The following is a 115,343-nucleotide window of genomic DNA, read 5'->3' as shown; positions in this document are numbered from 1 at the left end:
TCTACAGAAAGACCAACAAGCTATACTGCTGCTTTCATTTTTATTTTTATTTGGCTTACAATCTTATTATTATCTGGTCAGTGGTTTTATCATGAATTTATCACATAACAAACGGCTCAACCGGACAAATGTTCGCTGCCCCCTTTTACTGGGCCCCTTTTTCTAAACCGAAAAACCATAGCTACAATAAGCTTACATAAATATGGTCGGCTAAAAGGCATACCAGGCCTGGTAACTTTTATAGGGTTTAGAGTATTTGTGGTTTGATATTTTATTCGTATAATCAAATCTTTATATTTGGAGCATAAGGTTGTGAATGTTGTGAATCTTCGTTTGATTTTAGGTTTGGTTATTCTTATTTTGGCTTATGTACTATTAATTCCGGGTATTACTGAACCTGTTTTACATATCACAACAACGTTAGATAAAGCTGAGTTAACGGTGTTGGGTAAAGAAGCCATTTTGACGAGTGGTTCAATTCCTAATTTTTTAATGCCTATGACGATGGAGGTGTTAAATCAAATTCAGGTAAGTGGTTCCGTGGTTATTCAAGATACGTCTAAAAGTATTTTGGGAACCTCACAGAGCTTATGGCAGGAAGGCAATTTATTAGTGGCTTTTTTGATTGTGTTTTTTAGTTTGGTTGTTCCCGTTATTAAGTTGGCTTTATTAGCGAGTTCAAGCCTATTTAAAAATACTGAATTGTCACAGTTTTTAAGAAATTCAAGTGGATTATTAAGTAAGTGGTCGATGGCAGATGTTTTTGTGATGGCTTTGATTATCTCTTTTTTAGCCATTAAAGCCAGTTCTGGTACTTCAACATTATTACAAACTGAAATTACCTTAGAAAATGGTTTTTACTATTTTCTTGGCTATTGTTTGCTTTCGATATTATCGAGTCAATTATTGATAAAAAAGGTTTAATCACCTTTATCTTGGCAGGGTTCTGGTAAGGTATTTTTTTCAGAAACATGAGTTTGTTTATCCAAAACAATATGTTTTTCAGCTCTTAATCGGTTTGATAACTTGGCAAGGCGGCTTTGTATTTTCCAGAATAAATAGGCCGTTTCGTCACAAGTCTCTTTGCCAGTTTGTTTTGCGGATTGGCAATTAAAAAGTGTGCTGTTATTTTTTACCGATTTTTTTGTAGAGTCATTATCAATCTTATCCATGATGCTATCCTTGCATCTAACCCGGTAAAACTAGTTATGGATGTTTACTGGGCCTTGGTTTTTGAAGTTTTTAAAATTTTTAACATTCTAACGCTGGCAAATCCATCAGCAGGCAGATTATGTTTACTTTGGTAATCACGTAAAGCGTTACGGGTTTTACTTCCGGCAATACCATCTGGTTTACCTACGTTATAACCTAATTGAGTCAATAAGGTTTGAATCTCTTTTATCTGAGTATGGCTTATTCCTTTATCGTTTTTAGGTTTTTGTTTAGTTAACGGTGGGCGTTTAACAATTCGATCGGCAAGATGGCCTACCGCTACCGCATATTTGTCTGCATTGTTCCAGCGTTTAATGACTTTAAAGTTTTGATAAACCAGAAATGCGGGGCCACGATAATCACTTACTAAGAGTAAACGGGCTTGCATATCTTCTTTGGGTAGGTTTCGTCCATCGGCTAAGGTAATGCCCATTTTTTGCCAAGCATTTAGAGTGCGGGCAGTTTTGTTATCAGCTAAAGCGTAATCAAACCCTTTTGGAAGAGAAACCTCTCGGCCCCAGTTTTGTTCTTTTTGCCAACCCAGTTGTTGTAAAAAATGCCCGGCTGAGTAGAAGACATCGGGCAAACTATCCCAAAGATTAATTTTACCGTCACCATCACCATCAACAGCATATTTTAAGTAGTTAGAAGGCATGAATTGGCATTGTCCCATCGCACCTGCCCATGAACCTTTCATCTGTTTTAAGGTGACATGGCCTTTATTTAAAATGGTTAAGGCACTCATTAATTGGGTGGTAAAAAATTGGCTGCGACGAGGGTCATAAGCTAAGGTGGCTAGGGATTCTATAATGGGAATATTTCCAGTATAGCTACCGTAGTTGGTTTCCATGCCCCAAAAAGCGACTAAGTAACGCCCAGGTACCCCATATTTTTTAGTGACTTTATCAAGCAGTTCTTTGTGCTCTTGGTATTTTTTTAACCCATTTTGTACACGGTGTTTACTGACCGCACGGTTAAAATATTCAAAAAAAGTCTGAGTGAATTCAGGTTGTTTTTTATCTGATTTTAGAACATTAGCGTTGAGCTTAATATTTTTAAACGCTTTATCTAGTGTGCTTTGAGAAATACCTTTTTGCAAAGCTTGTTTTTTAAAGTCGTTTAACCATACCTTAAACCCTTGTTCTGAAGCTGTAAAACTTTTGGATTCGGCGTGAGCATTAACGCTTAAAAAAGCTAACAGTGCAAAAGTTAAAAGCACAATGCTTAGAATGTTCTTAATATGAAATTTTGTTATCGACATGTTCAGTTTCTGTTATGGCTAAGTTATGGCAAAGTTATGACAAAGTAAAAGAGCGCCTAGCATGAATCACTCTCATGAAAGCTCTCAAAAAGTAAGATAAATACGCTATCAAACCTCCATTCTACCCAAACTAAATAAAAGTTGGGTGTAAAACAGTTTAAAATTAACCAATATTAAAAGTGATGGAAACCAAACAATGAAATTTTTTGCCACCGCGCCAGGCGGTTTAAGTGAATTACTAAGAGAAGAGTTAATGTCTTTTGGTGCAACTGAAGTAAAAGCACAGCCTAGAGGCGTGACTTTTGAAGGTGATTTAGAGGTTGGTTATCGGAGTTGTTTGTGGTCACGTTTGGCAAACCGAGTATTTGTGACGGTATTAGATGCAGAGCTTGAGACTCAAGAAGAGTTGACTGAGCAAGTAGCAACGGTTGATTGGCAAACCCATATGGATGAATTCGGTTCATTCGCGGTCTCGTTTTCTGGTAAAGGCATGGGAATAGACCATAGTCATTACGGCGCATTAAAAATTAAAGACGGTATTGTTGATTACTTTAGAGGCATTACCAATAATCGCCCTAAGGTAGATACGGAAGACCCAGACTTAAGAGTGCATGGACATTTAAATCGTAATAAATTGACCTTAAGTATTGATTTAGTGGGTTACAGTTTACACAAACGTGGTTACCGTGAAGGGCAGCAAGTTAAGGCACCCTTAAAAGAAAACGTTGCTGCTGCGCTGCTAATGCGTGCGGGCTGGCCAGAAATTGCTAAACAGGGTGGTTGTTTGTATGACCCTATGTGTGGCTCAGGAACGTTTTTAGTTGAAGCGGCGATGATGGCCTCTGATTTAGCTCCAGGGTTAGAAAAAGCTAATCACATGTTAGTTCATACTTGGAAGCAGCACGACAGTAAACTTTGGAATAGCTTAATTGATGAAGCCGAAGAACGTGAAGCGGAAGGTTTACGAAATTTACCAGATATTTATGGTTCTGATTCATCACACAAATCTTTAGATATTGCCGAAGAGGCGATTCATAATGCGGGTTATTTGGATTCAATTGAAATTAAACAAATGACGGTTGAACAGGGTAGACGTTGGGGCGATTGGCAACCAGGCCTGGTTATTTCAAACCCACCATACGGTGAGCGTTTAGGTGAAATTGAAGAAGTTAAAACGGTTTATAAAGCCTTGGGAACTTATTTAAAAAATGAGTTTGAGGGTTGGCAAGGAGTGGTATTAACGTGTAACCCGGAATTGGGAATGTACCTGGGTTTAAAAGCTAAACGTAGCCATAACTTCTTTAATGGGGCTATGGAATGCAAGTTATTCCGTTTTGTTATTACGCCAGAGTATCACTGTGAACCTTCTGTAAAAGGTGGCGCTAATTTAGTACAAGAAGTTAATAATGTAATGCCTGAAATGTCGACTTCTGCGGGTGCTGTGATGGTTGCTAACCGTATTAAAAAGAACTTAAAGCCACTACGTAAATGGGCCAAAAACCAAGAAATTTTTGCGTATCGTGTTTATGATGCTGATTTACCTGAATATGCTATTTCTGTCGATTTTTATGAAACCGAAGATGCGGGTGAATGGTTAATTGTTAATGAATATGCTGCACCTAAAACTGTGGACAAAGCCAAAGCTAAAAAACGTTTGCATGAAGCCTTATCCGCTTTACCAACGGTTTTTCCAACGGTACCCGTTGACCAAATTATTTTTAAAGTGCGCAGTCGTCAGTCGGGTAGCTCTCAATATGAAAAGCTAGATGATAGCCGTGATTTTCATACGATTATTGAAAACGGAGCAAAAATTCGTGTGAATTTTACCGATTATTTGGATACCGGCCTGTTTTTAGATCACCGTGATGTGCGTGCTTTAGTGGCACAAAAATCTCATGGTAAAAGTCTGTTAAATCTATTTTGCTATACCGCAACCGCAACGGTTGAAGCGGCAGTAATGGGAGCTAAAAGCAGTTTAAGTGTTGATATGTCTAAAACCTATCTATATTGGGCAGAGCATAACTTAGCTCATAACTTAGCTCATAATTTAACTCATAATCAACAAGCCAGTGGGCAGCATAAGTTTTTACAGGCGGATGTTTTAGATTGGTTATCTAAAGAGAGTGAAAATCCAAGTTCTACTTTTGATGTTATCTTTTTAGATCCTCCGTCGTTTTCTACCTCAAAACGAATGGAAGGCACCTTAGATATTCAGCGTGACCATGTCGCCTTAATTAATCAAACTATGAAGCTGTTGAATCCAGGCGGAACCCTAGTGTTCTCCAATAATTTACGTAAATTTAAATTAGACACAGAGATGTTGGAAAATTTGACCATTGAAAATATTACCCAGAAAACAATGCCAAGGGATTTTCAAAGAAATAGCAAAATTCACCAGGCCTGGTTATTGAGAAAATCTTAATGAAATTAATTATGCAGGCATCGGTCATGCAAAAATCTCCTAAGGTATAAAAACTTCAGGGACAACAACTTCAGGGATAACAACTTAGCCTGCTAAACAAAATGGCCGTAGTGGCGTTAATGCACAAACACTTGAGGGAGATTAACTTTTAAATAAGGCATATCGATTAATATTCTGAGCCTTAGAAAGTACATACAGTTTGAAAGTGCATGCAGTTTAAAGTGCATATAATCCAAAGCGATAAATTCGGAATAAACCCAAAGAATAGGAATGAATAATGGAACAGAATATTCAATTTGATGAAGCGTTAATTAAACGTTACAACCAATCTGGTCCACGTTACACCTCTTACCCTACGGCAGTTCAGTTTGATGAAGCGTTTGGTATTGCCGATTACAAGCAAGCAGCCCAGAGAAGTAATGAAACGGGAAGAGGCTTATCACTTTATTATCATATTCCTTTTTGTGATACCGTCTGTTTCTTTTGTGCCTGTAATAAAGTTTGGACAAGAGACCGTTCAAAAACCACTCCGTATTTAGACCGCCTGTTTAAAGAGATTGAAATGCAATCTGAGTTGTATGACACCACTCGGAAAGTAGAACAATTACACTTAGGGGGAGGCACTCCTACCTTTATTAATAATGATGAAATGCGTCAATTAATAGAAAAAACGCGTGAACATTTTAATTTATACGATGATGATTCAGGTGAGTATTCTATTGAAATTGATCCGCGTGAATCAAATCGTGAATCGGTTAAGTTATTGCGTGAACTGGGCTTTAATCGTATGAGCTTAGGGGTGCAAGATTTTGACCCAGCGGTGCAAAAGGCGGTCAATCGTATTCAAACTCAAGCTGAGACCTTTGAAGTGCTAGAAGGCGCGCGAGAAGCTGGGTTTATGTCTGTGAATGTCGATTTGATTTATGGCTTACCCTTGCAAACAGAAAAAAGTTTTATTCATACTTTAGATAAAGTGCTAGAAGCTGAGCCAGATCGTTTCTCAATCTTTAATTATGCTCACATGCCAAGCATGTTTCCCACCCAAAAGAAAATGAATGAAGCGGATATGCCATCGGCAGATGAAAAATTAGCTATTCTGCATGCCTCAACCGAACGTTTATTAGAAGCCGGTTACGTTTATATTGGTATGGACCATTTTGCAAAACCAGACGATGAGCTTGCCATTGCCCAGAAAAATGAAACGCTTTACAGAAACTTTCAGGGTTATTCAACGCATGCAGAGTGCGATTTAGTAGGAATGGGAGCGACTTCAATCTCTTTAATCAATAACACCTATGCTCAAAATCGAAAAAGTTTAGCTGAATATTATGAGGCCATTGATGCCGGAGATTTAGCCGTTTTTAGAGGCGTAAAACTCACTGAGGATGATGAACTTAGACGTGATGTTATTACTCGATTAATTAGCCATTTTCATCTAAATTTCGCCACAATTGATAAGCAATGGAATATTCGTTTTAAGGAATACTTTGCCACAGAACTCAATAATTTAGTACAAATGGCAGAAGATGGGTTACTCACACTTAATGATGAAGATATTTATATCACTGCAAAAGGGAGATTGTTAATTCGTAACATTTGCATGGTATTTGATGCTTATTTAAAAGCGGGAACGGCTAATCGATTCTCTAAAGTTATTTAAATTAAAAGCTTTGCACCACATTGCACCACTAAATGCAAAGCGCTACTTTTATGCTGCATTCAAAATGATGCCAGCTTCAATTCTACCAGGCCTGGTAGAACGTTAAGTTTTGAGCTTCTTAAAAGTCTTTATTAACGTCATCAGAATAAAACCCCTCTATTGTTTTTGTAGAGCCCGTTAATGAGACCTCACCAGGTTTAGGGAACCAATGATCTGTTTTACCGGTTAAATAATATACCGTTAAACCTATCCACTCACGCCACGCAGGTTCTAGAGCCTTTAAGTGGTCAAATAAATCAAAATCAAATAGGCGTAGTTCATCTGAATTGGTTCGATAATCCACAGGATAAGGAATGACATTTACGCCTTGCATTCTAGCAATACCTACAGCTCTTGGCATATGAAAGGCGGATGTCACTAACAAATAGTGGCCTTTTGGCTTCGGTAGTAGCGGTTTGGTGTATTTAAAATTTTCATAGGTATTTCTTGACTGTGATTCAATAATTAAACGTTCAGAATCAATCCCAATAGTCGTTAAAATCTTGCGCGCTAAAGCCCCTTCGCCATCTGTGCTTTGTAATGTTAAAGAACCGCTTCCACCTGTAAAAATAACGGGAACATTTGGATATTCGCTAGCCAAGCTTGCCGTACCAATATAACGATCACCTGCCATTCCGAGTTCAGCAATCTCCCAACTTATAGAGCGTTTTAAATCTTCACCGCCACCTAAAATAATAATACCGTCAATGTTTTCAGGCATTTCCTTGGGTACGCTAAAACGGCTCTCTAAGGGTTGCATTAAATAATCACTCACCGGGTAAGCCATTAACACAAAGGCGATAAGTGAAGTGGGAACTAAAATCTTTTTGGCTGCTCTAAAATTATTAAAAAGTAAAAATACGGCACCTAAGAAAAAGGCAAACACTAATAAATTACCCGGGCTCAAAAAGGCCCAACCTATTTTAGAGGCAAGAAAAAAAAGTTCATCCATTAGGGTAAATTCCTATTTTTATAGCGTTGCAGTGTAAATTCGCACCTGAAAGCGTGAAATTAATCTTAATGAGATCTTTGCACGAGATAGGTGCGAAAGAAAAATGAGGAAAAATTTACCTTATTGCGGCGGAAAATGCAGGGAATAGCTAGCTATTCGCAAGTTTTTCAACAAAAATAAGGTGAATTTTAACCATTTTTACTTGTACATACTCTCGTGTAAAGGTCTCATAATCAATTATTGTTAATTTAATAAGCAAAAAAGTAAATTTATAAAATATATTGGCTTGAATGTAAAAATATTATCCCTATATTTTAGGTAGTTATAAAGATTATATTAAGGAGTTTGCCAATAATGATGGACAAATTTACTACTCAGTTTCAAAGCGTTTTAGGTCAAGCACAGTCTTTGGCCGTAGGTAAAGACAATCAGTTTATTGAGCCAGTGCATATTTTAGCGTCTTTGCTGGAAGAGTCAGCAGATTTAATGCAGCTAGCTAAAGTTAATGTACCGCTTTTGAAAAAGACGTTATCAGAAAAGATTGAAAGTTTACCCAAGGTTTCAGGGGCTGGAGGCAACGTTCAGTTATCTCAACAGTCTGCTAATGTTTTAAATCTAATGGATAAACAAGCTCAAAAAAATGGTGATGCTTATATCGCCAGTGAGTTGTTTTATGTTGCTTTATTAGAAACATCAGATATCGCTGCCAGTCTTTTTAAAAAAGCGGGGGCGAATAGTGAGGTCATTAATCAAGCAATTCAACAAGTTCGAGGAGGTGAAACCGTGCAAGAACAAAATGCAGAAGAGAACCGTCAAGCGTTAGATAAATATACCGTAGATTTAACGGCTCAAGCAGAAGAAGGTAAGTTAGACCCTGTCATTGGACGTGATGATGAGATTCGTCGAGCCGTGCAAGTTTTACAACGACGTACCAAAAATAACCCCGTATTAATCGGTGAGCCAGGTGTGGGTAAAACCGCCATTGTGGAAGGTCTAGCACAACGTATTATTAACGGTGAAGTGCCTGAAGGTTTAAAGAACAAAAGATTGCTTTCATTAGATTTAGCAGGCCTGTTAGCGGGTGCAAAATACCGTGGTGAGTTTGAAGAGCGTTTGAAATCTTTATTAAAAGATCTTGAAAAGCAAGAAGGACAGGTCATTCTGTTTATTGATGAAATTCACACCATGGTTGGCGCGGGTAAAACAGAAGGTTCAATGGATGCCGGTAACATGCTAAAACCTGCTCTAGCAAGAGGGGCTTTACACTGTATTGGGGCAACGACCTTAGACGAATATCGTGAAAATATTGAAAAAGATGCCGCCTTGGAACGACGTTTTCAGAAGGTATTGGTGGATGAGCCAACTGAGCAAGATACCATTGCCATTTTGCGTGGTTTAAAAGAGCGTTATGAAGTGCATCACGGGGTAGATATTACTGACCCTGCAATTGTTGCTGCAGCGACCTTGTCACAACGTTATATTACTGACCGACAGCTACCCGATAAAGCCATTGACTTAATTGATGAAGCGGCTTCTCGTATTCGTATGGAGATTGATTCAAAACCTGAGGTTATGGATAAACTAGACCGTCGTTTAATTCAATTAAAAATTGAACAGGTTGCGCTTAAAAAAGAGAAAGATGACGCTTCTAAAAAACGTTTAGCCATTCTTCAAGATGAGATTCAATCTTTGGAAAAAGAGTATTCAGATTTAGAAGAAATTTGGAAAAAAGATAAAGCGGCTTTACAAGGCGCTCAGCAATTTAAAGAGCAGTTAGAAGCCGCTAGAATCGAGCTGGAAACGGCTCGCCGTGCGGGTAATTTAGCCAAAATGTCAGAAATTCAGTACGGTAAGATTCCTGATTTAGAAGCTAAAATTCAAGCGGCAGAAGTCGCAGAAAATGAAGTTGAAAATGAAGAGAGTTCTCATCTTTTACGGAATAAGGTAACGGAAGAAGAAATCGCCGAAGTGGTTGCTCGTTGGACGGGAATCCCGGTATCTAGAATGATGGAAGGCGAGCGTGATAAGTTATTGCGAATGGAAGAGGCGCTAAGTAAAAATGTTATTGGGCAAACAGAAGCCGTTAAATCGGTTTCAGATGCCATTCGTCGATCTCGAGCAGGCCTGTCAGATCCAAATAGACCTAATGGTTCATTCTTGTTCTTAGGGCCAACGGGAGTGGGTAAAACAGAGCTCACTAAAGCATTAGCAGACTTTTTGTTTGATACTCAAGATGCCATTGTTCGTATTGATATGTCTGAGTTTATGGAAAAACATTCTGTTGCCCGTTTAGTGGGCGCACCTCCTGGTTATGTGGGTTATGAACAAGGTGGTTATTTAACCGAAGCGGTTCGTCGTAAACCTTATTCTGTGATTTTATTAGATGAGGTTGAAAAAGCTCACCCGGATGTATTTAATATTTTGTTACAAGTATTAGATGATGGGCGTTTAACTGACGGACAAGGGCGAACGGTAGACTTTAAAAATACGGTAATTGTGATGACTTCTAACTTAGGCTCACAAGTGATTCAAGAGAAAGCAGGAAAAGCGACTTACGATGAAATGAAAGCTGATGTTATGGACGTGGTAGGTGATTACTTTAGGCCAGAGTTTATCAATCGTATTGATGATATTGTGGTGTTCCATCCGCTTGGAAAAGAGCAGATTCGTTCTATTGCCAATATTCAATTACAAAGTTTGCGAAGCCGATTGGCTGATGCAGATATTGGTATGGAGATTAGCGATGAAGCCTTAGATTTATTAGGCGAAGCTGGATTTGACCCAGTATTTGGTGCAAGACCATTAAAACGTGTTATTCAACAACGTGTTGAAAACCCGCTTGCGCAAAAAATCTTGCATGGTGATTATCTTGCTGGTTCAAGGGTGATTATTGCTTTAAAAGATGGAGAGATTGTTTTTAGTTAAACCTGTCTTTGATATTAAGCTATGCCATTTAAAATAGGCAAAAAAAACCGCTATAAAAAGCGGTTTTTTTTTGAGTTAAAAACTCTTTAGCCGAAAGTGTCAGCCGTAATGTTTTTAAATTAAGAATGAGCATTTAAATAGAATGATTTAGATGCTCAATATTCAGCGTCTTAAGTCAATTATTGGCTTGGAGCCTGCTTTTTAGCTAGTCGGTTTGTTCGTTGTTTTTTAAAGATTCAAACTGCTTAACTTTTTTGTAGGCTTTTCTAACCGCTTTTCTAACTTTTTTCTCTACATCTATATGTTCTTCTACTGACATATAAAAAGACATATCAATATCGTAACGAATATAGCGTGGAGGAATTCTGTTTAATGCAATACATGCCATGTCTGCTAAGGCATTGTTATCATCAAATTGGTCAGAGTAGTTTTCGTTTATTTCGTTGAAGACAAGGCGTTCAAAATAATTATGTACGCTATCCATTGGCATAACAGCCTCCTTACGGATGGTTCCTGGAATATACATTGTTGCTTCCTGCTGTTCAAATATACATTAAAAGAGACCTTTGCACGAGAGTATGCACGAGTAAAAATGGTTCTAGGTGCCCCTTGAGGGTAAAAATTCACCTGATTTTTGTTGTACCCCAAGGGTACTTCCGTTGGGCGACAACTTGCGAATAGCTAGCTATTCCCTGCGTTTTTGGCCGCAATCAGGCAAATTCCCCCTCATTTTTCTTTCGCACCTATCTCGTGTTTATGCCCTTGGGTGCAAAGGTCTCTAAAAATTGAAGTGTTCAATTTAAGTTATAAGTCTTTAAGCGATAAATAGGCCAAAATGACTATAACGCTATATTTAGTAGACAAAAAATTTGTAGACAAAAATAAAAAATGTCTATGAATTTAGTAGAATTTAAATTTCTTTAAACGGTAATATCTTCAACTATACTCTATATTTAGCTATAAAAAAAGCACCCGAAGGTGCTTTAATTTACGCGGTAAAAACAGTGAATTATTACCTATTTTTCACGTGCAACTGCTCGATGTCCAATATCTGTTCGATAATAAACTTCATCCCAGTTAATCATTGAAACGCCTTCATAGGCTCGTTTTTGCGCAGCAGTAACATTTTCACCTAAAGCAGTTACGCAAATAACACGACCACCAGAAGTAATGACTTCATTGTTTTCATTTAGGCTAGTACCCGCATGAAAGACTTTTAAATCTGCTGCATTGGCTTTATCTAAACCAGAAATTACATCTGCTTTACGGTAATCGTCAGGGTAACCGCCTGCGGCCATAACCACACCTAAAGCAGCACGAGAATCCCATTTAGCCGTTACTTGGTCAAGTTTGCCATCAATGGCCGCTAAACATAAAGGGGCTAAGTCAGATTTTAAACGCATCATAATCGGTTGTGTTTCAGGGTCACCAAAACGGCAATTAAATTCTAAAACTTTAGGCACACCGTTGCGATCAATCATGACACCTGCATATAAAAATCCGGTGTAAGGAAGACCATCTTTGGCCATACCTTCAATGGTTGGATTAATAACCGTTTCCATAATGCGATTATGAATATCACGAGTTACAACGGGAGCAGGTGTATAAGCTCCCATTCCACCCGTGTTGGGGCCTGTATCCCCTTCATTACGTGCTTTGTGATCTTGTGAAGTGGCCATTGGTAAAACATGTTTACCGTCAGCCATAACGATAAAGCTTGCTTCTTCGCCAACTAAAAATTCTTCAATAACCACACGAGAACCAGCGTCGCCAAACTTGTTGCCCGCTAGCATATCAGAAACAGCATCTTTAGCTTCTTGCATGGTCTCGGCAAGAATAACGCCTTTACCTGCAGCAAGCCCATCCGCTTTAATTACGATTGGTACGCCGACTTTTTCTAAATAAGTATGAGCGGGTTCAATCTCGGTAAATACTTCATATTCTGCTGTAGGAATATTGTGTTTAGCTAAGAAGTCTTTAGAGAAGGCTTTTGATCCTTCTAATTGAGCCGCTCCTGCAGTCGGGCCAAAGCATTTTAATCCGGCTTCAGAAAACGCATCGACTACCCCTAATACTAAAGGAATTTCAGGGCCAACAATGGCTAGGTCAATATTGTTTTCCTGTGCAAAAGTTACCAGGCCTGGTATATCTTCAACAGAAATATTTACATTGGTTAAGTTGGGTTCAATAGCTGTCCCAGCATTACCCGGAGCGACAAATACCTCGGTAACTTCTTTTGCTTGAGCGGTTTTCCAAGCTAAGGCATGTTCACGGCCACCGCCACCAATAATCAATACTTTCATAGTTTTCCTTCGGAGTAGCGACTGTAATTTTTCCTAAAAAAGCTCAATCCTTCGTTCGAAAATGGTCACTTACACTTGTAAGCTCACATTTTCTGCCTTGACTTGAGTTTTTTTAGAAAAAATTACAGCCACTACTGTAATTCTTAAATTAAATTCATTAAAAGAGACCTTTGCACGAGAGTATGTACGAGTAAAAATGGTTAAAATTCACCTTATTTTTGTTGTACCCCAAGGGCACTTCCGGTGGGCGACAACTTGCGAATAGCTAGCTATTCCCTGCATTTTCCGCCGCAATAAGGTAAATTTTTCCTCATTTTTCTTTCGCACCTATCTCGTGCAAAGGTCTCTAAAAGTGTATAAAGGAAGGAGCGTTTTGCTTGAGGTCAAGGCGGATTGAAAAGCCGAAGCGCAGCGTACATTTTGTACGTGAGCATCGGAAGTTTTAATCCAACGCAGAGATCAAGTAAATAAGCCCTTCCGAAAGGCTAAGTTAATGCTTAAAATGTCTCATTCCTGTGAACACCATTGCAATTCCGTGTTCATTTGCGGCATCAATCACTTCTTGATCACGCATTGAACCACCTGGGTGAATGACTGCAGTAATACCGGCTTCAGCAGCGGCATCAATACCATCACGGAAAGGGAAGAAAGCATCTGAAGCCATGACTGAACCCGGAACTTCTAATCTTTCGTCGGCGGCTTTGATACCGGCAATTTTTGCTGAATAAACACGGCTCATTTGACCTGCACCCACACCAATGGTCATGCCGTCTTTAACATAGACAATCGCATTTGATTTAACAAACTTAGCCACTTTCCAAGCAAACATAAGGTCTTTCATTTGTTCTGCTGTTGGCGCTTTTTTAGTGACAACTTTAAGGTCAGCGGTATCAACCATTCCTAGGTCACGATCTTGAACCAGTAAGCCACCTGTCACACGCTTATAATCATAAGCCGCTTGTTGAGCACCTAATTCACCACATTCTAGTAGGCGAACATTTTGTTTAGCTTCAACGACTTTTTTAGCCGCTTCAGAGACGGTTGGTGCAATAATCACTTCAACAAACTGACGTTCAACAATGGCTTTAGCTGTTTGTTCATCAAGCTCTGTATTGAAAGCGATAATACCTCCAAATGCAGAAGTTGGATCAGTTTGGTATGCTCTGTCATAAGCTTCAAATTGGGTTGCGCCAATAGAAACACCGCAAGGATTTGCGTGTTTAACAATTACACAAGCCGTTTCTTCAAAAGTCTTAACTAGCTCTAAAGCTGCATCGGTATCAGCGATGTTGTTGAAAGAAAGGGCTTTACCTTGGATTTGTGTTGCAGTTGAAATAGACGCTTCAGAAGGATTGCGCTCAGTATAAAAGGCGGCATTTTGATGCGGGTTTTCGCCGTAACGCATAGATTGTTTTTTAACAAACTGAGTATTGTAGGTGCGTGGGAAGTTATCTTCTTGTTCTTCTGAAAACATGGTTCCGAAGTAGTTTGAAATTGCACCGTCATAACGTGCCGTTTGTTCAAACGTTTTAATTGCTAGGTCAAAGCGAGTTGCGTGACAAAGTTGTCCATCGTTATTTTGCAATTCTAATAAAATACGAGCATAGTCTGTTGGGTCAGTCACTACGGCAACATCTTTATGGTTTTTAGCCGCTGAACGCAACATTGTTGGGCCACCAATATCGATGTTTTCAATGGCATCTTCAAGTTTGCAATCAGGATTAGCTACGGTGGCTTCAAATGGGTATAGGTTAACCACTACCATATCAATCGCATCAATACCATGTTCTGCCATAATGGCATCATCAGTACCACGACGACCTAAAAGTCCACCATGAATTTTTGGATGCAGTGTTTTCACACGACCGTCCATCATTTCTGGGAAACCAGTGTATTCAGACACTTCTGTAACAGGTAAACCTGCTTCCGAAAGAACTTTATAGGTTCCTCCAGTTGAAAGGATTGCAACATTCATTGCAGTTAATGATTCAGCAAATTCTAAAATGCCACTTTTATCTGAAACGCTGATTAAAGCGCGACGAACTGGTTTCATTGAGGTCTCCAAAAATAAAACTAAAATTAAATGGGGTTTGACGTGGTAGCGGCATTCTTAATAGAAATCTAGCTTGCATCCAAGTCATATTTCTGCATTTTCTTTTTAAGGGTATTACGGTTAATCCCTAAAATATTAGCAGCGTGTGTTTGGTTGTTTTCTGTCTGTTGTAATACAAATTCAATAAGCGGTTTTTCGACTTGTTGAAGTACCATTTCATAAACATCAGTCGCACTCTGATCTTCAAGCGTATTAAAGTAAGTTTTTAACGTTACCGTGACTTGTTCACTTAACGATGTTGATTTTCTTCTATCTTCGAGTTTAGCATTAGTCATTAGTCATTAGTCATTAGTCATTAGTCATTAGTCATTAGTCACAGAGTCAGTTATGTTTTGTTTGCTTTACTTCTAAGGATTCGGGTTTTACTGATAGACGCTTGATTAAATTAAGCGTTTCCTAGCAGGTTGCTAAAGTATCGTTTAAGTAACGCCATTTGTTCAATTGCTGAGTTAAGTTGGTTAAACTCTTTGCGTAACAAGTTTCCATTAGGAAGTTTCTGTGTATACCAGCCAATATGTTTTCTGGCGATACGAACTCCTAAAGTTTCACCGTATAAATCGTGTAAACCTAGCGTATGCTGCAACATGGTCTGTTGATATTCCGAAAGACTAGGAGGTTTGTGTTGTTTTCCTGTCTTAAGATAATGATTTAATTCGCGAAATATCCAAGGATAACCTTGAGATGCTCTTCCTATCATAATGCCGTCAGCAGTCGTGTATTTTAATACAAAATGAGCTTGTTCGGGGGTGCAAATGTCGCCATTTGCAATAACCGGGATATTTACCTGGTTTTTAACCGCTTTTATGGTGTCGTATTCAGCACTACCTTGAAACTTATCATCTCGTGTTCTACCATGAATAGTTATCGCTTTTAAGCCCTCGGACTCGGCTATTTGAGCAATTTGAAGCGCATTTTTATTTTCGCGGTCAGTTCCCGTGCGGGTTTTAACGGTAACGGGCACAGAAACGGCATTAACGACCGCATTAAATATTTCTTGAACCTTTTCTGGATTGCCCATTAATGCAGAACCTGCAGCCACACTACATACCTTTTTAGCGGGGCAGCCCATATTAAGATCAATAATTTGTGCACCTTGAGAAACTTGCCATGCCGCAGCTTCGGCTAACTCCTGCGGATTAGTTCCAATTAATTGTACGGCGCGAGGCTCAGGGTCATTTATATTTACATGACGAGTGGAGGATTTTTTTGATTCCCAAAGCTGCTTTTTTGAGGCAACCATCTCTGCAAGTGTATAGCTAGCGCCATTTTGTCTGCAAATATCTCTGAATACAGCGTCAGTGATACCGGCCATTGGAGCGAGTACTATATTGTGTTCAAATTGATAAGGGCCGATTGTGAGCATAAATTAGCAATACGTAATATTTAATATGTAATATGTAATTGGAAATCTTTAAAAAAGGTTATTTTGTTGGGTTTGAAATGATTTTTTGTCTATTTCTTGTGGCTTCAGGTCTAGAACAGCCAGAATGAAAACAACCAGGCCTGGTTGTTTCCATTATTGATTTTTTGTACCCGCTAAAAGTCCCCATTCTTCTTTTGTTTGAAGGGTATGAAGATCAATTCCTTGGGTTTTATAATGCTTAATTAATTCATCTGCTTGGTTAGATAATAGACCAGAGAGCACTAATGTTCCGCCAGGCTTAAGGAGTCTGTCAAATTCAGGAGAAAGCTCTTTAAGTGGTCCGGCAAGAATGTTGGCAACAATCAAATCGACAGGCTCAGAATTAAAGTCTTTTACCAAGGCAAAATCAATTTCAGCATGATTACGTTCAGCATTTTGTTTACTGGCGATAATTGCCTGAGGATCAATATCTGTTCCTTTAACGTTATTTGCCCCCAGTTGTTTAGCGGCTAACGCTAAAACACCTGATCCACAACCATAATCTATGACTTGTAGGTTTGTAGGTGTATTTTGATCCAGCCAAGTTAAGCATAATGAAGTAGTAGGGTGGGTACCCGTGCCGAATGCCATTCCAGGGTCTAGCATTAAATTGATTGCATCTGCTTGTGGTGGTTCACACCAGCTTGGCACAATCCAAAGTCTATCGCCAAATTGCATGGGTTTAAATTGATCCATCCAAGCACGAATCCAATCTTTGTCTTCTAGTTGCTCAACCTTGTATTGTTCAGCTTTCACTTGTGGAATCATTTGGGTTAAGCGATCAATAACTGCTTTGCTGTCGATTTCTGCATCAAATAAACCAATAACTTTGGTTAATCCCCAAATGGGCGTTGTACCAATCTCAGGTTCAAAAATAGGTTGGTCTTTTGCATCTTCAAATGTAACTGAAGCGGCTTCACATTCCATTAAAGCATCGGATAAGGGTTCTGCCAATGCTTCCTCAACGGCGGTATTTATTTGAATCCAAGCCATAAAATTTCCAATAATTTGCGATTTATAAAATGTAAAAACCACGAAGACACGAAAGCACGAAGAAAACCGATAATAAACTGAATGAACTTACCAGGCCTGGTAAGTTTATTCAGTTTATTTCTGAGAGCAGATAATCCGAGAGCTTTGTAGCCGTTAGGTGTAAAGCTCTCAATTTAATTCTCTTTTACTTCATGCCTTCGTGTCTTCGTGGTTAATAAAGACAGAAGAAGGTTAAACTAAGTGTTCTAAACGCTCTTCAAGGTAGTGAATATTACGTCCACCATCTTGGAAACCACCGTCATTCATGATTTCGCGTTGTAGGCGAATATTGGTATCAATACCTTTAATCACCATTTCACTTAGGGCACTGTCCATGCGAGCTACAGCGGTTTTACGACAGCTACCAAAACAGATTAACTTACCAATCATTGAATCATAATGAGGTGGTACAGAGTAGCCAGTGTAAATGTGCGAATCCCAACGTACTCCTAAACCACCAGGTAAGTGTAATCTATCGATTTTACCTGGAGAAGGCATAAAGTTACGTGATGGGTTTTCTGCATTTACACGACACTCAATGGCATGACCCGTCAGTTTAATGTCTTCTTGTTTAAGCGTTAACGGCATACCGGCGGCTACTTCAATTTGAGCTTTAACCAAGTCAATGCCGGTTACCATCTCGGTTACGCAGTGCTCAACTTGTAAACGTGTGTTCATTTCAATGAAATAGAACTCGCCATTTTCGTATAAGAACTCAAAAGTTCCCGCACCACGGTAGTTAATTTCAATACAAGCGTTAACACAAGCGGCACCAATGGTATTACGTTGCTCTTCAGTTACGCCCGGTGCAGGGGCTTCTTCAACCACTTTTTGGTGGCGACGTTGCATTGAACAGTCTCGTTCACCTAAGTGAACCGCATTGCCTTGTCCATCAGCTAAAACTTGAATTTCAACATGGCGAGGGTTCTCTAAGAACTTTTCCATGTAAACTTCAGGGTTACCAAAGAAACTTCCTGCTTCAGACTTAGTTAACTGAATTGATTTAAGAAGGCTGGCTTCAGTATGCACGACTCGCATACCGCGGCCACCACCACCACCCGATGCTTTGATGATGATGGGATAACCAATCTCTTTTGCAATACGGTGGTTTTCAGCATCATCTTCACCAAGAGGACCACCTGAGCCAGGAACGGTTGGAACGCCAGCCGCTTTCATTGCACGAATAGCAGAAACCTTGTCACCCATAATTCGGATAGTTTCAGCTTTTGGACCAATAAAATGAAATCCGCTTTCTTCAACGCGTTCTGCAAAGTCAGCATTTTCAGATAGGAAACCATAACCAGGGTGAATCGCTTCTGCATCGGTAACCTCTGCGGCAGAAATGATTGCGGCCATATTTAAATAACTGTTTGTTGAAGCTGGAGGTCCAATACAAACGGACTCATCGGCTAATAAAACGTGCTTTAAATCAGTGTCAGCGGTTGAATGAACCGCAACCGTTTTAATCCCTAGTTCTTTACAAGCTCTTACAACACGTAGGGCAATTTCTCCACGGTTAGCAATTAGAATTTTTTCAATCATACTGCTTCCCTTATTCAATGATGAATAGTGTTTGACCAAACTCAACTGGTTCGCCATTTACGGCAACAATTTGTTTAATTGTTCCTGTTTTATCAGATTCAATAGGGTTCATGATTTTCATTGCTTCAATGATACATAAGGTGTCGCCTTCAGAAACTTTGTCGCCAACTTTTACAAATGCACCCGCATCAGGAGACGGTGACGAGTAAAATGTTCCGACCATTGGAGAGGTGACTTTATGACCATTCGCTTCAGAAGAAGTCGCTTCTGCTGCTGGAGCCGCAGCCGCAGCCGCAGGCGCGGCTACTGGAGCTGCTGCAACCGGAGCGGGTGCCGCTGCAACGGGCGCAGAAACCATAACTTGTTCTTTGCTGCGAGAGATACGAATGTTGTGTTCGCCTTCTTTGATTTCAATTTCAGCAATATCTGATTGCTCTACAATTTCAATTAGTTTACGAATTGAACGAATATCCATGTTGTATCCTCTGTTCTTATTTTAGGTATCAATTTTTAAAAATTGGGTTAAGCGCATTACTGCACAATTTGGTTGTTTTGTATTTGCTTTGTATTTGTTTAAATTAGAAGCTTTTTAATCTTCTAATTTTTCAACAGCGGCTTCTAAAGCCAGTTGGTAGCCTTTAGTACCTAATCCAGCTATTACACCTTCCGCTATGTCAGAAAAATAGGAGTGTTTTCTAAATGCTTCACGTTTGTAAATGTTAGACAAGTGAACTTCAATAAAAGGCACATTAATGGTGGCTAAAGCATCACGTATCGCGACACTAGTGTGTGTAAAAGCGGCAGGGTTAATAATGATGTAGTTGGTTCCATCATCCATTGCTTGATGAATACGTTCAACAATTTCATGTTCTGCATTACTTTGAAAGTCAAAAAGACGCACGTTATATTCATCCGCGAGTTCAACTAAGCCTTCCACAACATCATTTAAGGTTTCTGAACCGTAAATTTCAGGTTCTCTGCGCCCTAGCATATTGAGGTTTGGTCCATTAATTAGCAGAATCGTTGCCATAGCTTGCCTTTGTCAGCGAGTTTACAAGTAATTTAATGGCTGAATTATAACGTAACTGTTGTGATATCTCTACGTAAATAACAATAAAACTAAAAGGTTTTTAACGTGAAATGATGCGTTCTGTTTTGAATGTGCTAGAAAATATATAAAAAAGAGGTTTTATAATTAGAGACCTTTGCACGAGATAGGTGCGAAAGAAAAATGAGGAAAAATTTACCTTATTGCGGCGGAAAGTGCAGGGAGTAGCTAGCTATTCGCAAGTTTTTCAACAAAAATAAGGTGAATTTTAACCATTTTTACTCGTGCATACTCTCGTGCAAAGGTCTCAATTAGAGAGGGTTGCATAGAGTGAGTTGCAGTTAAATCTTGGAGGAAGTAACTGCAATAGAGATTTTATTTATTTAAAAGCATTATTGATGTTGTTAATAAAAGCTTCTGGCTCTTTAAAGCCAACAACGCGTTGAACTTTTTGTTCGGTACCTGACTTATCAAAAAACAGAATGGCAGGCGGTCCAATAATTCCGAATTTTTTCATTAACGCTTTGTCTACTTTATCGTTAGCAGTGACATCAGCTTGAATTAAAGTTACGCCTTTAAGAGCTTGGTGAACGCCTTGGTCGGTAAAGGTTTGCGCTTCCATCTCTTTACAGCTAATACACCAATCCGCATAGAAATCGAGCATAACTGGCTTGCCTTTAGCTAATTCAGCATCTAAATCTGAAATTGATTTAATCGTTTTAAAGCTTAAGTGTTCAGACTGTATTTGAGCGCCTGAAGAACCACCTTGAAACACTTTTAAAGGTTGAAACATTTGAGTGCTTCCACCTAATAAACCGATTAATAACATGGTTCCGTAGAAGAATAGAGCTAGGCCAAATCCTTTTGCAAGTTTTAACCAACCTGATTTTTCTGAGGTACTTTCAAACGCACCTAGATAAACCGCTGACATCATAAAGAGTAAAGCCCAACTTAGCATGGCAAGTTCTGCAGGCATAATTCGTTCTGCCATCCAGATCGCAATACCAATTAGCATTACCCCAAATACGGCTTTAACATTATCCATCCACGCTCCAGCTCTCGGTAAAAGTTTGCCTGCCGAAGTTCCTAGAAGTAGAAGAGGTAAGCCCATCCCCATGCTCATAGCAAATAGAGCGGTACCGCCAAGTAATGCATCACCTGTTTGGCCAATGTAAATTAAAGCGCCTGCAAGAGGCGGTGCAACACATGGGCCAACAATCAGCGCAGATAAAAAGCCCATAATGGCAACACCAGTTAAAGTACCGCCTTGTTGTTTGTTTGAAATATTGGTTAGTTTTGACTGCAGGCTACTTGGTAGCTGTAGCTCATAAAAGCCAAACATTGAGAAGGCTAATAGTATAAAAATAATGGAAAAACTACCAATGATCCAAGGGTTTTGGAATGCCACTTGAAGGTTTTCACCAAAGACACCAGCAAGCACTCCTGCAACGGTATAAGTGACTGACATAGCAAGCACGTACACAAGAGACATGACAAAAGCGCGACGTGTTGTCAGTTGATCGCCTTGGCCAACAATAATACTAGATAAAATGGGAATCATTGGAAATACGCAAGGTGTAAAGGCTAGCAATAATCCAAAGATAAAGAAGGTGGCAATGACAATCCATACGCTACTGTTCTTAAGCGTATCAGCAATTTGGTCAGTTTCTGAGAGTTCTTTATTGGTTGCTGCAGATGAGGAGGATGTGTCTGTTGAGTTGTTGGCACTATCAGTAGTACTGTTAGCAGCACTGTTATCCTGAGTTTTATCCTGGATATTACCCTGGACATTATTCGTTGCATTAACTTCGGAAGCGTTGATTTCAATTTGTTTTTTAACAGGCGGGTAACAAACACCGGATTCAGCCGAACACCCTTGGTATTCAATTTGAATCGTCGCTTTATCCTTAATGGCTGAAATAGGTAATGTCCCTGATGTCAAACCATGAAAAACCAGTGTTTTACCAAATAATTCATCATCAATGAGTTCTGCTTTAGGAAGTGTTAAAGGTTGTAAAGTTGCATCACCTTGAATTACCGTTGCTTTGAATTTATCTTTGTAAAGATGGTAGCCGTGAGCAATATCCCAGGTTAATTCAAGTTGTCCATTTTTTATTTCATGACTAAATGCAAACGCATCATTTGCATCTAACAGCTCAGGCTGCTCGTTATCTTGTTGTAAAAATCGGTTTAAGGCTGATAACGACCCTAATTTTTGTTCATTACTATTAGAGCTTGTTGCAGCAGACTGAGTTGCGGCAGGAATATTTAAGGTAAAGTTACGCGTTTGGGGTGGATAGCAAACGCCAATTTTATCGGCACAACCTTGGTATTTAATGGTAATTACAGTAGTTGTTGCGTTACCGGTAAAGGGCAGTGTAATCGCCGCTTGGTCATGAAATACTTCGCTCTTACCAAATAAAATGTCATCAACTGTTTCAGATTTTGAGAACTGAGGAGTCGCAAGCGTAATATTGGTTGCGGTGACACTCATTTTGTCTTTGTAGAGTTTGTAGTCTTTAGCAATCTTCCAGTTGATATTAATAGTTTGATTGTTGATATTGGGTTGTTGCAAAGCAAAGGCATCATCCACATCAAGCAATTCATCTGAAGCCATGCTATTTGCAGAAAACGCGATAAAAAATGATATTAAGATTGAAGATAGTAAACTCTTAAAATTAATGTTTTTATATTGAATATTGAGATTCAATTGGGCTTTAATTTTTTCTAGTATCATAATATTCATGTGCCTTATGCTTGAAAAAGTCTTTTTTGAACCTATTTAAAAAAGACAGAGCGCTATTTGATGTTAACGATTAAACATTGAGACCTTTGCACGAGAATATGCACGAGTAAAAATGGTTAAAATTCACCTGATTTTTGTTGTACCCCAAGGGCACTTCCGCTGGGCGACAACTTGCGAATAGCTAGCTATTCCCTGCGTTTTCCGCCGCAATCAGGCAAATTTTACCTCATTTTTCTTTCGCACCTATCTCGTGCAAAGGTCTCACATTAAATTAAGCGAGTTAAATGTCATTATGCAATTATAATCTTTTATGGCTTTTAATAAAGCGTGCTAAGTGTCTTAATCGTGAAGATTAAGTCTCCCTCAATGTTTTTAACCGACTGTAAGGTTAGACTCAAACTATTCCTTATAAATAGAGACCTTAAAATGAGAATTTTATTCCTGCTTTTATTTGTTGTACCGTTAATAGAGCTGTATTTTTTAATACAAGTTGGCAATGTGATTGGTGCTTTACCCACTATTTTACTCACCATTTTTACGGCTGTTCTGGGGGTGTTTTTAATACGTAGTCAAGGCATGGCGACTTTACAAAATGCTCAATTAGAAATGGCCGCTGGAAAATCCCCACAAGGGAGTATGCTTGAAGGTGTATTTATCTTTTTTGGAGGCGTATTTTTATTTTTTCCAGGATTAATTACCGATTCAATCGGTTTACTGTTTTTAGTCCCATTAATACGTCGATTTTTAATTAAACAAACGTTAAAAGGTATGCAAACCTCAAGCCGCTACCGTTATCAATCTGAAGAATCCGTTTATGAAGGTGAGTGGGCTGAAAAGCCAGAGCAGCCAGCTAAAGCGATTAAAAAAGATGTGATAGATGGTGAGTTTAAAGAAAAATAAAAGTTAACCGCTAAGACATGAAAGCACGAAGATTTCTGAAGTCTAATACCAACTTAAATTAAATGATTAATCAATATAGACATAATGATTTATTTGCTAAAGAATTGATGACACATGCTTTTCTAATAGCTTAGATTTATTTTTTATTTCGTGTGCCTCAGTGCCTTAGTGGTTGGTTTTTTAAGTGCTTGAGAATCCATTTAATAAAAATTTTGAGGCAAGTTAATCGAGAGTATCTAACAATGCAAGGTAGCCATCTTGATAGCTTGGGTAAATAAACTCATATCCTGTCGATTTAATACGCGCGTTAGAAAGTCGTTTGTTACTGCGCATTTGGCGTGATGACTCTTTAGGCTCAATGTGTTCAACATCGGGTACACAAAGTTGTTCGGCAAGCCAGTCATAAACTTCACATGAAGAGGTAGGTTGATTGTCGACTCCTACGTAAAGTGATTCCACTTTTTCAGGATTTTTAATATCGTAATTCATTAAATGCGCAAGCATTCCAGCACAATCGGCAGAGTGTATTCGGTTGCTCCAAACATCTTCCATACAGTGAGCTTTACCAGATTGAACTAAATCAATTAAATGAGTTCTGCCAGGGCCATAAATTCCCCCAAAGCGGATCACCGTTGATGGTATTTTGCTTTCATTAATTAAGGCTTCCCCCTCTAATAATCGTTTGGTAGAAAAATTGGCATCTGAAGTCGGGCTTGTTTCATCGACTTTTTCACCGTCACTTTGACCAAATACTGAACTACTTGAGATAAAAAAGAGTCGTTTTATGTTTTTGTTTTGCATGGCTTCTAAGGTATGTTGCACACCTAAAACATAGGCTTGGTAATAAGCCGAATCCTTGTACTTTCCAGCGGAGGCAATATAAAAAACATAATCAATATCAGAAGGTATTTCAGGCAGTTTTAAAGCTAAATCGGCTTGAATAGGAGAGATTGAATCCGGAATGTCTTCAACATTGCGTCTAATTCCGTAAATAGTATGGTTTTGTTGAACTAATAAAGAACCTAACTGACAACCAATGTCGCCACAACCTGCAATTAAAACATTCGCCATAAAAACTTTTCCTTAAAACGTAGATTGGTTGAGTCAATAGTATTCATTAACTAGCAGAAACACAATGTTTGAAGGCGGAAATTTGATTAAAAAAATATGACAAGAGCTGATGCTTGAAAGTTACCAGACCTGGTGGGTTGTTTTAAAAATCTGATGGGGGTGTTAAAAATATTAAGTAATAAAAAAGCCGCACTAGATAAATCTAGTACGGCTATTTAGCTTGAACTAATTTCAGTTAAGAATTAGAAGTTCATTTTTAAGCTAACAGTGTAACCCATTTGTGAGTGTTTAACTGTATGTGAACTTGCTCCAGTAAGAAGTGTTGTATCAATCGTTTTAGTTACTTCAGGAGCATAAACAACTGAACCTTCGATCATTGTATTTTTACTTAAAGAATATCCTCCACCTAAAGAAACATGGCTTTCAACTATACCCGGAAAGAAATGGTTGTTAAGTAGGTTAATTGCTTGATTTTCTCTAGTGGTATCGCTTAATTTATCTATTGGATCAGAACCAAAGTTATAACCAGCTCCTATCCAATAATCGTTACCAGAGTATTTGGCTCCTAAAGCTAAGACATTTTGGTCTTTCCAGTTAAAATCTTTATAACCTTCGGCATCGCCCCATTTTATTTGTTTAGCATCCGCAGTTAACATAATGTTCCCCGTTGTATATGCGGCACCAATTTTAATTGTTGCTGGTTGCTCTAGTTTATCACCTAGGTTTAATGCTAGGCCTAACCCCGTATTGAAGCCAGCAGCGGCAGTTGAAATCTGATCTTTATATTCCATTGAAATTGCTGATTCATAAGAAGCACCAATTGTGAAATTTTTGGATACATCAAAATAAGCACCTAAATTATACCCATAACCAAGGTCTGTAGACATGCCGTTTCCAACAGTTCCACCAAAGTCATAATTGATATCTAATGCACCATATTGAATCACAGGTGCGAATCCAATACCAAAATTATCTTCATTGTAAGCTAAAGATGGAGCAAATTTCAGCAGCTGTAGATTGCTGTAACCTTTAAATAAAGCTGATTCATCACGGTAATCAACACCCATACCCGCAGAACCAAACATGCCTAAACCAAATGTCCAGTTATCGTTGATGCGAGTTGACATTGATACTTCTGGGATAATGTTAAGGTCATTGTCGCTCTTAGAAGTTTTAGTTGTACCAGGAGCTGCAACATCAGTAGAAGCTTCAACATTCGGCATAAATACTGTACCACCAATGGTAAATTCAGAACCAGTAGATTTCCCTAATAAAGCAGGGTTTGTTAGTGCGTTCTCTGAACCGTAAAATGCTGCAGTACCTGTACCACCTAAAGCACGTGCTTGAGCACCTAGACCGATTAGGTTATCACCATTGGTTGCTAAAACCGGTGTTGAAATCATTGCTGCTGATGCAATTGCTAGAGCTAATTTAGTTTTTTTCATTTTTATTCTCTTGTTGTTGTTTTTTGTTAATCAGGTTTGGTTTTACCAGGCCTGGTTATCTGTTTCGAGTGCTACTATGCAGTAATTAAATACATATTGGTAATTAAAAAAATTTAAGTCTTCATTAAATTTATATAAGTATTTAATGGTATGTTTATGTATGGCGGTATAAAATTTTTTATGGCTTATAACTGGTTGAAATGAATAGATAAAAAAACTATTTCTACGTAAATTAACTGTATTTATGGGGGGCTGTAAATTTTTGTCGGTTGGTAAATGTTTATGTGTTGCAGATTTACTACACTTTTTTTAGCTTTATTTTAAGTATTGGGTTTGTAATGGGTTTAGCTGAGAGTGGTAAATAGTCTATTAATTAGTTGTTGGTTTGAAGTTTATCTTTGGATTGTTAATGGAATTTGTATCAATTTAATTAATGCTTAAGAGGGGAGTTGAGTTTTTGTTTATCGATGGCAGGACTAAGCTTTATTATTTGTGGTTGAGATAGCGAACTTACAGATTGGTTTGGAAGCTTTAGATAGATTTGTTAAAGGAATTTTTTGCGAAAAAAAACCGCGAGATACCATCGTATTTCGCGGTCTTATGTAAAGGCCTGGGTAATAAGTAAGTCTAGTTATTTATAAATCTAGTTATTCTATAAGTCAAAAGGGAACTAATAACCGGGCCTTTTGCTTTATCCCCCACTCATTTGTTGGGTGAGATAAAGCAGCTAGTAAAGGTTGGGCTTAGAATTCCCCTGATTTACCTTTTTGAAGCATTTCCCACATAGTGTTACGAACTTGCATGGTTGCTTCGTAAAGTTCTGGAGGCATTTTTTTACCCATTTTAATTGCCATATCCATGTTCATTGTATAAATATGTAGACGACCATCAGGTTCTTCAATGATATTTACACGACAAGGTAGGAAGCCGCCCATTGCAGGAGAGAAGTCAATCATTTTACGTGCTGTATCAGGGTTACAGAAAGACATTACGTGAATAACACCAGATTCAACACCACGAGCTTTTAGTTCTTCAGAAAGAGGTAACTCACCAACGTTTTTAATGTTGTTTGCAATACCTACACCATTGATAGCGTCAATAACGTCTTCTAGTTCTACACCTTCATCAACAGTTACTTCCCACATAGTTGCATCAGCTATATCACCTTCTGCATCTACCCATTTGTCCCAGATTTCCATGAAAGTATCGCCAGCGCCATCATTTAGGTTGCCGATTGCATTCATAGTTCCACAACCTGATAAAGTTGTTACGGTTACAGCTAAGATGGCTGCTTTAAATAAGTTAGTTAATTTCATTCATGTTCTCCGTTGAAATTGGATTTTTATATGAGGGTAAACATTACGTCTCTAATTTTCAGAGCTTAGATTACTTATTAATGCATTAAAAAGAAAACTAAAATTTTTATAGGTTTTATAACTTAATTTTATTAAGAGTTGCTAATACTCTAATATGTATTTGCCTAAATAAGATTAAATCCTAGTAAATTCAGTAAGTTGTTTAGTTTTTTATTGTTGGTTGATGCGACTTTATGCCTATTAAATTCTCTGTAAATCGGAAAATTTCTTCGATAATCTTCATACTTTTTGTGAACCTCTGAGATATTTTGGGAGCGTATTGCTCTGTCATCATTCTTAATATCATGGGATTTATTAAGTATTTGATGTATGGCGGTTTGAATTGGGTCAACTTGTGTGATTGAAATTAGCTCTGGATTTTCAGGTAGTTTGTTCTGCCAACCGGTTTGTGGTTGAGTGCTCCAATAGTTGCAAAGTTGATGGTATACCATTGTGCTCCCAGCGACTTTTGCATCTAAAGAATGCCCTGCTACATGAGGTGTGGCTAGGAATGCTGTTTTATAAAGTTGTTCATTAATATTAGGTTCGTTTTCCCAGCAGTCAATAATATTGGCTAGAGTCGGTGTGTTTATCCAGGCTTTTTCATTGATAACACCACCGCGAGCAGCATTAATAATGATTTGGTTAGGGCTGATTTTGGCGAGCTTTTCAGCTGAGATTAAGTCATATGATGGGTGTTTGCCTGTTTTTGTTAGAGGCGTGTGTACGGTAATAATATCTGCCGTTAAACAAGTATCAAGGTCTACATAATTATCACTATCTACCAGGCCTGGTAGTTGTTCTACTTTTGGAGGGTCATTTAATAAACAGGTCATTCCAAGCTGCTTCGCTTTGTTATAAACCTTTTGACCAACATTGCCCACTCCAATAATACCCAAGGTTTTATCCGTTAATGTAAAGTTAAAGGTCTCGGCTAGCTCATATAAAGCGGTAATGATATATTCTGCAACGGAGTTTGCATTGCAACCCTGTGCAGAGTAAAACTCAATATTTTGGTTTTTTAAGTATTCTTGATCTATGTGGTCTAACCCAACCACGGTGCTTCCTACAAATTTGATTTTACTGTTTTGTAGTAACTCTTGATTTACTTGGGTTCGTGATCTTACGATTAAAGCGTCTGCATTTTTGACCGTGTTTGCATCAATAGATTTGCCGGGTAGGGTGATAACTTTTCCAAGATGTGAAAAAATAGCCTCTGCATAGGGTACGGCATCGTCAATAACAATGGTTTTTGAAGGAAGTGTCATAATAGTCATCTGTTTGATTAAAAGATAAAGAGAGCTTTGCACTAAATTTTGTAAAATCATCTCGTGCAATCATCTAGTGAAATCATCACCTGCAAAGCTCTCATGTATTTTGCCACGAAATCAGGTGAATCGGCTGTAAGTTTTCAGTTCTCGCAAATAATAAAGAGTTTAGTTTTGAATAAAAGAAATAAAACAACATTGATTAATGGCCCAGCAGGTAACCTTGAAGTAAGAGTCAAGCCTCAAGTGGATGCCGTTGAAGAGGGAGACTTGGGTAAATTAGGTGAAGTGGCTAAGGCGGAAGTGGTTAAAGTGGTTGTAATTAGTCATCCGCACCCTCTTTACGGCGGAACAATGGATAATAAAGTCGTTACCACTTTAGAAAGAGCTTTTGCAAAGCGAGGATATGTAACCATTGCATACAACTTTAGAGGGGTAGGACTGAGTGAAGGTGAATATGATAGTGGTGTGGGAGAACAACAAGATTTAGCCGCTGTTTTTAATTGGGCTAAAGACACCTTTAATAGTGAGTATTTGGTTTTAGCGGGTTTTTCGTTTGGTAGTTATGTTTCGCTCAAGTCTTATATGTCTTGGAAAGAACTTTTTTCTTGTCAGCCACAAGCCATTTGTACTGTAGCACCTCCCGTGGGTTTGTATGATTTTTCAAAAATAGATGATATTGATGTTCCTTGGATGCTTATTCAGGGTGGGCAAGATGAAGTGGTTTCCGCTAAAGAAATCTTAGATTGGAGTATGGGTTTGAAGAATAAGCCAGATGTGTATTGGAGAGAGGCAGCAAGTCACTTTTTTCATGGCGAATTGGTTTGGTTAAGGAATGTAGTAGATTTAGGGTTTTAGTTTGGGTTTTAGTTTTTTAAAAAATCTATTTCGATAAAAAAATAGGGAATATAAGAATTTGCTTATATGCTCTAAATCCTTATAATACCGAACATATTATAAAATGCTTATATGTTAATAAGCTTGAGTTATGAGTTAATAATCGCTATGGTTATTTTATGAGACCTAAGCTTCAGAGCATATATTCGTGAAAAGGTCTTAACGTTAATAAAAAAGGATGGTTTACCATCCTTTTTTGGTTTTTGAAAATCCCCTTGCGATAAGTTAGATTCAAGTGGCTGGAGAGAAAATGAAACAAGGTAAATTGGTTAAAAATAAGTTAACGGTCTTGATGCTGGCATTGTCAGCTTCTTTACCATTATCTGCTTATGCAGAAAAAATGGATTTTAAAGCTTGCGTAAATGCTGCTTTGTTAGAAAATCCAGAAATGTCCGTGAGTGATGCAAGAATTAAACAGGCTCAAGGGGCGCTCTCAAAAGCAGAATCTAGCCGTTTACCCCAAGTTACACTTTCTGTTACAGGCAGTAATTCTGATAATGCTTTGAATGTATTTGGAATGAAGTTACAGCAACGTCAGGCTTCATTATCTGATTTTGGATTTGATAGCGCAACTTCGAGTGCTTTCGGTTCTGGTGATTATAGCTACCAGCCAGATAAGCTAAACCACCCTGATGCCCATACAGATTTTGATACACGTATAGAGATATTAGTTCCTGTTTGGAATGGTGGCAAAATTGGTAGCTATGAAGATCAGGCACAATCTATGATTGAAGCGGCTCAAAAAGGCGATTTGGCTGTTCAGCAGTTTTTGACCTTTAATGTTTATCAAGCCTATGAAGCTGTTCATGCTGCCCGTTCTTATATTACGGTTGCAAAACAGGCTAAAGAAACGGCAGATTCCTATGTAAAAACAACCCATAACTTAGTTGAACAAGGGGTGGTAGTACGTTCTGAATTTTTAAGTGCCAAAGTAAATCAGTCTTCTGCTGAGGTAGCTTTATTAAAAGCGCAAGGTCAAGAGCAGATTGCAATAAATACCTTAAAAATGTTAATGAGTGTAGATGCCTCTGCAGATGTCGATGTGGCGAATCGTGTTGATTTAGAACTGCCTGTGGATAATGCAGAAGAGTTGATGTCACTGGCATTAAATAACAACTATCAGTTAGCGGCTAAGCGTGATGAAGCCACGTCAACAGCATTTGCAATTAAAGCGGCGGAAGCCGCTTATTATCCAAGTTTTAATGTGATGTTAAGACAAGATTGGAATGATGAGTCTTTAGCATTAAATAATGGTTCTTACACTATCGCAGGGGTTGTGTCTTGGAAAATTACAGATTTTGGTGTAACGAGTAGCAGTGTAGATATGGCTAAGGCATCTGCGGCACAAAAAAAATCGGCGGTTAAATCGCAAGAAAATAAATTACGTTTAGATGTGTTATCAACCTGGACGAAGTTGCAAATTGCTACTAAACAAGTGGGTTCTAGTGTTTTAGCGGTACAGCAAGCGGGTGAAGCGCAAAAATTAATAATGAAGCGTTATAAAAATGGGGTTTCTACCATTACGGAAGTTTTGGCGGGTGAAACACAGCTAGATAAAGCGCGTGCTGATTTGGTATCTGCACGTTATGACGTAAATGTACTAAAAGCAAAATTGCTTTTATTAACTGGTCGTATGGATATTCAGCGTATTTAATCGACTTTTTAAGAAGATTATTTAACGTGTAACTAAAATTTGCAAATAGATCAAGTATTGAGGTTCAAAATGAAACAAATCTCTAAAGTAATTGGAATGTCATTGCTGGCAGTAACCTTTGGTTTAAGTGGTTGTGACCAGGAAAATGAAGAGCAGGTACAACAAGCTTCGGCTAAGACAGTGCAGGCAGATGTGGTAACGGTTGCATTAGGCGCGGTGCCGTTGACGTCGGTTGTTCCTGGTGCGGTTGTGCCAGACCAAAAAGCACAGATAGCTTCGCGTTTAATGGGGTATATCAAAAATCTTGATGTAAAAGTTGGTCAAGAGGTTAAAAGTGGTGACTTGTTGTTCTCGATTGATTCAGGTGATATTAAGAGTAAAATTTCGCAGGCAAATGCAGGATATCAACAAGCTTTAGCGGCCTTAAAAGATGCCAGATTAGATTACAAACGTTTTACGAAACTTTATAAAGAAGATTCGGTTTCAAAACAGCAATATGACAAAATTAAATTACAATACAGCGTTGCTCAAGAAAACTTAGCTTCAGCTAGATCAGGCTTGCAACAAGCTAAGGCTCAACTAAATTATGCCAATGTAAAAGCGCCTTTTGATGGTGTTATTGTGCAAAAGATGGCGGTTGCAGGTTCATTAGCGGCTCCAGGTAACCCAGTGGTTGTTATGGAGAATCTAAAGTCTTTAAGTGTTCAAACTCAGGTCTCAGAAGATTTATATGCCGTTCTTAGAAATGGCGATACAGCTAAAATCATTATTGATGGAATTAAAAAACCTTTTGTAGGCACTATTTACACTTTAGTGAGTGCAGCAGATCCAAAAACTCGTACACACACTGTTAAGTTAAGTTTACCGAATGTCAATGATGTCAATAGTGGGACTTTTGCCAGAGTGATTTTTAAGCGTGGTGAACGCCAAACAATGATGTTGCCTGAATCAGCAATTATCAATCGCGCTGGAATTGAAGGGGTTTTTGTTGTTGAAAATGGTCATGCCTTTTTCCATATGGTTCGCACAGGTGCATCAATGGATGGCATGGTTGAAGTGCAATCTGGCTTAGCTTTAGGTGAGCAGATTGTGATTAGTAATAACCAAGACATGCTTAATGGTGACGTGGTAGAAACGCCTCAATCTGCTGAACCTGTGAATGCAGCCAAAGGAGCTTAATGATGTCTGAAAACCCGATGGCTGAGAATCCGATGTCTGAGAATCCGACGCCTGAAAAGGCCAATCCAGAGGCGCAATTAAATATAGCGGGTAAGCTGGCTAAAGCCTTTATCCATTCAAAAATCACCATGATGATGGTTATCGCAGTCACGCTTGCTGGAATCATGGCTTATCTGATTACTCCACGTGAGTATAATCCTCAGATTGTGGTACCGGCAGCCAATATTATTGTGCCTAAAGCGGGTGCTACGCCTGAAGAAGTCAATAATATGGTCGTGAAGCCACTTGAAACCATTTTAAGTGCACTGCCAGGCGTGGATCATACTTTTGGGTATGCCTCAAATGACTTTGGTGTGGTTACGGTTCAATTTGAAGTGGGTGAGAACCAGGTAGATAGTTTGGTTAAGGTTTATAACCAAATTATGCAAAACATGGACAAAATGCCGCCAGATACGCAAGATCCATTAATTAAGCCAATTAATGTGGATGATGTTCCTATTATGACTTTGGCGGTTACCTCTAAAGAGCTGTCAGGCTATGATTTACGCGATATCTCATTAAAACTGGTTGAGAACTTACGTAATATTCCAGGGGTTTCGTTTTCTGATGTTGTGGGTGGAAAACAACGTGCGATTAATGTTTGGTTAGATGCGCAAAAAATTGCGTTAACAGGACTTTCTTTAGAAACGATTAGCCAAATGCTAAAGGGAAGTAATGTCTCTTTACCCGTTGGGTCTGTGGTTAATAATAACCGTAATAAACTGATTCGCGTAAACGGTTTTTTAGGTAATGCAAAAGAAGTTGGTGAGATTGTTATTGGTGCCGATAAAGGTCGTCCAATTTATCTTAAAGATATTGCGACGATTGATGATGGTCCAAGAGAAAACCAAAGTTATTCTCGTATAGGTTTTGGGCCAAGCTCTGATTATAAACATCTTTCAGAGCAACAATCAGTAACGATTACTTTGGCTAAAAAGCCAGGAACGAATGCCGTTGATGTTGCTAACTCAATATTAAAGCAATTAGCAGAGCTTAAAAAATCGATCATTCCAACCAATGTTGATGTCGTTGTGACTCGTAACGATGGTGAAAAAGCCAATGCTGCAGTAAATCTGTTAATGGAGCATTTGGCTATCGCCGTGGGTTCTGTTGTGATTATTTTGATACTCTTCCTTGGTTGGAGAGAAGCTGGGATTGTTACCCTAACAGTCCCCTTAATTCTGTTTGTCGTTTTATTTATTGGAATGATTGCAGATCAAACTATTAACCGTATTACCTTATTTGCTTTAATTTTATCTTTGGGGTTATTAGTGGATGCCGCCATAGTGGTTATTGAAAACATCCACAGGCATATACATGATGGCTTTGATCCAGAAAAATTTGATGAAGTGCTAATTAAGGCGACTAATGAAATAGGTAATCCAACCAACGTCGCGACGATTGCAGTTATTTTGGCTTTTATTCCAATGCTATTTGTTACCGGGATGATGGGACCCTTCATGGCGCCTATTCCATTTAATGTTCCTGTAGCAATGATTGCTTCATTGGTTGTTGCCTATATTCTTGTGCCTTATGCGGCATATCGATTATTAGGCAAAAAAGCCATTAAAGAGATGCAAGCCAGAGAAAGTCTGGAAACGCACCATCAGCATGAAGATGATTGGATGCAAAAGCTTTATGTTAAAGCGATAAATCCAATGATAGAAAACCGTACCAAACGTAATGTGTTTTTATTTATTGTTTTATTGTCTCTAATCGGTGCAATGATTCAACCCGCATTACAGTTTATGCGTGGCGATGGCATGAATAATCCACTTCATCCTGCAGGGGTAGAAGTAAAGATGTTGCCTTATGACAACACGAGTACTTTTTTAGTGCAGATTGATATGCCAGAAGGCACGGCTTTAGAAGCAACTGACCGTGTTGTAAGACATGTTGGAGAGCGTTTATCAAATACTGAATTTGTAACGGATTACAGTGTTTACTTAGGAAATCACGCGCCGATTGATTTTGCCGCCTTAGTACGTGGTGACTTAATTAAAGAGGGGGCAAACTTTGCTCAAATTAGAGTTAACTTAGTCAATAAGCATCATAGAGACTTATCTTCTCACGATATTGTTGAGCAGTTGAATGTTAATCTTAATGAGCTGCGTAAAGCTTTCCCAGCAGCGAATATAAAACTATATGAAACGCCTCCAGGGCCACCAGTAACGACTCAAATTATGGCTGAACTGTATGGTCCTGATTATGATAAGTTACGACAGGCTTCTATCGAAGTAGGTAAGAAGTTTAATAATATTTACGGCTTAATTAACGTTGATGATTCTGTTACCGCAGATAATATGAGTTATCAAATTAATATTGACCGTGAGCAAGCGAATCTTCTAGGGGTTGCTCCTGCTCAAGTGGGTAAAATGTTGCGTGACTACATTAATGGTTTTGAACTGGGTTATATGCATTTAGATAATGTGCGTGAACCTGTTGATATTATTGTACGTCTTCCTCGTTCAGAAAGAACGGTGGCTGAGCAAATGATGTCATTACAAGTGCAATCTCGTTCTGGAGCATCTGTTCCATTATCAGCCGTGGCTAAAATTGAAGAGGTGTTATACGCCAAGCCAATTTTAGGTCGTGATCAACATCAAATGGTCATGATTGGTGGTGAGTTACTTCAATCGAGCCCAGTTTATTCGGTATTGTCATTAGATAAAATGCTTGATGGTGTGAAATTGCCTGAATCTGGCGTCACTTTCCATACTGCAAATCTTGGCTTTGTTCAGGCAACACCGGATGATGTTATGGACTACACGATTTTATGGGGTGGTGAAATGCGCCTAACATTAGATGTATTCCGTGATATGGGTAGTGCCTTTATTGTGGCGTTAGTCTTTATTTACCTAATTTTAGTAGGTTACTATAAGTCATTTATGATGCCTGTTATTGTTATGGGTGCTATCCCATTAACCATGATTGGTGTTTTCCCTGGTCACTGGTTAACTGATCAGGCATTTACGGCAACCTCAATGATTGGAGTCATTGCCTTAGCCGGTATTGTGGTACGAAACTCATTACTGTTAATCGACTTTATTTTAGAGTATCGAGCTGAAGGTCGGTCACTGAAAGATGCAGTTATTCAGGCTGGTAAAGTTCGTTTTCGTCCAATATTGCTAACCGCTTTAGCGATTATGTTTGGATCAATGATTATGATTACTGACCCTGTATTTGGTGGTCTAGCGGTTTCATTAATCTTTGGTACGCTTTCTTCAACTGTTTTAACACTGTTGGTTATTCCGTTGATGTATTACATCTGGCAGTGGCATGGTGGCGTTAAACAGCAAGAGCAAGCAGAAGCTTTAGCTAAACAAGCTTAGTTAATTTAGATTAACTAAGAATGAATTAAAAACCGGGGTTATTTAAAACTCCGGTTTTTTTATGTCTCAAACTCAGGTTTTGTCTTCTATAAAATAACCAGGCCTGGTTGTTATCCCCAAACATTAATGAAAATTATTCTAGTTTATATTGATAAGAGTTCTAAAAAGTTTATACTGTTTAAAACTAATTGCATAAGATTATGTATAGTTTTCTGTATAACTAAAGAGAGGTATTAAACAATGAAGAATTTTGCTAAAGCCTTAGCGGTAACCAGTTTAAGTATGGTGGCATCTATGCCTGTTTATGCAGAAGAGCCCATGTCTGTAAATGTGGCGCGCATTACTGCAGATACTGCAAATACTATTGCCGTTAATGCCATCAAGGCGTGCAGAGAAAAAGGGATTTCTATCAGTGTAACCGTGGTGGATAGAAATGGAATTGTTCAAGTTCAAATGCGTGATACGGTTGCACCACCTGTTTCGCTAAACATAAGTAAGAAGAAGGCCTATTCATCTGTAATGTTTAACGCAAAAGGCTCGCAGTTAGAAGGACGAGCAAAAGGTCCATTGTCTACCATAGATGAAGGCTTGGCTCTTATGGCTGGTTCAACACCCATTACTGGGGGCGGTAAGTTGTATGGTGCAGTTGGTGTAAGTGGTGCTCCAGATGGTATGGATGATGAAGCTTGTGCTATTGCTGGGTTTGAATCTGTATCTGATGATTTAGAAATGCAGTAATTTTATTTCAGTCAATCATTAGACAAGCTAATAGATAACAAGTATAATTCGCCCCACCTTACGGAGAGCTGGCTGAGTGGCTGAAGGCGCACGCCTGGAAAGTGTGTATAGGTTTATCCCTATCGAGGGTTCGAATCCCTCGCTCTCCGCCAAAAGGCGGGTATCGTATATTGGCTATTACCTCGGCCTTCCAAGCCGATGAGAGGAGTTCGATTCTCCTTACCCGCTCCATATTATGGTGACTCTATTCGTCCCCTCGCGACGCTAAGTTGGGAACTCCGCCAGGTCCGGAAGGAAGCAACGGTACCTTCTGATGCGTGCGCCGAGGTAAGGCGGGTAGGGTTGCCACCCATTTCTTTTTTACCTATTTTTACCATGTTTTTTGAATGTTACCAGGCCTGGTAGTTTCAAAGGATTTGCTTTTTTATAATGAAAATAATCTCTTGTTAAGTGCTTAAACACATGCATTAAATAGTTCTGATTTTGTCTTCAATACACGTTAAAATAAATTCCAATTTTTGAACTTAAAGAGTTGTTGTTCTCGTTATGAGTTATACCGTTTTAGCACGTAAGTGGCGCCCAAAAAACTTTGCTGAGTTGGTAGGTCAATCCCACGTCATGCAGGCATTATCAAACGCGCTTGATCAACAACGTTTACACCATGCTTATCTGTTTACGGGTACAAGAGGGGTGGGTAAAACCACGATTGCTAGAATATTTGCAAAAGCCCTGAACTGCCAAGAAGGGATTTCTTCTTCTCCTTGTGGAGTTTGTGATACTTGTCGCTCTATTGATGAAGGTCGGTTTATTGATTTAATTGAAGTGGATGCGGCATCTAAAACCAAAGTAGATGACACTCGTGAAATTTTAGATAATGTTCAGTTTGCACCGACTCAAGGTCGTTATAAAGTTTATCTTATAGATGAAGTTCACATGCTTTCTAAAAGTAGTTTTAACGCCTTGTTAAAAACACTTGAAGAACCACCTGAGCATGTAAAGTTTTTATTGGCGACGACGGATCCTCATAAGTTACCCATCACGGTATTGTCTCGCTGTTTGCAGTTTAATTTAATGCGTTTAACTCAACCGCAAATTCAGGGACATTTAGCACATATTCTTGGCCAAGAAAATATTCCATTTGAAGATTCTGCTCTAGCTCTAATTGCAAAAAGTGCTGATGGTTCTGCGAGGGATAGTTTAAGTTTACTTGACCAGGCAATAGCCTATGGGGCCGGTGAAGTGATGTTTGAGCCCGTGCAAACTATGCTAGGTCTGGTTGACCAGCAGTTTGGGGTAGCGATTCTACAGGCATTGGCAAACAATGATGCCCAACAAATTAAAAATGTTATTCAGCAATTGGCCTCTATGGGGGTTGATTACCAGGCCTTGTTAGCACAACTTATTGAAAGTTTGCACGCTATCTCTTATGTACAAGTATTTGCTGATAATGAAACTACCACATTATTACCGGCTGAGATTGTGAAAAGTTTTGCCGATAATATTGAACCAGAAAGAGTTCAGTTGCTCTATCAGATTGCCTTGCTGACCAAGCAAGATATGCAATTAGCGCCTGATATTAGAATCGGTTTTGAAATGGCTTTGATGAGAATGTTGGCTTTTCAACCTGCGCAATCTCAATCGGGTCAATCTAAAACTAATGAATCTAATGTTGCAAATAAACAGGCGGCTCAATCACCAAACTCAGCAGCCGCTTTAAATGATGAGTCAGGGCTTTCGCCAATGGATGCCTTGGCCAGTTTAGCAACAGCACGTTCATTAGTAGGAAAAAAAAACACTTCAATAAACCCTGAGACGATGTCTTTATCTGAAGACGCTCAAAATTCTGTTAACAAAAACGCTAATCAAATAAAAGATGATCAGCTTAGTTTAGCTTCATCAAATGTTCACGATGTGTCTGGAGATTTAAGCCCTAAAAAAATTCAAGAGCCTGATTTACAAGAGAGCTATGCCGAGGCTTCTTTACAAGCAACGGTTAAAGAGAGCTTTAATGAAAGTTTTAAACAAACTTCTCAAGAAGCTGATTCCGAAATCAATCATCACTCAACGGCACAAGTACAAGAAAAACCTGCCGCGGTTGCTGCCACAGATCATTTAACTCAAATACGAGAAAGATTAAAACAGCCTTTTGCTAAACCGGTCAAAGCTGAGGCTCAGTCTAGTGAAATACCTTCTGCTCCAGATGTAGTCAATAATGTTGTGTTTGAAGATTCATCTTTTCACGCAGTTGATGAACTTGAAGAGCGGGCAGCTCCAAACTCAACTCAAGTTACAACAGTTAATATAGAACATAGAGATAGTAATGATTCAATAGATACCTCAACATCTCATGAATCATCTTCATGGGCTTCTGTTGAAAGTAACCAGCCTTTAGAATCTATAGAAAAGTCAGAATCACCAGAGCTTATATCTCCAGGGTTAATTTCTTCAGGTTCCAAGTCTCCAGGTTCTAAATTTCCAGATTCTAAATTTCCACAATCAGTATCACATGCTGAAATAGGCATGAATCAAAGTGATATATCTCCTGTAGAAACACAAGAATATATTCACGAGAATACTGTTCAACAGTCTGATAAACCATTAAATTTAAAGGCAAAGGATGGCCAGCTCGGTGAGATTATAGAAGATGAAATACAAGATGTAATTGATGAAAACTTTGTACCTAGTAATGATGCTTTAAAAGACTGGTTAACCATTATTGAGCGTTTAAATTTAAAAGGCATGGCTAATGACATGGCTAGAAATAGTGTTCTTGTTGCGATGACTGAAAATACATTACAGATGAGTATTGACCCAGAGCAGCAATACGCCAAGCCAGAAATGGTTTTAGAGCAAATTGACGCGGCGGTAAAAGCTTATTTTGGTTCAAATTTTAGTCTTGAAGTTGTTCAAGCTAATGAACATTTTACCCCTGTGAAATTAGAGCAAAAGTTAGCTTCTGATAAACAGCAGGCTGCACAGCAATCAATAGAGTCGGATAGTGTCGTCAATGCTCTTATTTCTAATTTAGGAATGGAAGTGATTCCGGGAACACTAAAACCCATTTAAGAATTTTAAGAATCAAAAAGATTAATAAAAACACGAATAAAAACTGAATAGAAAATAAAGGAATAAACTTATGTTTGGTGGTAAAGGCGGTATTGGTAACTTAATGAAACAAGCCCAAGATATGCAAAAAAATATGCAAGCTGCTCAAGAAGAAATTGCAAAAATGGAAATTAACGGCGAAGCTGGCGGCGGTATGGTTAAAGTGGTTATGACGGGTAAGCATGAGTTAGTAAAAGTAGAGGTTGATGATTCATTAATGGATGATAAAGAGATGCTTGAAGACTTGTTTGCCGCAGCGGTTAATAGTGCATCACGAAGAGTTGAAGAGGTTACTCAAGAAAAAATGGGCGGTTTAACGGCCGGAATGAATATGCCCGCAGGCATGAAGATGCCATTTTAATCAATATTTGAGAATTTAGATTGCAAAGCCCTTTAATACAAGAACTAATTGAAGCATTTCGAGTCTTACCTGGTGTTGGTCCAAAATCGGCACAGCGAATGGCTTATTATTTACTTGAACGCAATAAAAAAGGCGGGGCTGTTCTTGCCCAAACCTTAGCCAAGGCTGTGGAAGAGGTTGGCCATTGTTCTTTATGCAGAACCTTAACAGAAGAAGAAACTTGCAGTATTTGTCAATCAAGTCGACGAGCAACCGGCGAGTTATGTATTGTTGAATCTCCATCTGATGTAACTGTGATTGAACAATCGGGTATATTTCAGGGTCAATATTTTGTTTTGATGGGACATCTATCTCCTATTGATGGAGTGGGTCCTAGTCAAATTGGACTGGATTTATTAGAGTCAAGGTTGTCAGATAAATCTGTTTCTGAGCTAATTATTGCAACGAATCCAACTGTTGAAGGTGAGGCAACAGCGCATTATATTCAGCAAATGGCGTTTAAATATGAAGTTAAAGTATCTCGTTTGGCTCAAGGTATACCTATGGGGGGAGAGCTTGAATATTTGGATAGTGGTACACTTTCTCAGGCCTTTTTGGCAAGACGGTCAATGTAGTTAAGCGTTTTGTTAGTATGATTCTTGAACATAAAAAATCCCACAATTGTGGGGTTTTTTATAGGATTCAAGCTTAAGGAATAGGATGTTTCTGGGCTTGATTAAGGTTAAGCTTTGGTTTTACTCATTAAGAACTCTAGTAGTGCTTTTTGAGCATGTAGTCTGTTTTCTGCCTCATCCCAAACTACAGTGTCTTTGGCATCAATAACATCAGCAGTCACTTCTTCACCACGGTGTGCCGGTAGGCAATGCATGAATAGGGCTTCATTATCGGCCTTTTCCATGACTGCTTTATTAACTTGGTAATCAGCAAAAGCACGTTCACGAAGTTTTTGCTCTTCTTCTTGTCCCATACTTGCCCATACATCCGTTACGATAAGATCGGAGTTTTCAGATGCGTCTAGTGTATTTCTAACGATTTCCACGCGGTCTTTGTTTGCATTAACCAAATCCATATTTGGATCATAACCTTCTGGGCAGGCAATGCGTAAATTAAAGCCGTATTGTGCTGCAGCGTTTATGTATGAATGACACATATTGTTACCATCACCCACCCAGGTAACGGTTTTACCTTCAATGCTACCGCGGTGTTCTTGATAGGTTTGCATATCAGCTAAAAGCTGGCAAGGGTGAAAATCATCTGTTAAGGCATTAATAATTGGTACTGACGAGTGTTGTGCAAATGTCTCAACAATATTGTGTCCAAAAGTACGAATCATTATTCCGTCGACCATGCTTGAGATAACTCTAGCACTATCTTCAAGCGGTTCGCCACGACCAAGTTGCGTGTCATTTGAAGATAAAAATAATGCATGACCACCAAATTGAGTCATGCCTGTTTCAAATGAGATGCGAGTTCGAGTTGAAGATTTCTCAAAAATCATCGCTAAAGTCTGATTTTTTAAAGGCTCATAAATTTCACCAGAATGCTGCATTTTTTTAAGCTCAATGCCACGATGCATTATTTGCTGAAGTTCAGCTGAGGTTAAATCTTTTAGGGTTAAAAAGTGTCTTATAGTCATCTTTCTAATCTTTATATTATTTGAGACCTTTGCATGAGAGTATGCACGAATAAAAATGGTTAAAATTCACCCGATTTTTGTTGTACCCCAAGGGCACTTCCGTTGGGCGACAACTTGCGAATAGCTAGCTATTCCCTACGTTTTCCGCCGCAATCAGGCAAATTCCTCCACATTTTTCTTTCGCACCTATCTCGTGCAAAGGTCTCATTTATTTAAAAATTTTCTAATTAATTCGTTTAACGTCTTAACTAAAAATTCGGTTTGTTCATTGCTCATAACATAGGTAGGTAACAATCTGATTGTGTCACCTCTTGTTACATTGATAAGCAGGCCGGCTTCTAAAGCTAGAGCCACAAGTTCTCCACAAGGTCGATCGAGTTGAATACCAATCATGTAGCCTTTGCCACGTACTTCAACAACGCCTTGTTGGTTTTGCAGAGTTTGCTTGAATTGCTCAATTAATTGTTGACCTTTTTTGGCAACAGCAGCAACATGGTTATGCACTTCTAAGGTGTTAATAACTGCTAAACCAGCAGCACAGGCAAGAGGGTTACCTCCAAATGTTGTGCCGTGATTTCCGGGTACAAATGTATTGGCCGCTTCTCCCTTGGCTAAGCAAGCGCCAATAGGCATTCCGTTGCCTAAAGCTTTTGCTAAGGTTAAAACATCGGGTTTGATGTTGTCATGTTGAAAGGCAAACCATTCTCCTGTACGGCACATGCCTGTCTGAACTTCGTCTGTCATTAATAACCAGTTATTGGCATCACAAATTTCGCGCAATTTAGTTAGGTAGCCAGGCTCTGGAACATGAATTCCACCTTCTCCTTGAATCGGCTCAACAAGAATGGCGACCACATCTTGATTCTTTGAATGGGCAGTGACAGCATCAATATCATCAAATGGCACACGAATAAAACCATCAACTAAAGGGGTAAATCCTTCGTGAACTTTGTCGTTACCAGTTGCAGACAAGGTGGCAAGTGTTCGGCCATGGAAACTGTTTTCCATAACGATGATGCTCGGGTTTTCAATATTTTTTGAATGGGCATATTTACGGGCAATTTTAATTGCGGCTTCGTTAGCTTCTGCACCCGAATTAGAGAAAAACACCTTGTCCATGCCTGAATGTTCAATGAGTTTGTCAGCAAGTTGTTGTTGATTAGCAATTTGATAAAGATTGCTGGTATGAATAAGGGCGTGGCTTTGTTTACAAATGGCATCAGCGATGGCTGGATGAGCATGACCTAAACTACAAACGGCTATACCACTAAGCGCATCAAGGTAGGTTTTTCCATTGGTGTCATGCAGGGTAGCGCCGTCGCCTTTTTCAAAGCTAACAGGTAGTCTTGCATAAGTATTCATCAAATGATCAGTCATAAAAAATCCTAAAAATTAACGTTATGGCTTTATGATGACATAACGTTACAAAAACTTTAATGTGTTGGATAAACAAAAAAAGCAACCCGAGAGGAGTATTTATAAATATCCAGTTTTGACGTGACTACTTTGTCAAATAACGAGGTGTTTATAAATGCTTTCTGCAAGGTTGCTTTTTTGATTGCGATGTTCAACAGTAAATAGCCAGTTGACATTCAATTCCAAAAAAATGATTTTATCTGAATCTGGTAATTTTTCAAGTCTAATGGTGTTTTGCAGCTTAAAAGAGTTAAAAAATAGCTTAAAACAAGGTTTTTATTATAAAAAAGCGCAAACTTCAATTGTGAAAGCTTGGTTTTAGGATAAAATATCTCCCTTAATATTTTAAAATTTTGTGGAGAATTTGTTAATGCAAACGATGGCTGATAGAGATGGCGTAATCTGGTTAGATGGTCAAATGGTTCCATGGCGCGATGCTAAGGTTCACGTTTTAACACATACATTACATTATGGTATGGGTGTGTTTGAAGGGGTGAGAGCTTATGATGCGGAGCAGGGAACATCTATTTTCCGTTTAGATGCGCATACTGATCGTTTGATTAACTCCTCTAAAATTATGAATATGCCTATGCCTTATGATAAAGATGAGTTAAATGAAGCTCAATGTGCAGCTGTTCGTGAGAATAATTTAAAGTCGGCTTATATTCGTCCAATGGCTTTTTACGGAGCTGAAGGAATGGGGTTGCGTGCCGATAATCTTAAGGTGCATGTTATGGTTGCTGCTTGGGAATGGGGTGCTTACATGGGTGAAGAGAACTTGAATCGTGGAATTAAAATTGCCACTTCATCTTATTCTCGCCATCATGTGAATATCACCATGACAAAAGCCAAATCTAACGGTGCATACATGAACTCTATGTTAGCGTTGCAAGAAGCGGTAAGTCATGGTTGTGATGAAGCTTTGTTACTGGACGTTGACGGTTATGTGTCTGAAGGTTCTGGTGAAAACTTCTTTATGGTAAAAGACGGTGTTTTGTATACACCTGAACTTACTTGTTGTTTAGATGGTATTACTCGTAGAACGATTATGTCATTAGCTGATGAAATTGGTCTTGATGTGATTGAAAAGAAAATTACACGTGATGAAGTTTATATTGCGGATGAAGCTTTCTTTACTGGAACGGCGGCAGAAGTAACCCCTATTCGTGAATTAGATAATCGCCCAATTGGTATTGGTTCTCGTGGACCGATTACAGAAAAATTGCAAACAATGTATTTTGATATTGTGCATGGTCGTTCTGCTGAGCATATCGATTGGCTAGCAAACGTTGCTAAATAAGGAGAGTTTAAATGAGTGGAAATTCAACTAATTCTAAGTCTCATTATGAAGTCACTTATGATGATTTACCCTTGCATTGCCCAACGCCAGATATGAGTAAATGGAATTCACATCCTCGTGTGTTTTTACCGATTGAAGAAACGGGTGAAGCTAAATGCCCATATTGTGGTGCCGTGTATACATTAAAAGATTTTGACCCTAATCATTCAGGTCACCACTAGTTTTTCGTTACAAGTCTTTAATCTGAGAAACTACCAGGCCTGGTAGAATGGCAAAAGCCGTAATTGTTGTAATGCAATTACGGCTTTTTTATTGGTTTGAAATATGACTTACTTCTTGAAAGCGCGGCTTATTAATCTTAGAAAAAACCGACTAAGTGTTTTTTAAATTCCAGCGATTATGGACCCATAAGTATTGGCTTGGATTCTTACGAATTTCAGTTTCATATAAATGATGGAGTCTTAGCGTGTCTTCATAATCATCACCAGAAGGAAAGTTCTCTAATGCGGGGAGAAACTCCACTTCATATTGTCCGTTCTCTAAGCGTCGGGTAAATGTGGGCACAACTGCGCAGTCTGTCATTTTGGCTATTTTGGACGTTGCCGGATTGCTCATGGTCTCAACGCCAAAAAAAGGCACTTTTACATGGCCTTTAGCTCTATAGCGTTGGTCAGGTAAAAAAGTCATGCTTTGTCCCGAACGCAATACTTTAAGCATTTGACGAGTATTGGCATTAGAAACCGGTTCAACATGTTCGCCATTACTAAACTTAATAGAACGTCCTTTAGCAATTAAATAATCCATTAAAGGGTTGTCATGAGGGCGATAGACGGCATGGTAGTTTGTTAAAAATGAGACAAATAACCCGGTTACTTCTAAAGTCGTGAAGTGCGGGGCTAAAATTAATACTCCTTTGCCTGCATTTTGAGCCTGTTTTAGGTTATCTTCACCAATAAAAGTGACAAGGCCTCTTTCAAACGCATTTTGGTGGTTTTTTTTGTGATCACCCCACCAAACCATTGTCATTTCCATTAAGGCTATACCAAGAGATTCAAAGTGTTGTTTTAGTAATGACTGAATCTCAATAGCCGACTTTTCTGGAAAGCAAAGGGTTAGGTTGGCTTGTGCTAAACGACGCCGTTTTGCTGAAAGAGTGTAAAGTACTTTACCTAGCCACTTTCCGATTGGAAATTTCCAGCGAAAAGGCATTAGGGACAATAAGCGTAGTAACCCTATACCCAGCCAAATTCCCCAGTATTTTGGTGCTAGAAATGCGGTTTGGAAAGTTTGCGTGTAAAGTTTTTTAGAAGACTTACTCATCGAACTCCTGTCCTTGATAGAGTTGCGAATAGATTCCTTTTTGAGCTAGCAGTTCTTTATGAGTGCCTTGTTCCATAAGTTTGCCCTGTTGCATGACGACGATGTTATCAGCATTTTCAATGGTGCTTAAACGGTGGGCAATGACAATCACTGTGCGGTTCTGTTTTAAAGATTCCATTGCACGTTGAATCATCTGTTCACTTTGATTGTCGAGTGCTGAAGTGGCCTCATCTAAAATAAGAATAGGGGCGTTTTTTAGAAACGCTCTGGCAATGGCAATACGTTGGCGTTGCCCGCCAGAAAGTAAGTTGCCGTTTTCACCTATATTGGTATTTAAACCTTGTGGTAATTTTTCAATAAATTCCCAGGCATGAGCCGCCTTGGCGGCAGCAATAATCTCTTCTTGTGGAGTGTCAGTTTTGCCATAAGCGATGTTGGCAGCAACCGTATCGTCAAACAGTGTTACTTTTTGGCTAACTAAAGCGATTTGTTCTCTTAAAAAGTGGCGTTCTAAGTCTTTAATATTTTGACCATCAACTAAGATTTCACCCTTTTCAGCATCGTAAAATCGGGTGATAAGGTTTACTAGGGTAGATTTACCACTCCCCGACTGACCAACTAAAGCAGTGGTTTTACCTGCTGGAATAGTTAAATTAAAATCAATCAATGCTTTGCTTTTACTATATGGGTAGCTAAACTCAACTTTTTTAAAAGTGATCTCGCCTAACGGGTTGATAAGTTTTTGAGTTCCGGCGTTAGTTTCGTTTGGTTGGTCTAGAAGTTCAAAAATACTTTCTGCTGCCGCCATTCCTTTTTGCACGGTTTCGTTAATACTGGTTAAGCGACGAATGGGCTCGAACGTCAATGCCATAGCGGTAATGTAAGCTAATAATTCACCTGGGGTAAACAGGTTTTGTGCTGACATTTGCATTGCTATATATACTACAGCTGCTAGAGCAATCGCAGCCAGTACTTGTACTAAAGGAACATTGAGCGCAGAGACTTTAGTAACATGCATAGTGTTGTTTAATAATTCAGTAGCTGTGTTTTGAAAACGTTTTTTTTCGTAGGTTTCAGCACCATAAATTTTGATTTCTTGATGACCGGTTAAACTTTCTTCTAAACGTTGGGTGAGTTGTCCCATATTTTGTTGCATATTTTTACTAGATTGGCGCATCATCTTACTGGCTTTATCAATAATCCAAGCGACTACAGGGCCTATAATTAACATCAATAAAGTGAGTTGCCAAGATATATAAAGCAAGTAACCCACTAGTGCAATAATAGTCAGGCTGTCTCTAATAAGGGTAACCCAAGCGGTAGAAAGTGCATTGCTCGCCTGTGGTACATCATAGGTGATTTTTGACATGAGTTTACCCGTGCCATATTTGTGGAAGGTATCAAAAGCCAAGTGCTGCATTTTGTTGTACATGTCAGAACGAATCTGTAAAACAGCTTTTTCAGCAATCCATTGACTAAATACTTTACTAAAATATTCAGCAAAACCTTTGATGATAAATACTCCGGCTAGAAGTAAAGGCATCATTACAAATGAATCAGGATTCTTAGCGATTAAACTCTCATCCACCAACTCTTTTAAAACCATGGCCGTGGCCGGCTCCATGATAGCAATTGTTAATAGACCTGATAAAGTTATTGCAATCATGCCTTTAAAGGGCAAAATATAGTTTAATAAGCGGCGATAAAGCGAAAGGGTGGCACGATCTAGCATTGAGTTATTCTCGGTGAAGGATTTTATTGACAACTATGTTTGCCCAACCTGAACTATGGAACTCATGTTCGAGCTTGGTTTTGTCATAGTGATTTTCTAGCCAATCTAAGAATTCAGTATCTGGATTTTGAGTTCTGTATTCTAAAAAGCTATCAAAGAAATAATCTAACTTACCTGTATCAGCCCAACGAAAATGGCCGTATTTCATGCTGAGTTGTTTTAATGCTTCTTCGATTGGCTCCTCTTCTATAAAAAGCTTGTAAAATACGCTCATCATTCCAGCTCGATCAGCTCCTGATTTACAGTGCAGTAGTATAGGTTTTTCAGCATTTTCTAGAATAGACTTAGCTTGTAATATTCTATCTACATCAGGTAAAGAGCGAGACGACATAGGGTGGTTAATTAATGTAATTCCATACTTATTGCAAGCTTCTTTTTCAAGGATATATGCCCCGGAAAGATCGGCACCACGCATGCTTAGAATGGTTTTAACACCATGCTTTTGATGTAATTTCTTAATAAAGGCTGGAGAGGGGTGGCTGCTTCTAAAGGCCTTGTTTGAGAGTTTGTAAAAGTTTCTGTACAAACTGCGTATTATTTCGTGGTCAACAAACCATGCGTGCAAATGAGCTTTGGTGCGTTTCCAAAAAGTGTTTAATTGAGTCATTTGGGCTTTTAAAACCTTTAAATTGGAAAGTTAATTTGCGACTATTTTACTCTTTTATTTGAACTAAATGATAGAATCATGCTTTTGAAATTAATAGCGAGGAATGATTCGTTTTTAGAGTATTAATTTTAAAAAAGAGTTTAAGATTTTTTAAGTTTCTTGTCGTAAAAAGTGTTTAATGTTTTGGCTACTTAATTAGCTTAGTTCTGCTCTGAAAAGTAAATTTACCTATTTAAATTAATGTAAATTAATGAACATAAGATTAACTAACATAAGAAATTTAATTTGCAGGCTATTTGGGCGAGGATATTGGTTTAAGCTATTATTCGTAAGGTTTTAATTAGTTACACTGTGTCTCATTTTATGATTCCAATAAGAGTGACTAAATGAATCAGAAAAAATCGATCTGCTCGCCAGAATATCAATCAAAACCTCGAATAGTTTATGGTAAAAATTACGACAAAGGCTTGAAATGAAATCACCACATACAGGATTAAAACGAGTTTTTTACGCTGCTGGTTATTCTTGGAAAGGGTTTAAATCCACCTGGAAACATGAAGCGGCTTTTAGGCAAGAAGTTATATTATTTGCATTGATGACACCGTTGGCTTTTTGGATTGGTGACACGGCTTCTGAAAGAGTTATTTTGATTGCCGTTTTATTAATCGTGTTGGTAGTGGAACTTTTGAACTCAGCAGTGGAAAGCGTTGTTGATCGTATTGGTGAGGATTATCATAAATTATCAGGCCGTGCTAAAGACCAAGGGTCAGCGGCGGTGTTTTTATCTTTTTTTATCGCCATTTTAGTTTGGGGCGGTTTTACTATTTCAAAGATTATGGGTTAAGAAATGATTGTTGTAACGGGTGGAGCAGGATTTATTGGCAGTAATATTGTTAAAGCGTTAAATGAACAAGGACGCACAGATATTATTGTGGTGGATAATTTAAAAAACGGTAAAAAGTTTATCAATATCGCTGACTGCGATATTGCCGACTATCTGGATAAAGAAGATTTTCAGCAACGTATCTTTGCCGAGCAAGGATTGCCTGAGATTGAAGCGATTTTTCACGAAGGAGCCTGTTCTGCAACCACAGAGTGGGACGGAAAATTCATGATGGACAATAACTACGAGTACTCTAAAGACGTACTTAATTATTGTCTTAATTGGGGGATTCCATTCTTTTACGCTTCATCCGCTTCCGTATATGGAGATGGCCCTGACTTTATTGAGGAAAGGGCTTATGAAAAACCGCTAAACGTTTACGGTTACTCTAAGTTTCAGTTTGACCAATATGTTCGCCAAATTTTACCAACTGCTAAAAGCCAGGTTGTGGGCTTTAGATATTTTAATGTCTATGGTCCTAGAGAACAGCACAAGGGTGATATGGCCAGTGTCGCCTTTAAACTTCATAACCAAATTTTAGCAGGTGAAAAGCTTAAATTGTTTGGTGAATACGATGGCTATGGTGCAGGTATGCAAACCCGTGATTTTGTTTATATTGAAGATGTGGTTAAAGTGAATTTATGGTTTTTAGCACACCCAGAAAAATCGGGCATCTTTAATTTGGGGCCAGCTGCCGCAGAACCCTTTAAAAATATTGCCGAAGCGGTCATTGATTTTCATAGCAGAGGCGAGATTGAATTTATTCCTTTTCCAGAGCATTTAAAAGGGGCTTATCAAAGTTTTACTCAAGCAGATAATTCAGCTTTAAGAGCAGAAGGTTATAACGAACCTTTTAATAATGTCGCTCAAGGCGTTAAAAAATATTTAACTTGGTTGACAGAAAATCCAACCGTTTTAAATTTTACAAAGTAAACTTCTAGAATATGCGAATTCTGCTCATTAAAATGTCCTCAATGGGAGATGTGTTTCACACCTTTCCGGCATTGTCGGATGCTCAACAAAATATACCAGGCCTGGTAATCGATTGGGTGGTTGAAAAGTCATTTGCAGAAATCCCAAAATGGCATCCCGTTGTCGATAAAGTCTATCCAATAGAGTTACGAAAATGGCGTAAAACCCTTTTAAAAAAACAAACACGTCAACAAATCAAAGCCTTTTTTGAAGAAATTAATCAAACTCAGTACGATTTAATTATTGATGCCCAAGGCTTATTAAAAAGTGCCTGGGTAGCAAGAAAAATAAAAGCTAAAACAGCAGGGTATGATTGGCAAAGTGCACGTGAACCATTAGCAACATGGTTTTATCAATTTAAGTATCCCGTTGTTAAAGAACAACACGCTATTTTACGTTTACGCCAATTATTTGCTCAAAGCCTAAATTATTCCTTAGCAGAAAATGCACCCATTGTTTATGGTTTAAATACCCAGGCCTGGTCAAAACCTGAAGTGGTGATTGACCAATTTTCTGAACAAGATTATTGGGTGTTTTTACATGGCACAACTTGGGAAACCAAATATTGGCCAGAAGATTATTGGATTGAATTACTAAAGCAGGCCAATGCCTTAGGTAAAAAAGTGATTTTGCCTTGGGGAAATCAAGAAGAGCAGCAGCGTGCATTGCGAATTGCAAAAACCACTAAAGCAGAAAATGTTTGGGTACCTGAACAGATGTTAAGCTTAAATGATATGGCGAAAACGCTTAAAAATGCTCAAGCTGTTGTGTCAGTAGACACTGGGTTATCTCACGTTGCTGCAGCATTAGAAGTGCCTATGGTGGTTTTATACCGAGTAACCGACCCTAAATTAGTCGGCGCTGATGGTGCTCAAGTCACTCGTCTGGAATCTCCTTGTGCACCTGGATATATCAAAAAATTTGCAGATAAAAAACAAGAACTGCTGTCTTTGCAAAATTTAGGTGTAAAGGAGGTTTTAACTGTTTTAGATAAGGAATTATGGCTCTATGCACAATAAAGAAAAAGTTCTTTATATGCCATCAACCCCGTTGAATTTGCTGATTTCAGTGGCACATGCTATTGCTCATAAAGATCTGCAAATCTCTCAGTTAGTTTTAATTGACCAAAAAAATACAGAAAACAATATCTACTTTACCGTTTTACAAAAATGGATAAACTCCCCTTTTGTAAATGTTTATATAACACCTAGTAAAGCCAGTGGTTTAAAAAAAATAGTGGAAAGAAAAGCTATCTTTAAAAAATTGGCGGAAATAGTTAAAGCTTTTCCAACTAATGTTTTTGCTGTTGGTAGCGATAGACGGATTGAATTTCAGTATTTAATGCACTTAAGATCATTAAACTATAAAAAGGTTGAAGGGTGGTATTTGGATGATGGTTTATATACTTATGCAGGCCGTCCTTCGAAATGGTTTAAGGATTTTGTTAGCAGTGCTTTAAAGAAAGTAAGTTATGGTTTTTGGTGGAAGGAGCCTAAAACGGTTGGAGCATCCGATTGGATTAACCAGGCCTGGTTATTTTCACCAGAAAATGCTGTTTTATCTATCCAAAATAAAGTCTGTCATCAGCTTCCTATTGAATGGTTTATATCACCAGATGCTAGAGCATTTGTAAATTTGGTTTTGGATGATTTTGGCGTAGATGTTCAAATTAGAACGGAGTTAGTCTCTACTGATATATTTATATTGGTTCCGCATCCCAATAATATTTTGAAAATGGATGGTTACCTCCAACGATTAGAAAATTTTTTAGACGAGACAATGCAATCAGAAAAGAAGGTTGCTGTTAAGTATCACCCTCGTTCAAAGGGACATGATTACCTAGGTCTAAAAAAACGCTATGGCGCACTGATTTTACCTAATGATTTGGCATTTGAATTTATGATGCCGTTGTTAGATTCTGATACAATTATCCTTGGTGATGTAAGTACCGTTCTAATGACGGCTAAGTGGCTTAGACCCGATGTTACTACAATAGCCGTTTTGAATGAAGAGGATTCTTTTGTTCAAAGTTTTAAAGGGATAATTGAAAAGTTAGACATACCGATTATCCCAAATTTTAATAATGCCTTAAGGTTCATTAAATAAAATTTGATTGCCTTTCATGAACCCTTTTTTCAGGACGACGTCTGCTTAAAATGAATCTTGCACAGAATAACCTTGATAGATTAGTCTTTTCAAAACAAATTCCATTTCTTTTTATGGTGATGACATTCTCAGCAATAGCACCTCTTTATTTTGAAAATATTAGACAAATATCTGGCTTGTTGTTTTTAGCGATTCTTTTAATTTTATCAATAGTTTCATATAGGACAACTTTATATAAACTTACATGTATTGAAAAACGCTGGCTTTATGTTGCTATCGCATATTCATTCATTTTAATTCTGAGTTATTTCTTAAGATTCCCTTATACATCAGATGGAGAGTGGAGAAATGCTGCACCTGTTTTTGTATTATTGATTTCTGGATGGTATTTTTTGAGTATTCGTTTTAACCAGAATAGGGAATTGATTAAATATGTTGCTTTTAGTTCTTTGGTTTGTGCTTTAGCGTTGTTTATTACAGAGCTTTATATGGCGGATAGTTTAGTTGGATACCGTTTTGGCGAAATTTATGATGGTACTAGAGGGTTAGCTGCAGTAGGTTTTATCTTACCTTTAACAACAGGGTTGTTGGCTGTTGTTTGGCTAAAAAACCGTTCTTATTTTAATTTGGCGATGTTATTAATCGCTTTTGTTTTGTCTGGACTTAATGGCTCGAACACCGCATTTAGTATTGTGTTAATCAGCATCCTATTCGGAATGACATATGTCTTTTTTTGGGGCGCTAATTTAACGAGAAAAACGAAACGTATTTCAATTTTTTTGCTTGTGATAATGGTGTTGTCATCGGGTTGGTTATCAAAGTCAAAAATAATAACGGCAGCTAATGATGTTGTTGGCATAACACATGGTGATTATTCAACATCAACAGGGCTTAGATATGCCATGTTTAATATAGGAATAGAAGCTCTAAAGGGTAATTGGTTGCTTGGCGTCGGGCCTAGTCAATATAAAATGCATGTTGCTAGTGCTGCAAATAAGACAAATTATCCAGAGAGTGTTAAGGTCTTTTCCTCAAGCGTTATGCAGCTCCATAATCAATACATAATGTCCTTTTTACTAGCCGGTGCATTGGGAGGACTTTCATTACTATTTTTATTAATATATCCCATCAGAATCTTTTTATCTTACTTTAAGCAAACTAAGGATCCTGCTGCTTTTATTATGTCCGGAATGATGATTGGTGTTATGTTTGTTCTGTTTTTTGGTGCAATGTTTACTTATACCTATACGACCATCTTTTATATGTTAGCTATAAGCGCATTAATTAGCTGGTTCTCAAAGCCCAAAGGAGCAACAAATTGATTCATGTAGTTTGTTTAAAGTGGGGCGATAAATATGGCGTTGAATATGTTAATCGTTTGTATGCAATGGTTGAAAAAAATTTAAGTATCCCATTTGTGTTCCATTGTTTGACAGAAAATAGTCAAGGGATTCGTTCAGAAGTTATGATTGAGAGCCTTCCCGATGAGGGGCTACATACGTGGTGGTATAAGCTGTTGATTTTTAAAAAAGGCTTTTTAGGACTTTCAAATCAGGATAAAATTTTATTTCTCGATCTAGATATTGTTATCTTAAATAGCTTGGATACGTTGGTGTCTTACAGTGACGATTTTTGTATTTCAGCTGATACTACTGTTCATAAATACAATAGTTCAGTAATGTGTTTTTTTTGTAATCAATATTCTTATATTTGGGAGTCTTTTATTGCTCAAAAAGATCATGTTATGAACTCATACCATGGTGATCAAGATTGGATAGAGCATGTTTATCAACAGGCAATTATCTATCCTAAAACGTTAGTTAAGTCATTTAAGATTGATTTAAACTCTAAAACACCGTTTTCCTTTGGGCCTTTAGGGCGTTATTTAAGAAAAAAAATGCCTTTTCTATTGCCTAAAGGGCAAGTAGAAGCACCTACGGATGCCTCAATTGTTTTGTTTCACGGAAAACCAGACCCTGTTGATGTTATGAATGGACCATATGACAAATATAAATATGCTCCGTGGATTAAGGATACTTGGTTATGACAGCAAGGTGTATTGTATGTTTTTATTAAGTAATTTTTTTTATAAAAGAAAAGCCAGAATTAATCACGTGAATTCGGATAATAACTGCAATTTGGAAATAGAAAGAGCCAGTTGAGCTAAACTCACAGGCTTTTCCCGACCAAGAGAATTGCAAAATGAGTTATAGCCAACTGACTGAGTGTCAAAGATACCAGATTTACGCATTATTGAAAGAGAGATTGTCACAAAAAGCGATTGCCGAAAATATCGGATGTCATCCTTCTACCATTAGTCGAGAAATAAAGAACAATCGTGGTAAGCGTGGTTATCGCCCTAAACAAGCTCATTCCTTGAGTGTGGAGCGACGGCAAACGGCTAAAAAGCGAATGAAACTCACAGCCGAAGTGAAAGAAGCGATACGAAGTCTCATTCAACAAGACTTAAGCCCAGAGCAAGTGGCAGACTACATTAAAAAACAGCTCAACATTTCGCTTCATCACGAAACTATCTACCAGTTCATTTATGAGGATAAGGCGGAAGGTGGAGAGCTATACAAGCACCTGCGTATAGCCAATAAACCCTATCGTAAGCGCTATGGAAGTTATGATTGTCGAGGACAAATTGTTAGCCGAGTCTCGATTGATGAACGACCTAAAGTCGTCGATGAAAAGATTCGAATCGGAGACTGGGAAGGCGATACGATCATTGGCAAAGGTCATAAAGGTGCACTATTAACCCTCGTGGAGCGAAAGACGCTTTACACCATTATTGTGCCATTACAGGGTAAGTTCGCAGACAAGCTCAAAGAAGCCGTTATTGCTGTATTAGAACCACTCAAAGAGCGTGTACATACGATAACGTATGATAATGGCAAAGAGTTTGCAGAACATAAGGCCATGGCAGAGGCATTGGACGCACAAGTGTTTTTTGCCCACCCTTATGCCTCATGGGAAAGAGGCATAAACGAAAATACGAATGGATTGATACGGCAGTATTTTCCTAAAGGCACGGATCTGAGAGGCATCACTCAAGAACAAGTTCAATTTGTGATGGACAGATTAAATAATCGTCCTCGAAAAACACGAGGTGGTAAAACACCCAATGAATTATTTATGGGGCTGCAGGTAGATTTACTTGCAGCATAATTTAAAAATTGCGGTTATTACTTGAATCCGCGTCATATAAAACTTAAAAACTTAAATAATATCCATAGAAAGGCACGGTTAATTTTAGAAGAGCATGTTGATATTGAACAAACAAGAGTGCTTCCAAATTTTGATTTGGGGGTTTGTCATATAGGAGCGCACTCCTATGTAAGAGGTGGAGAAATACATCTCGTATCATCAATCGGTCGATATTGCTCAATCGGAAATGATGTGATGCTGGGAATGGACAAGCAAAAACATCCTTTGGCATATGCCTCAACCAGTCACGAAGTTTGTGAAAATCACAAAACCCAATCATTAAGCTCAACCATCGGTCACGACGTATGGATTGGACAAGGAGCAGTGGTTATGTCAGGAGTAAAGGTCGCAAATGGTGCTGTAATTGGAATCAATTCTGTTGTAACTAAAGATGTCTTACCTTATGAAATCGTAGCAGGAAATCCTGCCCGCCATATTAGATTCCGTTTTGAACCTGATGAAATTGAAAGCTTATTACAGAGCGAGTGGTGGAAAATCCCTATTAAAACGTTAAGAAGTTTTGATTATGATAACGTCCCCAAATTTATTGATCAAGTTAGGAATTATAACGGTAGTAAAGCATGTTATCGACGATTCGAAATCTCAAATAGAAAGTTTCTTATAAAGTCATAAACATAGTCAGCAATAGCTAAATTGAGATAAATATGAACCAAATCAAAACAAGCTTAGATTTTTTTGAACCTAATCAGCGACTCACTATCAAAAAAGAATTTGATGTTAATAAGGTTGAAAAAATTTTGGTTCAAGGTATTGACCAATTAGGTGGGCTAGCAATGAGCTCACCTTTTTTTAGAGAGTTGCGAAAGGCGTTTCCACAAGCTTATATTGTGAATTTAGTTGGGCCTTTAACTTACGGTATTATGAAAAATTGTCCTTATATAGACGATGTTTGGTTATTTCATAAAAAAGAGAGCTTTAAGGTCGCTAAAAGAATTAAAAAAATTGGTTTTGATCTTACGTTTTTAGCGGCGGGTTCTTTAAGAGCAGCTTTAATTGCTTATCTAGGTAAAATACCTAATCGCGTTGGTTTTGATAACGATGGCACTGGACGGCTGTTAACTATTCAATTACATATGCCTCTGCATTCCCGATATAGACCAGAAAATATGTTTGATATGTTGCGTGCAATTGGTATTTCACCAAAAGGCGTCTACGATCGTGAGATTTGGATTTCAGGTCAAGATATTGAATATGGAGAGGCTTGGGCAGAGGTCAATAAGCCGCAAGGTACTAAAATATTTGCTTTTAACCCGTTTTCAACAGATCCAAAAAGGCGGTGGACAAATAAAGGTTGGCAAGAGTTATTGCAAGGCCTCAAAGCCATCGGTATTAAATCCATTATGATGGTTGCACCTAATGAAGTTGAAGGTTCTAAAAAGCTATTACAAGAATGGCAGCAAGAAGATGTACCTATTCAAACTCATAGTGTAACCAATACAGCAGCAGTTTTAGAGCATGTAGATTTTGTAATGGGGCCTGAGTCTGGTTTTATCCATATGGCTTTAGCGACAAAAAAAGCCCATGTCATTGCATTGTTTAATGTATTACCCCCTCAATCAACGTTTCCGGTTCATGATAAAAGGCATGTTGGGCTAATTAGAGATGATCTACACTGTGCGCCTTGTTATTTGTATAAGTTTAAAGATCAATGTCCATACAATTTAGAGTGTATGTCAGGAATTGACTCTAAACGTGTGTTAGATGCTATTGATACCTTTTCCAAGAGTGATGAGTTAGATGCTACGTCAAAATGACGCTTCAATTTTTGAGTTGATAGCACAGCAAATTATAACTCCTGAGAGTGTTGGAGAACTTAGTAAGTCGGTTGCTAAAACTCTATGTATCAAAGAGTCGCTTACTCTTAGAGCAGGTGGTACTTCACTGGGTGGTCAGGCGATTGGTTCTGGGGTGGTGATTGATGTTTCTAAGCATTTAACGAATATTGTTGATTACCAACCTGAATTAAAACAAATTACTGTTGAACCTGGCGTAATTCAAGATGATTTGAATGATTTTGTGGCGGCTGATGGTTTGCGTTTTGCTCCAGATACGTCTACTTCTAATCGTGCCATGATTGGTGGCATGATTGGTAATAATTCTTGTGGTTCATATTCAGTTTATTACGGTACAACTCGGGAGCACGTTAAATTACTTGAAGTGATTTTAGCGGATGGTTCTGAAGCGGTTTTTGGCCCATTATCGGCACAGCAATTGCATGACAAACTTAATCAACAAGATTTTGAGGGCAATATTTATCGAACCGTAATGCGTTTATTAGAAACGCATGGCAAACAAATTCTTCAACACTTTCCTCATCCATCTATAAAACGCCGCAACACGGGTTATGCTTTAGATGAGCTTTATCGTCATCATCAACCCTTCAATCCTAATGGTAAACCTTTTAATTTAGCCCCTTTGATTTGTGGTAGCGAAGGCACTTTAGCGGTGGTTAAAACCGCTACCTTAAATCTGGTTAAGCAACCAAAATACAGACAGCTTTTGTGTGCTCAGTTTGATTCGATTGAATCGGCAATGCAAGTTGCCTCATATTTATTAGAGTTTGAACCCGCTGCGATTGAGTTAATTGATAAAGCGACATTGGATGGGACTAAAACCAATCTTCAGCAACAACAAAATCGTTTTTGGATTGAGGGTGACCCCAAAGCCGTTTTGGTTTGTGAATGGTTTGCTGATAATCAAGCTGATTTAAATCATCAAATGGTCAATTACCAGGCCTGGTTGCTTCAACATGGAGCTTATGCTTCACCTATTATTGAAGCAAAACAAGCCGCAAAAGTGTGGGAGGTTCGTAAAGCGGGCTTAGGCATGCTAATGGGTAAAGTCACCCGTAAAAAAGCCGTTGCGGTGATTGAAGATGCAGCCGTTCCTGTTAAAAATCTATTTGATTATTTTAGTGATGTTCAAGCTTTAATGGCGGAGCTAGAAGTGGGTTGTGTCTATTACGGCCATGCCTCGGTAGGATTAATTCATATTCGTCCTGAAATTGATTTAGCAACCGAAAATGGCAAGCATCTTTTTAGAACCATTGCCGCAAGAAACTCCAAATTAGTAAAAAAATATCGTGGATCGATTTCAGGCGAACATGGTGATGGGCGTATTCGAGCGCCATTTATAAAAGAACAAGTTGGCGAACAGGTTTATGCCTATTTGCTTGAACTTAAACGGGCGTTTGACCCCAATAATTTATTGAATCCAGGCGTGATTATTGGCGATATGCCGATTACCGATAATCTTCGTGCGGATAGACAACCTCAAAAACTAATTGAAACCAAATTCGATTGGTCGAGTGATCTGTCTTTAATGGATGCGGTTGAAAAATGTAATGGGGCAGGGGCTTGTAGAAAGTCTGCGGGGCGAGGTGTGATGTGTCCGTCTTATCAAGCAACCCGTGAAGAAAATTACTCTACTCGGGGGCGTAGCAATTTATTACGTTTTGCTTTAACAGAACCTAACCCTCAAAAGGCTTTATCTCAAGTGGAACTGCAAGATGCCCTAGAGATGTGTTTGGGTTGCAAAGCTTGTAAAACTGAGTGCCCAGCCAATGTGGATATGGCAAAACTGAAAGCGGAAGTTTTGTATCAAACCCAAGGATTATCGCTTTCTAATTGGATTTTTGCACATTATGGTTCTATTCTAAAGCAGGCTCAAAATTGGCCTGCCACATACAATTGGTTGCAATCATTATCAGCGATTAAAGCCTTAATGGGGGTGGATAAACGCAGAAACTTGCCAAAAGCCTATTCTTCAAATCTAGCGGAATGGTGGGTAGGTGTTTCAGACAAAGAAATTAAGAAAAATTTATTGACTAAAACCGAACTGAATAAAACTGAACCATCTAGCGTTAAAACTAAAGTTTGGGTGTTGTGTGATTTATATAGTCAATATCAAGAGCCTGGAGTTGGACAAGCCGTTTTAGAGGTCTTGCAGAATTTTGGTTTAGAGGTAATACCTGTTTATCTGCAACACTCTCCCAGAGCTTTGATTAGTAAAGGGCTGTTAAAGCAAGCTAGAAAAGCGTTGTTAGAAACGGTTTTTGCTATGCAAGCCTATCAACCTCAAGATTTGATTGTAGGAATTGAACCTTCTGAGTTGTTAGTTTGGCGAGATGAAGCAAAAGATTTGCTTAATAATATTGAGTTTCAATCTAACCAGGCCTGGTTAAATAACAATGATGACAAGCAAGCTTCTCAAGGTTTGCCCACAATATTATCTTTTGAAGAGTTAATTCTTAAGTTGAATGGACAAGCTGCTCTACCTGAATTTAATAGAATGGATAAGACTTTGTGGTTACATGTACATTGTCATCAAAAGGCCTTAGCAAAACCGATTGATTCACAAAATGCATTGGAATTAATACCAGGCCTGGTCGTTAATATGATTCCATCAGGATGTTGTGGTATGTCTGGTGAATTTGGCTATAAACATTATGAAGTATCTAAAACGATTGCTAACCAAGTTTTACTGCCTACCTTAGAGCAGGCACAAACGGATGACTTAATTGTGGCAACCGGAACCAGTTGCCGACATCAATTACAAGATTTAGGTAAGTATCAATCACTGCATATCGCTCAAGTCTTTGCGATGGCATTGAGTGAGTTACCAACCTAATTTTTATAAACCTAATCTTTATAAATTTAATCTTTATAAATTTAATCTTCGCGGATTCAAGTAATAACCACAATTTAAAGTAGAATTACCAGGCCTGGTAAAAAGGTTTTAGGGCTTCTTTTAGCTTTTCGGGTGTTTCTAATGAACTTTTTAACGGTTCATGACACCAAACAGCGTCAGGCCAAACTTCATCATTCTCTTCTCTAAAAATCAAATGAATATGCTGGTTAGGGTTTTTATTACCAATCTTGGCGATATTAAAACGTTGACCTATCTGATGCTTTTGCATAAATGCGATTAATTGATATATCGCCCCATATAAATTTTGGATATATTCTAAGTTGGTCTCAGCATTTAGCGTTTGTTTTGGAACAACCAATAGCCATTTCATCTCAGTTTTTTCAGCCATTAACGAATAGAGCTCATGATCAAATAGGTAAATGCTTTCAAAGGTTGTTTCTAAAATCTGTGGCGTGTGTTCTGGCAGAATAATATCCATATATTTCTCTTAAGGTCGTTTTTTGTAAGTCTAACTTAATCTAACTAGAAATTGATGTTTGAAAAATGCCTAAACGTTGCGTTTGGCGGTAGAATGATTATCTTTCAAGGAATCAAAAAATCTTTCAATTAATAAATTATGACACAAACAATAAAAAATAAACCGCTTTATTTAGCGTCAAACTCTCCTAGAAGAAAAGCCCTTTTAGAACAGCTAAATTTAGAATTTGACGTGGTTAATGCTCCAGTCGAAGAGGTGGCTTTACCGCATGAAAGCCCAGAATCTTATGTAAGACGTATTGCCATTGAAAAAGCGTTGGCGGGGTTTAATAAAGTCGTAGGTAAAGTCGTTTGGGTAATTGGGGGCGATACCGTCGTTTTAGTTGATGGAAAAGTCTTAGGTAAACCCAAAAATCCAGTAGACTCATATCGTATGTTATCACGACTATCTGGTAAATCGCATACCGTGCTGTCTGCCATTGCGATAGTGTTTGATGGTGAAGTGTTTTCTTCTCTTAATCAGACTCAAGTGACGTTTAAAACCTTAAGTGATAATGAAATCAAGCAATATATAGCAACCGAAGAACCTCAAGATAAAGCGGGTAGTTATGCGATTCAAGGTTTAGCCGCCAAGTTTATTACGGGTATTGAGGGTTCTTATACCGGCGTTATGGGCTTACCTTTGTTTGAGTTGAATGAGCTATTGACTCAATCAGGTTACTATACAAAATAGAATTATAAAGAATAAGGGCATTTATCAATGCACAATGAAGAAAAAGTTTTAGTCAATGTTACCCCAAATGAAACTCGGGTTGCTTGGGTTGAAAACGGAGTATTACAAGAAGTTTGGGTAGAGCGGGCGAATAAACGTGGCTTGGTTGGAAATATCTATATGGGTAAAGTTGACCGTGTTTTGCCTGGTATGCAAGCAGCCTTTGTTAATATCGGTTTAGAGAGAGCCGCTTTTCTTCATGTGTCAGACGTCTGCCATAAAGCAATTGGTTGTGATGATGAAGAGTGTGATGACATTGCCAAACTGCTACATCCCGGTCAAAAGATTATGGTTCAGGTGCTAAAAGATCCGCTGGGTACAAAAGGTGCACGAATTACAATGCAGGTCACGATTCCTTCCAGAATGTTAGTGTTTATGCCGGTAGAAAAAGCGTTAGGTGTTTCTCAAAAAATTGATGGTTCTGATGAGCGCGAACGTTTAAGAGAGATGGTGAAGACAATTCCAGAATATAAATCCTCTGATGGAGGAGTGATTGTTAGAACGGTTGCCGAAGGGGTAGAGTTTCATGAGATGCGTGCCGACATGATTTATTTACAACGTTTGTGGGCGGGTGTGCAAGAGAAGTCTCGTTTAGCCAAAAAACCGACTTTAATTTATGAAGATTTACCACTTTATTTACGTATTATGCGAGATATTCCATTAGAGCGAATTGAAAAAATCCGGGTTGACTCCACGGAGACGCTGAACAAAATGAAAGCGTTTGTTGATATGTATGTTATGGAATTGAATAATCGTTTAGGGTTGTATCAAGGCGAACGCCCTATTTTTGATTTATACAATATTGAAGAAGAGATTCAAACCGCTTTACATAAAAGAGTAAATTTAAAGTCTGGTGGTTATTTAATTATTGATCAAACTGAAGCAATGACAACCATTGATGTGAATACGGGAGCATTTGTTGGCCATAAAAACCTAGAAGAGACAATTTATCGCACTAATTTAGAAGCGGCTCAAGCGATTGCAAGACAGTTAAGGTTAAGAAACTTAGGCGGAATTATTATTCTTGATTTCATTGATATGGAAGATACTGAACATCAAAAACATGTGCTTTCAGCTTTAGAAAAAGAGTTAAGTAAAGATCGAGTAAAAACATCTATTAGTAATATTTCAAATTTAGGTTTAGTTGAGATGACGCGTAAAAGAACTCGTGAGAGTCTAGAGCGGACACTTTGTGAACCTTGTCCGGTATGCAGTGGGCGTGGAACGGTTAAAACATCTGAAACGGTGGCTTATGAAATATTTCGTGAAATTACAAGAATGGCAAAGTCATTTGATGCAAATCAATATCGCGTCATTGCTGCAGAAGATGTGGTTTCACGAATTATGGATGAAGAGTCTAGTAGTGTTGCTGAGCTGGAGTCATTCTTAAATAAAAGTATACGTTTTCAGGCTGAAAGTACCTACGCCGCTGAACAATTTGATGTGGTAATGATGTAGCTATGATGTAGCCATGGTTTATGATGGTTTAGCGATGTTGAGATTGAGACCCCCATTTGATGTTTTGCACAATTTATTCAAATTGTTGGCTTAACTTCAATGCATAATAAATGATATGAAACTATTAAATTCCATATGTACGTGTTTACACGCGATATATCTACCAGGCCTGGTTGATGTTAATTAAAAGAACACACCACTTTTTACAGTGGGCCTTTTGGCTGTTTGTGGCCTATCTTCTGATTACCCGTTTATTTATCTCTTGGGTACAGTTCTTTCCTGAGCAGTTTATTGGTGCTGTTCAATCGGCTACTGAAGCTAAAGTTACCTTGAAAAAGGTTGAGATTGATCAGGGTTGGTTAGGATTTAGCGCAAATTTTGATCATCTATCGGTTGATGCTAAAGACTTTCAATTTCAAGCAGATAAGTTTCATTTTGATATTAATCTTCTGGCACTATTTATCCCTAAATTAAGCTACGGCGATGCTCTTGAAATCTCGCAAGGCTCTTTTCAGAATAAAGTTAAACCAAAGGCATCCGAAGCTAACATACAGTTGAACCCTGATGAGCTGGTAAAGGTAAATCTAAATATTGGAAAATTGTGGAAAAGAGTCAGTTTAAAAAATTTAGTTTTAAGTGAAGTTGGAAAGCCAGGTTTATCCATTCAGTTTCATGATTTTCAATCGCTTAATGCTTCCCGCTTAACGATTGTTAGTGAATTTAGTCTTAGTTATAAAGACGCTTTAAATTATGAGCGTTTTCATCTTAAATCTTCTTTTACGCCAGATGTTTGGGGAAGGCTAGGTTCAGGTCAGTTTTCATTATCCTCATTTAAGCCTTTACAAATACAACGATTAAGTCAGTTGCTTTCAAAAAATTGGCAAGCAGTTTTACCCCAAGGTGAATTGATTTTAGATTTAAAAGGCAAAATAACTCATTCAGAGATAGCAGACCTTGAAGTTAATTTGCATTCCCAGGCACTACATTGGACTCAGAAGCAAGCTGGATTACCTACAAGTTTAGGCATGCAATTAGTTTGGAATGCCGAACAGCAAAATATCCAAAAACACTTTAAAGATTGGCGTTTTACGCTTGCCAAAATTGAAATTGATAACAAATTTATAAATACCGTGTCACCAATAGAGCTTTATTTTGAAAAAGGTCAATATTTAAATTTTAATGCGGAATATTTTGATATTGAACCTTTTAAAGTTTTGGTTAAGTCGTTAATTGCAACACCTCATGTTGCATCACTATTTGATAGAACGGCTTTTCTCAGTATTTCTAAATTGAATGGTAAGTTAGATTGGCAAAGTTTAGATGTGCCTGAATTAGCCATTAACTTTGATAAGCTTGACGTTCCCGTAACCGATTATCCCGGTTTAAGCCTACAAGGACTTCAAGTTGTAAAAACACCAAAAAGCTTGGTGATTTCTACTAAAAAACCAATCTGGATTATGGAAGCTACCATTCATAGTAAGCCTATGAAATTGGTTATTCCAAAGCTACTAGAGTTTAAAAGAAATGAAAGTAACCAGGCCTGGCAGCTTGCTAAAACCAATTTAAAACTTGATGATCTTTCTTTAAAGGTGGCTTTAAAAGCGTTAACCGCAAGTTCAATCAATAGTCAATTTGAACTCAAGGTAAACTCAATCCAAGACCTTAAGACATATTTGCCTTATAAATTAATGACTGAAGAGTTAAAGTCTTGGTTGGCAAACAGTCTTAAAGGGGGTGAAAATATCGTTTTGAACGGGGTCTTAAAAGGTGCTTTTACAGATTTTCCTTTTGATAAAGGCAATGGGGAGTTTAAGGTAAATGGACGAGTAGAAAATGCGCAGCTTAAATTTAATCCAAAATGGCCAATGCTCAAGGAATTTAATGCGGATTTAGAGTTTGAACCTTATAAATTAAATATTTTAGTAGACAAAATAAATCTGGGTACCGATATCAATGCGACAGATGTACATGTAAATATTCCCGACTTAGATAAATTTGATATTGGTTTGTCAGTAAAAGGTCAAGTTAAAACGACTCTTAACAAATCGGTTAATTATTTAAGTCTATCTCCTATTGCCAGCCGATTGGGTGTGGAAGAGTTTTTTAAAGATAACTCTAAATTTTCAGGCTTATCTAAAGTAGTTGTAAATAAAATATGGGTTCCGATTTCAGGATTTAAAGATAGAGAGCCCGAGGTAGATGGCCGTGTTATTTTTGATAATGCAAATTTAAAACTGCATGAAAAGTTAAATTTTAAACATATAAATGGAGAGTTGAAATTTACAGAATCGGGTGTGACATCTAAAAAATTACAGTTTGAGATTTTAGAAGGAAAAGGAAATGCGCAAATTGTTACCGACTCGAAGAACAAGCAAGTCAAAATAAAGGCTAATGGTAAGGCTTTAGATAATGGGCATGAATGGTTTAAAAAGGCTATCCCGTGGAATTCAACCGTAACGATTCCATTTAAATCAGCAAAAGCCAAAGAGTTAAAAGTTGATGTGCTGGCGAATCTTTCAAAAGCTGAGAGTTTATTACCTTTACCTTTAAATACAAAAGCGCTATCAGGTAAAAAGCTTGAAGTGAAAACTCAAATTAGCAAAGGCAATATCCATTCATCGATAAAGTTACCAGGCCTGGTAGCTTCTAAATTACATTGGAAAGAAGTTGGTAATCAATATCAATTAGAGAGTAACCAAATTGCACTTGGGCGAGCGGCTCCTCTGTTTAAATCCTATTTAAAAGAATCTTCTTTTATTAGAGGCAATTTTGAAAACCTTGATGTCGATAGTTGGATTCCTGTATTAAAAAATCTCAAATTCTTTAACAGTAAAAAAGAGAGTCAGCAAAAACTTCATTTAGAAAATGTTTATTTCAATATTGGTAACACACATTTTTTATCTCATCCTTATAAAGGGGTGGTAATTAAATTGAATGCTTCAGGTGAGAACCCTGTTTCACTCGATATTAAAAGTAAAGATGTTGATGGTCAGATTGTTTTTGTAAAGGATGACCTTATTAACGTCAATTTAAAACACTTTCATTTTTATAATGAAGAGATAAAAGCTAAAGAAAAAAGTTCTAAAGAAGAAAGTCGTAAGCAAAATAAGTCAAAGTTATCAGAGTGCAAGTTAAATTCTGAAGATTCAGTACAATTTCCTAAAGTTGTTTTAAAGGGAAAAAACATAATAATTGAAAATAGAAAAGTAGATTCAATTTCTCTAACGTTAGAAGATAGTCCGGAATCCTTAAATATAAATGATGTAAAAGGAAGTTTTGGTAGTGGTGCTGGCACATTAGCGGCTAATTATCAATATGAAAAACAAAGTCAACAAAGTCAATTTAATGCCAAACTAAATTCCAATGATGTATCTGCCGTTACAAAGTTTTTAGATTTAAATGAAGGGTTTAGCGGCAAGTCTGCAGAAGTGAATCTAAAGCTAAATTGGAAGGGTAGTTTAAATTGTTTCTCTACAACGACAGTGGATGGGGGGATTGTTTTTAATATAAAAGATGGCTCTGTAGAAGATATAGAACCTGGATTTGCTCGTCTAATTGGATTGTTAAGTGTAGATTCTTTAGTTAGAAGGCTTAAACTAGATTTAAAAGATGTTACCAATAAAGGCATGATTTACGACCAAATTAAAGGTAATGCAAAATTAAAATCTGGCATGCTTGATTTAAATAAATTAACAATCAAAGCACCATCAGCAAATGGTCAGATTAAAGGTAATGTCAATATTGAAAATCAAACCTTTGATCTCAATGCGAATATTACGCCAAAGGTTGGAGCAACGATTCCGACTATTGCCGCTCTTGCAGGCGCGGCTAATCCATTAACAGCATTGGCCGTATATACCTTAATGAAAGTTATACCAGGCGTGAATGAAAATTTGATTACCTATAAGTATAAGATTACGGGACCATGGTCTAAGCCATTAATAGATGGCGAAGATAATGTTAAAAATAAAAAGACAGAGACTAAGGTGGGAAGTGATTCAGTTTTGGATATTAATTAAGCGTATTTAAATAAAGTGTATTTAATTAAAGCGTGACTTTGATTATTAAATAAAAAATATATAGAGTAAATAAAGATTACCAACAAAGCGCCATCGAAAGACGGCGCTTTTTTCATTTAAGCCAAGCACTAAATAAAATCAGACCCTTTAAAAGCAACCACACCCCGCAAGGGGGTATAAAGGCATGGTTATTTAGATAAACATTCCTGTTTTAAAACACTAATAAAATAACCTAGTATTCCTCAAAATGTGAATAACCCTGTGGATAACTAGTGAATAAAGTGGGGTTAACGATTAAAATGTCATAAAAGCGTAAAAAAGATAAAAAAAGGTGAATAAAGGGGTTGCGTTGTTGGCGGAAATGACTAGAATACGCACCTGTTCCAACGCAGACACCCAAAACAAGCAACTTAGTTGCGAGTAAGCGTGGTTGAGAACACCGCTTAAAGCCTACGGGTTTTAAAGGTTGATTAAAAAATCAGTTAAAAATAATTTAAAATAAATTGTTGACAACGAATTCTAAATCAGCTTACAATAAGCGGCTTACCGAGAAGGAAAAGCAATCGAATTTAATTCGACTCTTCATCTTCTCGAAGAGACCTAAGTTCTTTAAAAATCAGGTAATTCAGAGATAATTTATGTGGAAACTCCTTAAGTGAGTAACCAAATAAAAAATCTCGATTTTTGACAAAAATGTATTTGGTAATAAATAATTTATTATTTTTATCATGTTTCACTTTGTCAATTCCGAGTGTTTATTTCCTGAGAAGGAATTGAAATATATCAGCAAGATTAAACTGAAGAGTTTGATCCTGGCTCAGAATGAACGCTGGCGGTAGGCTTAACACATGCAAGTCGGACGGAAACGATGAAAAGCTTGCTTTTCAGGCGTCGAGTGGCGGACGGGTGAGTAACGCGTGGGAATCTACCCTATAGTTGGGGACAACATATGGAAACGTATGCTAATACCGAATATGCTCTACGGAGTAAAGGTGCCCTCTCCTTGGAAGGTATCGCTATAGGATGAGCCCGCGTGAGATTAGTTAGTTGGTAAGGTAATGGCTTACCAAGGCAACGATCTCTAGCTGGTTTGAGAGGATGATCAGCCACACTGGGACTGAGACACGGCCCAGACTCCTACGGGAGGCAGCAGTGGGGAATATTGCACAATGAGCGAAAGCTTGATGCAGCCATACCGCGTGTGTGAAGAAGGCCCGAGGGTTGTAAAGCACTTTCAATTGTGAGGAAGATAGTGTCGTTAATATCGGCATTGTTTGACGTTAACTTTAGAAGAAGCACCGGCTAACTCTGTGCCAGCAGCCGCGGTAATACAGAGGGTGCAAGCGTTATTCGGAATTACTGGGCGTAAAGCGCGCGTAGGCGGATTATTAAGTCAGTTGTGAAAGCCCTGGGCTCAACCTGGGAACTGCATCTGATACTGGTAGTCTAGAGTTTAAGAGAGGGAAGTGGAATTCCAGGTGTAGCAGTGAAATGCGTAGATATCTGGAGGAACATCAGTGGCGAAGGCGACTTCCTGGCTTAAAACTGACGCTGAGGTGCGAAAGCGTGGGTAGCGAACGGGATTAGATACCCCGGTAGTCCACGCCGTAAACGATGTCAACTAGTTGTTGGTCTTATTAAAAAGATTAGTAACGCAGCTAACGCGATAAGTTGACCGCCTGGGGAGTACGGTCGCAAGATTAAAACTCAAAGGAATTGACGGGGGCCCGCACAAGCGGTGGAGCATGTGGTTTAATTCGATGCAACGCGAAGAACCTTACCATCCCTTGACATGTAGAGAACTTTCTAGAGATAGATTGGTGCCTTCGGGAACTCTAACACAGGTGCTGCATGGCTGTCGTCAGCTCGTGTCGTGAGATGTTGGGTTAAGTCCCGCAACGAGCGCAACCCTTATCATTAGTTGCTACCATTTAGTTGAGAACTCTAATGAGACTGCCGGTGATAAACCGGAGGAAGGCGGGGACGACGTCAAGTCATCATGGCCCTTATGGGATGGGCTACACACGTGCTACAATGGGGGGTACAAAGAGCAGCCAACTGGCAACAGTGCGCGAATCTCAAAAAACCCTTCGTAGTCCGGATTGGAGTCTGCAACTCGACTCCATGAAGTCGGAATCGCTAGTAATCGCGGATCAGAATGCCGCGGTGAATACGTTCCCGGGCCTTGTACACACCGCCCGTCACACCATGGGAGTGGATTGCAAAAGAAGTAGGTAGCTTAACCTTCGGGAGAGCGCTTACCACTTTGTGGTTCATGACTGGGGTGAAGTCGTAACAAGGTAGCCCTAGCGGAAGCTGGGGCTGGATCACCTCCTTTAAGATAAAAATGGTTGCGAGCTTAAGTGAGTTTTCACATAAATTGTCTCTGAATTACATGAAAGTACAAACTGGGGCTATAGCTCAGCTGGGAGAGCGCCTGCCTTGCACGCAGGAGGTCTGCGGTTCGATCCCGCATAGCTCCACCAAATTCAATTTGGGGAGCCTGCTCCCCAAATAAATATTTGGGTCTGTAGCTCAGTTGGTTAGAGCGCACCCCTGATAAGGGTGAGGTCGGTGGTTCAAATCCACCCAGACCCACCAATTTTTAGTTGATCTTGAATCTTTTTACTTGCTCATTTGCTTATCGCAAACTTCGCAAATAAAAATATCCAACCTCAAGCAAAAATGGTACGTTTTAACAAAGATGCATTTCACTATCAATACGTTTTAAAGTAAAAAAGCTTTAGAATTTATTTACAGTGGAAAACACTGAAAGTTCTTTAAAAATTTGGAATAGATCTCTCGATTGAGGTTTTAAATGCAAACTTTACTTATTGATTTATCAATAGGCACTGTAGTTGGTTTAAGACTCAATCAATGAGAAGCCCAACGCTCAGCCGACATTTGAGCGTTGGGTGTGGTAAGTCTCCCTTCCAGGGGCTTACCACGCAAAACTGGATAGTTTTTAAGCATTGCTTAGAAATTATCAAGTATAGGTAAAATATATAATTGAGAATACTCAAGCGTATATCATGACAGCGAAAACAGACAATTCATGTTGTTTGTTTTAAAACTTTTAGTTGCATACTCTCATCAGACCTTATAAACAGAAGCTTAATGATTAAATGGTATAGCTACCAAATTAAGTGGAGTTAACAAAAGGCATAAGGTTATTTTTGAGTTGTATAGTTAAGTGACTAAGCGTATACGGTGGATGCCTAGGCAGAAGAAGGCGATGAAGGACGTAGTAACTTGCGATAAGCCACGGGGAGCCAGTAAACATGCTTTGATCCGTGGATTTCCGAATGGGAAAACCCATCCAATATGGATATCCTGCTTGCAGGAGGCTAACCCGGGGAACTGAAACATCTAAGTACCCGGAGGAAAAGAAATCAACCGAGATTCCCTAAGTAGCGGCGAGCGAACGGGGACCAGCCCTTAAGCATTTATAAGATTAGTAAAATAGTCTGGAAAGTCTAACGATACAAGGTGATAGTCCTGTATACGAAAATCTTTTAAGTGTGAAATCGAGTAAGACGGGACACGAGAAATCCTGTTTGAAGATGGGGGGACCACCCTCCAAGGCTAAATACTCTCTTCTGACCGATAGTGAACCAGTACCGTGAGGGAAAGGCGAAAAGAACCCCTGAAGGGGAGTGAAATAGAACCTGAAACCGTGTACGTACAAGCAGTAGGAGCCCCTCATTAAAGGGTCTTTATCCGAGCGATAAAATGCTCAAAAGCGAAGCAGTGTTTGAACAAGGTCGTTATTTTAGATGAGAACCGTAGCGCAGTGTAGCCAAAGCTACATGAGCAACGGAAGTGAATCAAAATGGCGAGATTGTCAAACAATGCAAGCGGAAGATTTTTTAATGAGGGGTGACTGCGTACCTTTTGTATAATGGGTCAGCGACTTACATTATGTAGCGAGATTAACCGAATAGGGGAGTCGTAGGGAAACCGAGTCTTAAATGGGCGACTAGTTGCATGGTGTAGACCCGAAACCGGGCGATCTATCCATGGCCAGGTTGAAGGTGCCGTAACAGGTACTGGAGGACCGAACCCACGTATGTTGAAAAATGCGGGGATGAGCTGTGGATCGGAGTGAAAGGCTAATCAAGCCCGGAGATAGCTGGTTCTCCTCGAAAACTATTTAGGTAGTGCCTCATGTATCACTGTTGGGGGTAGAGCACTGTTATGGTCTAGCGGTCCGTCAAGGATTAGCAGCCCATTGCAAACTCCGAATACCAACAAGTGCAATCATGGGAGACAGACTGCGGGTGCTAACGTCCGTAGTCAAGAGGGAAACAACCCAGACCGCCATCTAAGGTCCCTAAATATTACTAAGTGGGAAAGGATGTGGGAAGGCTCAGACAGTCAGGAGGTTGGCTTAGAAGCAGCCACCCTTTAAAGAAAGCGTAATAGCTCACTGATCGAGTCGGCCTGCGCCGAAGATTTAACGGGGCTAAGTAATATACCGAAGATGCGGATGCCGTAAGGCATGGTAGAGGAGCGTTCTGTAAGCCTGCGAAGGGGCATTGTAAAGTGTCCTGGAGGTATCAGAAGTGCGAATGCTGACATGAGTAGCGATAAAGGGAGTGAAAAGCTCCCTCGCCGAAAGACCAAGGTTTCCTACGCAACGTTAATCGACGTAGGGTTAGTCGACCCCTAAGACGAGGCCGAGAGGCGTAGTCGATGGGAAGCAGGTTAATATTCCTGCACTAGTTATTACTGCGATGGAGGGACGGAGTAGGCTAAATCAGCCTGGCGATGGTTGTCCAGGTTTAAGGATGTAGGCAGATATCTTAGGTAAATCCGGGATATTAATGCTGAGATCTGATGACGAGTCCTCTTTTGGACGAAGTGATTGATGCCATGCTTCCAAGAAAAGCTTCTAAGCTTCAGGTAATAACTAATCGTACCCCAAACCAACACAGGTGGTCAGGATGAGAATTCTAAGGCGCTTGAGAGAACTCGGGTGAAGGAACTAGGCAAAATGGTACCGTAACTTCGGGAGAAGGTACGCCCTCTTAAGTGAAAGACTTGCTCTGTAAGCTCTAGAGGGTTGCAATAAAATGGTGGCTGCAACTGTTTACTAAAAACATAGCACTGTGCAAAATCGAAAGATGACGTATACGGTGTGACGCCTGCCCGGTGCCGGAAGGTTAATTGATGGGGTTAGCTTAGGCGAAGCTCTTGATCGAAGCCCCGGTAAACGGCGGCCGTAACTATAACGGTCCTAAGGTAGCGAAATTCCTTGTCGGGTAAGTTCCGACCTGCACGAATGGCGTAATGATGGCCACACTGTCTCCACCCGAGACTCAGCGAAATTGAAATCGCAGTTAAGATGCTGCGTACCCGCGGCTAGACGGAAAGACCCCGTGAACCTTTACTACAGCTTTGCACTGGACTTTGATACTATCTGTGTAGGATAGGTGGGAGGCTTTGAAACCGAGACGCTAGTCCCGGTGGAGCCAATCTTGAAATACCACCCTGATATTATTGAGGTTCTAACCTCGACCAGTGAATCCTGGTCAGGGACAGTGTATGGTGGGTAGTTTGACTGGGGCGGTCTCCTCCTAAAGAGTAACGGAGGAGCGCGAAGGTACCCTCAGCACGGTCGGACATCGTGCAATGAGCGCAAGAGTAAAAGGGTGCTTGACTGCGAGACTGACACGTCGAGCAGGTGCGAAAGCAGGTTCTAGTGATCCGGTGGTTCTGTGTGGAAGGGCCATCGCTCAACGGATAAAAGGTACTCCGGGGATAACAGGCTGATACCGCCCAAGAGTTCATATCGACGGCGGTGTTTGGCACCTCGATGTCGGCTCATCACATCCTGGGGCTGAAGTCGGTCCCAAGGGTATGGCTGTTCGCCATTTAAAGTGGTACGCGAGCTGGGTTTAGAACGTCGTGAGACAGTTCGGTCCCTATCTGCCGTGGGCGTTGGAAATTTGAGGGAGGCTGCTCCTAGTACGAGAGGACCGGAGTGGACGAACCGCTGGTGTTCGGGTTGTTATGCCAATAGCATTGCCCGGTAGCTACGTTCGGAAAGGATAACCGCTGAAAGCATCTAAGCGGGAAACCTGTCCCAAGATAAGATTTCCCTAGACTTTAAGTCTTCTGAAGGGCCGTTAGAGACTATGACGTTGATAGGCAAGGTGTGGAAGAGCAGTAATGTTTGAAGCTAACTTGTACTAATTACCCGTGAGGCTTAACTATACAACTCAAAAGTGACTTGTGATGATGAGACATTATCAAATTGACATTATCAAATGATAAGACATCAATGCCAAGCGATGTTGTGATATACCTTGACTATTATCGATTATATATGACATAAAAACCTAATTAATGTTGCATTGAGTGATCAGTGTGATGAATAGACGATCTATTCCAAAGAATTTTACGTGGTTGACTAATCTCAGCCCGTAACACCAAATTGCTTGGTGACAATAGCAAGATGGAACCACCTGATCCCATTCCGAACTCAGAAGTGAAACGTCTTAGCGCCGATGGTAGTGTGGGAGGTCCCATGTGAGAGTAGGTCATTGCCAAGCTTATATTCTAAAAACCCGTTATATCTCTGATATAGCGGGTTTTTTTTTGCTTTTTTTATGTGTTATTGCTATAAACACGTAATATATACTTAAATATTTTGTACAATTAAGTTTTTATTGTTGAGCTCTGCTATGTATCGTAAGTATTTTGGTTTAAATTCGCTTCCTTTTAAAACAACACCAGATTTGGATATGTTTTATAAGCATGGCTCTAGACAGGAAATCTATGAAGCGCTTTTATATACGATTGGACGAGGAGATGGCATTATCAAGGTGACTGGAGAAGTAGGAAGTGGTAAAACCATGCTTCTTAGACTGCTTGCTAGTAACCTAACAAATGATTTTGATATTATTTATATCAATTCTCCGAACTTGTCAGCTAAAGATATTGTTCTTTATATCTGCTCTGAATTGCGTCTTGAGGTCGATCCAAATAGTCAGAAATTTACTTTAACCAATGAATTGAAACAAAAATTGGTAGAGTTGCATTCTTCTGGGCGCAAAGTTGTCATGTTGATAGATGAAGCACAATCTATGACATTTGATGCTCTTGAAGAAATGAGGCTATTAAGTAATATTGAAACAGGACAGGATAAGCTACTTCAAATAGTGTTGTTTGGACAGCCAGAATTAGACCAGGCTTTAGACAATACCAAAATTAGACAATTAAAAAGTCGAATTTCATATAGCATGTATGTTCCTCCCTTAGAGTCTTCTGATGTTCAATCTTATTTAAATTATAGAATGCGTTGCGCAGGCTATGCGGGTTTAGATGTTTTTAATCTAAAGGTTGCAAAAAGAATTCAAAAAATAACAGGCGGTTTACCACGTAATATTAATGTAATTGCCGATAAAATTTTAATGTCGATGTATGGCTCTGGTGATAAAGTCGCTAAACTTAGTCACCTTAAAACATTACCTGAAATTGAAGTTCCTAATTATTCTATGTCGCGGAATTTATTATTGATTAAAGCATCACTTTTCGGGTTGGTGATGGGACTCGTAGTCATTTTAATTTATATATATTTCTTTAAGGAAAGTATTGTTAATAACCAATTAGGAAATGTTGTCTCTAGTTCGTCTAGTTTGGAAAATTCTTCCCAGTCAATTAATCAATCAAAACAAAATTTATCTACTTCACCCAAACAAGATGAACAAGGTCCCATATCCCATGACGGTCAAAATATTGACGATAACAAACTACAATCATTATCTGAAACTCACGAAAATAAAATAATTTCACGGCAAATAAAATCTCAGAGTCTTACAACTGAAGACATAAATTTAGGGGCTTTAGCAAAAAAAAATAATTACCAAATTAAAAATACTAGTGCTATTGTTGGTAATCAGGAACAATTAGAAAAGATCTTAAGGTATCATTCAAAAGGTAATGACTGGTTGAGTAGTCTAGATGATAGGTATGTGATTCAGCTGTCAACTAGACACATACGTAGTATAGATTCGACAGTTATGTTTTATGAGCAGTATAAATTGTTACCTTTAGTTCATGTTTTAGTGGACTATAATGACAACTTAAAAAACTTTAGACTTAAGGTCTTTTATAAATCCTCGGATAGTTTTTCAGAACTTAGTGAAGTTATTGAAAAATTACCTTCCAAGGTAAAATCTGCAAGCCCTTATATTGTGACAGTTAGACAATTGGCTCAAAAATTGCGTTATACTGATAAAAAATTAAATGAAATTGGAATTATCAATGAATAAACACATTAATTTAATCTCATCTACACTTATGGTGTTTAGTTTTGTCTTTATTTCAGGATGTCAGGATTCCGCAGTTAAAAGAGATTTACCTGCTCCACCAGTCTCAGCTGAATTTAAACCTTCTGGACATATTACGGCAAAAACTAAAATAAAAGATGTTGTTAATAATAGTTCAGATATTCCAGGTATTGTCAGTTCCCAAGTTCCCAAGTTACCGCCTCTTCGTGGCATGAAAAAAAATGATGTTTATTCTATATCTGCTGTTAACGTACCCGTTAATGAACTGTTATTTAAACTAGCTAAAGATGCAGGTAAGGAAATCGATCTGTATTCGGGCATAGCAGGTAATGTGACAATTAATGCAATAAACCAGCCATTAAATTCAATTTTAGAGCGTATTTCTGAGCAAGTTGGCTTTAATTTTTCAGTTAATAAAACTACCTTAGTGATTAAACCAGATTTTCCAGAATGGAAAAATTACAAAATTGACTATGTGAATATTGTAAAAAAATCTAAAGATACCATAGACATGAAAATGAACGTCTCTTCAGGGGCCGGAGGAACATCTTCAGGCGGGACTCCAGCAAGTTCAACTAAGGTATCTGTAGAGTCTGATCATAACTTCTGGGAAAAGTTAGAAAAAAATATTCAACTACTAGCGCAATTGGATCCTAATGCGAATCGTATCGTTATGCCAGTTGCTTCAGCTGGGCAACAAAAGCAATCAAAACCCTCGCCAGCTTTATCAAGCCTTTCACAGAATACGGTAATCAATCCAGAAGCTGGTTTGATATCGGTTTATACAACATCCAAAAAACATAAGGCAATTAAAAAGTATATTGAACAAGTGACTTCAAGAGCTGAAAGACAGGTACTAATAGAGGCTACCGTTGTAGAGGTTGTACTTAATGACAATTATCAAGCGGGGATAAATTGGTCTTTTTTTGGAAATAGGGCATTTGGTTCCGACGGAGGACTTAGTATAAGCTCTCCTTTTTCAGGTCCTACAGATGGCTTTTCTGTTGCAACATTAGATAATACTGGTGCAGCTGGAGGTGTAATAAATGGTGATTGGAATATCCTTGCAAACCTTAAGTTACTTAAGCAGTTTGGTGACACGAAAGTTCTTTCTAGCCCCAAAATTATGGCGATTAATAATCAGACAGCATTGCTTAAGGTCGTAGAGAATTTAGTCTATTTCACTGTTGATGTTACAACTACATTAGGAACGTCTACTACACAAGGAACGTCAACATATGAAACGGAGGTTAATACAGTTCCAGTAGGTTTCACGATGAGTGTAACGCCTTTCGTTAGTGAAAATGGGGGGGTAACTCTAAATGTACGACCTACAATATCAAGGGTTATTGACTATAAAGAAGATCCAAACCCTTCTCTAGTTGATAATAATGGGGATAGGATATCAAGTAAAATCCCTGTCATACAAGAGAAAGAGATGTCTTCTGTGCTTAAATTAAGAGATAGACAAACTGCAATAATAGGTGGTTTGATAGAAGATAATAATTCAAATAGCAGAACCGGATTACCTTGGGTAAGTGATGTACCTGTTTTTGGAGATTTATTTTCAGCTAGAGATGACTCAACTAAGAAAAGTGAATTAGTTATCTTTATAAGGCCTATTATTGTAAAAAATCCAGATATAGACAACGGTGATTTACAATCGGTAAGTCGTTTTCTCAAAACTGATAAACTTTAAAAAGTGATTTAACTGTGAGTGTATTGCTTGATGCTTTAAAAAAAGCAGCTGAAGAAAAAAATAATAAAACAGCTAATGTTGAGGATAATTCTGCGTCAGAATATGAAAGTACGTTAGAAGTTGAAGTTCCTGTAAAGCCAGAGATAGAAACACCCGTAAATAATGATGTTGTTTCAGGTGAGGATGTAAGTGCTGATAGAGTTCTTCCATCAGAGCCGCTTACAGAGCCGGATAATTTACCTCTTTTTACATTAAAAGAACCTTCTGCAGAACACCTAGATTCAGGTGTTAGTGATGAATCAATAAGCCCAACTAATGAAAATCCTCAACTAAACGAATCTGATAACATATCTTTACAATTACAAGCTGAACCTGCCAATAATGGTATGTCAATTGAATCATCAAATGATGGTGAACTGTCAGACTTAATTAACTCTTTAGATATTAGCTCCCCTGAGCAGGTTTTAGATAGAGATTTAGATCAAAAAAATGGTTCTCCAAATGAGATGTCTAAAGGTGTTGGTGATGATCTTTCATTAACTCCTGATAGCACTCAAACTCTAAATTATTCTGTTGATCAAGAACTCCCAACTGAATTCGCTGGTAATGAAACAAAATCCAAGGAAGATGATTTTAATTGGAGTATGGATAATTTACCTGGTTATGTTCCAGAGAATAGCGATTCATCTGAACCTTCCATAGATTCTTTATCACAAAATCCTATCCTAATTAATGGAGAGAATAAGCCTCCTAAGATAGAAAAAAAATCGAGTACATCAGTTCGAGTGATTGTCAGTCTTGTGGTGATTCTATTGTTTATTGGAATAGGATTTTATGGAATGCTTTATTATCAGGAGCAAAACGATGAGTTAGAGTTTAGTATGAAACGCTATAACTTAACGAAAATGAAATTACCTTCAGATAAAGTAAGCGGACGATCTGACAATCCTGATGTAACAGAATTGGAAGAATCTCCTTCTTTAAAGGCGAGTATTACAGATAAAATTATTAATGTTGGCGAGGCTATTAAAAATAAAGTCTCTAATGAAGTGGCTAACGAAGATGATAAACCACTAAACTTAAGTGAAGCGAAAGATGTTAATCTTACCGCGCTTAATGATATTAATCCTAAAGATAGAGTTGTTTCAAAAACAGTACAAGGAACTAAAACAAAGTCTAAACCACAGTTTTCTTCTAGACAAGGTGTAACAAAATCTCAGAAAGTCTATACACAGCGCAATAAGTTATCTAAGAACCCTAATAGAGAATCGCCATCAAATGTTTATAAGAGTGACAGTAAAACTGCTACCGTGGTTGTCTCTACGGCAAGATCTTTTGTCTCTAAAGCCTATGATGCATACCAGTCTGGCAATTTTAACCAAGCTAAAACATATTTTTCAGAAGCTTTAGATAAAGATGCAAATAATATTAATGCGATGCTCGGGCTAGCCGGGGTATCAGTAGCACAAAAGAAATACTATTCGGCAGTTAACTTGTATCAACAGGTTTTAGATAAGGATGCTAATAATTTATATGCGTTTGAGGCTATAGCGAATCTTTCAGGAATGATTGATTTTAATTCTCAATGGGAAAAAGAGCTGTCATCAATGGCTAAAAAATATCCGAACTCGGCAGTTTTGCAGTATGCATTGGGTAATCATTCTGCTAAGAAAAAAGATTGGCTTGCCGCTCAAGATAAATATTTTAATGCCTATGCTTTAGATACTTCAAATCCTGATTACATGGTGAACTTAGCGGTGAGTTTTGACCATCTAGGTAAATATGAATTAGCCGCTAAGTATTACACTCAAGCCTTAGGTTTTTCTGAAACGAAAAGTATCAGTTTTGATTCAAATAAGGTAAGAGATAGGCTTGTCTCTATCCGTCAATTTATTGTGAAAGGCCAATAAATGCAAACTCCACTACGTTTAGGAGAGCGTTTAGTTAAAGAAGGCTTTATTACTAATGATCAATTAAGTATTGCTTTAACTGAGCATAAAAAAAGTGGCCACAAACTTGGTGAAATCCTTGTTTCAATGGGTTTTGTTAAAGTTGAAGTTGTTCGAGAAGTTGTCGGGAACTATGTAGGCTATAGCTCCATGAGTTTAAAGGATGTGGTTCCTGATCCTAAAGCTCTTTCACTTGTATCAGAGACGTTTGCCCATAATTATCAATTGATTCCAATTAGTATTATGGATCATACCTTAAAAGTTGCCATGGCGAATCCTGGCGATATATTAGTTTTAGATAAACTTAAAAGACACTTACAGAACCCTAAAATTGAAGTACAACCTATACTTGTTGTTGACTCTGAGATTCAAAATGCTATCGATAACTATTATGGCTATGAGTTATCGATTGAAGGTATCCTCAAAGAGCTTGAAACAGGTAAAGCTGATCTAAGTTCCATATCAGTAAATAGTGAATATTCTCAGCCAATGGTAAGACTGGTTGATAATTTATTAACAGATGCGGTAAAACGGAACGCTTCTGATATCCATTTCGAGCCTGAAGAAGACTACATACGCATCCGTTATAGAATTGATGGGGTACTACAAGAAGTTAGATTACTTCACAAGATGTTTTGGTCCGGCCTGGTTGTTCGATTAAAGGTTATGTCTGATTTAGATTTAACTGAGCAACGTATTCCTCAAGATGGTCGAATGACTTTGATTGTACATGGTAGAAGAATCGACTTTCGTGTTTCTTCTTTGCCAGGAACACATGGTGAAAACTTTGTATTACGTATATTAGATAGAGAGAAGGGGATTGTCCCCTTAGATGATTTAGGATTAGATAAAGAGTCTTATGATGACTTGAAAATAATGATGGGGAGACCGACAGGGATTCTATTAGTTACTGGACCTACGGGCTCGGGTAAAACCACTACCTTATATTCAATACTCAATGAACTTAATGATGTTGGGGTCAATATTATGACCCTAGAAGATCCTGTTGAATATCCAATGTCATTGATAAGACAAACGCCAGTTAATGAAGAGATTGGTATGAGTTTTGCGGCGGGTATTAAAGCCTTATTGAGACAGGATCCTGATATCATCCTTATCGGTGAGATTCGCGATGCTGAAACAGCAGAAATGTCAATCCGAGCAGCAATGACGGGTCACCAAGTTTTTGCAACATTGCATACTAACTCTGCAATTGGTGCGATTCCGCGTTTATTAGATATAGGTGTTTCTAGATCTATTATGTCAGGGAATATGATTGGTATTGTGGCTCAACGTTTAGCACGTAAATTATGTAAACACTGTAAAGAAAGTTATGAGCCAGAAGAGTTTGAAAAAAACTTACTATCAATTTCTGAGGGCGATAATTACAAGCTATATAAAGCTAAAGGTTGTGATAAGTGCAACGGTGTAGGCTATAAAGGCCGCTTAGCGGTACTAGAAACATTACGTTTTACCTCTGAAATGGATGAGCTTATTTTAGAAGGGGCATCACAACATGCTTTACTTGAAAAAGCGATAGAAAATGGTTTTTCAACCATGGCTCAAAGTGGTATTCGCTGGGTAAAGCAGGGTGAAACAACACTTGAAGAAATTAGTCGTGTTGTCAATTTAACTGAGCTTTTATAGGTGATTTAACAATGGAAAACTATAATTACACTGGCATAAACAAATATGGGAAACGTGTTAATGGTGTTTTACCTGCTGCTAATGAACAAGAGCTTGAGCAAAAATTAATCAAATCTCAAATAGACCTACTCAGTTACAAAAAACAGTCTAGTTCTTTTTCATTGTTAGGCAAACCTAAAGTAACTCGTAAAGATATTATCGGAATGACTATTCAACTAGAACAACTGCTAAGAGCGGGTGTTCCATTACTTGAAATTATTGATGATTTAAAAGACAACTTTGAGAGTGATGCTGTAAAAGAGATGCTAGCTAACATATATGAATCGATGGAAGGTGGGTCAACCTTTTCAGAATCATTACGAAATTTTGAGGATGACTTTGGTGAAGTTTATATCTCGTTAGTATCCGTCGGTGAACAGACGGGGCAATTAGAAGATATCTTGCTTGATTTAGCAAATATGATTAAGTGGGAAGATGAACTTATCTCTAAAGCAAAAAAAGTAATGATATATCCTGCGATTGTAGCCACCGTTGTTATTGCAGTGGTCATTTTAATGATGCTTTTTGTTGTTCCTGAACTACTCGGGTTTATTACCTCAATGGGTGGAGAGCTTGGATTTGCAACGGTTGCATTAATTGCAACATCTGGATTTATTCAAGAGTATATTTTGGAAATATTTTTAGTCCCTATTGTTACCGTCTTTTTGTTTAAATGGTGGAGAAAACAATCAGAAGACTTTAAGCTGAAAACCGATGAGATGTCTTTGCATTTATGGATAGTGGGTCCTGTTATATATAAGTTGAAACTTGCACGTATTGCTAACTCACTTGCGGTTATGTACGGAGCGGGGGTTAGTTTTCCAGATAGCTTAAGAATGTCGAGTGTTATTGCTGGTAATAAGTATCTAGAGACTAATATAAATAATGCCGTAAGAATGATTGAAGAAGGGAAACCTATTTATGAATCTTTTGAAGAGGCTTCAGTATTCCCCAAAATGGCTGTTCGAATGATTAAAGTAGGTGAATTAAGTGGTGGTATGGATACCGCTTTAAAAAATGTAAGCTATTTTTATGATAGAGAAGCCAAAGAGTTGATAGAAAAAATTGAACCAGCTATAGAACCTATTTTAACAGTGGTAATGGGGTTTGTAGTGGGGTGGGTAATGATTGCCGTTCTGGGTCCAATTTATGACACTATTGCGCAGGTGCAGTAATAATGAAATATGTTTTTTACATTACAGATAATGGTGTTACGGCTTTTAATGCCCAAGCCGATAATCAAAAACAGATTAGCGAATCATTTGATTGGAATGATGTTCCGCTAATAGACGCCTATTTATCTACAATGCCTGAAGATAGTGAAGCGGATGTTATATTAGATTTGGTGGATGAAGATTTGTATTTTGAGTGGGCTCCTAGAGTTCATCCGTGGGAAAAAGCTTCTATAGCTAACCGTCGTAAGCAAAGAATTCATCTTGATACCATTGCTCTTTCACAAGTTAATTGGACAAATAATACTCGAATTAGTGAGGATGGTCGAAAGGAAGAACTTATTTTATCAGCAACCGTTACGGACTCGTTTAATTTAAGCAGCTTCCTAGAAAGTTTAGAAGAAGCCCAAATTATAGTAAAAGGCATTCATTCAAAGGCTTTTTTATTAGAAAAATACTTTGCTAAAAAAGTTCGTCCATTCCTAAAACTGAATAGACAGGATTTAAAAAAGCCATTTTTGCTGGTTACCAGACAATCTGAAAACACTTTTAGACAAACTTTTTTTTACGATGGTGAGTTAAGACTAAGTCGATTAATTGAAATAGACAGTAGTTCAGAAGATGTTAATTCAATAACCCAAGCTTTGGTTGATGAAACCAAAATGGCCATTACTTACGTCTATAACCAAAAGATTGTTCCATTTAATAGTCCGATAGGTTACGTGTTTTTAGATGGTGAACAAACCTTGCTAGATGGGGTTTTAGCAAAATGCCAAGAGGAAGGGTTGATTAGAGCAACTTGGGAAGAAAGTGATTATTTTGTAGGTACGGCAAATTTTCGTGAGATTTCGCCAACTGGACTCAATTGCTCAATTGATTCTTCGCCTTGTTTTTCTATGCAAGCAACGGTTGATTTTATCTTTACCGATAGGCCTAAAGGTTTTTACCACAATAAATATGTAGATAAAATTAATCTTTTCTCATCAGCTAGAACCGTTTTTATTGGACTTAATATTTTAGTCTTTTTGGGAGGCCTGTATTATGTCGTTATTACGGGTGTCGATACATTAATCAGTTGGCAAAAACAAACTTTATTAGAACAAAAAATACAGCAGCATGAGTCAGAAACTAAACGTTTAAAAGAAGTTGTTAAACTGCAAGACGATGCACAGCAAATTAAGGCCTCGGTAGAATTTTCAGAAGCTATTTTAACGTTAAAAGTAAATCGATTAATTAGCTTTGATATAAATGCGCTGAGTCAAGTTTTTGCTCATCATCCAAATATTCAATTGTCAAAAATTGGCTGGAAAACTTTAGACCGATTTGATAGTAGAAGAAACCAAATCGATATTAAGGCTTGGGTATTTCCATTTTACGAAACCTATCATGACCCTGTTAAATGGGTTGATGACTTTGTAGCAGAGTTGAACCAGATTAAAGGGATTGAACAAGTACAACTTCAGAAAGAACCCTTAAACCGTCAATTAGGTCAATCTTTATCAATTAATTCTAATATGGGAACGGTGGACGCACTGCCGTTTACGGTAACGTTGAGGGTCAAAGATGACAAGCTTAAGTAGTTTTTTCAGAGATCCACTAGCGAAACGTTTTTTTCAAAAAATAGCTATAGTCTTTGTACTTCTAGCAGCGTTGCTCACGGCTGCCTGGTACGGATATGGTGAAATCCGTAAAGAATTAACCGCTCAAGAAAAACCTAAAATTCAAAAATTAAATTCTTTAAGAAGTCAGGTTAGATTTTTACAGCAACAAGTACGACTATATCAAGAGTACGGTGACAAATATGATGAGCTTGTAAAAAAAGGGTTAGTTAAACAACAAGATCGTGTTTTTTGGACAGATTCATTGATTAAATTAAGAGATGAATATTTAATTCCAGATTTAAGCTTTACTTTTTCGCCAGAGAAACCACTTAGTAGTGGGCAGTTTTCTAAAATTAAAATTCCAAATGGTATTTTTTATTATAGTGATGTTACCCTAAAACTGTCTTTACAACATGAAGAAGATTTAGTTCGTTTATTTGAAAGTATTAGTCAAAATATATCTCCATTATATTTAGTTAAAAATTGTGACTTAACCTTAAAAGATAGTGGTCATGAGATTAATGCAAACTTTGATTTAACTTCTGGTAATGTTTCCGCCAATTGTAGTTTGATTGTGTTCCATACTCACCAGAGCAAATCTAAGAAATCACGTTAAATAGAGATTGAGGTTAAAGGTTTAAATAATGAAAATTTCTATTATAAAAATAAGTTTCTTCGGTATTTTGGTTTTGCTATTTTCAACAAATGCTGTTTTAGCCGCGACTCAAGAAGATTCTAAAGAATCTATTGATCGATTTAAGGTTATCAATAACCAGGTTACGCCTTTATTTAAAACTTTATTTTTAAGTCAAGAAGATCGTAAACGTATTGATAAGCAACGTGAAGCTTATTTAAATCCTCCTGTAGCCCAACCTAAAAAAGAATTGGTTAAAATTGAACCTAAAAAATTACAGGGCAACGCTAAACCCAAGAAAAAACGAATTTATATTCCTCCTAGAGTGGCTATTTCAGCCGTTATTGTTAAGCCTGACGGTTCTACCATTATTCGTGTAAATGGAAAATATAATAAATCACCTTCAAAACATATTAAATTAGATTCTTATCATGCTAATACAGATGGTGTACCAATTACCGTTAATGGTAAAACTAAGGTTGTAGAAGTGGGAACGACGTTGTTAACCAATAAAAACAAAACCGTTGATACCTATAAATTAGAAGCGCAGGCTCGTAAGAGTGCAATGCCAAAAACGGAACAAAAAGCCGTTAAAAATCGCTTAGAACAAGTCAAAATCTTAAATGCTGATCCAAAAAAATGATAATTGATACATCCGTTGTGATATTTATCGCTTTGGCGATAAGTATCACAATAATCCTATTTTTATTTATTTCCCTCTCTTCTAGTAAACAAAAATTATCTGAGCAGTTGCAATCAAATTCTGAATTAGAGATACAGTTAAATCAGTTTAAATCTAAGAGTGAAAACCTTTTTGAGACAGTGAGTAAGCTAGAGGAAACTTTAGATGCGAGTCGGTTGCAGATTGATGAGCTGCAATCATTTAAGGGCCAGTCGGAACAGTTATTAAAGCAACAAAGTTTTTTAACCCAGCAAATTACAGACAAAGAGTCTTTGTTAGAAACCTTGAGAGATCGTCTTTTAGTGAGCGAATCACAACTGGCTGAGTTGCAACAAGCGCTTCAAGTTGAGAAAGAATCGTCACTAGAAAAAATAGCTTTATTGGAATCTGCAAAAAAACAAATGGCAGATGAATTTAAAGTTTTAGCCAATCAAATTTTTGATCAAAAACAAGTACAGTTTACCCAATCGAGTCAAACGACTATAGAAGCTGTTTTAAAACCTATGCAAGGTGCGCTTGATGCCTTTAAGAGCCGGGTTGAATTAGTTCATAAAGAGGACTTGGAAGGCCGTGCAGGATTAAAAGAGCAGTTACAACAACTCCATACGTTAAATTCTCAAATGACTGAGGAAGCCCAAAACTTAACCCAAGCTTTAAAGGGCGATAGTAAAACTCAAGGTAATTGGGGAGAGTTAATTTTGGAACGTTTATTAGAACGTTCTGGGTTAACCGAAGGTGTTGAGTACGAGCGTGAGAAAAGTTTTACGGATGAACACGGTAAACGTTTACGACCAGATGTAATCATTAATATGCCAGATAATAAGCATGTAGTGGTTGATTCAAAAGTTTCACTCGTACATTACGAGCAGGTACTAAATACCGATGAGTCTAAAGAAAAAGCCGTTGCACTAAAATCACACTTAGCGAGCTTACAAAAGCATATTTCGATCTTAGCTGAAAAACGTTATGAACATTTAGAGCAGCTTAATGCGCCTGATTTTGTATTAATGTTTGTACCTGTTGAAGGAGCGTACTTAATGGCAATAGAGGCGGATAGCCGTATATTTGAAGATGCTTTTGAAAAACGAGTTGCTGTTGTCACTCCAACCACTCTCTTTACCACCTTAAAAACCATAGAGCAGTTATGGCGTTATGAACGTCAAAGTGAGAACACCGTTAAGCTTATTAAAAGAGCGGCGGAGGTTCATGATAAATTTGTTGGATTTGTCGATAGTTTTGAAAAAGTCGGTAAACAATTACAAACTGCTCAATCTACTTATGAACAGACGCATAAACAGATGATTTCAGGTCAGGGTAATTTAGTCAGACAGGCTGAAATGTTAAAGAATTTAGCGGGTAAAACCAAAAAAGAGATTCCCGCTCACTTGTTGAATGAAGCAGATATTTCATCTGAATCTATAGAAGAACTTAACCCAAAAAATGAACCAGAAAAAATGAACCAGAAATAATAGGCATGTTTTTCATTATTTATCTATGAAGGCCTTCCGTTTTAATCTTTTAAGATGCTAAACCCTAAACCACCAGGCCTGGCACTAGTGTCCGGAATAATATTTCAGTACCACAATTCATATACCAGCCTCCCATAGCGGAAGTTGGTATTTCTTAAACTCTTCCCGTTGTTGTTTTCGCCTAAAGTATTCACTCTGCTGAATAGGTCTTTCAAACAACCCATGAGCAAGCCGCCAAAACGTTACTCTCAACGGTTCTGCTGACTTATTTTTCATCTGTTCAAGCTTAATCAATAGATACACAATAAGGGCTGATAGCACTTGGATACGAACAGCATTACTGTTTTGGCCAATGAAGCTTTTGATTTTGAGGTGTTGTTTAATCCATTTAAAAAATAATTCAATTTGCCAGCGTTGCTTGTATAGATGGGCAATCTCTTGAGCTGAACGCTCGAAGTCATTGGTAATCAATACCAATTCACCTTTATTATCGTCACGTTTGACAACAACACGGCGCATCTGGAATTGACCAAGACGTTTTTTCTGGCTTGAACCACTAAACTCAATGCATTGGTCTTCAAGAATATGAGGGGCTTTTTCATCGAGTTCGTAGGATTGTATGACGGTAATTGCCGCTCTTTTTTTCAAACGACAGACCAGCTTGATTTTTTGGTCATTGAGCTTTTTCCACCAGAGGTAGTCTAAGTACCCTTTATCCATCACATAGGTTGAACCTGGTTCTAAATTCCACTCTCGTGCTTGAGTAATATCAGGAATATTGGCCTGTGTGATTTCAAAACAAACAGGGACTTGGTTGGATAGTTCTAGTTGCATATGCAGCTTAAAGCCTGTGACTCGAGAACCTTGTACTGCCCAGTCAAAACCTTTACCGAGCAGTTGAATTGGAGAAGAGTCTATTAGATAGGTAAAAGCGTGGAGTTCTTTTCGTAATTGTCGATTCACACCAGCCATGAGTTGTTGGCAAAGTGCTTGGTAGACATCAGCAGAGCGTTTACGGTTTGCTTCAGATAATGTGCTGCGTTTCAGCTCTTTTACGCCTAAGTGGTAGTGGTGAGAGGATTGGGCGTTAAACCCTTCAACCAACTGGCGTAATGATTTAGTGCCACTAAGTTGTGCGTACATCATCGCGACTAATTGATTCCAGCTACTAAACCCTTTGGCGTGTTTATCGGTTTGATATTGATGAACAAGTGATTGAAAAGTGGTACGAATGGGTTTTAAAAATTGGGCAAATCGGGTAGAGTTAAACATAGCCGTAATCTCATTGTTTTTGAAGTCTATTTCGTGGTGGAAATACTTCTATCCTAGGAGTTACGGCTTTTTTGTCAAGGCTTTTAATATTTATTCCGGACACTAGTGCCAGGCCTGGTAACTTAAAAAGATGAGTTAGTCAGATTTTTGTTTTTAAACATAACCAATTTTTACCTTGATTTTGTGCATTATTAAAGCGGTCTTGTAAGCTGTTTGGAATATGGTTTACAGAAACTTCTTGGTAGCGGTTGTTTGCATAAAACGCCTGCAAATGCGGTTCCGCAAATGCAACAATGGATGTGATTTCAGCCAATTGGGTTTCATTCTTTCGAATATAGGTTAGTAACGCACTTGCAATACCTTGGTTTCTTGAACCGCTTTCAATAAATAAACCTCTAAGCCAGAAAGTCTTTACACAATCGTCTAAACTTAACAAACGAGCTAAACCAATTAATTTATGATTGTTTCTTACGGTATAAATTTTATCGCTACGGTTGGCAGAATAGGTTTGGTTCTGCTTTAAGAAATGCTTTATTTCGTAAAACTGTTCATTGGTTGCGATGTCAAAGTTAAGATTGTTTTGCATAACAGTATTCATTGAGGTCTTTGCAAGAGTTGATAAATGTATAAAAAGGCCATAATTCTGTCATCTTTTCTTACATCTCTACTTCGTGCAAAGGCTTCTAGTTTTTTTAAATAATTTATCGTTTTGTTTTGCTTCAAAGGTAAGTACTAAATTTATGTCTAGAGCAATTTGTAGCCATTGCCATCGGGCTCAAAAGGTTTGTATTTGTGACTTTATCCAACCAATAGATAATCAAGTTGAAATAGGTATCTTACAACACCCAACAGAGACTAAACAGATTAAAGGTACTGCGATTATTGCCAAGAACAGTTTGCAATGTTTTCAGTACTGGGAAGGAGAGTCATTACAAGAGTTACCAGGCCTGGTTAATTGGCTTAACGATGGTAAACAAGTGTATTTGCTTTATCCTAAAACTGAAGATGCTGATTCAATGGTCAAGGTTCAGGGAGTGGATTTTCTTAAAAGCCAAGATAAAGCAGCGTTTAGAATTTTAATTTTGGATGGTACTTGGCGCAAGACATTTAAAATGATGCAATTAAACCCATCTTTACAAAAGCTCGATCGAGTTGCGCTTATTCCTAGCGAATTGTCTAAATATAAAATTAGAAAACAGAAGAACGAACAATCTCTGTCAACCGTTGAGGCGGTTTATGAGTTGCTTTCTCAGCTTGAGGATTCTGAGAGTGAAGATAAGTTTAAACCGCTATTAACCGCTTTTGAAAACATGCAACAACAGCAGTTAGCTTTTAGACAGTAGAAGAACAAAAGTCGTTAGTGCTAGTGTTAGTGCTTCTCGTTTTGCTTTTCGTGGTCAACTTCTTCTCTAAGTTTTTTGAATATAAATAGATTTGATATAGAGAAGTTAAAGCCCATCCCCATGATTACCCCAATGATTAACGCTAAAATCATATGTTCTTCAAAGAAAGGAACATATTTGGTTAGGGTGTAATAAGTACCGTAATTTACGGTAAAACCTAGTAATGAACTAGTGGCAAAGGCTCCCCATTGTTTGGTTTTTTTGGTTTTTTCTCGGTGACTAAAAGTGATCGTACGGTTAAGCATCCAGTTCCAGGTTACAGCAGGCCAAAATGAGATTGCACGGGCAACGGTATGCGATAAACCAAACATTTGCAAAAGTAGATAGAAGGCTAAATCAACGATAAATCCACTGGCACCGACAAATGCAAACTGAAAAAACTCGGCTTTAGTTTGAAATTTGTATTGATATAAACGGCGTAAATGACGTAAATATTTAAGCTGTTCCCCTAAGGTAAGTTTGGATTCGCCATGAATACGATCTACAAAATGGATAGGGACTTCAGTAACAATTGGAAAATCACCCTTAACCATGACCTCTAAAGCAATTTTATAGCCAATAGGCGATAAATTCTGTGAATTTGGAATATCTGCTTTACGAATGGCGAAAAAGCCTGACATAGGGTCTTTAACGCGCGTAATAGGTAAGGCAGGAATGGTTGCAACTACAGAGTTTACATAACGCCATAAGGTCCAGCTGTCATCAATACTTCCGCCCTCAACATAGCGAGAACCTAAAACAAAATCACTTTTGGCATGACGAAGTTGGTTAACCATTTCAGGAATCGCCTTTGCCGGGTGGGATAGATCTGCATCCATTACCACCACAAAATCACCTTTGGCTTCACTAAACCCATCAATTACTGCGGGAGATAATCCGCGGTTTTCAGTCCGTGTCACAATTCGAATAGGGTGATTGGCTTGAAGTTCAGTAACTTTTTCAATAGAACCATCTTGTGAATTATCGTCCATTATGATGATTTCATAGGAAGATTCATCGGCTTGCGTGAGTGCGGTATGAATCATTTCACTAAGCGGTTGAAGGTTTTTAACTTCCTGATAAGTAGGAACAATAATCGATATCATGAATTCGACTCTATTTTTGAATGGGTTGCTTGTCTGAGGAGGCATTATGCCCGCCAAACCATTTGGTTTCAATCTGTTTTCCAATTCGTATAAACCGAGCCTCAACTAAATAGTTTAGCCATAATGAAAGATAAAGAGTAAAAGTTACTGCTAAAACAAACGCAAAAGGCACGTAGTAGAGAGGAATGCTTTCAACTTGTTTGACATCAATCGTGCCTAAAACAATCGCCCAGGCGAGCACAATAAACGGAAAATGAAAGAAATACATTGGATAGGCTATCTCAGATAATAAACGCCAAACTTTACTGTTTACAAAGGCATTTTTGAGGTGCTGGAGTCTATTTAGGTTATTTGTCGTTTGATTGGCTTGAAAATGTGCCAATAATACCAATCCCAAAATGGCCATACTAAAGACAATGCGGTGGAAACTGACGACCGTAAGATTTAATGTGTCATTAAAGTTTTCAAAGTAGAGTGAGTTTTGGTAATAGATTGGGAAACGCATAGACAGATAGATCAGTGCAAGTCCCAATAGCCAGGCTAAAGTGAGTTTGATTTTACTAAAATTGAGTTTTGCATCAGGATAACGCCAAAGTAAAACTGCCCATAACATACCCAACAGAAGAGGGGTAATGCGACTTTGAATGACATAGTACATCGTATCCATGTAGACTTTACCCTTGCTTGAATCTAAAAATTCATACCAGTGGGTTTGATAGATAACGGGGGATTGAAGTGCCAAGGCAAAGCGTAAGCCGATAGATAATACGATAAAAACAATTAACCACTGAACCGGACGTTGGCTTTTGGCTAAAAAAAGTAATAAAAATGGCATGATTAAATAGAATTGCATTTCAATAGAAAGACTCCACTGCACAGGAATAATCCCTTTACTGTAGATATTTTCAATAAATAGCAAACTATACCAACCGTCTTGCATAAGCTTGTGAATATCTGCTAGCCCATACAGTAACAACGCAACTAAAAAGAGCGGGTAAATTCTAAAAAAACGGTGTAGATAAAAACGCCCAATATGTATGTTTTGTTTTTTATCGTAAACCTTAAGTAAAGCAAAACTCAGTAAAAAGCTACTGAGCATAAAGAAAATATCGACGGCTTTATCAAACGTTAATACAACGCTTAACCATGTAGGAATAGTCTCAACAAACTGCTGCAACTTTTCAGGGTCTTTTTTAAATAGAAAAAAGACCGCAAAAAAGATATGAAACAGAATCACCATCAAAACGCTTAGACCTTTTAATAAGTCCACCACCGGAAAGGCTTTGGTTGGCTGATGGATAATGTCTTTGGCGATAGCATAGGGTTTAGCAAAAAGAGTGTTAAAAAGTTTAGTAAAAGGCCAAAGCAGAATAGAGAGCAAGAAAGCGGCGTTAAAAACACGGAACATAATGGACTAATACTCTATTTAGCATTCAAGCTAGGACTAGCTTGCTTTGAAGCGTTTGATAATTTAGGCAAAGTTACCAGGCCTGGTTGTTCTGCAATAAAGTTATGACACAAGTAATAATAATAGGTGACGATAATCGCATCAGACGACTCAGAAGACTTAATATCTTGCGTTTTAAGAAGTTTACAACTGGTAAAGTGGTTTAAACGATCGGTTACTGGCGGATTAGTTTCATAATGTGGCGCAACTAAAATTCCATTCATGCCCGCTTTGGGTTTGCCAAACCAAAATTCAAATTGAGTTTGTTTACCACTCGTAATGTATACCGGTTGTGGTCGGCTATACCAAGTTAAATGGCTCGCATAACTCCAGTTAGAGACAAATAAAGGCAAATCTTTAGAATCATCAATATGTTCATTTTGTAATTCTATCGCAGTTTTAGCGGCTTGCGGCCAACCGTAATCACCTTGTAATGGGTTTTTGTGATCGGGAAAATCAATCCAAGGTTTAAATAGAAGGCTGTGCAATATTAATACACCAATACCAAAAATAATGATGTGTATGGCTGTAATCACTTTAACCCAGGTTTTATGACGCACTTGCCACAGATAATTAACCATAATTGGAATTAACAATACCCATGCTAAAGAGACCCAGTGAGGCAAACTTTTTTCATAGCCAGATCCCCAAGCAAAGAGTAGAGTGATGGGTAGAGAAAATAGCAGTAATAAACGGCTATTTTGTTGCTGGTAGTTAGCGGGTTTCAACATCATCCACCAACCCATAATGAATAAAAAGGGCGTGTATGCGACTAGTTGAATTGCTTGAGTTTGTAATAGTCGAGATAGTCGCCATTCACTGCTTTTAGTGCCGTGGTCAATTTGATAAATAAACGAAGCCCATTCATGAATGGCATTCCAATAGAGAATGGGAGTGATTAAAATTAACGCAATAATGATGGCTATCCACAATCCTTTTGAGGTTAGCCATGACCATTTTTTTTCAATTAATAAAACAAGTAACAAAGAAGCAATTACCGTTACTGCAGTATATTTAGAGAGCGCCGCTAAGCCTACAAATAGCCCCAGTAAAATCCAGTATTTAAGCTGATTGGTTTGCAACAGTTTATGAGTGACTAACACTAATGCCAGAACAGCAACCATTAAAGGGTTGTCTGGTAACATTGCCATACCCATTAATGACAGAATTAAACTGGTATTAAGTACGACTAAACTCGCAAAGCCTTTCCAAGCATTTGACCAGGCCTGGTTATTTGTTTGAGCAGGAAATAACTGAACGGTGATTTGGTAGAGTAGATAATTTAAAATCGCATATAAGACAATGGGAACTAAGCGAGCGCTCCAGTCATAAGGCGCTAGCCACATTGGAATAATTTGTAACCAACCAATCATAGGAGGGTGGTCAAAATAACTCCAATCCGGCATTAAACCATACAACGCATAATGCGCTTCATCACCGCCTAATTCGACATTAAATGCTAAAAAAAGGTGCAACAAAGTCATAAAGCCAACGAGTAAAAAGCTAGCCGATTGAGCGGTGATTTTTTGTGAATTCATAATCAATTATCTTATTTAAGTGACTAAAGCTTTAGCTTTTTAAAAATAAATTCTGGGATATTACGAATAATTAACATTATTCCCCACCAAAACCAGGGGGTGTAAAGCGTGTTACGTTTTTTATCAATCGCTTTTAGAATACTGTGTGCAATTTGTTCAGGTTTAGCCCACAAAGGACCTTTTTTAAAGTCTGCAGTCATCGGAGTATCAACAAACCCGGGTTTAATATCTAAAACTTGCAGGTCGCTGTCATTCAATCGATTACGTAAACCTTGTAAAAAGGTTGATACCATGCCTTTAGCGGCACCATAAACATAATTAGATTGTCTCCCGCGGTCTCCAGCGACACTGGTAATTACAGCGATAGAACCACTTTTTTGTTTTTCAAATAGATTGGCTAACAGGGTTAATAGAGAGATTGTGCTGATCGCATTAATGTTAATTTCTTGTAACGTGTTTTGCACACTCGTTTCACACTCTTTTTGGTTTGGCAGGGTGCCGTGTGCGATTAATACAATATCCAATTTAGGATAACTTAAGGTTATATTTTCAAGCAGGGATGCGTGGCAGCTTAAATCGGCTAAATCACATGCGTAGGATTCAACTTGGTTTGCACCACGAATTTTGGCATCTTTAGCGACGGTTTGTAAAAGGCTTTCATTGCGAGCCACTAAAAACAAATTGTGATTCTGTTCGGCATACAATCTTAATGTCGCTTTTGCGATAGCTGAAGTGGTACCAATAATCAGGATGTTTTTTTGCATGTATTGTTCTCGGTTAAATGAGCGCTTTGCAGGAGTGTCGACTTTTTGCAAAGGTCTCTATGTAATTTTAAAAGCTTTAAAAGCGATTTATAAACCTAAGCGTTTAGACTGTAACGAATTAAAACATGTTTGCGCATCATATTGATAACGAATCTTCTGGAACTCTTGCCATTGTGGGTAACTTTGTTTAAACATTTGTTCACTCATGCGAGCATCTTTTGTTAAGTAGAGTTTGCCATGATAATGCAAAACGATTTCATCTAATTTGTCTAAAAACGCCAGTAAGGTATTGTCCATTTTAAAGTCTAAAGCTAGGGTGTAGCCCTCTTCAGGAAAGCTCAGATAATTGTCATTAGCCTTGCCGAATACCTTCAATACGGCTAAAAAAGAACCGCGTTTAGAGTTGGCAATTTCGGTTAATATTTCTGTTAACCCTTTCAAGCCAGCAGATTTTGGAATCACAAATTGATATTGTACAAATCCATTTTTACCATACATACGATTCCAATTCTGAATACTATCTAGTGGGTAAAAGAATGGAGCGTAATGCACTAAACGTTCACTCTGGGTTTGACGTACCTTGCCATAATACAGCGCATTAAAAGCTTTTACAGTAAAACTATTCAGTGTAAAACTGGGTAGGTCAAATGGCATATTAAACTTACTGGTTTTGGCTGTTTGAGAGTCTTGAAAAGGCGGTTTCTGTTGGGTTTGTTCGGTTTTTTGGGGTGACGCATGTTCGCCCAACATGAGTAAAGAGCGTCCAAGTTGTTTACCTGTAGCTAAACAATCTATCCAGGCCACTGAATAGGTAGCAGAAGCATGCTCTTCAAATTTAGCAAGGGTTTCAGCTAGATTAGTGGTTTTAATCGTGGTTTCTTTAATGTAAGCGCTTTCAATTGGTTTTAATGTAAAAGTGGCTTGTAGGATAATTCCTGTTAATCCCATTCCTCCGCAAGTTGCTCTAAATAGGTGAGGGTGATGAACTTTAGAGCATTCCACCTCTTCACCACTGGCTAAACACAGTTTTAAAGAGCTTACTTGTTCACAAAATGTACCCTCTATATGGTGGTTTTTTCCATGCACATCACTGGCAATAGCACCACCCACAGTAATAAATTGGGTGCCAGGGGTAACCGGTAAGAACCAACCTTTGGGTACAAAAACACGCAAGATTTCAGCAAAACTGACTCCAGCGGCGCAAGTTAATTGGCCATTGATTTCATTAAAAGAAATGAAATCATCCATTTTAGATAGGTTAATAGAGTGTTCTGCAAGGCTACTATCACCATAGCTACGCCCTAAACCACGGGCAATTTGAGTGGTTTTTTCGGCTTCAATTGAAGAAGCTACCAGGCCTGGTTGGGTGGCATAAGTTGTTTGAGTTTTTGTGATTGGGTAACGACCCCAGCCAGAGAGTTTCAAAGGTATTTCCTATTTAAAAACAAAGCGTTTATCGAGTTGATACTTAACAAAGTACCCTATTGCTAAACCAATCACTCCACCCAAGTAGCGCATGTCTGGAGTTTGATAAATGGCATCAAACGTATATTCAAATCCCCAGAAGATCACCGTGGTGAATAATCCCATTAGGCTATAAAGATAGAAAGTTTTTGTTCCGTGACCAATTGATTGTGTTTGATACTGAAAAATATAACGTTTATCTAATCCATATTTTACAACCAGTCCTACGGCGGTCCCTACAAAAATCGCTACCCATAAATCATAACTACCTTGGTAAATTCTAAAGCTAATATCCTGGCTCCAGATGTTTGCGATGGTAGAGATTACCGCAAAAATCGTGTACATTATTGCAATCTTCATTTGTGAGTGTTTCTACTGTGTTTAGTCTATTCGGTAGTGCATTTGAGCAATCTAACTCACACTGCGTATGCCAACGAGATGGCTTAAAATTTAGGGCGGTAAATTAACCAATGAATTCTAACACTTCTATAGCCGGTAATAAATCTGTATTGCTTGGTCTATTAAAACTCATGCGTCCCAAGCAATGGGTTAAAAATGGTTTTGTGTTTGCGCCTTTAATGTTTACAGGGTTGTTTTTAGATATCGCCTCGGTGACGCAAACGCTAATTGCCTTTGTCTTATTTAGTTTGGCCTCTTCGGCCACCTATGTGGTTAATGATTTAAAAGATATTGAACAGGATAAGTTGCATCCGGTTAAATCTAAAAAACGTCCGCTCGCTTCTGGTCAAGTAACGCCTGTTCAAGCTAAAAAATGGCTAGTTGGGTTGTACGCATTGTTATTGGTTGGTTTGTATTATCAACCTTTAGTTATGGCGGTCATTGTGGGGTATTTACTGCTGAACGTGGCTTACAGTTTTTATTTAAAGTATCAGCCCGTTTTAGATATTTTTACGATTGCAATTGGCTTTGTATTACGAGTTTACGCCGGTGCCGTCGCTATTTCAGTGCCGTTATCATCGTGGATGTTTGTCACCACATTATGTCTGGCATTATATTTAGCGGCTATAAAACGTCGTCAAGAGTTGTTACAGACATCTCAACAAGGTCGTGCGGTTTTAGAAAAGTATACCGTGTCATTAGTTGACCGTTATGCCGAAATGTCAGCCATCGGGGCGCTGTTGTTTTATAGTCTATTTGTAATGAATGCTCGACCAGAAATGGTCATTACGATTCCTTTTGTGCTGTTCGGCCTTTTTAGATATTGGTATGTCGCCGAGGCATTAGGTGAGGGAGAGTCTCCCACGGATGCTTTATATTCGGATAAGCAATTACAGTTAACGGTAGTCGGTTGGATAGCGGTTAGCCTTTGGGCACTTTGGCCAGCAGGAACCATGTAATGGAATATATTTATTTAATAACGCCTTTTGTTGCTTGGTTGGTTGCCGGAATTACCAAATTTATGGTTAATTCGATTAGAGCAAAACAGCTAGCGTTTGGTCTAATTGGTTATGGTGGTTTGCCGAGTAATCACAGTGCCATTGTCAGTAGCATGGTATTTCTAATTGCTTTGAAAGAGGGCATTAGTCACCCAGCATTTGGTGTCGCTCTTACATTAGCTTTTATTGTGCTGTTGGATGCTAATAGTTTACGTCAGCAAGTGGGTAAACATGCCAAAGCCATTAATCAATTACAAGCACAAAGTGACAATGCTCCAAAGCCTTTAAGAGAAAGAATGGGGCATACTAAAATAGAAATTTTGGCTGGAATTGTTGTGGGAGCATTAGTGGCTTATAGCTTGTTTAACTTGATGCCAATGGTTGATGGATTGGGATTGTAGTTATGTCTAAACCCTCACTTTTAGGTTTGTTTTGGCAGCAACTGAATGCTCATCAACAAGCTTTAATTATTGCCTTTGTTCTATTAAAAATAGCATTGATTTTACTGGTTCCCTTAACCGGAGATGAGGCTTACTTTATAACCTGGGGACAAAATCTATCATTAGGTTATTATGATCATCCTCCTGCTGTGGGTTGGGTTTTATATGGCTTAAGCCAAGTAGCAGATAATTTGGTTTGGTATCGTTCTTTTGCATTCTTGTCTGCGGTATTAATTGCTTACCTTCTCTATAAATTAGCCACTCTAAATGATTTGGTTAATCAAACTAATGCGATTTGGTTAGCTTTAGCGTTTTTTGTTTCGCCTATTTCGTTAATGTTTGTGGTGACCGCTAATGATACGGTATTGGTTCTATTTTCGGTTTTAGGGGTGTACTTTTTTGCTAAAACGATTCACACGCAATCTTGGCAAAATACCTTATTAGCGGGTTTGTTTTTAGGCCTGGCTTTTTTGTCTAAATACTTTGCGGCATTTATGTTGTTAGGGTTATTTGCTTACAGCGTGTGGTTTTGGAAAAAAATTAACCTTAAACATTGGGTGTTTATTGTTTTTATCGTTTTATTAGCGGTTGCAGAGAACCTCTATTTTAATGCCACCCATTGCTGGAATAACATCCTATTTAACTTTTTCTCACGCACAGAACAGAGCCATTTTGAATGGCAAAATGTACTCTCATTTATTGGAATGATAGGGCTTCTATTATCTCCTTTAGGTCTGTGGTATTTAGTCAAGTTTAAATCTCAAGTTGAATCGTTTGAGAGCGCATTCTTAAACCCAATAACCGTTGTTTTGTTTGCCAGTATTCCGCTCTTATTAATATTGTTCATGGTCAGCTTTACCAATACGGTAGGGTTACATTGGCCTTTACTCTCGGTGACGCTTTTATATGTTTTATATATCCGTTTATCGAAAGCAAACTTAAAAAAACTCTTTGTCTTTAATGCCTATTTCTCGTTAATCATTGCGTTGATAATATTGGTGGCATTAGGTTTTGTAAATCAATTAATTTCCCCTTCTCAACAACATCATGTGGCGGTTTATAGTCAGCCAGAGAAGGTTTGTAAATATCTGCCAAAAGAATCACCGTTCTTTACTTTAGGGTATAGCAGTCAATCTGCACTGGCTTATCATTGTGGTAATGATAATGTGCATGTCTTTGCGAGTGTTTCAAAGTTTGGTCGTGAGGATGATAAATTAACGAACTTTAAAGAATTAAGTAAACAAGATTTGAAGATATTAATTACTCAAGAGAAGGATGTCGCCAAGGTGAGTCCTTATTTTGATTCATTACACGCAAAACCGATTAAGATTGACGAGAGCACCAGCTATTTTTTAATTGATGCAAAAGGGTTTAACTATGCGCTTTATCGTGAGCAAGTTTTAACCAAAGTTAATGATAAGTTTTATACCGCACCAGACTGGTTTCCGGTCATTAAAAAAGGCTGCGAATTTAAACAGAAATATAATTTTAATTAAGTTTCTAGAATTCGCATATTAATTCCCTTTGCATCTTACCAGGCCTGGTAAGATGCAAAAGTCTCAATTAAAATAAAGCCGTTTTGTTTGCCTCTCCGGCAATTTCTCTAACTAGCTTTGGTACTAAATATCCAGGGAGTTTTTGGCGTATTTCAGTCATGATTTCTAAGGCTTTTTTATCACTGACTTCAAAGTGGCTTGCCCCTTCTACTTTATCTAATTGGTGAAGATAATAGGGCATAACGCCTTGTTCAAAAAGAGCATGGCTAAGTGCCGTTAAAGTCTTAGCATCATCATTAATCTCTTTCAATAATACGCTTTGATTCAGTAGGTGAAATCCGCTGTTTTTATAAAGGCTTAATAATTCAGCGGTTTTAGAACTAAGTTCGTTTTTATGATTACAGTGCACCACTAAAACTTTATTTAAGCGCGTTTTTTGAGCCCAGTTTAATAAAAGATTTTGTGGCGCTTTTGATGGCGCAACAATAGGGGTGCGTGAATGAATACGCAGGGTTTTTATGTGCGGTATTTTTTCAATATCTTCAATCAAAGAGATTAAACGGTTTTCTTGTAAGCTCATCGGGTCTCCACCGCTCAGAATCACTTCATGTATCGATTCGTCCTTGGTAATAGTTTGAATAGAGGTTTGCCAATGGCGTTGATTGCTGTGTTCTTGGTAGGGAAAGTGGCGTCTAAAGCAGTAGCGACAATGAATATCACATTTTGGGCTGGCAATCAGTAGCACACGTCCGTGATATTTATGAATTAATGATGGCGTTGGGTTTTTAAGCAGGTCTCCAACGGGGTCTTGCTTAAAACCCTCACTCACAATTAACTCCTCTTTAACCGGCAAGACTTGTTTAAGTAGTGGATCATTTTCATCACCCTGCTGAATTTGCTGTAAAAAATCTGTAGGCACTTTTAATGGAAATGCGCTTTCTTCAAGAATATTATTATTTGCCAATGATAGATCGAGCGTTTGGCAGAGTTTGTGGGTGGTGGATTTGGGCATATTAGATTTAGATAAATTATAGGATTATTTTTAGTTTGGTGGTTTTTAAGTTAGAATACGTCGATTATTTTAAGTGAAGTACTCAGGTAAAGATATGGCAACTTACAGCACAACCGAATTTAAAGGTGGTTTAAAGTTCTTAATGGACGGTCAACCATGTTCAATTGTTGAAAACACTCAAGTTTCTCCGGGTAAAGGGCAAGCCTTTAACCGTGTTAAATTCCGTAACCTAATTACGGGTAAAGTATTAGAGAAGACATTTAAATCGGGCGAAAAAGTTGAAGCGGCCGATGTTATGGATACAGATTTACAATATTTGTATAACGACGGTGAATTCTGGCACTTTATGGATGAAGCCTCTTTTGAACAATATCAAGCTGCAGAGTCTGCGGTTGCAGATGTTAAACAATGGTTAGTTGAACAAGATACTTGTTTAGTTACGCTGTTTAATGGCCAACCTATTTCAGTAACGCCTCCTAAGCAGATTACCCTAGAAATTGTGGATACTGATCCAGGTTTAAAAGGTGATACTGCAGGTACAGGTGGTAAACCTGCAACCTTGTCTACAGGTGCGGTTGTGCAGGTTCCACTTTTTGTGCAACTGGGTGAAAAGGTGATTGTAAACACTGAAAAAGGTGAATACATTTCACGTGCTAAGTAAGCATCGCTTAACTAAAGACGTTAACGAAATTTAAGCTGATACTTAAATGTACTTAAGATACTTAATCTATGCTAAATAGACATATGCAAAATAGACGTGAAACCTTACAAAAACGCTCTAACTTTTTAAAACAAGTTAGGGCGTTTTTTTATGCTCGCTCTGTGCTTGAGGTCGATACTCCAATCTTGTCTCAAGCAGCTACGCCAGATGTTCATCTGCAATCGCTAAAAACCAATATCCAAGTTCCCGGAATTAAAGCCTTACAAACCTACTACCTGCATACCTCACCAGAATACCCAATGAAACGCTTATTGTGTGAAGGCAGTGGCGATATTTTTTATTTGGGTAAAGTCTTTCGGGATGGCGACCTAAGTCCACGCCACCAAGTTGAGTTTACAATGCTTGAATGGTATCGCTTAGATTTTAATATGATGAATTTAGTCGATGAAGTCATTGAGCTAATTCAGCACGTAATGCCTGAATTAACCCATGTTGAAATACTGAGTTATCGACAAATGTTTGCCAAATATGCTGAGATTGATAATGTTTTTCAAGCGAACTCAAAAATCTACCAAGCCTGCTTGAATAAACATCATATTCCCGAAATTGTTGGTGTGGAGGATACTGATACCAGCTTGTGGGAGCAGTTAGTGTTAACCGAAGTGATTGAACCACAACTGGGAAGGGAGGGCATTTCTGTGGTGCACTCTTTTCCGGCTAAAGATGCGGCATTGGCTAACATTAGCGAAAAAAATCCATTAGTTGCCGAGCGCTTTGAAGTTTTTGTCAAAGGCATGGAATTAGCCAATGGCTATTATGAATTAACCGATAGTCAGTTATATCGTCAGCGATTTAATGAATCGCTTGAACAACGAAAACAGTTTGATTTACCAACGGTTCCTTTGGACGAAAACTTATTAACCCAGTTACAAAAGCCAGGTTTACCGGAATGCAGTGGGGTGGCTTTGGGTATTGATCGTTTGTTTGCTCTACAGCAAGGTTTTGAAAATATTCAACAAGGCATCGCTTTCGGATTAGATCAGGCCTAATGAGTCTAGCAAAGGACTCTATAATTAATCAGGGCTCAATCAATGGATTAAATCAATCTGATTAAATCAACCAGGCCTGGTAAGTTGAGTTACTTAGGTGATTGTTATAAATGGCTTAAACAAGCGCCTAAACAAACGCTTGCAAACTAAGAGGCTTGACAGGTGGGGTATAATAGATGTTTAACATCAAAACTTAATTACACATTTTGCATGAGATTTCATCGCGTGGTTTGATTAAGGTTCATTTACTTTGTAGGAGAGCTCCATGTCTGACATTCCAGTCACTAAACGTTCCGTAATGGTTTTATTCTCGGATTCTAAAAGCCCAAGTTGTCACCGTGTGCGTTTAGTTGCTAAAGAGAAAGATATCCCAATGGATATTATTGAAGTAGATGTTGATAACCTTCCAGAAGATTTATTAGAACTAAACCCTTATGCAACCTTACCAACGTTAGTTGATAGAGATTTAGTTTTATATGATCCACAAGTCATTATTGAATATCTTGACGAGCGTTTTCCTCATCCTCCATTAATGTCTGTAGACCCTATTTCTAAAGCACGTGCACGTCAAATGTTGCGTCAAATTGAAACTGAGTGGTACCCACTAGTTGATACCATTGCTAACAGCGATGATGAAGCGGCGGTTAAAGTTGCTCGTCGTAATCTACAAGAACGTTTAATTCAGTTAATTCCAGTTTTTGAGCATAAGCCTTATTTTATGAATGATGATTACTCATTGGTCGATACTAGTATGGCGGTATTACTATGGCGTTTACCTTCACTAGGTATTCAATTGCCAAAAGGCGCTAAGCCAATTGTGGATTATGCTGAAAAAGTATTAGCACGCGAAATGTTTGTAGAAAGTCTGTCTGATGATGAAATTGATATGCGAGATATTGTTTAAGCATGGAAATGATTTCAAACCGACCTTATATGATTCGCGCAATCTATGATTGGATTGTTGACAATCAGTGGACACCGCATTTTCAGGTTGACGCAAACTATCCTGGAACCAAAGTTCCACAAGAGTATGTGCAAGAAGGAGTGATTGTTTTAAATGCTCACCCTTCGGCAGTATTGGGTTTAAGTTTGGACAATGATCTTTTTGCGTTTAAGGCACGTTTTAAAGGGGTGGAACAAAGTATTTACTTTCCACCAGAGGCGGTTCTAGCCGTATTTGCTAGAGAGAATGGTCAAGGAATGCCTTTTCCTCCAGAGCCTTACCCTGAAGAAGCGGATGAAATTGAAGAGAGTAAACCCGCTTTACAAAGTGTGGATACTCCAGAAACTGAAACTAACGCTAGTAAAAAATCAGAAGACTCTCGCAAGAGTGCAAAGAAAAGTACGAATAAAAAACCGACGTTATCGATTGTTAAATAACCTTAATCCTTAAACGGTTCTAATACTTTGATTGCTTTAAAAGCCTGCTTAATCGCAGGCTTTTCTGTTTCTAAGAAGAGAAGTTTTAAGTTAGGGCCGGCATCCATCGTAAAATAAACCTGTACGCCTTGTTCTCGTAAGTGCCAAATTTTATGCATCGCTTCAACAGACTCAGGTTGCCAGTAAACAATCGGTGGCCAGGTTGCTATCATGGTGGCATGCATGGTTAGAGCATTATGTTCAGCCGTTTTACCAAGTGTTTCAAAGTCCTTAAGTTCTATCGCTTTTAAAAGGGTTTGCAAATCTTGGTTGGCTTGTTTTGGCCAGGCCTGGTATAAAGCACAAGTTTCAACCGTGTTTTGCATACCTTGAGTAGAGCTTACGGGCTTTTGTTTAACATCGATTTCAAGCAGGCCAACACAAAATTCGGGCCAAGTGGTTTCAATCGCTTCTGCATAGCTATCTAAGCCATCAGCCTGCTGTCCTTGGTGCCAAATGGCAAAACCACTAAAGAGAGAACGGCTAGCACTACCACTCCCAAAACGAGCCAATAGAGAAAGAGCTTTATTGTCTAAGTTCCAAGAGAAAAGGTCATTAAGCGCTAACACTAAAGCCGCATAACCAGAGGCTGATGAAGCTAATCCTGCCGCTGTAGGAACACTGTTAACCGTAGTCACCTTAAAAAAAGTCTGTGGTGTTGCTCTAAAAAAGTTCAAAAAACGGCTAACGCGGTTAGCAAACGCATTGCTAGCCTCTAATGGCTGACCATTCAAATAGACTTGGTCTTCTTGAGTTGTTTGCGGGTTTAAGACTTCAATTTTAGTTTCTGTACCCAGGCCTGGTAGGCTTATGGATAGACTGCTATTGGTCGGCAAGTTTAAAACTGAATCTCTTTTACCCCAGTATTTACTTAATGCAATGTTTACCGGCGCCTTGCCTTTTCCCAATTTTTTAGTGGTAGCCAAACGGTTTTGTTCAGAAGAGTGTCCTATGACTTGATGAACAAATTTTTGTTGTATCGCTTGAGACATGTGGTTTCCGTAATATAAGAAAGAGTGATATAGAAAGATTGATTTAAAGCCTAACTAAGAGGCATTTGATAAACACCTAGAGCCTTTTTTAGTGATTTCAATGCTAATCGATTGGTATTGATTCAATATATTTTTCGTAGTGGTGTCGCATGCCTGTAAATCTCCTAATCCTAAAACACAGTCGCCTAATCCTGAGCCCGAGATTTTGGCGCTATGAATAGAAGAACATTCATAGAGAGTCTTTATAATTTTTTGTAAGGTTTTATCATTAACCCCTAATTGAGTCATAAGGGCTTGATATTGATCACAAGCCTCATAAAAAGCCGTTAATCTATTTCTTTGTAGAGCGCTAAAACCATTCTTTGTGACTTTAGCCATTGAGCGATAAAGCATCTCCAATTCATGAGGTTTTTCTTTCCAGGCCTCAGCCACTTGTTTTAGAACCTCTGCAGTAGGGGTTTTATAGCCTGCATAGATTAAAATTATGGGTAAAGAGATATCAAGTTTTTGAATAATGGGTAGAGGATTTTGTTCTGTTTTAGGCTGAAAATAAATCATGCCACCCGCTAAACTCGTAGCTAAATCTGTTCCTGAACCTCGGCCTTGAATATCTAAAATAATTTGATGACCGATTTCAAATAAGGTGACTAAATCATATTGCGTGTTACAAATCTTATTTAAACCAGAAAGCATAGCGGCTAAAACCGCGGCAGAACTACCCAGGCCGATAGTTGAAGAAAAATCACTCTCTATTTTAAGGTCTAACCCAAAGGGGATATCCTTTTGAAAAGCTTGCAGTGCTGATACGGCAAAATTAAGTTTAGGGTGAACGGTGATCTGTTCCAATTGGGTATGATGTTCACCGAGCTCAGAGTAGATATTAATCGCAGAATCATTGCGTTTTTGCCATTGAATGTTCACAAATTGATTTAGAGCGCAAGCCAGGGCGGGATGTCCGTAAACTACGCTATGTTCACCTAATATTATGGTATTAGCTGGGGCTTGGCTTTGCCAGTCTGTCGTATTGGTTAGTTTTGATGACATACTGGCCCTTCGTTAGAGACGTTAATCGCTCGGCAAGTATAATCATATTTTGCACAGAGTTCTTTAGGCTCTTGTTCAGAAAAGCAGATGACAACACCAGCATGGTCGCCTTTAATGCTTCCTGAGCCACAGACTTTGGCAACGGCATTGTAATCACTTTTTAATTCAGCAATAAAAGTTGAAACTTTAGCTGGAACCACCCCAATTTTTTCTAAAAGAGTTTGATTTTCTTGAATGCCTTCATAGAATTGTTGGCTGTTTTGAATTGACCAGGCCTGGTGGATTTTTTGCGTTGTTTTTTCAAAAGATTCCCACAAAGCCTTATCTTTAGAGAACTCTTGGTGAACATGCGAAACAGCCTGCCCAGTTGAACTAACCGGAGCTCCAGTGTCAATTAACCACGCTTTAAATTTATGAGAGTCGAACTGTTTTGTGGAGTGATGAGAGTGAAACTCTAACAGCCCTCCATAAATCATCGTTGCGGGATCGATACCACTTGACTGTCCGTGTTGACGAGATTCAATTTTTCGGGCTAAAGCCAATAAAGTTTCTTTTTCGAGTTCGACTTCATGAAGTTTTAATAAACTCACTAAAACGCTGAGGATTACGCTGGCAGAACTACCTAGACCTTTTCCTATAGGAACTTCTGAGTGTATTTTAAAATGCCAATGGCCACTTTTTATCGTGTGAAAAACATCAAAATGATGCAGGGTGACAATGATTAAATCGATTGGCTTTGATAAAACGCTTTGAATGGCTGCATTTTTATTAAGAAAGAGTTGGTAGCGGGTTTCAATACTGGTGGCTAAATGTTGCCATACAGGCTGTGGGAAAGCGTGTTTCTCATTAAAATCACTAAGCTCAATGGTAACCGAGCTTTGGTTGGGTGAGCAGGGGGTAAAACGACATTCGCAATGGGTAAACAGTTTTATGGCCATGCTTAATGCAGAGCAGTCATAAAGCACCGAGTGCTCACCAGAAAGGATAAGTTTAGCAGGAACTGAACAAACTGTTTGCATAGATGGAGTATCGTGCACAGGAAATTCCTAGGTCTCAAAGTCTTAATATTCAGAGACCTTTGCACGAGATGGATGCACGAATAAAAATGGTTAAAAACCGCCTGATTGTTGTTGAAAAATTTGCCAATAGCTTGCTATTAGCTAAATTTTTCGCCTAAATCAGACAATTTTTATCACATTTTTCTTTCGCGCCCCACTCGTGCAAAGGTCTCATTAAGTTTAAATCATTTAATAAAATTTAACTTAACTAAACTTAACCTGGTTGGCTTAGTGAGACTTTTCGTAATAACGTTTATGATCTTTTATGCCCGCTAAACGGTATGGTCCCTGATTGTTTACAGGAAAAACAACATTTTCTAAAGCATTGTCAACGTTGTGGTAGAAATCAAGGTATTCTTGATAGCTTAAAGCCTGGCGGTGGGCAATGGTGGTTTTATGCTCATCCGTCATAAGTACCTTTTGATATCCAGGTTGAATAACACCTGTAAAAAACTCTGCCACACAGCCTGAGCCATAACTAAAGAAACTAACACGTTTGCCTTCTAGGTTATGCAAATGGCTATCAATATTGTCGAGCAGAGAAATGAATCCCACAAATAATGAGGCACTATAACTATTTCCAACAATACGGTTATATAACTGGCTAGGTAAAGTTTGTGCATCTATTTGAGCTTGAGTCAGTTTTGCCCCCACTTTCTTTACTAGAGTTTTATGGGCTTTTTCAGCCATTTTAGTAAAAGGAATGTGGTAACAGAAATAATCAATGTCATCAAAGGTACGGTTTGTCTGTTCAGTAAAATGTTTCCAAGCGTGTTTCAGGCTATTAAGATAAACCTTGGTGGAATATTTCCCATCCACTAATGCGGTTGTTCTGTGATTTGGGCGCCAAAAGTCCATAACATCATCAGTATAAAAACCTGAACCGGGCTCTATTTCGATGATACGTGGTGCTTCGGTGACCAACATGGCGACTGCTCCACAGCCTTGAGTGGCTTCGCCTGAGGTATCGACATCGTATTTAGCAATATCAGCGGCAATGACCAGAATTTTCTCTTTAGGATTCGCTCGAATCATACTGGTCGCCATTTGTAATGCGGCAGCCCCTGCATAACAAGCGTGCTTAAGTTCAATAACTCGACAACGGTTTGATAGGCCTAATAAGCCATGTAAAAAGGCACCTGCAGATTTAGATTGGTCAACGCCCGTTTCGGTCGCAAACAAAACAGCACTAATTTCATTAGCCTCAATGTGCTCTAATATAGGTGCAGCGGCTTTGGCAGCTAAGCTCACCACATCTTCATCTGGTGGAGCAATTGACATCTTTTCTTGGCCAATGCCTATTGTGAATTTTTCAACATCTATGTGCTTTTCAGCAGCAAAGGTATCTAAACCTAAATAATAGTCTGCTGTTGCGAAATGGATTAAATCAATGCCTACTTTCATAATCTAAAGTGGATTCGTTCTAGTTCTTTTATTCATTGAAGCTTTACGATGAATAATGGGTTGTAAATCATCTTTAATTTTTGGCCTGTTAAAGAGGCGAAATCAAAGCGGTATTTAAGTGCAGAGCCTCGGTATTGGCCGCGCCGAGCAAGAATTGCGCTGTTTGAAATTCTTGCTTAAATTGTTCGATTTTAGTGACAACTTTATCGGTTGACTCTTGGGCTGGGGTGAGTAAAGGTGCAGCAACCCCGCATAATCGACCGCCCATTATAACAGCTTTTATCATGTCTATTCCGTTTCGTATTCCACCACTGGCAATAAACTGTGCTTTTTCTTGATAAGGCGCGCTTAATTGCAAGCTCTCAACGGCAGTTAATCCCCAATCTTGGAACAAAATTCCTAAATCATTGTCTGAACGATGAGCCTCAATACGACTCCATGACGTACCGCCACGGCCAGCAAGATCAAAATACTTAATGCCTGCGGCGATGCCTAATTCAATGTCTTGGGGAGAAAGGCCAGAACCCACTTCTTTAAGAATAATAGGAATATCAATTTTTTCAGCTAATGAATGAATCTTTTCAGCTAAGTTAGCAAAGTTGGTATCGCCTTCAGGTTGAACCACTTCTTGCAAAGGGTTTAGGTGTAAATAGAGTGCATCTGCTTGCAAGCAATCAATCGCTCTGCGTGCTTCATCTTCACCAAAACCATAATTAAGTTGTACCGCACCCAAGTTAGCAATAAGAGGAATATTGGGGGCGAACGGTCTAATATCAAAGCTTTTTTGGGCAGTTTTATCAATAATCATCGCTCTTTGAGAGCCAACAGCCATCGGTACATTGCAGGCTTCTGCGGCTTCAGCTAGATGGCGATTTATTGAACCTAAATTTTGTGAAGCTCCACCCGTCATAGAAGAAATTAAGAATGGAAATTGAATGCGTTTATCTAAAAAATGGGTAGAGGTATCAATGCTGCTGAAATCACACTCAGGAAGTGCTCGATGCAGGAGCTTAATGGTGTCAAAGCCTTGAGCATTTCGTTCAACTAATGGGTCGTTGAGTACCGCATCAATATGATCTTGCTTTCTATCTGTTACTTGTTGGGCTAAATCTTCAATTGGCGGTGGAGTTTGGCTGGAATGACTCATTCTTGAATAGGCTCAGTTGGCGTTATGCGTTTTCGGACGCATTATGCGAACGTTCTAGTTTGATGTGTGCTTCCATTAATTCACCTGGATTAGTTTGTGCAGCAAGTAAAGATAGCTCTCCACAAAATGCGGTAGCACCCGCAATACAAGCTAATCGGCGAGCATTTTCACCGGGTGAAGCATTATTGTTAGCGCAGCCAAGAAGAGTTAGGTTGTCCAATACAAAGTCTAGTCCTTTACCGTTACCGACGGTTCCCACAATTAAGTTGGGTAGGGTGCTAGAAAAATACAAATCACCTTCTGGAGTAACTTCAGCATGGTTAATGGCTTGTGAGCCTTCAACAATATTAGCGGCATCTTGGCCAGTTGCTAAATAAAAGCCTAACAACATATTGGCAACGTGAGCATTAGCTGAACGTAGGCCGCCTGAGACAATACTACCAATGAGGTCTTTTTTGATGTGTAAATCAACTAACGCTTCTGGTGTTGTTTTTAAAAAGCGTTTACAGAACTTTTTAGGAATTGTGGTTTCACAAACGACATACTTACCTCTACCCAAAATACCGTTAACCGCAGAAACCTTTTTATCTGTGCAGTAATTGGCAGAAATTGAGACATAGCTTAAATCACTATAGCGCTCTAGTAACCAAGGTAAAATTTTGTCAGCGGCATTAGTCACCATGTTATGACCAGATGCATCACCCGTATGAAATTCAAGGCGTAAATAAATTAAGTTACCAACGACTTGATAATGAGTGTCAATTAATTTAGCAAAACGACTGGTTTTGGAGACTACTTCTTGGAGTTGGTCATGTTCAGCCTGAATTTGTTTAAGTCTTAACGCCGCAATACCCGCATTCTGTGCCTGTAACAATACAGAACGTGTCATACGCTCATCCACTACCGTTACCCGAATACCGCCTGAATGCGCTGCGACACGAGCACCGCGCGCAACGGATGGCCAAAGCGGAGTTTCATAAGTTGCCATTGGCACCATTAAGTCATCGACCTCAACGTCGCCAATTAATTTAAATGGGCCTACTGCCTGCATTGGAATAGAAGCAAACGATTGGGTTAGGTTTTCTGTCTGTTTAGTCATAGCCGTATTATAGATGAGCAACCCTACGTAGTCGACTCTGAATCACTAATTTAATTTATGGCAAAACCAGTTTTTGCTCAACAAGGCAGAATTGATAAATGGTATCTAGATAACAAGAGCAATTCTAACGTAGTGGAGTGAAAACTGGTGGCGCCCCTTCGGGTGGGCGTTTAAGCATGCATGCTCGTTGTTGTGTAACTTGATAATGGAATAACCATTATCTGCAGTCCACGCCTAGAGCCTACAAGCTTAAACGTCCCACATAATTTAAATTAGAGATCCAGAGTCGACTACCTAGTCGACCACAAGGTGGCAGGAAAAGGTGAAAAATATCTCTTAAAGCTTGAAACTTTCAATTTAAACCCTATATTGAATTTTAAGTGGCTATATTAGAAGCCTTTGCAGACTAAATTTAAGCAAAGATATCTAAATAGAGACCTTTGCACGAGAGTATGCACGAGTAAAAATGGTTAAAATTTACCCGATTTTTGTTGAAAAAATTGCGAATAGCTAGCTATTCCCTGCTTTTTCCGCCGCAATCAGGCAAATTTTCTCTCATTTTTCTTTCGCACCTATCTCGTGCAAAGGTCTCAAGTAGCTTAAAAAATAAAATTAAACGAAGGAAAATGTTATGACTTTAGCAACGGCACGTCATATTCTGGTAGATACAGAAGAACAGTGTAATCAATTAAAAGAACAAATCGCTAATGGAGCAGATTTTGCAGATGTCGCTAAAGCAAACTCTAACTGCCCATCAAGCGCAAATGGTGGTGATTTAGGTCAGTTTGGTCCTGGGATGATGGTTCCAGAATTTGATAAGGTTGTCTTTAGTGCCGATGTAGGCTCTGTTGAAGGTCCTGTAAAAACCCAGTTTGGTTATCACTTGTTAGAAGTGACTAGCCGTAGCTAAGATTGGTTAAGATAAGCTTATGCGTTAAGCTAACGATAAGATCTGCTAACAATCATATCGTTAATATATCGTTAACAAAAGCCCGAGTTACCAGGCCTGGTAACTCGGGCTTTTTATGTTTAAAAGAGTCGAATTTTGCAACGGGATTGTTTAAATCATACCTTTACGTTGGGCTAAATAGCCTAGTAAATAGTAGATGAGAACAATCACAAAAGGGAGTAAAGGGGCATTAGCTTGCGCTAGCCAATGGCTTAAAAAGGGGGCTGCAATTGAGGTGATAAAACTAAACCCAAATGCACAGAAAGCCACAAATAGGGTGATGCGTAAAAATATTTTTAAACTACCAATCTGGTTTTTAACCATCAGTAAAATGTTGTTGCCGTAAATAACCAGTAACGTTGCGACCATAGAAAGTACGATTTCATTTAAATAACCTTTCATCCATGCGGAAACATGCAACAAAATATCATTTAACCAACCTAAAATATCCATATCAAAATTTGCCTTGCTGTTAATTTGAGACCTTTGCACGAGAATATGCACGAGTAAAAATGGTTAAAATTCACCTGATTTTTGTTGAAAAACTTGCGAATAGCTAGCTATTCCCTGCGTTTTCCGCCGCAATCAGGCAAATTTTACCTCATTTTTCTTTCGCACCTATCTCTTGCAAAGGTCTCAATTTGTATAAAAAAAGCCGGTTAATTTAAAATTAACCAGCTCTCAATGTAAAGTGTCTTAAGGTAAAGTCAATAGCGAATTAGTTTGGATAAAAATTATATTTTTGCCCACCTATAGTCGCTTCATACATTAAGCCACCTTTAGCTAAACTGAATACAGCCATTCCTTTGTAGTATTGACCGTCGGCTTTTACATAATCGTCATTAAGGTTTGCTGAGGCTGAGGTGCCTTTTGTTGATGCTTCGGCATTTGCTCCAGCGGTAATGACTATCGCAGAAGCTTGTGCACCAAACTCAAAATTACCACTGGTAAATTCATCATAAGCTCGTTGGTCTTGAAAGAAAATGATTTGGCTAAATGCTTGACCACCCAGTTGAAAACCAATTGTGGCTTGTGTCATTTCTGCTGTTCCAGACTGGCGGCCTTGCTCATAGACTCGACCATTACCAAAAGCTCCACCAATTAAAAAACCAACTTTACCAATGGTGGGAAAAACGGCATATCCATAAGCATGGTCAAAAAACGCAGCAGATTGGGGTGCTTTTTGAAAGGCGGCAATGGTTTGATCATACTCCGCATCGGAGACATCTTGTGTCATTTGCGGTTCAGATTCGGTGTACTCATCATCAGCGTAGCTATTCATGGATAGCAAAGTTAAGCTTGATAAGGTTAGGGTTAAAATAGCGGTTTTTGTTAATAGACCTTTTAGCATGATATTTTCCTTGGATAAATTCACCGAATAATGAAAATCATTTTAATCTTAATCCAGGTTAGTTTGAACTTTAATCCTTAAAAAAATCTGAAGATAGTCTGATTAGAATTGCGTGTTTTACTTCTTACGCCATTCGCGCAATTGTCTCTTAATGTATTAAAATCTGTGTAAAATAAATTTAGATAATTTTTTTAAAAATGTAGGAGTCCTCTTGTGAGCACTGGAATGATTGTTTTTTTAGTTTTGGTTGTACTGTTTATTCTCTACTTAATTAATATCTTCAATACGTTAGTGGCCTTAAAAAATCGTTTTGAAAACGCCTTTGCACAAATTGATGTGCAATTAAAACGTCGCTACGACTTAATTCCAAACTTAATTGAAGTAGCTAAAAAAGCCATGGCTCATGAACGTGAAACTCTAGAAGCGGTAATTGCAGCACGAAATGAAGCCTCGAGCTTACTTAAAGCTGCGGCTGCTAACCCAGGAGATTCACAAATTATGGGGCAACTATCTAATGCGGAAGGTGTATTAGGTGGTGCTATGTCGCGTTTTAATATGGTTATGGAAGCGTATCCTGATTTAAAAACCAACCAAAACATGATGCAACTTACTGAAGAGTTAACCTCAACAGAGAATAAAGTGGCATTTGCTCGCCAAGCATTTAATGATGCAGTTATGGCTTACAACACTTATCGTCAAAGCTTTCCACAAACTGTATTTGCAGGAATGTTTGGACACCCTGTTGATGCGCAAATGCTTGAATTTGCAGATCGTGAGGCTATTCAAGAAGTCCCTAAAGTACAATTTTAGGATTTTTCATTTTACCAGGCCTGGTTCCTTTAGTATGCGTTATGCATTAATGGACTCATGCAACGGTCTCAATAAGGCTTTTAGTTTAATTTAGTCATTTATGAATTTTTATTCCGCCCAAGACAATGCCAAAAAGAAAACAACCTATTTAGTGTTGCTTTATATTTTGATTTTGATGGTGCTTACCGTCTTAAGTTCTTTGGTGTTAATGTTATTACTCCCGTTTTTTACCGGAGAACGTATCGTTCTTGATTGGCAGTATTTGCTGTTTTCACCGCAAAGCTTGCCTACTTTGTTAGGGGTAGGCGGGTTTGTTATTGGGGGCGCGCTCATCAGTTCTTTTGTTAAGAGTCGTCACTTATCAAAAGGCGGGGCTGTGATTGCAGGGGCTTTGGGCGGAGTTAAATTGTCGCCTAACTCTAAGAACCTTAATGAACGAAAAGCTTTAAATGTGGTTGAGGAAATGGCCATTGCTTCAGGTATGCCGGTGCCTGAGGTTTATTTGTTAAGAAATGAGTCGGCCATTAATGCATTTGCTGCCGGACAAACCGTTCAAGATGCGGTCATAGGATTAACTCAAGGCACGATTGATAAGTTATCTCGAAGCCAGTTACAAGGCGTTGTTGGACATGAGTTTAGTCATATTTTAAATGGTGATATGCGCTTAAATTTACGAATTATTATGTTATTGCATGGTATAGAGTTTATTGGTTTGTTGGGACGAATTATGACGGCTTCTGGTCGATCTAGTCGCTCACGACGCTCTGGATTTTTAGTCTCATCAAGCTCTTCACGTTCCTCTCGTTCTAAAGGGAATGGCGCCATTGTGTTGGCCGGCATTGCCTTACGCATTCTAGGTTGGTTTGGCGCACTTTGTGGCAATATGATTCAAGCGGCGGTAAGTCGTCAACGTGAATTTTTGGCGGATGCTTCTTCGGTGCAATTTACACGAAATCCAGATGCGATTGCTGGCGCCTTAAAAGTGATTGGGGGTGCGACTGAATCGTCACGTTTAAAAAATACCGAAAGTAAAGAAGTGGCTCACATGTTTTTTGGGCAGTCTTTTCATACACGCTTAGCGTTTTTGTTTGCTACTCATCCTCCCATTGCGTTGCGTATTCAAAGAATTCAGCCAAATTGGGATGGCCAATTTCTTAAACCTCAAGAGCCGTTGCCAGTCAGTGAGCCTATTCAAAAAAGCTCAAAACCAGACTTAAACCTGGGCGTTTTGCCCGAACCTTTAGCGTTGTTAATGGCTGCAGGAGTGATCGTTGATCAGCTTAGTGATCAGTCTAAAACAACGTTAGTGGATTTAATAGAGAAGGCCAATGACCCAATGGAGGCCATGGCGCTAGTAATGGCGGTATTGATTTGTGAAGAATCTTCTCCAAATCAAGTAGAAAGTGAATGGCAAAAAATGTTGCCGAGTATTGAGATAGAAGGCCTGGCTAATCTGGTAAAACAGCAAGTTAATTTATTGCGTCAGACTGAATTGATAAATAGGTTGCCTTTGGTTGAGTTGACTATGCCGGCTTTAAAAACGCTCTCTGACAAGCAATATCTTCAGTTTAAATCTTTAATGCAACAGCTCATGGATTTAGATAACGAGCAAACCATTTTTGAACAGAGTGTTTATCAGTTAGTCACTCGATATTTAGATGTTCATTTTGGGTTAGCCAAAAAACATCGAGTGCGTTATCGAAACGCCAAAAAGGTGGCGATTGAACTGCAATTGATCTTCTCAGCGTTAGTTTTTTATGGTCATACTTCTAAAGCAGGCAAACAACACAGCAAGCAAGCTAGTTTAAGCTCAACGATGGATTTAGCCTTTAAGAGCGCCATGCAAAAACTTGATTTACCTAATCTTCAACGCATAGAAACAGACTCAACCCAACCAAATCTATTTAAAAATGCCACAGAAAAATTGTTGTACTGTTCAGAGCCTTTAAAACAAAAGATTGTTGAAGCACTTGTGGTCTGTATTGAATATGATGGCAAGGTTAACTCTATTGAAAAAGAACTTGTTTTGGCCATTGCCGCCACAATGAACGCACCCATCCCTCGAATTAAATTATAGAGACCTTTGCATGAGATAGGTGCGAAAGAAAAATGAGGGAAAATTTGCCTGATTGCGGCGGAAAACGTAGGGAATAGCTAGCTATTCGCAAGTTTTTCAACAAAAATAAGGTGAATTTTAACCATTTTTACTCGTGCATACTTTCGTGCAAAGGTCTCTTATGGAGTGTCTGTAATGAATTTATTTCGCTTACCTCAAATATTGTTTTTAAGTCCAATATTTTTAGCTTTGTTATTAAACCCTTTATGGGTAAAAGCAAATTCTGCCGCCGTTGCGATGCCTGATAAATATAGCGCACAAATTGCCCAACAAGTCTTGCAACAAGGGGGTAATGCGGTAGATGCCGCAGTCGCTTCTGCGTTTGTTTTAGCCGTCACCTATCCTGAAGCGGGTAATTTGGGCGGCGGCGGTTTTATGACGGTATATGCCCCTACCTTGCAAACAGCTAAATCGGATAGCTTGGCGGTACACTTTTTAGACTATCGTGAAACCGCGCCTTTAGCCGCGAGTCAAGATATGTATTTGGATAAAGATAAAAATGTGATTCCTTATAAATCGCTAGTGGGTTATCAAGCTTCTGGTGTGCCTGGAACGGTTATGGGATTGTGGCAAGCACATAAGCGTTTTGGTTCGGTTGCTTGGGCAAAGTTATTACAACCCGCCATAGAATTGGCTCAACGTGGTTTTGAGGTCTCTCCTCAATTAGAAGCTCGTTCTAAATGGTTTAAAACTTGGATTGCCAATAAATCACCTATACCGCTTAACTTTGTAGACTATTTTGAGGGTTTAAAAGTAGGGCAAACCTTAACTCAGCCAGAATTAGCAAAGACCTTAACACGCATTGCTAAACAAGGTGCTCATGACTTTTACCATGGGCAAACTGCCAACTTATTAGTAAAACAACTTCAGCAACATGATGGCTTAATCACTTTAGAAGACTTAGCATCTTATCAAGCCAAATGGCGAGAACCCATTGTTGGCGATTGGCTGGGTTATCAAGTGGTTTCGGCACCACCTCCAAGCTCAGGCGGAATTGCGATTGTTCAACTATTAAAAATGAAACAAATTCTTGCCAAAGAATTACATCATGCCTTGAAATTAGGAAAACAGGAAGGAGTGTCTGAGCAAACTATAAA

90 protein-coding genes, 4 tRNA genes, 3 rRNA genes and 1 other RNA gene (2 of these 98 running past the window's edge) are annotated in these 115,343 nt (G+C 38.4%); 58 read left to right on the top strand and 40 right to left on the bottom strand.

Going from position 1 to position 115,343, the window contains the following annotated elements; translation table 11 throughout:
- On the top strand, positions 1 to 108 hold the end of the coding sequence (locus BS34_RS0108715; RefSeq protein ID WP_029408139.1) for a YkvA family protein. 285 nt of this gene lie to the left of the window's left edge; 108 of the gene's 393 nt are visible here — the last part of the coding sequence; the start codon falls outside the window, past its left edge; it ends in the stop codon at positions 106 to 108.
- 204 nt (positions 109 to 312) lie between these two features.
- A complete protein-coding gene (locus tag BS34_RS0108710) occupies positions 313 to 924 on the top strand; it encodes a paraquat-inducible protein A (RefSeq protein WP_029408138.1) in 612 nt (203 codons plus the stop codon).
- Here BS34_RS0108710 and BS34_RS0108705 read toward each other — a convergent pair.
- Together BS34_RS0108705 and BS34_RS0108700 are read right to left on the bottom strand one after the other, a co-directional pair.
- Complete coding sequence (locus tag BS34_RS0108705; protein WP_029408137.1) at positions 921 to 1,172, bottom strand: hypothetical protein; 252 nt, start codon at positions 1,170 to 1,172, stop codon at positions 921 to 923. The genes BS34_RS0108710 and BS34_RS0108705 overlap by 4 nt on opposite strands.
- 44 nt (positions 1,173 to 1,216) lie before the next feature.
- On the bottom strand, positions 1,217 to 2,473 hold the full coding sequence (locus tag BS34_RS0108700) for a lytic murein transglycosylase (RefSeq protein ID WP_029408136.1): 1,257 nt from the start codon (positions 2,471 to 2,473) through the stop codon (positions 1,217 to 1,219).
- A gap of 196 nt (positions 2,474 to 2,669) precedes the next feature.
- Between BS34_RS0108700 and rlmKL the strand changes: the two genes are divergently transcribed.
- Together rlmKL and hemN are read left to right on the top strand one after the other, a co-directional pair.
- Positions 2,670 to 4,895, top strand: a complete 2,226-nt coding sequence (rlmKL, locus tag BS34_RS0108695) for a bifunctional 23S rRNA (guanine(2069)-N(7))-methyltransferase RlmK/23S rRNA (guanine(2445)-N(2))-methyltransferase RlmL (RefSeq protein WP_029408135.1) — start codon at positions 2,670 to 2,672, stop codon at positions 4,893 to 4,895.
- A 277-nt stretch (positions 4,896 to 5,172) separates the two neighbouring features.
- Positions 5,173 to 6,555, top strand: a complete 1,383-nt coding sequence (gene hemN, locus BS34_RS0108690) for an oxygen-independent coproporphyrinogen III oxidase (RefSeq protein ID WP_029408134.1) — start codon at positions 5,173 to 5,175, stop codon at positions 6,553 to 6,555.
- 118 nt (positions 6,556 to 6,673) lie between these two features.
- On the opposite strand, the gene BS34_RS0108685 is transcribed toward hemN, so the two are convergent.
- Complete coding sequence (locus BS34_RS0108685) at positions 6,674 to 7,546, bottom strand: YdcF family protein (RefSeq protein ID WP_051640763.1); 873 nt, start codon at positions 7,544 to 7,546, stop codon at positions 6,674 to 6,676.
- A 354-nt stretch (positions 7,547 to 7,900) separates the two neighbouring features.
- Between BS34_RS0108685 and clpB the strand changes: the two genes are divergently transcribed.
- A complete protein-coding gene (gene clpB, locus BS34_RS0108680) occupies positions 7,901 to 10,471 on the top strand; it encodes an ATP-dependent chaperone ClpB (RefSeq protein ID WP_199774083.1) in 2,571 nt (856 codons plus the stop codon).
- A 205-nt stretch (positions 10,472 to 10,676) separates the two neighbouring features.
- Here the strand turns inward: clpB and BS34_RS0108675 are convergent, their stop codons facing one another.
- The 10 genes from BS34_RS0108675 to dsbD all read right to left on the bottom strand — a co-directional run bounded on the left by BS34_RS0108675 (position 10,677) and on the right by dsbD (position 22,657).
- The gene (locus tag BS34_RS0108675) at positions 10,677 to 10,997 is read right to left on the bottom strand and encodes a late competence development ComFB family protein (protein WP_233993178.1); all 321 of its coding nucleotides are present in this window, start codon (positions 10,995 to 10,997) and stop codon (positions 10,677 to 10,679) included.
- Between the two features lie 490 nt (positions 10,998 to 11,487).
- The gene (gene purD, locus BS34_RS0108670) at positions 11,488 to 12,774 is read right to left on the bottom strand and encodes a phosphoribosylamine--glycine ligase (RefSeq protein ID WP_029408130.1); all 1,287 of its coding nucleotides are present in this window, start codon (positions 12,772 to 12,774) and stop codon (positions 11,488 to 11,490) included.
- 490 nt (positions 12,775 to 13,264) lie between these two features.
- Positions 13,265 to 14,827, bottom strand: coding sequence for a bifunctional phosphoribosylaminoimidazolecarboxamide formyltransferase/IMP cyclohydrolase (gene purH, locus BS34_RS0108665; protein ID WP_029408129.1), 1,563 nt, complete (start codon positions 14,825 to 14,827; stop codon positions 13,265 to 13,267).
- A 68-nt stretch (positions 14,828 to 14,895) separates the two neighbouring features.
- Positions 14,896 to 15,162: a helix-turn-helix domain-containing protein gene (locus BS34_RS0108660; protein WP_029408128.1), complete on the bottom strand. Its 267-nt coding sequence runs from the start codon at positions 15,160 to 15,162 to the stop codon at positions 14,896 to 14,898.
- 110 nt (positions 15,163 to 15,272) lie between these two features.
- A complete protein-coding gene (dusB, locus tag BS34_RS0108655; protein ID WP_029408127.1) occupies positions 15,273 to 16,250 on the bottom strand; it encodes a tRNA dihydrouridine synthase DusB in 978 nt (325 codons plus the stop codon).
- 153 nt (positions 16,251 to 16,403) lie between these two features.
- The gene (gene prmA, locus BS34_RS0108650) at positions 16,404 to 17,282 is read right to left on the bottom strand and encodes a 50S ribosomal protein L11 methyltransferase (protein WP_029408126.1); all 879 of its coding nucleotides are present in this window, start codon (positions 17,280 to 17,282) and stop codon (positions 16,404 to 16,406) included.
- Positions 17,283 to 17,513: 231 nt separating this feature from the next.
- A complete protein-coding gene (gene accC / locus BS34_RS0108645; protein ID WP_029408125.1) occupies positions 17,514 to 18,863 on the bottom strand; it encodes an acetyl-CoA carboxylase biotin carboxylase subunit in 1,350 nt (449 codons plus the stop codon).
- 10 nt (positions 18,864 to 18,873) lie between these two features.
- The gene (accB, locus tag BS34_RS0108640; RefSeq protein WP_029408124.1) at positions 18,874 to 19,338 is read right to left on the bottom strand and encodes an acetyl-CoA carboxylase biotin carboxyl carrier protein; all 465 of its coding nucleotides are present in this window, start codon (positions 19,336 to 19,338) and stop codon (positions 18,874 to 18,876) included.
- 114 nt (positions 19,339 to 19,452) lie between these two features.
- The gene (aroQ, locus tag BS34_RS0108635; RefSeq protein ID WP_029408123.1) at positions 19,453 to 19,893 is read right to left on the bottom strand and encodes a type II 3-dehydroquinate dehydratase; all 441 of its coding nucleotides are present in this window, start codon (positions 19,891 to 19,893) and stop codon (positions 19,453 to 19,455) included.
- A gap of 397 nt (positions 19,894 to 20,290) precedes the next feature.
- Complete coding sequence (gene dsbD / locus BS34_RS0108630) at positions 20,291 to 22,657, bottom strand: protein-disulfide reductase DsbD (protein ID WP_029408122.1); 2,367 nt, start codon at positions 22,655 to 22,657, stop codon at positions 20,291 to 20,293.
- A 426-nt stretch (positions 22,658 to 23,083) separates the two neighbouring features.
- Between dsbD and BS34_RS0108625 the strand changes: the two genes are divergently transcribed.
- On the top strand, positions 23,084 to 23,557 hold the full coding sequence (locus BS34_RS0108625) for an FxsA family protein (protein WP_029408121.1): 474 nt from the start codon (positions 23,084 to 23,086) through the stop codon (positions 23,555 to 23,557).
- Between the two features lie 222 nt (positions 23,558 to 23,779).
- Here the strand turns inward: BS34_RS0108625 and BS34_RS0108620 are convergent, their stop codons facing one another.
- From BS34_RS0108620 to BS34_RS0108605, 4 genes are all read right to left on the bottom strand, one after another.
- On the bottom strand, positions 23,780 to 24,628 hold the full coding sequence (locus BS34_RS0108620) for an NAD-dependent epimerase/dehydratase family protein (protein ID WP_029408120.1): 849 nt from the start codon (positions 24,626 to 24,628) through the stop codon (positions 23,780 to 23,782).
- Positions 24,629 to 24,870: 242 nt separating this feature from the next.
- Complete coding sequence (locus tag BS34_RS0108615; protein WP_029408119.1) at positions 24,871 to 26,073, bottom strand: OmpP1/FadL family transporter; 1,203 nt, start codon at positions 26,071 to 26,073, stop codon at positions 24,871 to 24,873.
- 743 nt (positions 26,074 to 26,816) lie between these two features.
- Positions 26,817 to 27,389 (bottom strand): DUF302 domain-containing protein, encoded by a 573-nt coding sequence (locus BS34_RS0108610; protein WP_029408118.1) that lies wholly within the window; start codon positions 27,387 to 27,389, stop codon positions 26,817 to 26,819.
- Between the two features lie 164 nt (positions 27,390 to 27,553).
- Complete coding sequence (locus tag BS34_RS0108605; protein WP_233993177.1) at positions 27,554 to 28,756, bottom strand: 4-phosphoerythronate dehydrogenase; 1,203 nt, start codon at positions 28,754 to 28,756, stop codon at positions 27,554 to 27,556.
- A 114-nt stretch (positions 28,757 to 28,870) separates the two neighbouring features.
- Between BS34_RS0108605 and BS34_RS0108600 the strand changes: the two genes are divergently transcribed.
- The 11 genes from BS34_RS0108600 to recR all read left to right on the top strand — a co-directional run bounded on the left by BS34_RS0108600 (position 28,871) and on the right by recR (position 40,615).
- Entirely contained in the window at positions 28,871 to 29,554 is a 684-nt protein-coding gene (locus BS34_RS0108600; protein WP_029408116.1) for an alpha/beta hydrolase, read from the top strand.
- A gap of 289 nt (positions 29,555 to 29,843) precedes the next feature.
- Positions 29,844 to 31,247 (top strand): TolC family protein, encoded by a 1,404-nt coding sequence (locus BS34_RS0108595; RefSeq protein WP_029408115.1) that lies wholly within the window; start codon positions 29,844 to 29,846, stop codon positions 31,245 to 31,247.
- Between the two features lie 69 nt (positions 31,248 to 31,316).
- Positions 31,317 to 32,426: an efflux RND transporter periplasmic adaptor subunit gene (locus BS34_RS0108590; protein ID WP_029408114.1), complete on the top strand. Its 1,110-nt coding sequence runs from the start codon at positions 31,317 to 31,319 to the stop codon at positions 32,424 to 32,426.
- A 2-nt stretch (positions 32,427 to 32,428) separates the two neighbouring features.
- Positions 32,429 to 35,797, top strand: a complete 3,369-nt coding sequence (locus BS34_RS0108585) for an efflux RND transporter permease subunit (protein ID WP_233993176.1) — start codon at positions 32,429 to 32,431, stop codon at positions 35,795 to 35,797.
- A 240-nt stretch (positions 35,798 to 36,037) separates the two neighbouring features.
- Positions 36,038 to 36,535 (top strand): GlcG/HbpS family heme-binding protein, encoded by a 498-nt coding sequence (locus BS34_RS0108580; protein WP_029408112.1) that lies wholly within the window; start codon positions 36,038 to 36,040, stop codon positions 36,533 to 36,535.
- Positions 36,536 to 36,597: 62 nt separating this feature from the next.
- Positions 36,598 to 36,687, top strand: a tRNA-Ser gene (locus BS34_RS0108575).
- Positions 36,688 to 36,691: 4 nt separating this feature from the next.
- A tRNA-Gly gene (locus tag BS34_RS0108570) sits at positions 36,692 to 36,766 on the top strand.
- A gap of 14 nt (positions 36,767 to 36,780) precedes the next feature.
- Positions 36,781 to 36,877, top strand: an RNA gene (gene ffs, locus BS34_RS12860) — signal recognition particle sRNA small type.
- Between the two features lie 204 nt (positions 36,878 to 37,081).
- Positions 37,082 to 39,601 (top strand): DNA polymerase III subunit gamma/tau, encoded by a 2,520-nt coding sequence (dnaX, locus tag BS34_RS0108565; RefSeq protein ID WP_051640762.1) that lies wholly within the window; start codon positions 37,082 to 37,084, stop codon positions 39,599 to 39,601.
- A gap of 70 nt (positions 39,602 to 39,671) precedes the next feature.
- Positions 39,672 to 40,001, top strand: a complete 330-nt coding sequence (locus BS34_RS0108560) for a YbaB/EbfC family nucleoid-associated protein (RefSeq protein WP_029408110.1) — start codon at positions 39,672 to 39,674, stop codon at positions 39,999 to 40,001.
- Between the two features lie 20 nt (positions 40,002 to 40,021).
- Positions 40,022 to 40,615 carry a recombination mediator RecR gene (gene recR / locus BS34_RS0108555; protein WP_029408109.1) on the top strand — a complete coding sequence of 198 codons (594 nt, stop codon included), beginning with the start codon at positions 40,022 to 40,024 and terminating at the stop codon, positions 40,613 to 40,615.
- 107 nt (positions 40,616 to 40,722) lie between these two features.
- On the opposite strand, the gene argF is transcribed toward recR, so the two are convergent.
- On the bottom strand, positions 40,723 to 41,637 hold the full coding sequence (gene argF / locus BS34_RS0108550) for an ornithine carbamoyltransferase (protein ID WP_029408108.1): 915 nt from the start codon (positions 41,635 to 41,637) through the stop codon (positions 40,723 to 40,725).
- Between the two features lie 204 nt (positions 41,638 to 41,841).
- Positions 41,842 to 43,014 carry an aspartate aminotransferase family protein gene (locus tag BS34_RS0108545; RefSeq protein ID WP_029408107.1) on the bottom strand — a complete coding sequence of 391 codons (1,173 nt, stop codon included), beginning with the start codon at positions 43,012 to 43,014 and terminating at the stop codon, positions 41,842 to 41,844.
- A 409-nt stretch (positions 43,015 to 43,423) separates the two neighbouring features.
- Between BS34_RS0108545 and BS34_RS0108535 the strand changes: the two genes are divergently transcribed.
- Positions 43,424 to 44,353 carry a branched-chain amino acid transaminase gene (locus BS34_RS0108535; RefSeq protein ID WP_029408106.1) on the top strand — a complete coding sequence of 310 codons (930 nt, stop codon included), beginning with the start codon at positions 43,424 to 43,426 and terminating at the stop codon, positions 44,351 to 44,353.
- Between the two features lie 11 nt (positions 44,354 to 44,364).
- Positions 44,365 to 44,574, top strand: a complete 210-nt coding sequence (locus BS34_RS0108530) for a zinc-finger domain-containing protein (protein WP_029408105.1) — start codon at positions 44,365 to 44,367, stop codon at positions 44,572 to 44,574.
- Between the two features lie 151 nt (positions 44,575 to 44,725).
- On the opposite strand, the gene BS34_RS0108525 is transcribed toward BS34_RS0108530, so the two are convergent.
- The 3 genes from BS34_RS0108525 to BS34_RS0108515 are packed head-to-tail and all read right to left on the bottom strand — an operon-like array spanning position 44,726 to position 48,072.
- Positions 44,726 to 45,673 carry a lysophospholipid acyltransferase family protein gene (locus BS34_RS0108525; protein ID WP_051640761.1) on the bottom strand — a complete coding sequence of 316 codons (948 nt, stop codon included), beginning with the start codon at positions 45,671 to 45,673 and terminating at the stop codon, positions 44,726 to 44,728.
- The gene (msbA, locus tag BS34_RS0108520) at positions 45,666 to 47,405 is read right to left on the bottom strand and encodes a lipid A export permease/ATP-binding protein MsbA (protein ID WP_029408103.1); all 1,740 of its coding nucleotides are present in this window, start codon (positions 47,403 to 47,405) and stop codon (positions 45,666 to 45,668) included. Before msbA ends, BS34_RS0108525 begins: the two co-directional genes overlap by 8 nt.
- Before the next feature lie 4 nt (positions 47,406 to 47,409).
- Entirely contained in the window at positions 47,410 to 48,072 is a 663-nt protein-coding gene (locus tag BS34_RS0108515; protein WP_029408102.1) for a fused DSP-PTPase phosphatase/NAD kinase-like protein, read from the bottom strand.
- A gap of 472 nt (positions 48,073 to 48,544) precedes the next feature.
- Between BS34_RS0108515 and BS34_RS0108510 the strand changes: the two genes are divergently transcribed.
- The 10 genes from BS34_RS0108510 (at position 48,545) to BS34_RS0108465 (ending at position 59,893) form a co-directional block, all read left to right on the top strand.
- Positions 48,545 to 48,916 (top strand): diacylglycerol kinase, encoded by a 372-nt coding sequence (locus BS34_RS0108510; protein WP_029408101.1) that lies wholly within the window; start codon positions 48,545 to 48,547, stop codon positions 48,914 to 48,916.
- A 3-nt stretch (positions 48,917 to 48,919) separates the two neighbouring features.
- Positions 48,920 to 49,888, top strand: coding sequence for an ADP-glyceromanno-heptose 6-epimerase (gene rfaD, locus BS34_RS0108505; protein WP_029408100.1), 969 nt, complete (start codon positions 48,920 to 48,922; stop codon positions 49,886 to 49,888).
- Between the two features lie 11 nt (positions 49,889 to 49,899).
- A complete protein-coding gene (gene waaC, locus BS34_RS0108500) occupies positions 49,900 to 50,946 on the top strand; it encodes a lipopolysaccharide heptosyltransferase I (RefSeq protein ID WP_029408099.1) in 1,047 nt (348 codons plus the stop codon).
- Positions 50,936 to 52,033 carry a polysialyltransferase family glycosyltransferase gene (locus BS34_RS0108495; RefSeq protein WP_029408098.1) on the top strand — a complete coding sequence of 366 codons (1,098 nt, stop codon included), beginning with the start codon at positions 50,936 to 50,938 and terminating at the stop codon, positions 52,031 to 52,033. The genes waaC and BS34_RS0108495 overlap by 11 nt, the downstream gene beginning before the upstream one ends.
- 50 nt (positions 52,034 to 52,083) lie before the next feature.
- Entirely contained in the window at positions 52,084 to 53,355 is a 1,272-nt protein-coding gene (locus BS34_RS0108490; RefSeq protein WP_029408097.1) for a hypothetical protein, read from the top strand.
- Positions 53,352 to 54,080: a glycosyltransferase family protein gene (locus tag BS34_RS0108485; RefSeq protein ID WP_029408096.1), complete on the top strand. Its 729-nt coding sequence runs from the start codon at positions 53,352 to 53,354 to the stop codon at positions 54,078 to 54,080. Before BS34_RS0108490 ends, BS34_RS0108485 begins: the two co-directional genes overlap by 4 nt.
- A 155-nt stretch (positions 54,081 to 54,235) precedes the next feature.
- Entirely contained in the window at positions 54,236 to 55,204 is a 969-nt protein-coding gene (locus tag BS34_RS0108480; protein WP_029408095.1) for an IS30 family transposase, read from the top strand.
- 21 nt (positions 55,205 to 55,225) lie between these two features.
- A complete protein-coding gene (locus tag BS34_RS0108475; RefSeq protein WP_029408094.1) occupies positions 55,226 to 55,876 on the top strand; it encodes a CatB-related O-acetyltransferase in 651 nt (216 codons plus the stop codon).
- 32 nt (positions 55,877 to 55,908) lie between these two features.
- Positions 55,909 to 57,018, top strand: coding sequence for a glycosyltransferase family 9 protein (locus tag BS34_RS0108470; RefSeq protein ID WP_029408093.1), 1,110 nt, complete (start codon positions 55,909 to 55,911; stop codon positions 57,016 to 57,018).
- Positions 57,002 to 59,893, top strand: a complete 2,892-nt coding sequence (locus tag BS34_RS0108465; RefSeq protein WP_029408092.1) for an FAD-binding and (Fe-S)-binding domain-containing protein — start codon at positions 57,002 to 57,004, stop codon at positions 59,891 to 59,893. The genes BS34_RS0108470 and BS34_RS0108465 overlap by 17 nt, the downstream gene beginning before the upstream one ends.
- An 85-nt stretch (positions 59,894 to 59,978) precedes the next feature.
- On the opposite strand, the gene BS34_RS0108460 is transcribed toward BS34_RS0108465, so the two are convergent.
- On the bottom strand, positions 59,979 to 60,392 hold the full coding sequence (locus tag BS34_RS0108460; protein ID WP_029408091.1) for a hypothetical protein: 414 nt from the start codon (positions 60,390 to 60,392) through the stop codon (positions 59,979 to 59,981).
- A 138-nt stretch (positions 60,393 to 60,530) separates the two neighbouring features.
- Between BS34_RS0108460 and BS34_RS0108455 the strand changes: the two genes are divergently transcribed.
- The 17 genes from BS34_RS0108455 to rmuC all read left to right on the top strand — a co-directional run bounded on the left by BS34_RS0108455 (position 60,531) and on the right by rmuC (position 85,829).
- A complete protein-coding gene (locus tag BS34_RS0108455) occupies positions 60,531 to 61,124 on the top strand; it encodes a Maf family protein (RefSeq protein ID WP_029408090.1) in 594 nt (197 codons plus the stop codon).
- A gap of 27 nt (positions 61,125 to 61,151) precedes the next feature.
- Positions 61,152 to 62,621 (top strand): ribonuclease G, encoded by a 1,470-nt coding sequence (rng, locus tag BS34_RS0108450; RefSeq protein WP_029408089.1) that lies wholly within the window; start codon positions 61,152 to 61,154, stop codon positions 62,619 to 62,621.
- 176 nt (positions 62,622 to 62,797) lie between these two features.
- The gene (locus tag BS34_RS0108445) at positions 62,798 to 66,640 is read left to right on the top strand and encodes a YhdP family phospholipid transporter (protein ID WP_029408088.1); all 3,843 of its coding nucleotides are present in this window, start codon (positions 62,798 to 62,800) and stop codon (positions 66,638 to 66,640) included.
- A 794-nt stretch (positions 66,641 to 67,434) separates the two neighbouring features.
- Positions 67,435 to 68,978, top strand: a 16S ribosomal RNA gene (locus BS34_RS0108440).
- 72 nt (positions 68,979 to 69,050) lie between these two features.
- Positions 69,051 to 69,126 (top strand) — tRNA-Ala (locus BS34_RS0108435).
- Positions 69,127 to 69,164: 38 nt separating this feature from the next.
- Positions 69,165 to 69,241, top strand: a tRNA-Ile gene (locus tag BS34_RS0108430).
- A gap of 586 nt (positions 69,242 to 69,827) precedes the next feature.
- A 23S ribosomal RNA gene (locus tag BS34_RS0108425) occupies positions 69,828 to 72,859 on the top strand.
- Positions 72,860 to 73,082: 223 nt separating this feature from the next.
- Positions 73,083 to 73,197, top strand: a 5S ribosomal RNA gene (gene rrf, locus BS34_RS0108420).
- The 16S, 23S and 5S rRNA genes sit together here with 2 tRNA genes alongside, the layout of an rRNA operon.
- A gap of 120 nt (positions 73,198 to 73,317) precedes the next feature.
- Complete coding sequence (locus BS34_RS12635; protein WP_158660995.1) at positions 73,318 to 74,919, top strand: ExeA family protein; 1,602 nt, start codon at positions 73,318 to 73,320, stop codon at positions 74,917 to 74,919.
- Complete coding sequence (gene mshL / locus BS34_RS0108410) at positions 74,912 to 76,636, top strand: pilus (MSHA type) biogenesis protein MshL (RefSeq protein ID WP_029408086.1); 1,725 nt, start codon at positions 74,912 to 74,914, stop codon at positions 76,634 to 76,636. Before BS34_RS12635 ends, mshL begins: the two co-directional genes overlap by 8 nt.
- 14 nt (positions 76,637 to 76,650) lie before the next feature.
- Positions 76,651 to 78,546: a tetratricopeptide repeat protein gene (locus BS34_RS0108405; protein ID WP_029408085.1), complete on the top strand. Its 1,896-nt coding sequence runs from the start codon at positions 76,651 to 76,653 to the stop codon at positions 78,544 to 78,546.
- Positions 78,547 to 80,232 carry a GspE/PulE family protein gene (locus tag BS34_RS0108400; RefSeq protein WP_029408084.1) on the top strand — a complete coding sequence of 562 codons (1,686 nt, stop codon included), beginning with the start codon at positions 78,547 to 78,549 and terminating at the stop codon, positions 80,230 to 80,232.
- Between the two features lie 11 nt (positions 80,233 to 80,243).
- A complete protein-coding gene (locus BS34_RS0108395) occupies positions 80,244 to 81,446 on the top strand; it encodes a type II secretion system F family protein (RefSeq protein WP_029408083.1) in 1,203 nt (400 codons plus the stop codon).
- A 2-nt stretch (positions 81,447 to 81,448) separates the two neighbouring features.
- A complete protein-coding gene (locus BS34_RS0108390; RefSeq protein ID WP_029408082.1) occupies positions 81,449 to 83,023 on the top strand; it encodes a hypothetical protein in 1,575 nt (524 codons plus the stop codon).
- Positions 83,007 to 83,660, top strand: a complete 654-nt coding sequence (locus BS34_RS0108385; RefSeq protein WP_029408081.1) for a hypothetical protein — start codon at positions 83,007 to 83,009, stop codon at positions 83,658 to 83,660. Before BS34_RS0108390 ends, BS34_RS0108385 begins: the two co-directional genes overlap by 17 nt.
- A gap of 28 nt (positions 83,661 to 83,688) precedes the next feature.
- Entirely contained in the window at positions 83,689 to 84,321 is a 633-nt protein-coding gene (locus BS34_RS0108380) for a hypothetical protein (RefSeq protein ID WP_029408080.1), read from the top strand.
- Positions 84,318 to 85,829: a DNA recombination protein RmuC gene (gene rmuC / locus BS34_RS0108375; protein ID WP_029408079.1), complete on the top strand. Its 1,512-nt coding sequence runs from the start codon at positions 84,318 to 84,320 to the stop codon at positions 85,827 to 85,829. Before BS34_RS0108380 ends, rmuC begins: the two co-directional genes overlap by 4 nt.
- A 117-nt stretch (positions 85,830 to 85,946) precedes the next feature.
- Here the strand turns inward: rmuC and BS34_RS0108370 are convergent, their stop codons facing one another.
- Entirely contained in the window at positions 85,947 to 87,101 is a 1,155-nt protein-coding gene (locus BS34_RS0108370; RefSeq protein ID WP_051640592.1) for an IS4 family transposase, read from the bottom strand.
- Positions 87,102 to 87,240: 139 nt separating this feature from the next.
- Positions 87,241 to 87,699: a GNAT family N-acetyltransferase gene (locus BS34_RS0108365; protein ID WP_029408078.1), complete on the bottom strand. Its 459-nt coding sequence runs from the start codon at positions 87,697 to 87,699 to the stop codon at positions 87,241 to 87,243.
- Between the two features lie 142 nt (positions 87,700 to 87,841).
- On the opposite strand from BS34_RS0108365, the gene BS34_RS0108360 reads away from it, so the two are divergent.
- On the top strand, positions 87,842 to 88,444 hold the full coding sequence (locus BS34_RS0108360; RefSeq protein WP_029408077.1) for a tRNA-uridine aminocarboxypropyltransferase: 603 nt from the start codon (positions 87,842 to 87,844) through the stop codon (positions 88,442 to 88,444).
- A gap of 26 nt (positions 88,445 to 88,470) precedes the next feature.
- Here the strand turns inward: BS34_RS0108360 and BS34_RS0108355 are convergent, their stop codons facing one another.
- The 6 genes from BS34_RS0108355 to BS34_RS0108330 form a co-directional block, all read right to left on the bottom strand.
- Entirely contained in the window at positions 88,471 to 89,589 is a 1,119-nt protein-coding gene (locus BS34_RS0108355; RefSeq protein WP_029408076.1) for a glycosyltransferase, read from the bottom strand.
- 10 nt (positions 89,590 to 89,599) lie between these two features.
- Complete coding sequence (locus BS34_RS12630; protein WP_029408075.1) at positions 89,600 to 90,997, bottom strand: acyltransferase family protein; 1,398 nt, start codon at positions 90,995 to 90,997, stop codon at positions 89,600 to 89,602.
- A gap of 14 nt (positions 90,998 to 91,011) precedes the next feature.
- Entirely contained in the window at positions 91,012 to 92,574 is a 1,563-nt protein-coding gene (locus BS34_RS0108345) for an ArnT family glycosyltransferase (protein WP_029408074.1), read from the bottom strand.
- A 23-nt stretch (positions 92,575 to 92,597) separates the two neighbouring features.
- Positions 92,598 to 93,338, bottom strand: coding sequence for an SDR family oxidoreductase (locus tag BS34_RS0108340; RefSeq protein ID WP_029408073.1), 741 nt, complete (start codon positions 93,336 to 93,338; stop codon positions 92,598 to 92,600).
- 87 nt (positions 93,339 to 93,425) lie between these two features.
- Positions 93,426 to 94,763: an FAD-binding oxidoreductase gene (locus BS34_RS0108335; RefSeq protein ID WP_029408072.1), complete on the bottom strand. Its 1,338-nt coding sequence runs from the start codon at positions 94,761 to 94,763 to the stop codon at positions 93,426 to 93,428.
- A gap of 9 nt (positions 94,764 to 94,772) precedes the next feature.
- Positions 94,773 to 95,162, bottom strand: coding sequence for a GtrA family protein (locus BS34_RS0108330; RefSeq protein ID WP_029408071.1), 390 nt, complete (start codon positions 95,160 to 95,162; stop codon positions 94,773 to 94,775).
- Between the two features lie 110 nt (positions 95,163 to 95,272).
- Here BS34_RS0108330 and BS34_RS0108325 point away from each other — a divergent pair, with 110 nt between their 5' ends.
- Genes BS34_RS0108325 through BS34_RS0108315 form a run of 3 tightly spaced genes read left to right on the top strand, consistent with a single transcriptional unit; the run spans position 95,273 to position 98,135 of the window.
- The gene (locus BS34_RS0108325) at positions 95,273 to 96,160 is read left to right on the top strand and encodes a decaprenyl-phosphate phosphoribosyltransferase (RefSeq protein WP_029408070.1); all 888 of its coding nucleotides are present in this window, start codon (positions 95,273 to 95,275) and stop codon (positions 96,158 to 96,160) included.
- Positions 96,160 to 96,600, top strand: a complete 441-nt coding sequence (locus tag BS34_RS0108320) for a divergent PAP2 family protein (RefSeq protein WP_029408069.1) — start codon at positions 96,160 to 96,162, stop codon at positions 96,598 to 96,600. The genes BS34_RS0108325 and BS34_RS0108320 overlap by 1 nt, the downstream gene beginning before the upstream one ends.
- Positions 96,601 to 96,602: 2 nt before the next feature.
- On the top strand, positions 96,603 to 98,135 hold the full coding sequence (locus tag BS34_RS0108315; RefSeq protein WP_029408068.1) for a glycosyltransferase family 39 protein: 1,533 nt from the start codon (positions 96,603 to 96,605) through the stop codon (positions 98,133 to 98,135).
- A gap of 67 nt (positions 98,136 to 98,202) precedes the next feature.
- Here the strand turns inward: BS34_RS0108315 and epmB are convergent, their stop codons facing one another.
- A complete protein-coding gene (gene epmB / locus BS34_RS0108310) occupies positions 98,203 to 99,147 on the bottom strand; it encodes an EF-P beta-lysylation protein EpmB (protein ID WP_029408067.1) in 945 nt (314 codons plus the stop codon).
- Between the two features lie 94 nt (positions 99,148 to 99,241).
- On the opposite strand from epmB, the gene efp reads away from it, so the two are divergent.
- The 4 genes from efp (at position 99,242) to BS34_RS0108290 (ending at position 102,237) form a co-directional block, all read left to right on the top strand.
- Positions 99,242 to 99,808: an elongation factor P gene (efp, locus tag BS34_RS0108305; RefSeq protein ID WP_029408066.1), complete on the top strand. Its 567-nt coding sequence runs from the start codon at positions 99,242 to 99,244 to the stop codon at positions 99,806 to 99,808.
- 68 nt (positions 99,809 to 99,876) lie between these two features.
- Positions 99,877 to 100,857 (top strand): EF-P lysine aminoacylase EpmA, encoded by a 981-nt coding sequence (epmA, locus tag BS34_RS0108300; protein ID WP_233993173.1) that lies wholly within the window; start codon positions 99,877 to 99,879, stop codon positions 100,855 to 100,857.
- Positions 100,858 to 101,122: 265 nt separating this feature from the next.
- The gene (locus tag BS34_RS0108295; RefSeq protein WP_029408064.1) at positions 101,123 to 101,761 is read left to right on the top strand and encodes a glutathione S-transferase N-terminal domain-containing protein; all 639 of its coding nucleotides are present in this window, start codon (positions 101,123 to 101,125) and stop codon (positions 101,759 to 101,761) included.
- A gap of 2 nt (positions 101,762 to 101,763) precedes the next feature.
- Positions 101,764 to 102,237 carry a ClpXP protease specificity-enhancing factor gene (locus BS34_RS0108290; protein WP_233993172.1) on the top strand — a complete coding sequence of 158 codons (474 nt, stop codon included), beginning with the start codon at positions 101,764 to 101,766 and terminating at the stop codon, positions 102,235 to 102,237.
- 2 nt (positions 102,238 to 102,239) lie between these two features.
- Here the strand turns inward: BS34_RS0108290 and mvaD are convergent, their stop codons facing one another.
- The 6 genes from mvaD to BS34_RS0108255 all read right to left on the bottom strand — a co-directional run bounded on the left by mvaD (position 102,240) and on the right by BS34_RS0108255 (position 109,020).
- Positions 102,240 to 103,268: a diphosphomevalonate decarboxylase gene (mvaD, locus tag BS34_RS0108285; RefSeq protein WP_029408062.1), complete on the bottom strand. Its 1,029-nt coding sequence runs from the start codon at positions 103,266 to 103,268 to the stop codon at positions 102,240 to 102,242.
- Positions 103,269 to 103,322: 54 nt separating this feature from the next.
- Positions 103,323 to 104,312: a mevalonate kinase gene (gene mvk, locus BS34_RS0108280; protein ID WP_051640759.1), complete on the bottom strand. Its 990-nt coding sequence runs from the start codon at positions 104,310 to 104,312 to the stop codon at positions 103,323 to 103,325.
- Complete coding sequence (locus BS34_RS0108275; protein ID WP_158660994.1) at positions 104,297 to 105,349, bottom strand: mevalonate kinase family protein; 1,053 nt, start codon at positions 105,347 to 105,349, stop codon at positions 104,297 to 104,299. Before BS34_RS0108275 ends, mvk begins: the two co-directional genes overlap by 16 nt.
- Positions 105,350 to 105,598: 249 nt before the next feature.
- Positions 105,599 to 106,774 carry a hydroxymethylglutaryl-CoA synthase gene (locus BS34_RS0108265; RefSeq protein WP_029408059.1) on the bottom strand — a complete coding sequence of 392 codons (1,176 nt, stop codon included), beginning with the start codon at positions 106,772 to 106,774 and terminating at the stop codon, positions 105,599 to 105,601.
- An 88-nt stretch (positions 106,775 to 106,862) separates the two neighbouring features.
- On the bottom strand, positions 106,863 to 107,921 hold the full coding sequence (fni, locus tag BS34_RS0108260; RefSeq protein WP_051640758.1) for a type 2 isopentenyl-diphosphate Delta-isomerase: 1,059 nt from the start codon (positions 107,919 to 107,921) through the stop codon (positions 106,863 to 106,865).
- A gap of 22 nt (positions 107,922 to 107,943) precedes the next feature.
- Positions 107,944 to 109,020: a hydroxymethylglutaryl-CoA reductase gene (locus BS34_RS0108255; protein WP_029408057.1), complete on the bottom strand. Its 1,077-nt coding sequence runs from the start codon at positions 109,018 to 109,020 to the stop codon at positions 107,944 to 107,946.
- Between the two features lie 631 nt (positions 109,021 to 109,651).
- On the opposite strand from BS34_RS0108255, the gene BS34_RS0108250 reads away from it, so the two are divergent.
- On the top strand, positions 109,652 to 109,930 hold the full coding sequence (locus BS34_RS0108250) for a peptidylprolyl isomerase (RefSeq protein ID WP_029408056.1): 279 nt from the start codon (positions 109,652 to 109,654) through the stop codon (positions 109,928 to 109,930).
- 150 nt (positions 109,931 to 110,080) lie between these two features.
- Here BS34_RS0108250 and BS34_RS0108245 read toward each other — a convergent pair whose 3' ends face one another.
- The gene (locus tag BS34_RS0108245; protein ID WP_029408055.1) at positions 110,081 to 110,422 is read right to left on the bottom strand and encodes a DUF3392 family protein; all 342 of its coding nucleotides are present in this window, start codon (positions 110,420 to 110,422) and stop codon (positions 110,081 to 110,083) included.
- A 265-nt stretch (positions 110,423 to 110,687) separates the two neighbouring features.
- Positions 110,688 to 111,320: a lipid-binding SYLF domain-containing protein gene (locus BS34_RS0108240; RefSeq protein ID WP_029408054.1), complete on the bottom strand. Its 633-nt coding sequence runs from the start codon at positions 111,318 to 111,320 to the stop codon at positions 110,688 to 110,690.
- Positions 111,321 to 111,533: 213 nt separating this feature from the next.
- On the opposite strand from BS34_RS0108240, the gene BS34_RS0108235 reads away from it, so the two are divergent.
- From BS34_RS0108235 to ggt, 3 genes are all read left to right on the top strand, one after another.
- Complete coding sequence (locus BS34_RS0108235; protein WP_199774082.1) at positions 111,534 to 112,130, top strand: LemA family protein; 597 nt, start codon at positions 111,534 to 111,536, stop codon at positions 112,128 to 112,130.
- Between the two features lie 100 nt (positions 112,131 to 112,230).
- Positions 112,231 to 114,207 (top strand): M48 family metallopeptidase, encoded by a 1,977-nt coding sequence (locus BS34_RS0108230; protein ID WP_051640757.1) that lies wholly within the window; start codon positions 112,231 to 112,233, stop codon positions 114,205 to 114,207.
- A gap of 174 nt (positions 114,208 to 114,381) precedes the next feature.
- Positions 114,382 to 115,343 carry the 5' portion of a gamma-glutamyltransferase gene (gene ggt, locus BS34_RS0108225; protein WP_029408051.1) on the top strand. 778 nt of this gene lie beyond the right edge of the window, so 962 of the gene's 1,740 nt are visible here — the first part of the coding sequence; its start codon is at positions 114,382 to 114,384; its stop codon lies off the right edge, out of view.

Source organism: Thiomicrorhabdus sp. Milos-T2 (genome assembly GCF_000702325.1).
In the GTDB taxonomy this organism is placed as follows: domain Bacteria; phylum Pseudomonadota; class Gammaproteobacteria; order Thiomicrospirales; family Thiomicrospiraceae; genus Thiomicrorhabdus.
This window is presented reverse-complemented; position numbering and strand designations above follow the sequence as displayed.

Bases quoted from the DNA above. Each gene is read 5' to 3' on its own strand.
- epmB (WP_029408067.1), bottom strand. From the start codon at position 99,147: ATGCCCAAATCCACCACCCACAAACTCTGCCAAACGCTCGATCTATCA.
- BS34_RS0108255 (WP_029408057.1), bottom strand. From the start codon at position 109,020: ATGACTAAACAGACAGAAAACCTAACCCAATCGTTTGCTTCTATTCCA.
- rfaD (WP_029408100.1), top strand. From the start codon at position 48,920: ATGATTGTTGTAACGGGTGGAGCAGGATTTATTGGCAGTAATATTGTT.
- hemN (WP_029408134.1), top strand. From the start codon at position 5,173: ATGGAACAGAATATTCAATTTGATGAAGCGTTAATTAAACGTTACAAC.
- waaC (WP_029408099.1), top strand. From the start codon at position 49,900: ATGCGAATTCTGCTCATTAAAATGTCCTCAATGGGAGATGTGTTTCAC.
- BS34_RS12630 (WP_029408075.1), bottom strand. From the start codon at position 90,997: ATGTTCCGTGTTTTTAACGCCGCTTTCTTGCTCTCTATTCTGCTTTGG.
- BS34_RS0108465 (WP_029408092.1), top strand. From the start codon at position 57,002: ATGCTACGTCAAAATGACGCTTCAATTTTTGAGTTGATAGCACAGCAA.
- BS34_RS0108535 (WP_029408106.1), top strand. From the start codon at position 43,424: ATGCAAACGATGGCTGATAGAGATGGCGTAATCTGGTTAGATGGTCAA.
- purH (WP_029408129.1), bottom strand. From the start codon at position 14,827: ATGAAACCAGTTCGTCGCGCTTTAATCAGCGTTTCAGATAAAAGTGGC.
- BS34_RS0108365 (WP_029408078.1), bottom strand. From the start codon at position 87,699: ATGAATACTGTTATGCAAAACAATCTTAACTTTGACATCGCAACCAAT.
- BS34_RS0108615 (WP_029408119.1), bottom strand. From the start codon at position 26,073: ATGAAAAAAACTAAATTAGCTCTAGCAATTGCATCAGCAGCAATGATT.
- BS34_RS0108390 (WP_029408082.1), top strand. From the start codon at position 81,449: ATGAAATATGTTTTTTACATTACAGATAATGGTGTTACGGCTTTTAAT.
- BS34_RS0108470 (WP_029408093.1), top strand. From the start codon at position 55,909: ATGAACCAAATCAAAACAAGCTTAGATTTTTTTGAACCTAATCAGCGA.
- BS34_RS0108230 (WP_051640757.1), top strand. From the start codon at position 112,231: ATGAATTTTTATTCCGCCCAAGACAATGCCAAAAAGAAAACAACCTAT.
- BS34_RS0108295 (WP_029408064.1), top strand. From the start codon at position 101,123: ATGTCTGACATTCCAGTCACTAAACGTTCCGTAATGGTTTTATTCTCG.
- BS34_RS0108250 (WP_029408056.1), top strand. From the start codon at position 109,652: ATGACTTTAGCAACGGCACGTCATATTCTGGTAGATACAGAAGAACAG.
- BS34_RS0108705 (WP_029408137.1), bottom strand. From the start codon at position 1,172: ATGGATAAGATTGATAATGACTCTACAAAAAAATCGGTAAAAAATAAC.
- BS34_RS0108460 (WP_029408091.1), bottom strand. From the start codon at position 60,392: ATGGATATTATTCTGCCAGAACACACGCCACAGATTTTAGAAACAACC.
- BS34_RS0108395 (WP_029408083.1), top strand. From the start codon at position 80,244: ATGGAAAACTATAATTACACTGGCATAAACAAATATGGGAAACGTGTT.
- BS34_RS0108400 (WP_029408084.1), top strand. From the start codon at position 78,547: ATGCAAACTCCACTACGTTTAGGAGAGCGTTTAGTTAAAGAAGGCTTT.
- BS34_RS0108515 (WP_029408102.1), bottom strand. From the start codon at position 48,072: ATGACTCAATTAAACACTTTTTGGAAACGCACCAAAGCTCATTTGCAC.
- BS34_RS0108580 (WP_029408112.1), top strand. From the start codon at position 36,038: ATGAAGAATTTTGCTAAAGCCTTAGCGGTAACCAGTTTAAGTATGGTG.
- BS34_RS0108510 (WP_029408101.1), top strand. From the start codon at position 48,545: ATGAAATCACCACATACAGGATTAAAACGAGTTTTTTACGCTGCTGGT.
- argF (WP_029408108.1), bottom strand. From the start codon at position 41,637: ATGACTATAAGACACTTTTTAACCCTAAAAGATTTAACCTCAGCTGAA.
- BS34_RS0108660 (WP_029408128.1), bottom strand. From the start codon at position 15,162: ATGACTAATGCTAAACTCGAAGATAGAAGAAAATCAACATCGTTAAGT.
- clpB (WP_199774083.1), top strand. From the start codon at position 7,901: ATGATGGACAAATTTACTACTCAGTTTCAAAGCGTTTTAGGTCAAGCA.
- dnaX (WP_051640762.1), top strand. From the start codon at position 37,082: ATGAGTTATACCGTTTTAGCACGTAAGTGGCGCCCAAAAAACTTTGCT.
- BS34_RS0108245 (WP_029408055.1), bottom strand. From the start codon at position 110,422: ATGGATATTTTAGGTTGGTTAAATGATATTTTGTTGCATGTTTCCGCA.
- BS34_RS0108290 (WP_233993172.1), top strand. From the start codon at position 101,764: ATGGAAATGATTTCAAACCGACCTTATATGATTCGCGCAATCTATGAT.
- BS34_RS0108265 (WP_029408059.1), bottom strand. From the start codon at position 106,774: ATGAAAGTAGGCATTGATTTAATCCATTTCGCAACAGCAGACTATTAT.
- BS34_RS0108330 (WP_029408071.1), bottom strand. From the start codon at position 95,162: ATGAAGATTGCAATAATGTACACGATTTTTGCGGTAATCTCTACCATC.
- mvk (WP_051640759.1), bottom strand. From the start codon at position 104,312: ATGTCATCAAAACTAACCAATACGACAGACTGGCAAAGCCAAGCCCCA.
- BS34_RS0108380 (WP_029408080.1), top strand. From the start codon at position 83,689: ATGAAAATTTCTATTATAAAAATAAGTTTCTTCGGTATTTTGGTTTTG.
- BS34_RS0108675 (WP_233993178.1), bottom strand. From the start codon at position 10,997: ATGTATATTCCAGGAACCATCCGTAAGGAGGCTGTTATGCCAATGGAT.
- accB (WP_029408124.1), bottom strand. From the start codon at position 19,338: ATGGATATTCGTTCAATTCGTAAACTAATTGAAATTGTAGAGCAATCA.
- rlmKL (WP_029408135.1), top strand. From the start codon at position 2,670: ATGAAATTTTTTGCCACCGCGCCAGGCGGTTTAAGTGAATTACTAAGA.
- BS34_RS0108525 (WP_051640761.1), bottom strand. From the start codon at position 45,673: ATGAGTAAGTCTTCTAAAAAACTTTACACGCAAACTTTCCAAACCGCA.
- BS34_RS0108340 (WP_029408073.1), bottom strand. From the start codon at position 93,338: ATGCAAAAAAACATCCTGATTATTGGTACCACTTCAGCTATCGCAAAA.
- BS34_RS0108490 (WP_029408097.1), top strand. From the start codon at position 52,084: ATGAATCTTGCACAGAATAACCTTGATAGATTAGTCTTTTCAAAACAA.
- BS34_RS0108355 (WP_029408076.1), bottom strand. From the start codon at position 89,589: ATGATATCGATTATTGTTCCTACTTATCAGGAAGTTAAAAACCTTCAA.
- BS34_RS0108385 (WP_029408081.1), top strand. From the start codon at position 83,007: ATGACAAGCTTAAGTAGTTTTTTCAGAGATCCACTAGCGAAACGTTTT.
- BS34_RS0108685 (WP_051640763.1), bottom strand. From the start codon at position 7,546: ATGGATGAACTTTTTTTTCTTGCCTCTAAAATAGGTTGGGCCTTTTTG.
- BS34_RS0108455 (WP_029408090.1), top strand. From the start codon at position 60,531: ATGACACAAACAATAAAAAATAAACCGCTTTATTTAGCGTCAAACTCT.
- BS34_RS0108360 (WP_029408077.1), top strand. From the start codon at position 87,842: ATGTCTAGAGCAATTTGTAGCCATTGCCATCGGGCTCAAAAGGTTTGT.
- rmuC (WP_029408079.1), top strand. From the start codon at position 84,318: ATGATAATTGATACATCCGTTGTGATATTTATCGCTTTGGCGATAAGT.
- BS34_RS0108595 (WP_029408115.1), top strand. From the start codon at position 29,844: ATGAAACAAGGTAAATTGGTTAAAAATAAGTTAACGGTCTTGATGCTG.
- purD (WP_029408130.1), bottom strand. From the start codon at position 12,774: ATGAAAGTATTGATTATTGGTGGCGGTGGCCGTGAACATGCCTTAGCT.
- BS34_RS0108610 (WP_029408118.1), bottom strand. From the start codon at position 27,389: ATGAAATTAACTAACTTATTTAAAGCAGCCATCTTAGCTGTAACCGTA.
- BS34_RS0108530 (WP_029408105.1), top strand. From the start codon at position 44,365: ATGAGTGGAAATTCAACTAATTCTAAGTCTCATTATGAAGTCACTTAT.
- BS34_RS0108320 (WP_029408069.1), top strand. From the start codon at position 96,160: ATGGAATATATTTATTTAATAACGCCTTTTGTTGCTTGGTTGGTTGCC.
- BS34_RS0108545 (WP_029408107.1), bottom strand. From the start codon at position 43,014: ATGACTGATCATTTGATGAATACTTATGCAAGACTACCTGTTAGCTTT.
- fni (WP_051640758.1), bottom strand. From the start codon at position 107,921: ATGAGTCATTCCAGCCAAACTCCACCGCCAATTGAAGATTTAGCCCAA.
- msbA (WP_029408103.1), bottom strand. From the start codon at position 47,405: ATGCTAGATCGTGCCACCCTTTCGCTTTATCGCCGCTTATTAAACTAT.
- mvaD (WP_029408062.1), bottom strand. From the start codon at position 103,268: ATGTCTCAAGCGATACAACAAAAATTTGTTCATCAAGTCATAGGACAC.
- BS34_RS0108480 (WP_029408095.1), top strand. From the start codon at position 54,236: ATGAGTTATAGCCAACTGACTGAGTGTCAAAGATACCAGATTTACGCA.
- BS34_RS0108370 (WP_051640592.1), bottom strand. From the start codon at position 87,101: ATGTTTAACTCTACCCGATTTGCCCAATTTTTAAAACCCATTCGTACC.
- BS34_RS0108560 (WP_029408110.1), top strand. From the start codon at position 39,672: ATGTTTGGTGGTAAAGGCGGTATTGGTAACTTAATGAAACAAGCCCAA.
- efp (WP_029408066.1), top strand. From the start codon at position 99,242: ATGGCAACTTACAGCACAACCGAATTTAAAGGTGGTTTAAAGTTCTTA.
- BS34_RS0108345 (WP_029408074.1), bottom strand. From the start codon at position 92,574: ATGAATTCACAAAAAATCACCGCTCAATCGGCTAGCTTTTTACTCGTT.
- aroQ (WP_029408123.1), bottom strand. From the start codon at position 19,893: ATGGCAACGATTCTGCTAATTAATGGACCAAACCTCAATATGCTAGGG.
- BS34_RS0108700 (WP_029408136.1), bottom strand. From the start codon at position 2,473: ATGTCGATAACAAAATTTCATATTAAGAACATTCTAAGCATTGTGCTT.
- BS34_RS0108625 (WP_029408121.1), top strand. From the start codon at position 23,084: ATGAGAATTTTATTCCTGCTTTTATTTGTTGTACCGTTAATAGAGCTG.
- BS34_RS0108620 (WP_029408120.1), bottom strand. From the start codon at position 24,628: ATGGCGAATGTTTTAATTGCAGGTTGTGGCGACATTGGTTGTCAGTTA.
- mshL (WP_029408086.1), top strand. From the start codon at position 74,912: ATGAATAAACACATTAATTTAATCTCATCTACACTTATGGTGTTTAGT.
- BS34_RS0108315 (WP_029408068.1), top strand. From the start codon at position 96,603: ATGTCTAAACCCTCACTTTTAGGTTTGTTTTGGCAGCAACTGAATGCT.
- prmA (WP_029408126.1), bottom strand. From the start codon at position 17,282: ATGGCTTGGATTCAAATAAATACCGCCGTTGAGGAAGCATTGGCAGAA.
- BS34_RS0108325 (WP_029408070.1), top strand. From the start codon at position 95,273: ATGAATTCTAACACTTCTATAGCCGGTAATAAATCTGTATTGCTTGGT.
- BS34_RS0108590 (WP_029408114.1), top strand. From the start codon at position 31,317: ATGAAACAAATCTCTAAAGTAATTGGAATGTCATTGCTGGCAGTAACC.
- dusB (WP_029408127.1), bottom strand. From the start codon at position 16,250: ATGCTCACAATCGGCCCTTATCAATTTGAACACAATATAGTACTCGCT.
- rng (WP_029408089.1), top strand. From the start codon at position 61,152: ATGCACAATGAAGAAAAAGTTTTAGTCAATGTTACCCCAAATGAAACT.
- BS34_RS0108495 (WP_029408098.1), top strand. From the start codon at position 50,936: ATGCACAATAAAGAAAAAGTTCTTTATATGCCATCAACCCCGTTGAAT.
- dsbD (WP_029408122.1), bottom strand. From the start codon at position 22,657: ATGAATATTATGATACTAGAAAAAATTAAAGCCCAATTGAATCTCAAT.
- accC (WP_029408125.1), bottom strand. From the start codon at position 18,863: ATGATTGAAAAAATTCTAATTGCTAACCGTGGAGAAATTGCCCTACGT.
- BS34_RS0108445 (WP_029408088.1), top strand. From the start codon at position 62,798: ATGTTAATTAAAAGAACACACCACTTTTTACAGTGGGCCTTTTGGCTG.
- BS34_RS0108605 (WP_233993177.1), bottom strand. From the start codon at position 28,756: ATGATTTTACAAAATTTAGTGCAAAGCTCTCTTTATCTTTTAATCAAA.
- BS34_RS0108240 (WP_029408054.1), bottom strand. From the start codon at position 111,320: ATGCTAAAAGGTCTATTAACAAAAACCGCTATTTTAACCCTAACCTTA.
- epmA (WP_233993173.1), top strand. From the start codon at position 99,877: ATGCTAAATAGACATATGCAAAATAGACGTGAAACCTTACAAAAACGC.
- BS34_RS0108585 (WP_233993176.1), top strand. From the start codon at position 32,429: ATGTCTGAAAACCCGATGGCTGAGAATCCGATGTCTGAGAATCCGACG.